At 65.2% G+C, this 90997-nt stretch carries 85 protein-coding genes, 2 tRNA genes and 1 other annotated feature; of the genes, 33 read left to right on the plus strand and 54 right to left on the minus strand.

Annotated features, from left to right (window positions below; all coding sequences use genetic code 11):
- Window positions 1–446: 446 nt before the first annotated feature.
- The 6 genes from T331_RS0112835 to T331_RS0112860 form a co-directional block, all read right to left on the minus strand.
- Window positions 447–1313 (minus strand): 3-hydroxybutyryl-CoA dehydrogenase, encoded by an 867-nt coding sequence (locus tag T331_RS0112835; protein WP_008491960.1) that lies wholly within the window; start codon window positions 1311–1313, stop codon window positions 447–449.
- Window positions 1314–1315: 2 nt separating this feature from the next.
- Window positions 1316–2245, minus strand: coding sequence for an electron transfer flavoprotein subunit alpha/FixB family protein (locus tag T331_RS0112840; protein WP_026440309.1), 930 nt, complete (start codon window positions 2243–2245; stop codon window positions 1316–1318).
- 2 nt (window positions 2246–2247) lie between these two features.
- On the minus strand, window positions 2248–2997 hold the full coding sequence (locus T331_RS0112845; RefSeq protein WP_008491964.1) for an electron transfer flavoprotein subunit beta/FixA family protein: 750 nt from the start codon (window positions 2995–2997) through the stop codon (window positions 2248–2250).
- A gap of 93 nt (window positions 2998–3090) precedes the next feature.
- Window positions 3091–4251 carry a pyridoxal phosphate-dependent aminotransferase gene (locus T331_RS0112850; protein WP_026440310.1) on the minus strand — a complete coding sequence of 387 codons (1161 nt, stop codon included), beginning with the start codon at window positions 4249–4251 and terminating at the stop codon, window positions 3091–3093.
- Window position 4252: 1 nt separating this feature from the next.
- A complete protein-coding gene (locus T331_RS0112855; protein ID WP_026440311.1) occupies window positions 4253–5509 on the minus strand; it encodes a gamma-glutamyltransferase in 1257 nt (418 codons plus the stop codon).
- Window positions 5510–5578: 69 nt separating this feature from the next.
- Window positions 5579–6349, minus strand: coding sequence for an SDR family NAD(P)-dependent oxidoreductase (locus T331_RS0112860; protein ID WP_035180138.1), 771 nt, complete (start codon window positions 6347–6349; stop codon window positions 5579–5581).
- 252 nt (window positions 6350–6601) lie between these two features.
- On the opposite strand from T331_RS0112860, the gene cysD reads away from it, so the two are divergent.
- Genes cysD through T331_RS0112875 form a run of 3 tightly spaced genes read left to right on the plus strand, consistent with a single transcriptional unit; the run spans window position 6602 to window position 10208 of the window.
- On the plus strand, window positions 6602–7564 hold the full coding sequence (cysD, locus tag T331_RS0112865) for a sulfate adenylyltransferase subunit CysD (RefSeq protein ID WP_081822251.1): 963 nt from the start codon (window positions 6602–6604) through the stop codon (window positions 7562–7564).
- Entirely contained in the window at window positions 7564–9474 is a 1911-nt protein-coding gene (gene cysN / locus T331_RS0112870) for a sulfate adenylyltransferase subunit CysN (protein ID WP_026440314.1), read from the plus strand. Before cysD ends, cysN begins: the two co-directional genes overlap by 1 nt.
- Complete coding sequence (locus T331_RS0112875) at window positions 9471–10208, plus strand: 3'(2'),5'-bisphosphate nucleotidase CysQ (RefSeq protein WP_008491972.1); 738 nt, start codon at window positions 9471–9473, stop codon at window positions 10206–10208. The genes cysN and T331_RS0112875 overlap by 4 nt, the downstream gene beginning before the upstream one ends.
- A 9-nt stretch (window positions 10209–10217) precedes the next feature.
- Here T331_RS0112875 and T331_RS18345 read toward each other — a convergent pair whose 3' ends face one another.
- The 7 genes from T331_RS18345 to hpnA form a co-directional block, all read right to left on the minus strand.
- Window positions 10218–12098: a putative bifunctional diguanylate cyclase/phosphodiesterase gene (locus tag T331_RS18345; RefSeq protein ID WP_155992715.1), complete on the minus strand. Its 1881-nt coding sequence runs from the start codon at window positions 12096–12098 to the stop codon at window positions 10218–10220.
- A gap of 122 nt (window positions 12099–12220) precedes the next feature.
- Complete coding sequence (gene shc / locus T331_RS0112885) at window positions 12221–14134, minus strand: squalene--hopene cyclase (RefSeq protein WP_026440315.1); 1914 nt, start codon at window positions 14132–14134, stop codon at window positions 12221–12223.
- Window positions 14135–14194: 60 nt separating this feature from the next.
- Window positions 14195–15376 (minus strand): hydroxysqualene dehydroxylase HpnE, encoded by a 1182-nt coding sequence (gene hpnE / locus T331_RS0112890; protein WP_026440316.1) that lies wholly within the window; start codon window positions 15374–15376, stop codon window positions 14195–14197.
- Window positions 15377–16222, minus strand: a complete 846-nt coding sequence (gene hpnD / locus T331_RS0112895) for a presqualene diphosphate synthase HpnD (protein ID WP_026440317.1) — start codon at window positions 16220–16222, stop codon at window positions 15377–15379.
- Window positions 16219–17088, minus strand: a complete 870-nt coding sequence (hpnC, locus tag T331_RS0112900; RefSeq protein ID WP_035180142.1) for a squalene synthase HpnC — start codon at window positions 17086–17088, stop codon at window positions 16219–16221. The genes hpnD and hpnC overlap by 4 nt, the downstream gene beginning before the upstream one ends.
- Entirely contained in the window at window positions 17085–18188 is a 1104-nt protein-coding gene (locus T331_RS0112905) for a glycosyltransferase (protein ID WP_026440319.1), read from the minus strand. The genes hpnC and T331_RS0112905 overlap by 4 nt, the downstream gene beginning before the upstream one ends.
- Window positions 18185–19207, minus strand: a complete 1023-nt coding sequence (gene hpnA / locus T331_RS0112910) for a hopanoid-associated sugar epimerase (protein WP_051622367.1) — start codon at window positions 19205–19207, stop codon at window positions 18185–18187. Before hpnA ends, T331_RS0112905 begins: the two co-directional genes overlap by 4 nt.
- A gap of 77 nt (window positions 19208–19284) precedes the next feature.
- On the opposite strand from hpnA, the gene T331_RS0112915 reads away from it, so the two are divergent.
- The 4 genes from T331_RS0112915 to T331_RS18350 all read left to right on the plus strand — a co-directional run bounded on the left by T331_RS0112915 (window position 19285) and on the right by T331_RS18350 (window position 22788).
- Window positions 19285–20232, plus strand: a complete 948-nt coding sequence (locus T331_RS0112915; protein ID WP_008491981.1) for a ferritin-like domain-containing protein — start codon at window positions 19285–19287, stop codon at window positions 20230–20232.
- 8 nt (window positions 20233–20240) lie between these two features.
- Window positions 20241–21233, plus strand: a complete 993-nt coding sequence (locus T331_RS0112920; RefSeq protein ID WP_234729335.1) for a lysylphosphatidylglycerol synthase domain-containing protein — start codon at window positions 20241–20243, stop codon at window positions 21231–21233.
- 78 nt (window positions 21234–21311) lie between these two features.
- Window positions 21312–21569 (plus strand): GlsB/YeaQ/YmgE family stress response membrane protein, encoded by a 258-nt coding sequence (locus T331_RS0112925; protein ID WP_026440323.1) that lies wholly within the window; start codon window positions 21312–21314, stop codon window positions 21567–21569.
- 97 nt (window positions 21570–21666) lie between these two features.
- Entirely contained in the window at window positions 21667–22788 is a 1122-nt protein-coding gene (locus T331_RS18350) for an MFS transporter (RefSeq protein ID WP_051622368.1), read from the plus strand.
- On the opposite strand, the gene T331_RS0112935 is transcribed toward T331_RS18350, so the two are convergent.
- From T331_RS0112935 to ftsE, 4 genes are read right to left on the minus strand one after another with little or no spacing between them, the layout of a single operon-like run.
- Window positions 22779–23462 (minus strand): lysophospholipid acyltransferase family protein, encoded by a 684-nt coding sequence (locus T331_RS0112935; protein ID WP_026440324.1) that lies wholly within the window; start codon window positions 23460–23462, stop codon window positions 22779–22781. The two genes, T331_RS18350 and T331_RS0112935, sit on opposite strands and share 10 nt — an antisense overlap.
- A gap of 6 nt (window positions 23463–23468) precedes the next feature.
- Window positions 23469–24101: a YdcF family protein gene (locus T331_RS0112940; protein WP_008491987.1), complete on the minus strand. Its 633-nt coding sequence runs from the start codon at window positions 24099–24101 to the stop codon at window positions 23469–23471.
- Window positions 24098–24991 carry a cell division protein FtsX gene (locus T331_RS0112945; protein WP_008491988.1) on the minus strand — a complete coding sequence of 298 codons (894 nt, stop codon included), beginning with the start codon at window positions 24989–24991 and terminating at the stop codon, window positions 24098–24100. The genes T331_RS0112940 and T331_RS0112945 overlap by 4 nt, the downstream gene beginning before the upstream one ends.
- Window positions 24981–25655, minus strand: a complete 675-nt coding sequence (gene ftsE / locus T331_RS0112950; protein WP_008491989.1) for a cell division ATP-binding protein FtsE — start codon at window positions 25653–25655, stop codon at window positions 24981–24983. The genes T331_RS0112945 and ftsE overlap by 11 nt, the downstream gene beginning before the upstream one ends.
- 145 nt (window positions 25656–25800) lie before the next feature.
- Between ftsE and T331_RS20560 the strand changes: the two genes are divergently transcribed.
- Window positions 25801–26361, plus strand: coding sequence for a zinc-ribbon domain-containing protein (locus tag T331_RS20560; protein ID WP_026440326.1), 561 nt, complete (start codon window positions 25801–25803; stop codon window positions 26359–26361).
- A 33-nt stretch (window positions 26362–26394) separates the two neighbouring features.
- On the opposite strand, the gene glmU is transcribed toward T331_RS20560, so the two are convergent.
- The 5 genes from glmU to T331_RS0112980 are packed head-to-tail and all read right to left on the minus strand — an operon-like array spanning window position 26395 to window position 30841.
- Window positions 26395–27678: a bifunctional UDP-N-acetylglucosamine diphosphorylase/glucosamine-1-phosphate N-acetyltransferase GlmU gene (glmU, locus tag T331_RS0112960; RefSeq protein WP_026440327.1), complete on the minus strand. Its 1284-nt coding sequence runs from the start codon at window positions 27676–27678 to the stop codon at window positions 26395–26397.
- A 2-nt stretch (window positions 27679–27680) separates the two neighbouring features.
- A complete protein-coding gene (locus T331_RS0112965; protein WP_026440328.1) occupies window positions 27681–28001 on the minus strand; it encodes an NIPSNAP family protein in 321 nt (106 codons plus the stop codon).
- Between the two features lie 11 nt (window positions 28002–28012).
- Entirely contained in the window at window positions 28013–28900 is an 888-nt protein-coding gene (locus T331_RS0112970) for a prephenate/arogenate dehydrogenase family protein (RefSeq protein WP_008491994.1), read from the minus strand.
- Window positions 28893–29981, minus strand: a complete 1089-nt coding sequence (gene hisC, locus T331_RS0112975; RefSeq protein ID WP_144052589.1) for a histidinol-phosphate transaminase — start codon at window positions 29979–29981, stop codon at window positions 28893–28895. Before hisC ends, T331_RS0112970 begins: the two co-directional genes overlap by 8 nt.
- Window positions 29981–30841, minus strand: a complete 861-nt coding sequence (locus T331_RS0112980) for a chorismate mutase (protein WP_008491997.1) — start codon at window positions 30839–30841, stop codon at window positions 29981–29983. Before T331_RS0112980 ends, hisC begins: the two co-directional genes overlap by 1 nt.
- 117 nt (window positions 30842–30958) lie before the next feature.
- Between T331_RS0112980 and metX the strand changes: the two genes are divergently transcribed.
- Both metX and metW read left to right on the plus strand, forming a co-directional pair.
- A complete protein-coding gene (metX, locus tag T331_RS0112985) occupies window positions 30959–32101 on the plus strand; it encodes a homoserine O-acetyltransferase MetX (protein ID WP_026440330.1) in 1143 nt (380 codons plus the stop codon).
- A 14-nt stretch (window positions 32102–32115) separates the two neighbouring features.
- Entirely contained in the window at window positions 32116–32715 is a 600-nt protein-coding gene (metW, locus tag T331_RS0112990) for a methionine biosynthesis protein MetW (protein WP_026440331.1), read from the plus strand.
- Between the two features lie 117 nt (window positions 32716–32832).
- Here metW and T331_RS18355 read toward each other — a convergent pair whose 3' ends face one another.
- A complete protein-coding gene (locus tag T331_RS18355) occupies window positions 32833–33363 on the minus strand; it encodes a septal ring lytic transglycosylase RlpA family protein (protein WP_211248727.1) in 531 nt (176 codons plus the stop codon).
- Between the two features lie 152 nt (window positions 33364–33515).
- Window positions 33516–34430: a LysR family transcriptional regulator gene (locus T331_RS0113000; protein WP_026440332.1), complete on the minus strand. Its 915-nt coding sequence runs from the start codon at window positions 34428–34430 to the stop codon at window positions 33516–33518.
- Window positions 34431–34531: 101 nt separating this feature from the next.
- On the opposite strand from T331_RS0113000, the gene ilvD reads away from it, so the two are divergent.
- The gene (gene ilvD / locus T331_RS0113005) at window positions 34532–36376 is read left to right on the plus strand and encodes a dihydroxy-acid dehydratase (RefSeq protein WP_026440333.1); all 1845 of its coding nucleotides are present in this window, start codon (window positions 34532–34534) and stop codon (window positions 36374–36376) included.
- A gap of 200 nt (window positions 36377–36576) precedes the next feature.
- A complete protein-coding gene (locus T331_RS18360; protein ID WP_244876959.1) occupies window positions 36577–38793 on the plus strand; it encodes a GAF domain-containing hybrid sensor histidine kinase/response regulator in 2217 nt (738 codons plus the stop codon).
- Window positions 38794–38810: 17 nt separating this feature from the next.
- Here the strand turns inward: T331_RS18360 and epsC are convergent, their stop codons facing one another.
- Window positions 38811–39752, minus strand: a complete 942-nt coding sequence (epsC, locus tag T331_RS0113015) for a serine O-acetyltransferase EpsC (RefSeq protein WP_008492005.1) — start codon at window positions 39750–39752, stop codon at window positions 38811–38813.
- Between the two features lie 290 nt (window positions 39753–40042).
- On the opposite strand from epsC, the gene T331_RS0113020 reads away from it, so the two are divergent.
- The 5 genes from T331_RS0113020 (at window position 40043) to T331_RS0113040 (ending at window position 45374) form a co-directional block, all read left to right on the plus strand.
- Complete coding sequence (locus tag T331_RS0113020; protein WP_026440335.1) at window positions 40043–42037, plus strand: DUF2849 domain-containing protein; 1995 nt, start codon at window positions 40043–40045, stop codon at window positions 42035–42037.
- Window positions 42024–42455: a DUF934 domain-containing protein gene (locus T331_RS18365; protein WP_051622369.1), complete on the plus strand. Its 432-nt coding sequence runs from the start codon at window positions 42024–42026 to the stop codon at window positions 42453–42455. The genes T331_RS0113020 and T331_RS18365 overlap by 14 nt, the downstream gene beginning before the upstream one ends.
- A 95-nt stretch (window positions 42456–42550) precedes the next feature.
- A complete protein-coding gene (cysK, locus tag T331_RS0113030; protein ID WP_026440336.1) occupies window positions 42551–43465 on the plus strand; it encodes a cysteine synthase A in 915 nt (304 codons plus the stop codon).
- A gap of 33 nt (window positions 43466–43498) precedes the next feature.
- Window positions 43499–44878, plus strand: coding sequence for an oxygen-independent coproporphyrinogen III oxidase (gene hemN, locus T331_RS0113035; protein WP_081822252.1), 1380 nt, complete (start codon window positions 43499–43501; stop codon window positions 44876–44878).
- On the plus strand, window positions 44868–45374 hold the full coding sequence (locus tag T331_RS0113040) for a ferritin-like domain-containing protein (protein ID WP_162173903.1): 507 nt from the start codon (window positions 44868–44870) through the stop codon (window positions 45372–45374). Before hemN ends, T331_RS0113040 begins: the two co-directional genes overlap by 11 nt.
- Before the next feature lie 176 nt (window positions 45375–45550).
- On the opposite strand, the gene T331_RS18370 is transcribed toward T331_RS0113040, so the two are convergent.
- From T331_RS18370 to T331_RS0113070, 6 genes are all read right to left on the minus strand, one after another.
- Window positions 45551–46252 (minus strand): CBS domain-containing protein, encoded by a 702-nt coding sequence (locus T331_RS18370; protein WP_051622370.1) that lies wholly within the window; start codon window positions 46250–46252, stop codon window positions 45551–45553.
- 246 nt (window positions 46253–46498) lie between these two features.
- Window positions 46499–48358 (minus strand): sigma-54-dependent Fis family transcriptional regulator, encoded by a 1860-nt coding sequence (locus T331_RS0113050; protein ID WP_026440339.1) that lies wholly within the window; start codon window positions 48356–48358, stop codon window positions 46499–46501.
- Window positions 48359–48624: 266 nt separating this feature from the next.
- Window positions 48625–49452 carry an ABC transporter permease gene (locus T331_RS0113055; RefSeq protein ID WP_244876960.1) on the minus strand — a complete coding sequence of 276 codons (828 nt, stop codon included), beginning with the start codon at window positions 49450–49452 and terminating at the stop codon, window positions 48625–48627.
- Entirely contained in the window at window positions 49449–50309 is an 861-nt protein-coding gene (locus T331_RS0113060; protein ID WP_008492016.1) for an ABC transporter permease, read from the minus strand. The genes T331_RS0113055 and T331_RS0113060 overlap by 4 nt, the downstream gene beginning before the upstream one ends.
- 12 nt (window positions 50310–50321) lie before the next feature.
- Window positions 50322–51548 carry a polyamine ABC transporter substrate-binding protein gene (locus T331_RS0113065; RefSeq protein ID WP_026440341.1) on the minus strand — a complete coding sequence of 409 codons (1227 nt, stop codon included), beginning with the start codon at window positions 51546–51548 and terminating at the stop codon, window positions 50322–50324.
- Between the two features lie 22 nt (window positions 51549–51570).
- Entirely contained in the window at window positions 51571–52680 is a 1110-nt protein-coding gene (locus tag T331_RS0113070; protein ID WP_026440342.1) for an ABC transporter ATP-binding protein, read from the minus strand.
- Between the two features lie 598 nt (window positions 52681–53278).
- Here T331_RS0113070 and T331_RS0113075 point away from each other — a divergent pair.
- The gene (locus tag T331_RS0113075) at window positions 53279–53653 is read left to right on the plus strand and encodes a hypothetical protein (RefSeq protein WP_035180151.1); all 375 of its coding nucleotides are present in this window, start codon (window positions 53279–53281) and stop codon (window positions 53651–53653) included.
- Window positions 53654–53695: 42 nt separating this feature from the next.
- Complete coding sequence (locus T331_RS0113080) at window positions 53696–55495, plus strand: ABC-F family ATP-binding cassette domain-containing protein (RefSeq protein ID WP_026440343.1); 1800 nt, start codon at window positions 53696–53698, stop codon at window positions 55493–55495.
- Window positions 55496–55515: 20 nt separating this feature from the next.
- On the opposite strand, the gene T331_RS0113085 is transcribed toward T331_RS0113080, so the two are convergent.
- The 5 genes from T331_RS0113085 to gltX are packed head-to-tail and all read right to left on the minus strand — an operon-like array spanning window position 55516 to window position 61373.
- Window positions 55516–56667, minus strand: coding sequence for a glycosyltransferase family 2 protein (locus T331_RS0113085; protein ID WP_026440344.1), 1152 nt, complete (start codon window positions 56665–56667; stop codon window positions 55516–55518).
- 7 nt (window positions 56668–56674) lie between these two features.
- Window positions 56675–58021: a ribosome biogenesis GTPase Der gene (der, locus tag T331_RS0113090; protein ID WP_008492023.1), complete on the minus strand. Its 1347-nt coding sequence runs from the start codon at window positions 58019–58021 to the stop codon at window positions 56675–56677.
- Entirely contained in the window at window positions 58014–59321 is a 1308-nt protein-coding gene (locus T331_RS0113095) for an outer membrane protein assembly factor BamB family protein (RefSeq protein ID WP_162173905.1), read from the minus strand. The genes der and T331_RS0113095 overlap by 8 nt, the downstream gene beginning before the upstream one ends.
- 8 nt (window positions 59322–59329) lie before the next feature.
- The gene (locus T331_RS0113100; protein WP_026440346.1) at window positions 59330–59995 is read right to left on the minus strand and encodes a tetratricopeptide repeat protein; all 666 of its coding nucleotides are present in this window, start codon (window positions 59993–59995) and stop codon (window positions 59330–59332) included.
- A 28-nt stretch (window positions 59996–60023) separates the two neighbouring features.
- Complete coding sequence (gene gltX, locus T331_RS0113105; protein WP_026440347.1) at window positions 60024–61373, minus strand: glutamate--tRNA ligase; 1350 nt, start codon at window positions 61371–61373, stop codon at window positions 60024–60026.
- A gap of 160 nt (window positions 61374–61533) precedes the next feature.
- On the opposite strand from gltX, the gene T331_RS0113110 reads away from it, so the two are divergent.
- Window positions 61534–61609 (plus strand) — tRNA-Ala (locus T331_RS0113110).
- A gap of 73 nt (window positions 61610–61682) precedes the next feature.
- On the opposite strand, the gene T331_RS0113115 is transcribed toward T331_RS0113110, so the two are convergent.
- The 5 genes from T331_RS0113115 to ettA form a co-directional block, all read right to left on the minus strand.
- Window positions 61683–62114, minus strand: a complete 432-nt coding sequence (locus T331_RS0113115) for an organic hydroperoxide resistance protein (RefSeq protein WP_008492028.1) — start codon at window positions 62112–62114, stop codon at window positions 61683–61685.
- Between the two features lie 77 nt (window positions 62115–62191).
- On the minus strand, window positions 62192–63394 hold the full coding sequence (locus T331_RS0113120) for a pyridoxal phosphate-dependent aminotransferase (protein WP_035180154.1): 1203 nt from the start codon (window positions 63392–63394) through the stop codon (window positions 62192–62194).
- A 50-nt stretch (window positions 63395–63444) separates the two neighbouring features.
- A complete protein-coding gene (locus tag T331_RS0113125) occupies window positions 63445–63675 on the minus strand; it encodes a DUF2076 domain-containing protein (RefSeq protein ID WP_026440349.1) in 231 nt (76 codons plus the stop codon).
- A 63-nt stretch (window positions 63676–63738) separates the two neighbouring features.
- Window positions 63739–64263 (minus strand): GNAT family N-acetyltransferase, encoded by a 525-nt coding sequence (locus T331_RS0113130; protein ID WP_026440350.1) that lies wholly within the window; start codon window positions 64261–64263, stop codon window positions 63739–63741.
- Window positions 64264–64560: 297 nt separating this feature from the next.
- Window positions 64561–66240, minus strand: a complete 1680-nt coding sequence (ettA, locus tag T331_RS0113135; RefSeq protein WP_008492032.1) for an energy-dependent translational throttle protein EttA — start codon at window positions 66238–66240, stop codon at window positions 64561–64563.
- Window positions 66241–66366: 126 nt separating this feature from the next.
- On the opposite strand from ettA, the gene T331_RS0113140 reads away from it, so the two are divergent.
- Window positions 66367–67203, plus strand: a complete 837-nt coding sequence (locus T331_RS0113140) for a glycosyltransferase family 2 protein (protein WP_026440351.1) — start codon at window positions 66367–66369, stop codon at window positions 67201–67203.
- On the opposite strand, the gene T331_RS0113145 is transcribed toward T331_RS0113140, so the two are convergent.
- The 3 genes from T331_RS0113145 to T331_RS0113155 are packed head-to-tail and all read right to left on the minus strand — an operon-like array spanning window position 67184 to window position 70116.
- A complete protein-coding gene (locus tag T331_RS0113145; protein ID WP_026440352.1) occupies window positions 67184–68032 on the minus strand; it encodes a class I SAM-dependent methyltransferase in 849 nt (282 codons plus the stop codon). The genes T331_RS0113140 and T331_RS0113145 overlap by 20 nt on opposite strands.
- Window positions 68022–69218 (minus strand): BaiN/RdsA family NAD(P)/FAD-dependent oxidoreductase, encoded by a 1197-nt coding sequence (locus T331_RS0113150; protein ID WP_026440353.1) that lies wholly within the window; start codon window positions 69216–69218, stop codon window positions 68022–68024. The genes T331_RS0113145 and T331_RS0113150 overlap by 11 nt, the downstream gene beginning before the upstream one ends.
- Window positions 69219–69228: 10 nt before the next feature.
- Window positions 69229–70116, minus strand: coding sequence for a LysR family transcriptional regulator (locus T331_RS0113155; protein ID WP_026440354.1), 888 nt, complete (start codon window positions 70114–70116; stop codon window positions 69229–69231).
- Between the two features lie 102 nt (window positions 70117–70218).
- Between T331_RS0113155 and T331_RS0113160 the strand changes: the two genes are divergently transcribed.
- Entirely contained in the window at window positions 70219–71397 is a 1179-nt protein-coding gene (locus tag T331_RS0113160; RefSeq protein WP_026440355.1) for an acyl-CoA dehydrogenase, read from the plus strand.
- The gene (locus tag T331_RS0113165) at window positions 71397–72581 is read left to right on the plus strand and encodes a CaiB/BaiF CoA transferase family protein (protein WP_081822254.1); all 1185 of its coding nucleotides are present in this window, start codon (window positions 71397–71399) and stop codon (window positions 72579–72581) included. Before T331_RS0113160 ends, T331_RS0113165 begins: the two co-directional genes overlap by 1 nt.
- Before the next feature lie 185 nt (window positions 72582–72766).
- Here the strand turns inward: T331_RS0113165 and T331_RS0113170 are convergent, their stop codons facing one another.
- From T331_RS0113170 to hemC, 4 genes are read right to left on the minus strand one after another with little or no spacing between them, the layout of a single operon-like run.
- Entirely contained in the window at window positions 72767–73978 is a 1212-nt protein-coding gene (locus T331_RS0113170) for a heme biosynthesis HemY N-terminal domain-containing protein (protein ID WP_026440357.1), read from the minus strand.
- Between the two features lie 3 nt (window positions 73979–73981).
- Window positions 73982–74899 (minus strand): hypothetical protein, encoded by a 918-nt coding sequence (locus T331_RS19235; protein ID WP_051622372.1) that lies wholly within the window; start codon window positions 74897–74899, stop codon window positions 73982–73984.
- Window positions 74896–75564, minus strand: a complete 669-nt coding sequence (locus T331_RS0113185; RefSeq protein WP_008492042.1) for a uroporphyrinogen-III synthase — start codon at window positions 75562–75564, stop codon at window positions 74896–74898. Before T331_RS0113185 ends, T331_RS19235 begins: the two co-directional genes overlap by 4 nt.
- A complete protein-coding gene (gene hemC, locus T331_RS0113190; RefSeq protein ID WP_026440358.1) occupies window positions 75561–76553 on the minus strand; it encodes a hydroxymethylbilane synthase in 993 nt (330 codons plus the stop codon). Before hemC ends, T331_RS0113185 begins: the two co-directional genes overlap by 4 nt.
- A 23-nt stretch (window positions 76554–76576) precedes the next feature.
- Here hemC and tsaD point away from each other — a divergent pair, with 23 nt between their 5' ends.
- From tsaD to T331_RS0113220, 6 genes are read left to right on the plus strand one after another with little or no spacing between them, the layout of a single operon-like run.
- Window positions 76577–77620 carry a tRNA (adenosine(37)-N6)-threonylcarbamoyltransferase complex transferase subunit TsaD gene (gene tsaD, locus T331_RS0113195; protein ID WP_026440359.1) on the plus strand — a complete coding sequence of 348 codons (1044 nt, stop codon included), beginning with the start codon at window positions 76577–76579 and terminating at the stop codon, window positions 77618–77620.
- On the plus strand, window positions 77617–78429 hold the full coding sequence (locus tag T331_RS0113200; RefSeq protein WP_026440360.1) for a 23S rRNA (adenine(2030)-N(6))-methyltransferase RlmJ: 813 nt from the start codon (window positions 77617–77619) through the stop codon (window positions 78427–78429). Before tsaD ends, T331_RS0113200 begins: the two co-directional genes overlap by 4 nt.
- Window positions 78422–79375, plus strand: a complete 954-nt coding sequence (locus T331_RS0113205; protein WP_026440361.1) for an NAD(P)H-dependent glycerol-3-phosphate dehydrogenase — start codon at window positions 78422–78424, stop codon at window positions 79373–79375. Before T331_RS0113200 ends, T331_RS0113205 begins: the two co-directional genes overlap by 8 nt.
- Window positions 79375–81306 (plus strand): tetratricopeptide repeat protein, encoded by a 1932-nt coding sequence (locus T331_RS0113210; RefSeq protein WP_162173906.1) that lies wholly within the window; start codon window positions 79375–79377, stop codon window positions 81304–81306. Before T331_RS0113205 ends, T331_RS0113210 begins: the two co-directional genes overlap by 1 nt.
- Window positions 81306–81455, plus strand: coding sequence for a hypothetical protein (locus T331_RS20155; RefSeq protein ID WP_162173907.1), 150 nt, complete (start codon window positions 81306–81308; stop codon window positions 81453–81455). The genes T331_RS0113210 and T331_RS20155 overlap by 1 nt, the downstream gene beginning before the upstream one ends.
- Window positions 81430–82782 (plus strand): glycosyltransferase family 39 protein, encoded by a 1353-nt coding sequence (locus tag T331_RS0113220; RefSeq protein ID WP_026440363.1) that lies wholly within the window; start codon window positions 81430–81432, stop codon window positions 82780–82782. Before T331_RS20155 ends, T331_RS0113220 begins: the two co-directional genes overlap by 26 nt.
- Window positions 82783–82814: 32 nt before the next feature.
- Here the strand turns inward: T331_RS0113220 and T331_RS0113225 are convergent, their stop codons facing one another.
- The 5 genes from T331_RS0113225 to T331_RS0113245 form a co-directional block, all read right to left on the minus strand.
- Window positions 82815–84296 (minus strand): SulP family inorganic anion transporter, encoded by a 1482-nt coding sequence (locus T331_RS0113225; RefSeq protein WP_026440364.1) that lies wholly within the window; start codon window positions 84294–84296, stop codon window positions 82815–82817.
- A gap of 50 nt (window positions 84297–84346) precedes the next feature.
- Window positions 84347–84402, minus strand: a sequence feature (sul1 is cis-regulatory element that is thought to sense ions involved in sulfur or methionine metabolism; They are found in Alphaproteobacteria).
- Between the two features lie 74 nt (window positions 84403–84476).
- Window positions 84477–85613 carry an FMN-dependent L-lactate dehydrogenase LldD gene (lldD, locus tag T331_RS0113230; RefSeq protein ID WP_026440365.1) on the minus strand — a complete coding sequence of 379 codons (1137 nt, stop codon included), beginning with the start codon at window positions 85611–85613 and terminating at the stop codon, window positions 84477–84479.
- A complete protein-coding gene (locus tag T331_RS0113235; protein WP_026440366.1) occupies window positions 85610–86353 on the minus strand; it encodes an FCD domain-containing protein in 744 nt (247 codons plus the stop codon). Before T331_RS0113235 ends, lldD begins: the two co-directional genes overlap by 4 nt.
- Before the next feature lie 89 nt (window positions 86354–86442).
- Window positions 86443–86964 carry a chromate transporter gene (locus T331_RS20160; protein ID WP_008492057.1) on the minus strand — a complete coding sequence of 174 codons (522 nt, stop codon included), beginning with the start codon at window positions 86962–86964 and terminating at the stop codon, window positions 86443–86445.
- Complete coding sequence (locus tag T331_RS0113245) at window positions 86961–87518, minus strand: chromate transporter (protein WP_008492058.1); 558 nt, start codon at window positions 87516–87518, stop codon at window positions 86961–86963. Before T331_RS0113245 ends, T331_RS20160 begins: the two co-directional genes overlap by 4 nt.
- A 66-nt stretch (window positions 87519–87584) precedes the next feature.
- On the opposite strand from T331_RS0113245, the gene T331_RS0113250 reads away from it, so the two are divergent.
- Window positions 87585–88013, plus strand: coding sequence for a cupin domain-containing protein (locus T331_RS0113250; RefSeq protein ID WP_026440367.1), 429 nt, complete (start codon window positions 87585–87587; stop codon window positions 88011–88013).
- A gap of 98 nt (window positions 88014–88111) precedes the next feature.
- Complete coding sequence (locus T331_RS0113255; RefSeq protein WP_008492060.1) at window positions 88112–88444, plus strand: rhodanese-like domain-containing protein; 333 nt, start codon at window positions 88112–88114, stop codon at window positions 88442–88444.
- Here the strand turns inward: T331_RS0113255 and T331_RS0113260 are convergent.
- Window positions 88434–89330 (minus strand): LysR family transcriptional regulator, encoded by an 897-nt coding sequence (locus tag T331_RS0113260; protein ID WP_026440369.1) that lies wholly within the window; start codon window positions 89328–89330, stop codon window positions 88434–88436. The genes T331_RS0113255 and T331_RS0113260 overlap by 11 nt on opposite strands.
- Window positions 89331–89428: 98 nt before the next feature.
- On the opposite strand from T331_RS0113260, the gene T331_RS0113265 reads away from it, so the two are divergent.
- Complete coding sequence (locus T331_RS0113265; protein ID WP_026440370.1) at window positions 89429–90544, plus strand: TDT family transporter; 1116 nt, start codon at window positions 89429–89431, stop codon at window positions 90542–90544.
- Between the two features lie 129 nt (window positions 90545–90673).
- Window positions 90674–90750: transfer RNA gene (locus T331_RS0113270), tRNA-Arg, on the plus strand.
- Window positions 90751–90997 lie beyond the last annotated feature (247 nt).

The following is a 90997-nucleotide window of genomic DNA, read 5'->3' on the forward strand; positions in this document are numbered from 1 at the left end:
TCCGGCAACCAGGCTCAAAGAGTTGCTCCCATGGAACTGGAGCATGGAGAAATCCGCCGCAGATCAAGCAACTGCGGTGCTCAGCTGACGCTTACCCAATAGCCGACAAAAGCCCTGATCTGAAAGGAGTGGCTCCAGTTTTTGCCCCAGGCGGAGACATAGAGCGGCTTGACGAAACTCGCCGCATGGCGCTCGGGAAATCCATAGGCGCCAAACCCCTCGATCTGCCGGAAACATGCCCCGGCAACGCAATCGTCTCGCCATGGTCGAACGGACAGACCGAGGGGCAGATCACGCGCCTTGGCGCCCCAGAAGATTAGCCCTTGTTGATCGACGCCGCGCTATCTTATGGCAAACCCAAACTACAAGCCCGCAGACAGCGATGACCTGCCGCCCAAGGTCGATAAAAGCCTCTATTATGCCAATGATGTCCCGCAACCAGGCAGCTAGGCTTTCGCAGCACTTTCGTAATTGTAAAATCCGCGCCCGGATTTGCGCCCCATCCATCCGGCATTCACATATTTCACAAGCAGCGGGGCAGGGCGGTATTTGTCTTCGCCCAGTTCCGCATGAAGCACGCGCATGATCGAAAGCAGCGTGTCCAGTCCGATAAAATCAGCAAGCGCCAGGGGGCCCATCGGATGATTGGCGCCGAGCTTCATCGCGTTGTCGATCGAATTCGCGTCCGCAACGCCTTCCGCCAGCATGAAGATGGCTTCGTTCAGCATCGGGCAAAGCAGGCGATTGACGATAAAACCCGGGGCATCCTGCGCAACCGCGGCCGTCTTGTTCAGTTGCGCAGCAAGTTTTGTCGCCAGTTCGTAGGTTTGTTCCGAGGTGGCCAACCCACGGATGATCTCGACCAGCTTCATCATCGGGACGGGATTGAAGAAATGCAGCCCGATGAATTTATCCGGCCGGCCGGACAACGCGGCCAGAGCGGTAATGGAAATCGAGGATGTATTAGAGGCCAATATCGTCTCTGGCGCCAGAACATCCTTGAGTTCCGCGTAGATCGCCTCTTTGATCTGCAGGGATTCCGGAACGGCTTCGATGACGATATCGGTTCCGGCCAAGGCGTGATAATCGGTCGAGCTGATCAGGCGCGCAAGCGCGCTGGCTTTGTCGGCTTCCGTTATCGTCGCCTTGGAAACCTGCCGTTCCATGTTTTTATGGATCGTGGCAAGGCCTTTATCCAAAGCCGCCGCGAACGCGTCCACGAGCACCACGTCAAAACCGGATATCAGCGCCGCGTGAGCGATGCCGTTTCCCATCAAACCCGCGCCGATGATACCGATTTTGCGGATGCTCATGATTAAAGGGCCTTCTCTAGTTCGGGCAGAATCGTGAACAGGTCGCCGACAAGTCCGTAATCGGCCACCTGAAAGATCGGCGCGTCCTCATCCTTGTTGATGGCGACGATGACCTTGGAGTCCTTCATGCCGGCCAGATGCTGAATGGCGCCCGAAATGCCAACCGCGATGTAAAGTTCGGGGGCGACGATTTTACCGGTCTGGCCGACCTGATAATCATTGGGCACGAAGCCCGCATCCACGGCGGCGCGTGACGCGCCAACAGCGGCGCCAAGCTTGTCGGCGATCGGCTCTATCAGCTTGGCGAAATTATCGCCCGCCTGCATGCCGCGGCCGCCCGAGATGATGATGCGGGCGGCGGTGAGTTCCGGCCGCTCGGACTTGGAAATCTCCTCGCCGACATAGGCGGATTTTTCCGCCGGGCGGGCCGCGGAAATGGCCTCAACCGGCGCCGCGCCGCCTTCCACGGCGACGGGGTCGAAGGACGCCGCACGCACGGTGATGATTTTCACCTTGTCAGCGGATTTGACGGTCGCCATGGCGTTGCCGGCATAGATCGGCCGGACGAAGGTATCGGCATCGACGACATCCGAGATATCGGAAATAGGCTGCACGTCCAGCAAGGCCGCGACACGGGGCAGGACGTTTTTTCCGGACGCGGTGGCAGCCTGCAGAATATGGCTGTAATTTCCAGCAACCGACATGATCAACGCGGCCATCGGTTCAGCGAGGTGATGCGCATAAGCCGCCTCATCCGCCACCAGCACCTTGGACACGCCAGCGAGTTTCGCCGCCTGTTCCGCGATGTTTCTGACATTTTCGCCCGCGACGAGGACATGCACATCGCCAAGCCGGGCCGCCGCGGCAATGGCCGAGCGTGACGGCTGCTTGATGCCGGCGGCGTCAAAATCAAGGATCACCAAAGACGTCATGATCAGATCACCTTTGCTTCGTTGCGGAGTTTCTCGACCAGGCTGGCCACGTCCGGCACCTTGATGCCAGCTTTGCGCGTCGGTGGCTCGCTGACATTGATCAAGGTCAAACGCGGCGTGATATCCACGTTAAGATCGGCCGGCTTGAGCGTATCGATGGTTTTTTTGCGGGCTTTCATGATGTTCGGCAGCGACGCGTAGCGCGGCTCATTCAGCCGCAAATCCGCGGTGATGACGGCCGGCAGGGTCAGTTTCACCGTCTCCAGGCCGCCGTCGATTTCGCGGGTCACGGTCGCGGCGCCGTCGGCGATCTCAACCTTGGAGGCGAATGTCGCCTGCGGCCAGTCGAGCAGGGCGGCGAGCATCTGCCCGGTTGCGTTCATGTCATCGTCGATCGCCTGTTTGCCGAGGATCACCGCCTCAACATCTTCCTTCAGCGCCACTTCCTTCAGGATCTTGGCGACGGCCAAAGGTTCAACGGCAGTTTCGGTTTCCACCAGAATGCCCCGGTCAGCGCCCATGGCCAGCGCGGTCCGGATGGTTTCCTGGGCCTGGGTCACGCCGATCGAGACCGCGATGATCTCAGACGCGATGCCCTTTTCCTTCAGGCGAACGGCTTCTTCCACGGCGATTTCATCGAAGGGGTTCATCGACATTTTCACGCCGGCGGTTTCCACGCCCGACCCATCGGACTTGACGCGAACCTTGACGTTATAGTCGACCACCCGCTTCACGGCGACCAGCAATTTCATTTTGATACCTCTGAACTGTCCCTCGAAGGGTCATCCTTGATATGCGATGCCCGACGCTTTGGATAGCCTTTATTTACTCGCGAGTAAATAAACTCAGCCGAGCCGTTTCAGCCTGGAGATGGCCTCTTTGACATCCTCCAAAGGCCCGCAATAGCTGAGGCGGAAATACCGGCCGCCGCGTTGCGCGTCGAAATCCAGCCCCGGCGTCGCGGCGATATTCTGCGCCGCCAGCAAGCGCGCGCAGAAGGTGGCACTGTCCTGCGCCCGGCCTTCGATGTCGGCGTAAAGGTAGAAGGCCCCATCGGGCGGGGAGAATGTTGAGAAGCCGGCCTCCCGCAACCCCGCCATCATCAACTCCCGGGCATGGGCGTACCCGGCGCGATTCGCTTCGAGTTCCGCCCCGCAATCCATGGCGGCCTCCGCGGCCACCTGCGCGATATGGGGCGGGCAGATGAACATATTCTGGGCGAGGCGCTCGGTGATGCGCACCATGTCCTCGGGCAGTACCATCCAGCCGATCCGCCAGCCGGTCATGGAAAAATACTTGGAAAACGAGTTGATGACGATGGCGCTCGCGGAAAACTGGGCGGCGGAGGCCTGCGGTTTGCCGTAAGTGAGGCCGTGATAGATCTCGTCCGAGATCAGGCGAATCCCGGCCGCATCGCAATAATGGCAAAGCGCCGCCAGCTTGTCCGGCGGCAGCATCGAGCCGGTGGGGTTCGCCGGGCTGGCGACGATCAGCCCATCGGGCTTGCGGGGCAGGGCGTCGAGCATTTCCACAGTCGGCTGAAACCCTGTCTCGATGCCGCAGGGCAGGACCAGCGGCCGTAGCCCGAGTGCTAGTAAAATATTGTAATAAGGCGGGTAGTAGGGAGCCGCGAGCGCGACCACGTCGCCAACATCGAAGCTCGAGAGAAAGGCCAGGGGAAATCCGCCCGAGGCGCCGACGGTCACCGCGATGCGGGTGGGCGGCACCTCTATGCCGTACCATTCGGCGATATGCCGGGCGATCCGGGCTTTCAGCGATGGCAGGCCCAGCCCGTCAGTATACCCCAAGGCGGCGCCGCTTCGCAGGGCGGCCTCAACGGCCTGGCGCGCCCCGGCCGGCAGGCCGGTCCCCGGTTGACCGACCTCCATACGCAAAATCTTCGCCTCACCCGCAGGCAGGCTTGCGGCGCGCCGGTTGGCGGCGAGGATGACATCCATCACCTGAAAGGGCGGGACGAGCCGTCCCGCGCCGATCTTCAGAGCCAATTCAGCGCCCGCCGATGGCCAGTCCGTTGGCGCCCGGCGCCGTGCTGGCGCGGCAGCTGGCCTCGCCACCCGGGACATTGTTCGGGCAGGAGATGATGTTGGCGCGGCCAGGGGCGGGGATGGGGGCGTTTTGGCCGGTCAACGCGTTGTCCAGACCAATGCGCGCGGCCGCCGCCGCGGCGTTCTGCCCGGTGCCGGTGGCCGCCGCCCGGAAGGCATCATTGCCGCCGGTATAGGCCATCTCGGCAGCCAGATCCGGCGTTGGGGCGGTCCTGGGCGAGGCGGCCAGTAAGATGCCGGTGCCCGGCGCAATCCGCCCCGTGCCAAAGAGATTATTCATCGAGGTCACGCAAATCACCGCGCCGCCCTTTTTGTCCAAAGCCATGAAGCTGGCCGAGGCGGGCAGCTTCCGTCCGGCAGCGTCAGGCGATACGGGCAGGCTGGCGACCTGATATCCCCCCTGCTGCGTTATGTCCGGCGCGCCATAGTGCGGTGTCGCATTCACAAGATCGCCTGTGGTCAGGCCGCCGCCGGCTTGGTCGGCGGCCTTTGCGAATTGCGCCGCCCCAATGCCCGCATAGAGCCCGTTGACGCCGTTCACACGCAGGCTCTCCAGCGTCGCGGCGAGGTCGGGCTGCTGCAAATTGGCGCCCGCCGCCAGCAAGGTGCCGCCGGGGGCGAACACCGCCGCAGCCTGCGGGTCTGCCAGCAGGGCGTTGCCCACCACCTGGAGGTCGCTCTCCAGGGCCTGCGAGACCGGGGCCCCCCCGGCCAGCCGTTCGGCCGGGACAATCACGGAAGATAGCGGCAATTGACCATAGCGCACCTGCATCGCCAGGAGTCCGCGCGCCAGCAGCGGCACGGCGGCCGGGCGGTCGCCGCTCGTCTGCGCTGGAAGCCCAGCAGGGAAGCTCAGCATGACCGGCTTCTGCATTTTCCCATCCGGGCCGGGCATCTTGATGATGCAGGCACCGCCGCCGCCGAGCCCGCCGCGGGAGGGCAGGGTCACGGCCTGGGCGAAGCCTTCAGCCGCCGCCGCGTCAACCGCATTGCCGCCACGGTTCAGGATATCACGCCCAATCACCGCCGCCTCGGGCGCATCGGCCACGGCATAACCGAACTGGGAGGGCACCGTTCCGGAGGTCGGGCTGCCGTCATTCAAGCCGAGCAACTCATGTCCGAGAGAGTGGCCGACACCGCAGCCGGTGAGCAGGGAAAGGGCGGCGAGGGCGCCGAAGGCGCGAAGGCGGTTCTGCAAGTTAATTGACCCTTGAGACACGTGACCCGGTTTGCTTAGCCGTGAACGCCATGACTCGCAACGCCAGCCTCACGGTACGGCCAAAGACGGGTTTTCCAGGAAGACGACATCCCGCCCCTGGCGCTGCAGCACCTGCCCGCCGTCGATCACCAGCGTCTGGCCATGGAAGGCGGGGCTGGCGAGAATAAAATCGATCGCGTTCAAAATCTGATCCGGCGTACAGCCCTGGCCCATCAGGTTGTTACGATGGCTGCGCTCGAACTCCGCTTCCGACTGCAATTTGCTGATCAGGGTCAGGCCGGGTGCAATGCCGGCGACGCGCAGCGTTGGCGCCAAGGCCATGGCGTGCATCTGGATCATGCCATGCAGCGCGATTTTCGACAGGCTGTAGGAAAAGTAATCCGGGTTGAGGCCAAACACCTTGTTATCGACGATGCTGATCGCAACGCCGGCCCGATTCCGGCTGACCAGGGATTTATACATAAATTGGGTGAGCAGCGCCGGGGCGAAGAGATTGACCCGCATATGCGCTTCCAGCCCCGCCGGCGTCACCGAAACCGCGCTGTCATAGTCAAAGCCCGAGGCGCTGTTGATCAGCAGGCCGATGGGGCAGATGCTGTCACATTGGCGGAAGGCCGCCTCGACCTGTTCCGCATCGCCCAGATCGGCGCCGACCGCGCTGGCATGTCCACCGGCGGCGATAATGTCGCGGACAACCTGGTCAGCTCCCTCGGCGGCCTTGTGGTAATGCACGAAGACATGGCGTTCGCTCGTGCCCAGATGCCGCGCGATGATGCCGCCCAGCCGCCGCCCGCCTCCGGTAACCAAGACGCCTTCCATGATGTTCCCTCTTCGACCGATAACTGCCCTGAGGGAAATAGACGAGCCGCCCGGTAAACCCAAGCCCCGGCTGGCGGGTGATATTGGTCCAGAAAAAACGCCCCTTGTTGCGGCGCGTGGGGCAAAAAAATCTCACGAGATGTCGCCGGTCGGCAATAAGCTCCTGAATCCTGTAGGGAATTCGTGTTTGGGCTTGCCAGAGTGGTTCAGCCGGTGCATTGCGCAGCCTGTATGAAGGCCTAAATTGATCGAATGCCAGCTTCCCAGGAGTGCGCTTTGTTGAAGACACCTGATCTGCCCGCGACGGCCGCGCCGCAAATTTTGACGCATTTGCAGCGCCTGGAAGCCGAGGCGATTCATATCATGCGTGAGGTGGTGGCGGAGAGTGAAAACCCCGTCATGCTGTACTCCGTGGGCAAAGACAGCGCGGTGATGCTGCATCTCGCCCGCAAGGCATTCTACCCCTCGCCCCCGCCATTTCCGCTTCTCCATGTCGATACGACCTGGAAGTTCAAGGCCATGTATGAGCTGCGTGACCGCATGGCCAAAGAGAGCGGCATGGAGCTGCTCGTCTATCAAAATCCGGAAGCGAAAGAGAAAGGCATCAATCCTTTCGATCACGGCCCCTTGCACACGGATATGTGGAAGACCGAGGGGCTGAAGCAGGCGCTCGACAAATACGGGTTTGACGCGGCCTTCGGCGGCGCGCGCCGGGACGAGGAGAAGAGCCGCGCGAAGGAGCGGATTTTCTCTTTCCGGTCAGCCAACCATCGCTGGGACCCGAAGGCGCAGCGGCCGGAATTGTGGAACCTCTATAACGCCAAGAAAAACAAGGGCGAAAGCATTCGCGTTTTTCCCATATCCAACTGGACCGAGCTGGATATCTGGCAATATATCCAGCTGGAGCGCATCCCGATCGTGCCGCTTTATTTCGCGGCTGAACGCCCTGTCGTGGAGCGTGACGGGTTGTTGATCATGGTCGATGATGACCGGTTTCGCCTGCGCGATGGTGAAACGCCGGTTATGAAATCCGTCCGGTTTCGCACGCTTGGCTGCTATCCTCTGTCGGGTGCGGTTGAAAGCAAGGCTCAGTCCATCAGTGAAGTGATCCAGGAAACCCTGCTCACCACCACCTCCGAACGGCAGGGGCGTGTGATCGACAAGGATGCAGGTGGTGCCAGCATGGAAAAGAAGAAGCAGGAGGGATATTTCTGATGTCCGAAATTCAGACCGGCTCCTATAAGGTCGATGCGCTGATCGCCGAGGATATTGACGCTTATCTCCTGCAGCATCAGCATAAATCCCTGCTGCGCTTCATCACCTGCGGTTCCGTCGATGACGGAAAATCGACTCTGATCGGGCGCCTGCTGTATGATTCAAAAATGATCTTCGAGGATCAGCTGGCGGCGCTTGAGTCCGATTCCAAAAAAATCGGTACGCAAGGGCAGAATATCGATTTTGCATTGCTGGTTGATGGCCTCGCGGCCGAACGCGAACAAGGGATCACCATCGACGTCGCCTATCGGTTCTTTGCGACGGAAAAGCGGAAATTCATCGTCGCCGACACGCCAGGTCACGAGCAATATACGCGAAACATGGTGACGGGCGCCTCCACAGCTGATCTTGCCATCATTCTCGTGGATGCGCGCAAGGGCATTTTGACCCAGACCCGCCGCCACTCTTATCTGGCCCATCTCATCGGCATCCGCCACCTCGTGCTGGCGGTGAACAAGATGGATCTGATCGGATATGATCAGCAGACATATGATCGCATTGTCGATGAATATAAAAGCTTTTCGCAAAGCATAGGGATCAAATCATTCACTCCCATGCCGATCTCCGGGTATGTGGGTGACAATATCACCGAGCGCTCCAGCAACACGCCCTGGTATACAGGCGTGCCTCTGGTCGAGCTTCTGGAAAATGTTGAACTGGATGTAACGGCGGACCAGGGCAAGGCGTTTCGCATGCCGGTGCAATGGGTGAACCGGCCGAATTTGGATTTCCGCGGCTTCTCCGGTCTTGTCGCGACGGGCCTCGTCAAGCGCGGTGATGCCATCCGTGTCCTGCCGTCCGGAAAGACCTCTTCGATCGATCGGATCGTGACATTCGACGGGGATCTCGAGCAGGCTGTCGCCGGCCAGTCCGTGACGCTGTGCCTGACCGACGAAATCGATTGCTCGCGCGGCGATGTGATCACCACGGCCGATGAACCGGTGCAGGTTGCCGACCAGTTTGAAGCGACGATCGTCTGGATGGCCGACGAGATGATGACACCTGGCCGGTCCTATTGGATGAAGATCGGAACGCAGATTGTTTCGGCTTCTATCCAGGCGCCCAAATATCAGATCAACGTCAATACGCTGGAACGGACGGCGGTCAAGACGCTTGAGTTGAACGCGATCGGCGTCGCGAATATCACCACCGATCGCGCGATCCCGTTCGAAGCCTACGAGACCAACCGAACGCTGGGTGGCTTCATCATCATCGAAAAGATGACGAACGCGACTGTTGCTGCCGGGATGCTGCATTTCTCGCTCAGGCGGTCTCAAAATGTGCATTGGCAGGCGCTGGATGTGTCGCGGGATGTTCGCGCCAGCCTGAAAAATCAAAAGCCAGTGGTGCTTTGGTTCACGGGGCTTTCCGGGGCAGGGAAGAGCACGATTGCCAATCTGGTCGAGAAAAAACTGGTCCGGATGAACCGGCATACATTCCTGCTGGATGGTGACAATGTTCGTCATGGCTTGAACAAGAATCTGGGCTTCACCCAGGCGGACCGTATCGAAAATATTCGCCGCGTCGGTGAGGTCGCGAAGCTGATGACGGATGCCGGGTTGATCGTCATCACCGCCTTCATTTCGCCGTTCCGCTCGGAGCGCGACATGGTGCGGCAAATGATGGCGCCGAATGAGTTCGTTGAGGTATTTGTTGATACGGCCTTGGAAGAGGCGGAACGGCGCGATGTAAAAGGGCTGTATAAGAAGGCGCGATCCGGCGAATTGAAGAATTTCACTGGAATCGACAGCCCCTATGAGGCGCCGCTCGATCCAGAGATTCGCATCGATACGTCCAGGATGACGCCTGAAGAAGCCGCGGATATGATCGTGGAAAGGCTGATTCCGTGACAGATCTTGAATTGGCCAAGGCCATCGCGGAGGCGGCGGGGAAGTTGTTGCTTGAGCTGCGGGGGACGAACTTGTTCTCCGGCAAGGCGTTGGGAAAGGCCGGGGATCGCGTCGCGAATGCCTTCATCATGGAGGCGCTTGCGGAAAATCGTCCTGATGATGCTGTGCTCTCTGAAGAGGAAAGAGACAATCCCTCCCGGCTGCAGGCGGAGCGTGTCTGGATCGTCGATCCGTTGGATGGTACGCGCGAATATGCCGAAGGCCGCGATGATTGGGCGGTTCATGTCGGCCTCGCGATCAATGGCGTGGCCAAAATTGGCGCGGTCGCTCTTCCCGCAAGCGGTGTGGTCATGCTCTCCGAACCTCAGGACGTAAAGCAGAGCCCTGAAAAATTGCGAATGCTGGTCAGCCGGTCGCGACCGGCCAAGGAAGCGCTTGATGTCGCCGAGGCTCTGGGGGCTGAGTTGGTGCCGATGGGCTCCGCGGGCGCCAAGGCGATGGCGGTTCTGCGTGGTGATGCCGATATCTATCTCCACACGGGAGGGCAGTATGAATGGGATAATTGCGCCCCGGCAGCTGTTGCTTTGGCGGCTGGACTGCATGCCTCACGCGTGGACGGAACTGATCTGGTCTATAACAATGCCGACCCTTATCTGCCGGACCTGCTGATCTGTAAGAAAGAATTGGCGCCTCACGTTTTTCAAAAACTATCCGCGTGCCGCCCGGTTGAATAACGGAAGCTTTTAAAACGGGCTGGCTTCGATCGGCCAAGATGGCGCAGGGCGGCCGAAATGGTAGCCCTGCATCAATTGAAACCCCGTCTCGTTGAGAGCCTGCTTTTGCGAAAGCCGCTCCACCCCTTCCGCAATCACGTGCAGCCCAAGAATTTTAGAAAGATGCAAAATACCGGCGGCCATTTTTTCTGAATTCGCGGTTTGACCGACCCCAGCAATCAGCGAGCGATCGACTTTTAAAAGATCGAAGGGGTATTTGTGCAGCCAGCTTAATGAAGAATATCCGGTTCCGAAATCGTCGAGAGCCAGGCGGAAGCCGCGCTGCTTCAAATCCTCAAGAATGTTTAGGGAACGTTCGGGATAGGACATCGCGGATTGTTCCGTGACTTCAAGAATAAACCGGCTTGTTGGCACGGCTTCGTTCAAGCAGATCGCTTCGAGTTGAGCGGGCAGTTCGGTGTTCGCCAACTGCACCGCAGAGATATTCAAACTGACCAAGCTATTCGCATTGCCACCGTTTTGCGTGTGGCTTTTCATCCAGTGGCATGCGGATCTCATGACATGCAGGCCAATTTCATTGATCAGCCCGGTCTCCTCGGCCACGGAAATGAATTCGCTCGGCGGAATGATGTCCCGCTCTCTTTGCCAGCGCAATAACCCCTCATAGGCAAAGACGTCGCCGGTGAACGTATCGATGATGGGTTGATAATGCAGCACAAGCTCGTTGCGTTGAACAGCCTCCCTGAGTTCGGCTTCAAGCTCAACGCGCCGCTCGACCGTCTTGTGCATTGGCGATTCGAAGCGAACAATCGGTTGTTCCTTATGCCGCTTCGCCTCATACATGGCGATATCGGCGTCGCGCAGTGCGGGTTCGTGGTCCTGGTAATGGCTGAGGGCGCTGACGAGCCCGATGCTGACGCCGACTGTATAAGGCTTACCACCCAGTATGTAGGGGGCGGTAAGAGAGGCCAGCAAGGTCTGTGCTGTTTTTAAAATCGCATCAGGATCCTCTTCTATGCTCTGCAGCAAAACGAATTCATCACCGGAATGCCGGCCGACAATGCATTTATCCTGTGAGGACGCGTCCTGGCGTGCTGATGGATTGCACCGTGCGGCCAGGGCTGACAATCTTTCAGCCACCTGAATCAGAAGTTCGTTGCCTCTATGATGCCCCAAACTGTCATTGATGAGTTTGAAGCGATCAAGATCAAGAAACAGCAGGCCGTAATCCGGACCGCGGCCGCTCGCCTTCGCCGCCATCGCGGCCCGCATTTCTGCAAAGAAGCCTTTGCGGTTCAGCAACCCTGTCAGAGAGTCGTGCGTTGCATCATACTCGGCGAGTGTCCTGGCCCGCTCGAGTTCTTCGGCCAGTTGATGCTGCTCCTGCAGCGCTTGCTTTAAGTCGCTCGCCGTCTGCGTTGCCGTTTCCGCAAGTAGGCTCTTTTCAAAAACGGTTTTTTCCAACGCGTCGGCTTGAGCTAACAGTAGATCCGCCAACTCGATAATAAACGCTGACGCGCCGCTCATCATTATGAAAGGCTCGAACCGGTTTGAATCGCATCTCGCCAGGGCTGCGCGGCACGCTACGGAAAGCGGTGTATCCTCGCTTAAAATGAGCGTTTCCGGCTTCGCCGATACGATCAATTCCCGTAAGGGGCGTTTTAAAAAAACTTCCCGCCCAAATGGCCGGCTGATCACCGCGAGAAAAACCCGGCGGCTTAACAGGATACGGCTTTGGTTGTTTTCCTCGATGATGACCCCGGGAAGAGCCTGTTCTCTCTGAAAAAGGGCTTCGAGCGTAATCGCGGTTTCGTCGATGGAGATGATGTTCGTCCAAGCTTTGAATTGGTTTTCAGGCCGGAAAATCGAAGCGAGTCGAATATCATCCATGAAATCGAGCGTAACCGCCAAAACAAACAACGTGAAGAGAAAGTTACGTTACGTTAGGCGAGATTCTGTTTAAAAATCAAGACGATTTTGGTGTGTTTGTCCTGTTGCTCTCTTTTCCGTTGTCAGAAGCCAAATTCGACATGGCGATCATTTCGCGCAATCAGCCTTTGATAGCGGCTGAGCGCCAGAACCGGGAAGAAACGCGGATAGCCGTGATATTTCAGATAGAAGACGCGCGGAAACCCGACGGCATTATAAGGTGCCTCGCTCCAGCTTCCATCGCTGCCTTGCGTCGATTGCAGATATTGGATGCCACGTTGCACGGCTTCATGCTCCACCAATCCTGCCGCCATCAGGCCCAGCAGCGCCCAGGCCGTCTGGCTCGGTAGGCTCTGGGCGGCAACGCCGTGGAATTCCCCCGAAGGCGCGTCTGCGTAGGTCTCGCAATCCTCACCCCATCCGCCATCTTGGCGCTGTTTGGAAATAAGCCACGCCGCCGCCTTTTCGATCATCGGATCGTCATGCGGAATTCTGGCGGCATTCAAGGCGCACAGCACCGACCAGGTGCCGTAGATATAATTCGTGCCCCAGCGCCCAAACCAGGACCCGTCAGGCTTCTGCGTTTCTCTCAGGTAGGCAATCCCGCGCTGGATCGCGGGCTGGTCCTCGGCGTGGCCAAGCTGCGCGAGAAAAGAGATGCAGCGCGCGGAGACATCCTCGGTCGGCGGGTCGAGCAGCGCGCCATGATCCGCAAACGGGATATGGTTGAGATATTGCCGGTCGTTGTTGATATCGAAGGCGCCCCAGGCGCCGTTGGTCGATTGCATGCCGATGATCCATTCCCGCGCGCGGGCAATGCTTTCGGCATATTTCGGATCGCCGGCGCGGTGCAGCAGCATCGCGACCACGGCGGTGTCATCAACATCGGGGTAATGCGGGTTGTTGTACTGGAAGGCCCACCCGCCGGGGCGCGTGCCTGGCGTGTTATCGGCCCAGTCACCGACAAGTTCCAGTTCCTGGCGCGGGATCAGCCAATCGCAGGCGGCGGCAAGCGCGTCCTTGTCTCCGGCTTCCGCCAAGGCGTGTCCGGCGAGCGCCGTATCCCAAATGGGTGACAGGCAAGGCTGGCAATAGGCTTCGGTCTCGCCGACCACGAGCAGCTTGCGAACCGCGTTCCAGGCGATGTCAAAATGCGCGGCATCGCCGAAATGGTCGAACATCATCGTGGCATTGGCCATTGCCGGATAGATGGCGCCGAGCCCATCCTCACCGTTGAGCCGCTCAATGCTCCAATCGATCGCCTTGCGCACGGCCTTTTCGCGGGTGCGGGTCGGGAAGGCCGGTTCGGCGATCCGCAGCACATCGTCCAATATCTTGAAGGCTGGGCCCCAGGCGGATTTGTAGGGGCCGCGGATCCAGTCCTTCACCTGATCGGGCGGGGTGACGAACAGCTCGTCGATGCGGATCTGGCGGGGATTGCGCGCTCGTGGCTTCACCGCGGCCAAGACCATCAGTGGCACCATCACGGTGCGCGACCAGTAGGATACCTTGCGCATCGTGAAGGGGAACCAGTCCGGCATCAATACCGCTTCCACCGGGATGACGGGGCAGGCCGTCCAGGGCACGGCGCCGAACAGGGCCATCTGAAAGCGGGTGAAAACATTGCTGCGTTCGGCGCCGCCGGCCGCCCGTATCGCGGCTCTGGCGCGGCGCATATGCGGCGCCTCGGGGCTGTCGCCGATCGCCTTCAGCGCGAAATACGCCTTCACCGAACAGGAGAGATCCATTTTGCCGCCGTGAAACAACGGCCAGCCGCCGTCACAACCGGGATAGTCGCCCTGGATCCGGCGCAGATAGACGCCGATCTTGGCTTGCAGCCCGTCATCAATGCGGTCGAGATAATGCTCGAGCAGCACATATTCGGCGGGAATCGTGGCGTCGGCTTCCAGCTCGTAGCAATAATGCCCATCGGCGCGCTGCTCCGTACGGAGGGAGGCGCGGGCCTGTTCAATCGCATCGTCCAGAATGGCGTTCATCGGAGCGGCTTTGGCAGTTTTTTCCGGGGTTTTCCAGTGCCTATGCGAGCATGGCTGAGATTAGAGCTGGCTCAGCAGGGCCTTTGCCGCTGCCTCGCCCGAGCGGATGGCGCCTTCAATCGTCGCCGGCAGGCCCGTGTCGGTCCAATCCCCGGCCAGCGCAACCAAGGGGCGGGGGCTGTGCGGCCCTGGCCGCTTGGCCAGCTGCGCGGGGGTGCAGGCGAATGTGGCGCGCTTTTCCCACAGCACCCGATACGGCGGAAGCGGCAGGGTTTGGCCCAGAACCTGGCAGACCTCCTGCCAGACCTGTGCTGCGATGGCCTCCTGCCCCAGATGCGCATGGCGGTTGGCGGCCGAGATGGTGACGGAAATCACAGTCTCGCGCAGGAAGATCCATTCCGTCAGCCCGCCGATGACGCCATGGAACGTCGCCTCCGCGGGCCCGCGCGGCGTTTTGAAATGCAGGTTGCAGATCGATTCGAACGCATCGGGCACGTCCAGCTCCGGCATCAGCTCTTTCGCAACCCAGGGCGGAACCGCCAGGATTGTCGGCTGGTTCGGGGGCAAATGCGTGACGCGCTCGCCAAACCGCAATTCGGCGCCGTGCTGCTGCAGCCAGGCCAAGGCCGGGTCCACGAAGCTTTCCGAAAGCCCCAGCCTGGCCCAGCGTGGCAAGGCGGCAAAACCGCCGCGCTCCACGGTTTCCGCCAACACCGCCCCCAAAGGCTGGGCGGCGGCGATGTCCGGCATGGTGTTGAGGGCGGCGATGGCCAGCGGCTCCAGCAGGCGTTCATAAAGCGGCCCGTGCCCGACCAGTGGCTTGACCAGATCACCAGGGCGCGCCTGCAGCAATTTCTTCAAGGCAAGATAATCCGCAAGGCGTGTGCCCGGCACGCGCCGGCGCGGCGCGGCGATCCACCAGGGAATCCGGCCGTGATTCAGCCTCAGCGTCCAGCCGCGATTGGTTTTCAGGTCGTGAAACGGAAAATTTGCCTCGTCCGGCCCGGTGAGTGTGTGCTCGGCGCCGATCCGGCGCAAATACCGCAACGCATCCTTATTGCCGGACAGCAGCAAATGGTTGCCGTTATCGATACGGCAGCCGAGCTGCTTGTCGAAATAGGAGCGGGCGCGCCCGCCAGCCTGCGGCGCCGCCTCGGACAGCATAATCTGATGGCCCGCCTCCGTGAGGGCGCAGGCGGCTGAAAGCCCGGCCAGCCCGGCGCCGATGATTTGGATTTTCATTCAGCCCACCAGAAGCTGTGCGGCCAGCCAGAGCTTGCGCCATTTCGGCAGGCTCACCCGGCCCCGGCGATAGTCGAAATGTCGCCGCCGGAGTTCCGCCAGCAAGGGGTGATAGCTGGCCGCCATCATGCGCGCCGGCCGCATCGCCTTGGCATCGCAGCGTGCCATCGCGTCATGGGCGCGGCGGAAATTCAGCTCGGCCATGGCCGCAACCGCGCCGCAGGCCCGCGCCAGGCCGGGGGCATCGAGGATCCGGGTCGGGTCGGCCGGCACCCCGGCCGCGGCAAGATGTTCCGCGGGCAGGTAAATGCGTCCGCGTTCCGCGTCCTCGGCCACGTCGCGCAGAATATTCGTCAGCTGCAGCCCGCGGCCGAACGCATGGGCGACGTCGTCCGCCGCCGGGGAGGCGTCGCCAAACACCCGCACCGAGAGCCGCCCGACGGCGGAGGCGACACGGTCGCAATAGAGATCAAGAAACGCCAGATCCGGCGCGATGATCGGCGCCCCCGCATCCATCTCCATGCCATCGATGATGGCGATGAAATCCTCCTGGCGGGGCTGATAATCCTGGATCACGCTCAGCAAGGCGCGGGTGACGGCACAGTCCGCGATCCCCTGCTCGTACAGCGCGGAAATCCGCTCGCGCCAGCCCTGCAACTCCGCCTGCTTGGTCGGAAAATCCCGCCCCTCCTCATCGGCGATGTCATCGACAATGCGGCAGAACGCATAGATCGCATACATCCCATCCCGGCGCTCGGGGGCGAGGATTTTCATGCCGTGATAGAATGAGGTGCCGGACGCCTTCACCAGCGCGGTGATGAAGGCGATATCGTCAGGGCGGATCATAACGCGTATCTGAGCCCTTTCAGGCTGGCGTTGAGAATGTCGAATTTGGACAGCTTGACCCGCGTGGCCAGCGGATCGCCAGCGCGCAACAACGATGTCAGCCGCCGCGCCAGCGCGCAAATGATCGCGGTTTCAATCCGCAGTCGGCGGGATCTGACCCGTCCGGGCAGGGCGGCGGCATCGCGGTTCAGCGCCTCCGTGGCATCCAGCATCCTGTCGAAGACCGCCCGCAAGGCCGGGCTTGTCTCTGGCCGGGCGATGTCATCCGTGGTCAGGCCCTGTTCGCGCAACCAGGCCTGCGGCACATAACAACGGTCCAGCGCGCGCAGATCCTTGGCGCAATCCTGCAGATGGTTGAGCACCTGCAAACTGGCGCAAAGCGCGTCCGAGGGCGCCCAGGTATCCCGGGACTCGCCATGCACATCGAGCACATAGCGCCCGACCGGCGCGGCCGAGTAGCGGCAATAATCCAGCAACTCCTCCCAGCTTTCATAGCGCAGCTTGGTCACGTCCCGCCGGAATGCCACCAGCAATTCGCGGGCATGGTCAGCCGTCACGCCGGACTCCGCCAAAGACTGGCGCAGCGCCCTGGCGCTGGGGCTGCCTTCATCCGTGGCGCCAGTCAGCACCGCTTCCATCGCGTCCAGCCTGGTGAGCTTGTCGGCCGCCGGCAGGGTCGCGCTGTCGGAAATATCATCGGCATTGCGGGCGAAATCGTAATAGGCATGCACCCGCGCGCGGAGCGGTTTGGCGATCAGCAGCGAGGCGACGGGAAAATTCTCATCGCTCTTGTCCTTGCCGGACCAGGATTCGACGCTGTCATCTTTGCTGGCGCGGCGCGGCGCGGTGTTGTCATTGGCGATCATGCTTTATCCCCGGCATAGGCGCGGCTCTTCCATTTGGCGCCGCGCCCGAGCCAATGGTTGCAGGCGGAGCCGATGGTGGCGGCCATGTAGAACAGGGCAATGGCGGGCAAGGCGATGGCATAGGCCCGGTGCACCCTATAGCGGTCCAGGGTGGGGAAATAGGTGAGGGCGGCGATCGCCCAGATGGCCAGCCCCAGCGCCGCGCGCCAGCCAAACCCGGTGCAGAGCGCGGCGAAGGGGAAGACCAGCCAGACCAGAGCCAGCCCGATGATGGTGCCGGCGAGCAGCAGGGCCGAATAGCGCAGCTGGGTGAAGGCCGTCCGCGCGATCATGTCCCAGATATCGCGGGCCGCGGGGTAGGGGCGGATCGAGGTCGCGAGACCGGAATGGCCGAGATAGATCGGCCCGGCTTGTTTCACCTTGCCCGCCAGCGTCACGTCGTCGATCAGCGCCTCGCGCATCGCCTCCAGCCCGCCAATGCGCGCAAGCGCGGCGCGCTTGATCAGCACGGTTCCCCCCGCCGCGGCGGCCACGCGCGAGCGCGGATCGTTCACCCTCGCGAAAGGATAGAGCATCTGGAAAAAATAGATGAAGGCCGGGATCAGGAATTTTTCCGCCCGGGAGGCGCAGTTCAGCCGCACCATTTCGGAGACCATGTCCAGCCTGTCGCTGGTCATCTTGGCCACCAGACTGGCCAGATGCCGTGGGTCATGGGTGATGTCCGCATCCGCGAACAGGATCACCGGCGCCTCGCTGGCCGCCACACCCAGGGAGAGCGCCCACAGCTTGCCCGACCACCCGGCGGGCTTGGGCGCGCCGGTCAGAATGGTCAGGCGCGGATCCGCGCCGGCCGCCGCCGCGGTGCCGTCCGTGGAGTTGTCGTCAACCAGAATGACGCGAAACGGCCCGGCATAATCCTGCGCCAGCAGCGAGGCGATGACCGGCCCGATCGTCTCCACCTCATCGCGCGCGGGAATGATGATGTCGACCTGCGGCGTCTCCAACGGCACCGCCGCCGGCAGTTCCGGCGCGGAATCCCAGAACCGCCCATGCAAGAAGGCCAGATAGAGCCAGATCGCGAAGGCCAGCAGCAGGATCATGTCAGGCGCCCTTCCTTGCGGAACCAGATCAGCGCATCCTCTACCGCCTGGCGCGCCGGGCGCGGCGCGTAGCCCAGCTCTGTCCGGGCTTTATGCGTGGAAAAGAACATTTTTTTCTTGGCCATGCGAAGAATATCCGGTGTCATCAGCGGGGTCTTGCCGGTGCGCTCGGCGATGCGCTCCATCGCCCAGGCGAGCGGCATCAGCGGCGCCAGCGGCAGGCGCAGTTTTGGCGCGGCGCGGCCGCTGAGTTCGGCCACGAGCGCCAGCAGATCGCGCAGCATCAAATCCTCGCCGCCGAGAATATAGCCCTCGCCGGAGCGGCCCTGGGTCAGGGCCAGCAGATGCCCGGCCGCGACATCGTCCACATGCGCGACATTCAGGCCGGTATCGACAAAGGCGGGCATCTTCCCCCGTGCCGCATCCAGCACCATCTGGCCGGTCGGTGTGGGTTTGACATCGCCCGGGCCGATTGGCGTGGAGGGATTCACGATCACGATATCCTGCTCCTGCGCCAGGCGGCGTACTTCCTGCTCGGCATCATATTTGCTGCACTTATAGGCGCCGACATGGTGGGCCGGGAGGATGAGGGTGGTCTCGTCCGCCGGTGAGCCGTCATCCGTGAGCCCGAGTGCCGCGACCGAGCTGGTATAGATGCTGCGCTCCACCCCGGCGTGCTGCGCGGCCCGCAGCAAGGCGATGCTGCCATCGATATTGACCTTGCGCATCGCGGCCTCGTTGGGCACCCAGAGCCGGTAGTCGGCCGCCACATGCAGGAGATACCGGCAATCCTTGAGCGCCGCGGGGAAACTGTCGGGCTCGGCGAGATCCAGATAGACAGCCTGCTCCTCAAGACCGGCAAGATTGCGCCGGTCCGAGCTTTGGCGCGCCGTCACCCGCACGCGATACCCCGCCGCGCGCGCCGCCTTGGCGACGGCGGCCCCGACAAAGCCGGTCGCCCCGGTCACCAGCACCAGATCACCCTGTGCCAATTCGTCTTCCTCGTGCTGTGCAGTCATCCGGCCGGCGCCATATACCGTACAGGACACTGGCTGTAGAACCCATTGCAGCCTTTGGCGCAACACCGAGGATGAAGATGAACGAGATTCGTGTGATCCCGACAAAAGCCGCCGCGACGGAAGATGAGGTGGTTTCGGCCGATCACCAGGCAAGGCATTGGCAATTCCCGGAGGCCGGCCCGATCAAGGCCGGGTCGGACGCGCATTTTCGGATGTTCACCAGCCTGCTCGCCGCCACCTATAATCCCTACAAACCGGCGGTGCTGGACTGGCCAATGCTGGAGCCGGAGACATTACGCCGGATCACCGCCCTGCCGATCTGGGACATCGCCGTGCAGACGGAAATCAAGGCGGCCGCCCGAATCGCCTTTTATGCGCAGACCGTACCGCACCCTGCATTGCGCGCGGCGTTGCTGCATATGTCCGGTGAGGAGGCGCGCCACCGCGAGGTGCTCTCCCGGCTGGTCGCGGCCTATGGCATCCCGATGCGGCCCGAACCCGATTATGCGCTGCCCAACGATGCCGAATGGGGCTGGCTGGTCACCGGGTTTTCGGAATGTATCGATAGTTTTTTCGCTTACGGGCTGTTCGAGCTGGCCAAGCGCTCGGGCTATTTTCCGGCCAAGCTGGTGGAGACATTCGAGCCTGTCGTGCAGGAGGAAGGCCGGCATATTCTGTTTTTCTCCAACTGGTTGGCGTGGCGGCGGGCGAATCTGCGATGGTATCTCCGGCCCTGGTTCGAAGCGAAAATCTGGGCGGTGTGGGCCTATCTGCTCTATGAGCGGATCGGCTTGGCCAAGGATGTGGATGGTCTGGAAGGGGCGGATGCCAATTTCACCATGAACGGCTCATCGGCGATCAGCGACGAGATGGACCTTCCCAAGCTTTTGGAAATCTGCCTGGAAGAGGATAAAAGGCGCATGGCAGGGTATGATGCACGCCTGAAGCGCCCCGGCACGATGCCGTTTCTGGGGCGACTAGGCCTGTCCGTCCTGCGACTGAAATCACGCATTCAGAGACGTTGAGAAAATATTTGTCGGTAAAAAGCAAACTTATCCCAGCGGTGCTGACGCTGGCCGGGCTGGCGGTCATCACCGGGCTCATCGTCTATTTCGGTGCGGCGGACGTGTTGCGGGCGCTGGCATCGGTCAGTGCGCTGGGCACCGCTGAATTCGTGCTGGCACAGCTGGTCATTCTGCTCGGGCTGGGGGGAAGCTGGCGGATCCTGCTGCGCTCACGGCAGAAAGGCTCTTACTGGCTCTGCGTATGGGGCCGCGCCGTGCGCGACGCGACCGGCGAGTTCCTGCCCTTCTCCCAGGTTGGCGGATATGTCCTGGGCGCGCGCGTGATGACGCTGGGCGGGGTGGCGACGGCCGACGCCGTGGCCTCGACGCTGGGCGACATCACAACGGAGTTCCTGGCGCAGCTGGTGTTCGTCGGGGTGGGGCTGGTCATTCTCTCGAACAAGGTGCCGGGCTCGGAATTATTGATGCCGGTGTCCATCGGCTTGGCCGTCGCGATGTTTTTGGGTGTCGGGCTGATCGTGGCGCAGCGCGGCTCCGGGACCAAATTATTTAAGGCCCTCGCAACCCGCATCGCCGGAACAACCGGGCAGGGCGCGGCCGACCACGCGGAAAAGCTGCAAAGCTCGTTGAACGGCATGTACACCCAGCATCACCGTCTCGCCTGGGCGGCCTTCGTGCATTTCCTGTGCTGGATTGGCACCGGGACGGCGTCCTATATCGGGTTTCACGCTCTGGGGGTGGATTTATCCTGGATCGATGCGGTCTGTATTGAAGCGATGCTGCACGCGATCATGGCGCTGGCCTTCTTCATTCCAGGGCGCGTTGGCATCCAGGAAGCGGCCTATACCTTGCTGGGCGGATTGTTCGGCATTCCGCCGGACATCGCCTTGTCCCTGTCGCTGCTGCGCCGCGCACGGGATTTCGTGATCGCGGTGCCGGTGTTGATCGTCTGGCAAGGGCTGGAGGCGCGGAAGCTGAAACTCAACATGAACGCCGGATGAAGTTCTGGACGCAATGGTTGTGTGAGGGCGGGGCCCCGCCCATTTCGGTGATGAAGTAACTTTTCCGGAGTCATAACCATGTCAATCGTCGGTTGGATCGTTTTGGGGTTGATCGCCGGCTGGATCGCCAGCCTGATTGTCGATAATGGCGGCCGCGGTCCGGTCCTGGATATCGTGCTCGGCATTGTCGGCGCGCTGGTCGGTGGCTGGCTTTTCGCGGCTTTGGGCGCTGTCCCGGTGACAGGATTTAATCTCTGGTCGCTGTTCGTTGCCGTTGTCGGGGCGGTGGTCGTGCTGGTCATCTATCACGCCATCGCCGGCCGCCGCGCGTTATAAACAACGCTCAATTCGATCTTAAAAAGGGGCCTCGCGGCCCCTTTTTTGTTGACGGGCCGCGCTTGTCCGCTGTCCGGGGAGGGGATAGGTTTCGGCCATGAAAGCGCGGGTCTGGACGGTAAAACTCGTCTTCGGTGTGGCGGGTTTCGGGATCTCGGTCTGGGCCTTTCTCATTCCCTATACGAAGATCAGATTTCAGCTGGACGACGCCACGCTGGGCGGCATTCTTCTGGCCGGCGGCACCGGCGGCGTCGCCGCCATGCCGCTGGCGGGTCTGGCGATCCAACGCTGGGGCAGCCGCAGCTGCATCATCGCCTGCGGGCTGGTGATGGGCCTGATGCTTCCCTTGCTCGGCATGGCGCCATCGCCCGCAATCTTCACCCTTCTGCTCTTCGCCTATGGCGTGAATTTCGGCTTCCTGGATGTGGCGATGAACGCGCAAGGAGCCGCCATCGAGGCGCAATCAGGCCGGCTGCTGATGTCGGGTTTCCATGCCTGCTACAGCATCGGCACGCTGCTGATCGCCCTGGCCGACAGCGTCTTTCTGAAATGGGGCACGCCGGTTTTGGTGATTTGCCTGGTGAGCGCCGCGATGGTGCTGGCCGGGCTGACACAATCCTTCCGGCTGCTGCCAAAATCAGCCGATGCTCAGCCGGCTGCGCGCCAGTTCGTCTGGCCGAACCGGCGGGCGGTGATATTGGGGCTGTGCTGCTACGCCGCCTTCATGACGGAAGGCGCCTGCACCGACTGGAGTGCCATCTATCTGCGGTTTTCCCGGCATATGCCGATCGATGAGGCGACGCTGGGCTTTGCCGCCTTTGCCGTGATGATGTCCCTGGCCCGGCTGACCGGCGACCATCTGGCGATGCGGTTTGGCCAGACCTCCATCATGCGGCTGGGCGCGCTGGTCAGCCTGCTGGGGTTTGCCCTGGCGATTTTCGTGCCCATCGGCTGGGTGGGGGTGATCGGTTTCGGCCTGGTCGGATTTGGCACCGGCAACATGGCGCCGCTGCTGTTCAGTGCGGCGTCGCATGTGCCCGGCATGTCCGTGCAGCACGCCATGCCGGTGGTGGTCGGCATCGGCTATGCCGGGTTTCTCAGCGGGCCGGTGATGATCGGCTTCGTCTCCAACCGGTTCGGGCTGGAGAGTGCCTTCGGCCTGGATGCCATCCTGCTCGGGCTCACCCTCTTCGCGAGCAGGATCCTGGCTCACCCGTAAAACAGCGCCGTCAGGGTCGCGAGCAGCTCCTCCCGGCTCAGGCCCGGCAAAATCGCCGGGTGGATGGTGATATGTACCTGGCCGGGGGATTTCTGGAAGGATTTGCGGCCCCACCGGAGGCCGGAATCGGTCGTCGCCGGCAGCAACGGGGCGGAGAGCCCCTGCGCCATGGCGGCGATGCCATGGCGCAGCTCGCCGCGCACGCCTGGCGCCACCCGTGTCCCTTCCGGAAAGATCACCACCTGCCGCCCCGCCGCGACCGCCTGATGCGCACGCTCGACCATGTCGCGCAACGCCTTGCGACCACCGCTCCGGTCAACCGAAATCATGCCGCTCGGTTCAAGCAGCGCGCCGAATAGCGGGATGCGCTTGAGCTCTTTCTTGAACACGAAGGCCGGGGCGGGCAGCAGGCTGATCCACAGCAGGATGTCCAGCGCCGATTGATGCTGCGCGGCGATGACACAGCCCTCCGCCGGGAGATTTTCCAGGCCGCGAACCTCGAGGCTGACGCCGCAGAAAGATCGCAGCGCCCACAGGCTGATCCGCGTCCAGAGCTGTGCGGTGCGCAGAATGCCATTCCTGAAATGCCGCCCGAAGAGGGTACACCAGATGCTGAGCACCGCGCCCGCGCCCCAGAGAACGGCGTTGAAGGCAAAAGACCGGACATGGTGCATCGTTCGTCAATAATCTCCAGCGTCGTTGGTGCTGAACAGGCCGCCCAGCCCGGCGCGCACCACCAGATATTTGCTATATTCGATGGCCAGTAATCGAACTGTCGGCAGCGTCAAGCGGTCGCGCATCGCCGGCGGCCGCACCGGATCGGGGATCAGCGCCACGCCGGGCAGGGCGCGCTGAATTTCCAGCAACGCCCGCGGCATATGGTAATCCGCGGTGACCACGATCAGCGAGCGCATATGGTGCGCCTTGGCCCAGGCGGCGGTCTCGGCGCCATTATCATGGGTGGTTGCCGCCATATGCCCCAGCGTGATCGCATCGGCATACCGGGTCGCGGCGCTGCGATCATCCTGGGTGAAATCGCCGAGATAGGTGCCCTTGCCGGCGCCGGAGATCAACAGCAGCGGCGCCTCGTGCTCGGCAAGCAGCGCCAGCGCGGCGCTGATCCGGTCATCGCCGCCGGTCAACGCGACGATGCCATCCGCCGGCGGCAAGGGGTTGGGCGGCGTGGCCGTGAAGACGAGGCCCAGATAGACCAGAAATCCGGCCGACCAGGCGCCGAGCACCAGCAATATCACCCGGGAAAGCAGCCGGGTGAGCGACCAGCGGCGGCGGCGCGGGCGCTGGCGCAAGCTCACGGCAGCCGCCGCAGCCAGCCCCGAACCGTGATCTGGGCTGTGCTCCAGCCAATCAGCGCCGCGCAGGCGGGCAGGAGCGGGAGCAGGGCCAGCAGGGCCGGCGGCAGGTTGAACAGGCTTGCTGGATGCGCCGGCCCGGTGAACGGGCTGGCCAGCCAGGCCAGCCAGGCCAGCACGGGGGCGGCGAGCACGGTCCCGCCCAGCGCGCCGGCCAGGGCCAGCCATGTCGCCCGGCCGGCGAAACGTGTCGCGATATCCGCCTCCAACGCGCCCAGCCCGTGCACGATCTCGATCGTGTCGCGCAATTGCGCCAGGCCGGAGCGTGTCGCCACAGCGACCACGGCGGCGGCCACCAGGGCGACGATCAGCAGCACCGCCAAGGCGCAACCTTGCAGGCTGGTCGTCAAGGTGGCGACGCGCTGCGCCCAGATCGCGCCGGTGCGGATCACCGTGCCCGGGCTGAGCTGCTGCAGCTGCGCCGCGAGCGCATCGCTGCTGCCGCTGCCGGCCCATTGCGCGGTGATGATCGCGGGCAGGGCCAGCCCGAGTGAGGCGGCATCGCCGCCGATCCAGGGCGCGATCAGCCGGTTCATCTCCGCCGTGGTCAGGACCGTCGCATCCTGAACATCATGGTTGGCCGCCAGCGCGCGCTGCACGGCGGCGAGGCGCGTGCCATCATTGCCGGCATCCGGATCGGCCGGCTGCGGGATCTGGATGGTCAGGGCGGCGGCGGTATCGCCTTGCCAGCTTTGCGCCAAATTCGCGCAGGCGAGCGCGCCGCCGAGCGCCAGCGCGGCGAGAAAGCTCATCGCCCCGACCAGCACCGGCAGCAGCCGGTCCGACAAGGCCGAGCGCAGCCCCAGCAGATCTCCGCGATGCCTAGCCATCATGCACCAGGCGGCCATTTTCCAGGCTCAGGCGGGGAAACGGATAATGCTCCACCAGGGCGGCATTATGCGTGGCCACCACCACGGTCGTGCCGAGCTTGTTGAGTGCTGTGATCAGCAGCATCAGGCGTTGTGCCTGTTCGTCATCGAGATTTCCCGTCGGTTCATCGGCGACCAGCAGCCGCGGCCGGGCCACCACGGCCCTGGCGATGGCAATGCGCTGCTGCTCGCCGCCGGAGAGCTCGTCAGGCCGGGCATGCATGCGATGCGCCAGCCCCACCCAGCGCAAAATCTCCGTCACATCCGCCTTCACCTGGGCCTCGCCACGGCGCGCCAGGCGCATCGGCAACGCCACGTTGTCATAGGCATCGAGCTGCGGCAGCAGGCGGAAATCCTGGTACACCACGCCGATCCGCCGGCGCAGCAGGGCGGCGTCGCGCCGGGTCAGCCGGTTGGCCCTGGTGTTGAGGATCTCGATGCGGCCCCGCGCGGGATGCTCGGCCAGATAGATGAGCTTCAACAGGCTCGTCTTTCCGGCCCCGGAGGGGCCGGTGAGCCAGCGAAACCCGCCTTCCTCGATTTCGAAGCTGACGGCACGCAGGGCCTCCGCTTCACCGTCCCGCGCCGCATGATGGTAACGCAGCCAGACATCGTCGAACCTGATCATCAGGTCAGTCCTCTCATGGCGTTACTAGTGCCGCGACAAGGCGGGGGCCAGCAAGGTCTGCGGGGCGTTTATTTTCGACAAAATGCTTTGTGGGCTGAAGGTGTTATTGCGGCGCTAGGCTAAAAATGCCATCCATTGCAACGCAATGCGGATCGCCTGCCCCAATTGCCAGACGCTTTATGACGTTCCCGACAATCTGCTCGGCGAGAGCGTGCGCCGCCTGCGCTGCGAACAATGCGGGCATGGCTGGGCGTTTGCGCCGGCCCCATCGCCTGAGGCCCCACTGGACGCCGCGCCGACCCCCGACATGCCGGCCAGCGAGGCTGCGACTCGCCGCTTCGGTCAGCCGGCCGATCCTGAAGCCGCCGCCGAGATGCAGGCGGCCCTTCGTCAGGAGGCCTCGGCCCCCCATGCTGCCGCAGCCGCTGTGCCGCCTGCGCGCCACACCGAGCCCGATACCATCAAGGCCGAGATCCCGGAGGGGGATGCGGACCGCTTCGCCAGCCTGGTGCGGGCGGCGCGCAGCCAGGACGTCGATCAGGATGAGCCCCCGGCCGCACGCCAGGCCAAACAGGCAGCCAGCCCGCTGCTGATCGTCTTGCTGGTCCTGCTGCTGGTGATCGCTCTGGCGGTGGCCGAGCGGCATCTATTGATCCGCCTCATCCCGGCCAGCGCCAGGCTGTTCCAGGCTCTGCATCTGCGCTGAGGCATCGGCGCCGTTTCGGCGCCGATCATAGCTTCAGCCCTTGCGCGGCTTCGTCACCTGGCGGGCGCGGCCGAACGCCACGGCCTGTTCTGGCACATCTTGCGTGATCACCGACCCGGCCGCGATCAGCGCCTCATCGCCGATGCGCACCGGCGCCACCAGCGCGCTGTTCGAGCCGATGAAGGCTTTCGCGCCGATCACGGTCTTGTGCTTGGCCTTGCCGTCGTAATTGCAGGTGATCGTGCCCGCGCCGATATTGCTGCCAGGGCCGATCTCCGCATCGCCGAGATAGGTCAGATGATTGGCCTTCGCGCCCTTGCCGAGCTTCGCCGCTTTCAGCTCGACGAAATTCCCAACATGCGCGTCCTCGCCGACCTCCGCCCCCGGGCGCAGCCTTGCATAAGGGCCGATCACGGCGCCGGTCTTCACGCTGCACCCTTCGAGATGCGAGAACGCTTTGATCTCCACGCCCCCCTCGATGGCGACGCCAGGGCCGAAGACGACATGCGGGCCGATCACCGTATCGGCGCCGATTTGCGTATCGCCTGCGAAAAACACCGTATCCGGGGCCTGCAATGTCACGCCGTCGCGCATGAAGCGGCTCCTGGCGCGGCTCTGAAAGGCCGCCTCCGCCAGCGCCAGCTCGGCGCGCGAATTCACCCCGAGACATTCATCATGCGCCGCGTCCAAGGCCGCGACATTGACGCCCTCCTGGCGGGCCAGTGCGACGATGTCGGTGAGATAGAACTCGCCTTTCGCATTGTCGTTGCCCACCCGCGCGAGCCAGCGTCTCATATCCGGGCCCGAAGCCGCCATGCCGCCGGCATTGCAGAAGGTGATCGCGCGCTCTTGCGGGGAGGCGTCATTATATTCGACGATGCGGGCGAGATAGCCGCCCTCCATCACCAGCCGCCCATATTTCGCCGCATCCGGCGGGGTCATGCCCAGCAGCGAGAGGCCGGCATCACCCTCCCGCAGGCGGGCCAGCAGGGCGCGCATGGTCTCGGCCGAGACCAGCGGGTTGTCGGCATAGAAAATCGCCACCGGCCCGTCGCCGAAATAGGGTTCCGCCTGCCGCGCGGCATGGGCGGTGCCCAGCCGCTCGGCCTGGATGGCCACCTGATGCGGGGCCGCCAGCGCCGCCAGGGCCGGCATGTCCGGCCCGATCACCACGACGATCCGGTCGAACACCTGCTCCGCGGCGCGGATGAGATGCACCAGCATCGGCTGCCCGGCGATCTTGTGGGCGGCTTTCGGCAGGCTGGATTTCATCCTCGTGCCAAGCCCGGCGGCGATGATGATGGCGGTGCTCTGCATGCTCATTTGGCGGCGAAAAACGGCGTTTCCCGCGCCAGCTTGTTCTCCATCGAGAGGAACCCGTCCAGCTTCGCCGTTTCCGCCAGGAACTGCGCCCATCCGGGTTCCTTTGCCATGGCGTTGCGCCGCGCCTCGCGGTCAGCCTGGCTCTGATAGCGCCAGATATGCACCACCTGATGCAGCTCGCCCTCGATCGTCGTGTAGAACCCCAGGCATTCGCCCAGATGCTTTTTCTGCAGCGGCCAGGCCAGCTCCTCATAGAGTTTCAGCCAGGCGCCCATCTTGCCGGGCTGGAACTTATAGGTGCGGATATCCACGATCATCTCTGGCGTCCTCAGGCTTGTTTGATATCGATCAGGCTTTTCCGGATCTTGCGGCCCCGGTTGATCTTATCCTCGATATAGTCGGTATCGCCCCAGCGCACGGCGCGGGCCATGGCCTGCGCGTCCTCGGAGAAGCGCGAGAACATCTCCAGCAGCGCGTCCTTGTTGTTGGTGAAGATGTCGCGCCACATCACCGGATCGGAGGCGGCGATTCGGGTGAAATCACGAAACCCGGTGGCCGCGAATTGCAGCACTTCCTCGCGTGTCTCGTCCGCCAGATCATCCGCGGTGCCGCAGATGGTGAAGGCGAGCAGATGCGGCAGATGCGAGACGATGGCCAGCACCCGGTCATGATGCGCCGCCCCCATCCGCGCCGTGCGCGCGCCCAGCACCCGCCACAAGGCTTCGATCTTCTGCGCCGCCGCCTCGTCCATGCCTTCGATCGGCGTCAGCAGGCACCAGCGCCCCTCGAACAGATTGGCCAGGCCCGCATCCGGGCCGGAAAACTCGGTGCCCGCCATCGGATGCGCCGGCACGAAGGCAACCCCCGCCGGCACGAAGGGCAGCACATCGCGGATCGCCGATTGCTTGGTCGAGCCGACATCCGAGAGGATGCAGCCCGGCTGCAGATGCGGCGCGATCGCCGCCGCCAGCCCAGCGAAGCTGCCGACCGGCGTGCAGAGGATGACCCCATCGGCGCCGCTGACCGCCATGGCGGCATCGGCGCAATAGACATCGCCAAGCCCCAGCTCCTCGGCGCGCTGCAGATGCGCCGGATTGGCATCCGCGATCACCAGCTGCCCGACCGTGCCAGGATGCAGCTTCAGCGCCCCGGCGATGGAGGCGCCGATATGGCCAATGCCGATCAGCGCCAGACGGTTGAATAAAGGCTCAGTCATGACAGAACTCGGTCAGAATTTCCGCCACCCGGCTGCATTCCGCCGATGTGCCGATGGTGATCCGCAGGCAATGCGGCAGGCCGTAGGATTTCACCTGCCGGACGATATAGCCGCGCTGGCGCAGATAGGCATCCGCGGCCGAAGCCCGCTCGACGGTGACGAAATCGACCAGGATGAAATTGGCCTCGGACGGGATGACCTTGAGGCCGCTCTGGGTCAGGCGCTCGCTCAGGCGGCGGCGTTCGATGCCGTTATGCGCCCGGCTGTGTTCCAGCCAGCCTTCCTCACGCAGCGCCGCCATCCCGGCGGCGGCGGCGAACACATTGATGTTGAAGGGCGGGCGGGTGCGGTTGAGCACGTCGATCACCGCCGCCGGCGCGTAGCACCAGCCCAGCCGCGCGCCGCCCATGCCGAAAATCTTTGAGAAGGTCCGGGTCATCACCGTGTTGTCGCCGGCATCCACCAGCTTCACCCCGGCATCGTAATCCTCGCGCTCGACATATTCGGCATAGGCGGCATCCAGCACCAGCAGAATATCCGCCCGCAGCCCGGCGCGCAGCCGCTCCACCTCGCCTTGCGCCAGCATCGTTCCGGTCGGGTTATTGGGGTTGGCGATGAACACCATGCGCGTGGCGGGGGTCACCAGGCTCAGTATGGCATCGACATCGGTGGTCAGCTCACGCTCCGGCGCCTTGATGACCGTGCAGCCCGCCAGCTTGCCGGAAATCTCATAGATCGAGAATCCGTGCTCGCTCATGATCAGCTCGGTCCCCGGTCCGCCATAAGACTGGATCAGCAGGGTCAGCACCTCGTCCGAGCCATTGCCGCAGACGATGCGGTCCGGGTCCAGCCCGAATTTGGCGCCAATCGCCGCGCGCAACTTGCCGCTGCTCCCATCGGGGTAGCGATGCATGCCGGAGGCGGCCTCCGCCATTGCTTTCAGCGCCCCTGGCGGCGGCCCGAACGCGCCCTCGTTGGATGACAGCTTGACCGGATGCTCGAAGCCCGCGAGCTTGGATTCACCACCGACATAGGACGCCACGGAGAAAATCTCCGGCCGCGCGACAGGGCTGCTCATGATCAGGCGGTCTCTTCCAGCGGCAACGCATAGCCGCCGACAACGCGCGGCGGCGTCTCCAGCCCGGCAATGGCCGAAAGGCGCGGGTCGCTGTCAGCGATCAGCCCGGTCACTTCCAGCAGCGCCAGCACGCCGGTATCGCCCGCCAGCCGTTTGACCCAGAGCGCCGTCGGGTCGAAGCCGGCGGCCTTGACCAGCTCGATCAGCCGGGCCCGCGAGGCCTCGGCGCCGAAGCGCAGCAGCAGCAAGCCGCGATCAGAGCCGCTCGGGTCCGGGGGCACGGTCGCCGCCACCAACGCCTCGCCCAGCGGCAAGCCTTCGGCGCGATGCGTCCAGAACGGGAGCTTGGCGATGACATAAATCGGGGTTCCGTTCGAGGCCAGGAGCTGCCACCAGCCGCCTTGCGCATCGTCGCCTTCGCCCAGCGGCGGCAGCACGCCCAGCTGCGCGCCGCCCTCGCGGGTGAGGTCGGACAGGGTCTGGGCGGGGTTGTGATGCCGGCGCACCGGCGTCAGCGGGCCGAAATGCTCCCGCGCCAGGGCCAGGCGGGCCTCGCCGCCTTCGCCGTCGCAAACCGCCATGGTCTGGCCGCCCTCGATGATCAATGCGGCACCGAACATTTCCCGCCAGATCCGCACGATGGCCTGTGCCGGCCAGGCGCCCTGATGGCGCGCCAGCAGCCTCCGCAGAATGACGGCTTCCCGCCCGGGGCGGATCTTGGTGCCCTTTTTGCCGCCCTGGCTGGCGACATTCTCGACCACGCGGGCCCGCTGCATCAGCAGATCATGGATCTGATCATCGATCGCGTCGAGTTCAGCGCGCAATTCGGCCAGGCGCGAGGCTGGAGAGGGCAGGTCGTTCATCACGCGTGTAGATACCCCAACCAGCCCAACCCCGCCAAGCCATATCCGGCAGTTGTTCTTCCATGTCAGGATGGGGATTGCGCCTTGGGGAGGGCCAGCGCATATGCGATTGGCAGAATGGACCAGACGCCGGCCTCTACCGATTTCCCGCATCAATGCGTGACCTTCCCCGAGGGAGTCATGCTCGATTGCGGTCGCGCCTTGCCCAGCGTGACCGTGGCCTATCGCACCTATGGCACGCTGAATGCCGCGAAGAGCAACGCGATCATGATCTGCCATGCGCTCACCGGCGATCAATATGTCGCCGAGCAGAACCCAGAGACGGGCCGGCCCGGCTGGTGGGAGCGCGTCGTCGGCCCCGGCGCGCCGATCGATACCGACAAATATTTCGTCATCTGCTCTAACGTCCTCGGCGGCTGCATGGGCTCCACCGGCCCGCGCTCGCCGCGCGGCGAGGCGCCCGGCGAGCTCTGGGGGCGGGATTTTCCGGTCATCACCATCCATGACATGGTGCGGGTGCAGAAGCGTCTGGTCGAGCATTTCGGCATCCGCAAATTGTTCGCGGTCATCGGCGGCTCGATGGGCGGCATGCAGGCCTTGTCCTGGGCGGTGCAATATCCGGAGATGCTCTACGCTGCCGTGCCGATCGCGGCGGCCTATTACCATTCCGCCCAGAACATCGCCTTTCACGAAATCGGCCGGCAGGCGATCTTCGCGGATCCGGCCTTCTGCAACGGCCATTACTGGGCCCAGGGCGTGCGGCCCGAGCGCGGCCTCGCGGTGGCGCGGATGACGGCGCATATCACCTACGTCTCCGAAGAGGCCCTGACCCGGAAATTCGGCCGCAAGCTGCAAAATGCGGAAGGGTTATCGGCGTTGGGCGAGCAGTTCGCGGTGGAAAGCTATCTGCAATATCAGGGGTCGAGCTTCGTCACCCGATTCGACGCCAATTCCTATCTCTCGATCACCCGCGCCATGGATCTGTTCGATCTCGCCGGCGATCATGAAGGCGGGCTGTCGCAGGCCTTTCGCGGCGCCAGCGCGCGTTTCCTGCTGGTCTCCTTTTCCTCGGACTGGCTGTTTCCCACCGCGCAGAGCCGCACCATCGCGCGGGCGCTGAACCATGCCGCCGCCAACGTGTCCTTCGTGGAAGTCCAGTCCGACAAGGGGCATGACGCGTTTCTGCTGGATGAGCCGGATTTCCACGCCACGCTGCGCGGCTTTCTCGTCGGCTGCGCCGAACATGCGGGGCTGGCATGAGCGGGGCCAAGAAAATGCGCGTGGATCTGGCCTTGATCGCGGCCATGGTGCAGCCCGGCTCGCGCGTGCTCGATGTCGGCTGCGCGGAAGGCCAGCTCATCGAACATCTGATCCGCGCCAAGCAATGCGACGCGCGCGGCATCGAGATCGACATGCAAGAGGTGCAGCGCGCCATCTCGCACGGGCTGCCGGTGATGCAGGGCGATGCCGATACGGAGCTGGTGACCTACCCCGATCACGCCTTCGATTACGTCATTCTCTCCCGCACACTGCAGGCCGTCGAGCAGCCGCGTGAGGTGCTGCGGCAGATGCTGCGCATCTCAACCCACGCCATCGTCTCCTTCCCGAATTTCGGCCATTGGAATCTGCGCCTGCAGCTGCTGCTGCGCGGCCGCATGCCGATGACGGCCAACTGGAACCGGATGTGGTTCGAGACGCCCAACATCCACCCCTGCACGATCCGGGATTTCTTCGATTTGTGCGATGCGGATGGGTATGTCGTCGAGGATTGGCAGGCAGCGGATGAGGAAGGGCGCCGGACCCCGTGGCGCCGCTCGGCGCGTCTGGCCAATCTGTTCGGCGAGCAGGGGCTGTTTCTGCTGCGTAAGGCCTGAGGCGAGAGCAATATGTGTTTATCTTGACGCGCCAGCGTCAAGATAAACACATGAAATTGTTCGCTAAAACAAAACCTAGAGCATCAAGCTAAAAGCTTGATGCTCTAGCCGTAAAATTTAGCGGTTATCCACCAGCATCACCGGGGTCACGTTCACCTGGGCAACGCCCAGATTGACCAAACCAAGCTGCGCCGCGGCCCCTTCGGAAAGGTCGAGGATACGATGGCCTTGCGGCATGCAATCATTCACCCGCACGATGATCGAGCGGTCATCCTGGCCATCATCCGCCAGCGAGACGCGCACCCGCGTCCCCACGGGAATGCTGGGGGAGGCGGCGGTCATGCCATCCTTGCGGAACACTTCACCGGTGCAGGTCCGGCGTAGCCCCGGGCCCGGCTTGTACCAGGAGGCCGTGCCGGTCAGTTCCGGGCCGGCATCCACCAGCTGCGGCGCGCGCGGCGGCAGCACTGGCGGCGGCTGCGCGACGCTGACTTGCGGCGCTGCGGCCGGCGGGGCCGGGGTGGCGCAGGCCGAGAGCAGCCCGGCCCCCAGGATCATGGCGCTAACAGGCGCAAGGCGCAGCCGGGCGAAACCGGTTGGGGCGCGAGGCGTGGGGGCGTTCATTTCCATGCGTTTGTTGTTGGTCAAGAATGAGGCTTTTGCATGGCGTCAGCCTCTTGTCGAATCGAAATTCGGGCAGGTGATGCGGCAATCCGGCCGAATATTTTAAGGTCGAAGCGTAGAAAACTGAATTTGCAGATAACCGTCCGGCGCAAATAAAATCCGTCCCCGGCGCGGGCTCAGTTTGGATCGTCGGCGATCGCCTCGGCCAGCTGCAGGAAATGCCGGAGACTCGGCGCATCGTCATCCGTCCGCCATGCCAGCCCGGTCTCCAGCACCGGCGCATCGCCCTGCAACGGGCAATAGCGCACGCCGGTACGGGCAAGATGCCGCAGTGAGGCCGGCACCAAGGCGATGCCCAGCCCGGCCGAAACCAGGCTGATGATGGTCTGCATTTGCGTCGCGAACTGGGCCACGCGCGGCTCAACGCCGTGGGCGCGGTAGAAGCCGAACACCAGCTCGTAGAAGGACGGCGCCATCGGCTGCGGGAAAATCACCAGAGGCGCATCCAAAATCCGCGCCGGCGGCAGGCCGTCCCCCTGAAGCCGCACCCGGCCGGAGGCGATCCAGTCCTCCGGCAGCGCCACCAGCAAGGGCTCGCGCAGCAGCCGCCTATAGGTGAGGGACGCCGGAAGGCCGCCATGTTGCGGGGCGATGATGATCCCCGCCTGCGCCTTGCCATCCTGCAGCAAGGCGATCTGAACATTGCTCGTCGCCTCCGTCAGGGCGATGTCGATATCCGGGTAAAGCGCTGAAAACCGCCGGACCAGCGAGGGCAGCACGGAATAATCGGCGGTTGAAACGAAGCTCAGGGACAGCCGGCCCTTGGTGCCGAGAATGAGCTGCTGCGCGATCTCACCCAGCGCGTCGATGCCGCTGATGGCCTGCCGCACATGCCCGAGCCAGGCGGCGCCGAAGGCGCTCAACGCCACGCTGCGCTTGGTGCGGATGAACAGCGGCGCCCCCAGCTCGCCTTCCAGGGCGCGGATGGATTGGCTCAGCGGCGGCTGGGTCATGTTCAGCCGCCGCGCCGCCCGCCCGAAATGCAGCGTCTCCGCCACCGCCAGAAATTGCCGCAATTGCCGGACGTCCATTTACTGATATGTCCCACGACCTAGTCTGGTTGAAATAATATATTTTACCTCCGCTGGGAACGGGTTTAATGGGGCAGGAAACGCGAAACCCGGAGATAACCATGCCCGCCTATCGTTCCCGCACCACCACCCATGGCCGCAACATGGCCGGCGCCCGCGGGCTCTGGCGCGCCACCGGCATGAAGGATGGGGATTTCGGTAAGCCGATCATCGCGATTGCCAACAGCTTCACCCAGTTCGTGCCCGGCCATGTGCATCTGAAGGATCTCGGCCAGCTGGTCGCCCGCGAGATCGAGGCCGCCGGCGGTGTGGCGAAGGAATTCAACACCATCGCGGTGGATGACGGCATCGCCATGGGCCATGACGGCATGCTCTATTCGCTGCCCTCGCGCGAGCTGATCGCCGATGCGGTGGAATATATGGTCAACGCCCATTGCGCCGATGCGCTGGTCTGCATCTCCAATTGCGACAAGATCACCCCGGGCATGCTGATGGCGTCCTTGCGCCTGAACATTCCCACCATCTTCGTCTCCGGCGGGCCGATGGAGGCCGGCAAGGTGGTGGTGAAGGGCAAGTCCCGCGCGCTGGATCTGGTCGATGCCATGGTCGTCGCCGCCGATGACAGCTATTCGGACGAGGAGGTGCAGACGATCGAGCGCTCCGCCTGCCCGACCTGCGGCTCCTGCTCCGGCATGTTCACCGCCAATTCGATGAACTGCCTGACCGAGGCGCTGGGCCTGTCTTTGCCCGGCAACGGCTCAACGCTCGCCACCCATGCCGACCGTGAGAAGCTGTTCCGCGAGGCCGGGCATCTCATCGTCGATCTCGCCAAGCGCTGGTATGAGCAGGACGACGCCACGGCGCTGCCGCGCGGCATCGCCAGCTTCAAGGCGTTCGAGAATGCGATGAGCCTGGATATCGCCATGGGCGGCTCCACCAACACGGTGCTGCATCTGCTCGCCGCCGCGCAGGAAGGCGAGGTGGACTTCACCATGGCCGATATCGACCGCCTCTCCCGCCGCGTGCCCTGCCTGTGCAAGGTCGCCCCGGCGAAGAGCGATGTGCATATGGAAGATGTCCACCGCGCCGGCGGCATCATGTCCATCCTGGGCGAGCTGGAAAAAGCCGGGCTGATCGACGCCTCGCTGCCGACCGTGCATGCGAAGACCCTGGGTGAGGCGTTGAACCGCTGGGACATCACCCGCACCAATTCCGAGGAGGTGAAAAACTTCTTCAAGGCCGCACCGGGCGGCGTGCCCACCCAGGTCGCCTTCAGCCAGTCCGCCCGTTGGGATGATCTGGACACGGACCGCCAGACCGGCGTGATCCGCAGCGCCGACCATCCTTTCTCCAAGGATGGCGGGCTGGCGGTGCTGTTCGGCAACCTGGCGCCGGAAGGCTGCATCGTGAAAACCGCCGGCGTGGATGAGAGCATCCTCACCTTCACCGGCACGGCGCGGGTGTTCGAGAGCCAGGATGCCTCGGTCTCCGCCATTCTCTCGGGCGTGGTGAAAGCCGGCGAGGTGGTGGTGATCCGCTATGAGGGCCCGAAAGGCGGGCCGGGCATGCAGGAGATGCTGTACCCGACCAGCTATCTGAAATCGAAAGGGCTGGGCAAGGCCTGCGCGTTGATCACCGATGGCCGTTTCTCCGGCGGCACCTCGGGCCTGTCCATCGGCCATGTCTCGCCGGAAGCGGCGGAAGGCGGGCTGATCGGGCTGGTGGAAACCGGCGATCGCATCCTGATCGACATTCCGAATCGCGGCATCACGCTGGATGTGCCGGATGAGGTGATCGCCGCCCGCCGCGCCGCCCAGGATGCCAAGGGCTGGAAGCCGGCGGAGGCGCGCAAGCGTCATGTCTCCCCGGCGCTGCGGGCCTATGCCGCGATGACGACGAACGCCTCCCGGGGCGCCGTCAGGGATGTCAGCCAGGTCGAACGCTAACATTTTAAGTTATAACGCCATGAAAAAGCGCCTTTATCGGCGCTTTTTTTGTTTTTGTCCGGGTCAGATCGTGTCAAGATAAAAATTAAATTGCGCTCATTTCCGGAAAAGCCTTAACAATTTCATGGGGAACGAAGCTGGCACCGCCGTGCCAGCCTACGTGATGGGGTGAAAAAATTGTGGAAATTTTCGGGGGACGCTTGAGCCGTTTGGACCAGAGCGAAGCCTTGCGGGCCGCGCAAAGCCAGCCCGGCCCGCCTTTGGGGCCGCAGGCGGGCTGGCCATACGGGCTGCGCCTGGCCGCGCGGCAATGTTTTTCATCCCCCTTGCCGACGGCGATTTACTGGGGCCCGGCGCAGCTGATGCTGTTCAACGATAAATGGGCGGCCCTCCATAATGTTGATCGTGACAGCCTGCACGGCTTGCCCGCCGCCATGGTCTGGGGCGAGGGCTGGGGGCGGATCCAAAGCCATGTGCTGAAGCTGGACCAGCAGGAGCATGTCGATTTCGAGCAGCTGCATGAGGTGCCGGGACGGGAGGGGCAGAGCGCGCTGTGGCAATATCGTCTCTCTCCACTCCATGACGAGTGCGGCGGCGTGGCGGGCATCTTTGAGCAGGGCCAGGAATTCAGCGCCCAGGCCCTGGAGGATGAGCGCCACGCCCTGGATATTCTAAGCCGGATTGCCGCGGCGACCATCGTTGAGAAAAATCCCGAGACCATCGTGCAGCTGGTGACCGATGCGGGGGTGGAGCTGACCGGCGCGGCGTTTGGCGCGTTTTTCTACCATATCACAAATGAAGCCGGGGAGCGGATGATGCTCTACACCCTCTCCGGCGCCCCGCGCGAAGCCTTTTCGCATTTTCCCATGCCGCGCCGGACAGCCCTGCTGACCGCGACCTTCGAGAGCACCGAGATCATCCGGATCGACGATATCGCCGCCGATCCTCGCTACGGCCATAACGCCCCGCATAGCGGCATGCCGCGCGGGCATCTGCCGGTTGCAAGCTATATGGCGGTGCCGGTCGCCTCGCGCGAAGGCGGCGCCATCGGCACAATGCTGTTCGGTCATCCGCAACGCGCCCAGTTCAGCGTCCGGCATGAGGCGCTGATGCGCGGCCTCGCCGGCCAGGCCGCGATCGCGATTGAGAATGCCCGCCTGATCCAGCGTGTCAGCGACGCCAATGAGACGCTGGAGCAGCGCGTCGCCGAACGGACGCGGGAATTGATGGACGCGCATGAGGCGCTACGCCAGGCTCAGAAGATGGAAGCGGTCGGCCAGCTCACCGGCGGCATCGCGCATGATTTCAACAATCTGCTGCAGGGCATCAGCGGCAGCCTGGAAATGCTCGAACGCCGTCTGGCGCAAGGGCGGACGAGCGGGCTGGAACGGTTTCTGCACGGCGCGCAGGCGGCGGCGCAACGCGCGGCCGCCTTGACGCAGCGTCTGCTCGCCTTCTCGCGCCGCCAGACCCTGGATCCGCGCCCGGTCGATGTCGGCCAGCTGGTCGCGGGCCTCGCCGATCTGATCCAGCGCGCCGTCGGCCCGTCGATCCGGCTTGAGGTGCTGGCCCCGGCCACGCCGCTGCGCGCCGCCGTGGACAAGGCGCAGCTGGAAAGCGCGCTGCTCAACCTCGCCATCAATGGGCGCGATGCGATGCCGGACGGCGGGCGCCTGACCATCGAGGTCACCACACGTTGGCTCGATGGCCGTAACGCCCGCGGGGCCGAGATCGCGTCCGGCGAATATCTGGCGATCTGCGTGTCGGATACCGGCAGCGGCATTCCGAAGGAGCTGCTCGGCCGGGTCTTCGATCCGTTTTTCACCACCAAGCCCATCGGCCAGGGTACCGGCCTGGGGCTTTCGATGGTGCATGGCTTCGTCCGCCAGTCGGGCGGGCATGTGGAAATCCACTCCACGCCAGGGCTGGGCACGATGGTGCTGCTCTACCTGCCATGCCATCATGGCGATGAGATCGCCGAGCCCGCCGGCGCCGCTGATCCAGTGCTGGAGGCGGGGAAGGGGGCGCGTGTCCTGGTCATCGACGATGAGGCCGTGGTCCGCGCCCCGATCGTCGCGATGCTGCAAGAGGCCGGCTATAAGGTGGTCGAGGCGGAGGATGGGGCGAGCGGCCTGACCCTGTTGCGCAACACCCCGCAGCTGCAATTATTGATCACCGATGTCGGCCTGCCGGGCGGGTTGAACGGCCGTCAGGTCGCGGATGCGGCGCGCCAGCTCATGCCCGGCCTGAAAATCCTGTTCATCACCGGCTATGCCGAGCAGGCCGCCCTCGGCACAACGGCGCTGGAAGAGGGCATGGCGCTGTTCGCCAAGCCCTTCGCCATGTCCAACCTCGCCGCGCAGGTGGCCGACATGCTGCGCGCGCCACCAAGCGCGGCGGCCAGGATCAGCGCTTGATGCTCTAAACGCTCACATCACGCGCCGTCGGCGAGGCGGTTCTGCGCCTGGGAGACGAAGCTGCCGGGCGGCACCGAGCGGGTGAGCCAGACATTGCCGCCGATCACCGAGCCCTTGCCGACCACCACACGGCCCAGAATCGTCGCCCCGGCATAGATCACCACATCATCCTCGATCACCGGATGGCGCGGCTCGCCTTTCACCAGCGCGCCGGTCTCGTCCTCGGTGAAGCTTTTCGCGCCCAACGTGACATGCTGGTACAGGCGGACATTCTCGCCGATCACCGCCGTCTGGCCGATGACCACGCCGATGCCGTGATCGATGAAAAAATGCTGGCCGATCTGCGCCTCGGGATGGATGTCGATGGCGGTTTCGGTCTGTGCGATGCTGGCCAGCAGGCGCGGCACCAGCGGCGCCCCCAGCCGGTAGAGAGCGTGGGCGAGACGATGATGAATGACCGCCCGGATGCCCGGATAGCAGAGCAGGATTTCAGCCAGCGAGGTCGCCGCCGGATCACCGGCATAGGCCGCCTGCAGATCCCCGACCAGCGCCGAGCGGATCCCCGGCAATTGCGCGGCGAAATCGCGGACAATGTCACAGGCCGCGCACTCCGCCTCTTCAAACCGCGCCTTGTTCTCCGGCGCCAGAAACAGCAGCCCGCGCCGCACCTGCTCGGTCAGCGCCGCCAGGGTCCGGGTCAGGGTCAGGCCGACGAAATAATCGATGGTCTCATCGGTCAGGTCCGGGCAGCCATAATGGCTCGGGAACAGCGCCGCGAACAGCCCGTCGCGGATCCGCATCAAGGCCTCGCGGGAGGGTAGTTCACGCACATGGCCGCGATAACGGATCTTGTGCGTCACCTCCCGCGAATGCCGCAGCCCGGCGACGATGGCCGCGAGATTTGAAGCGTTGGTCTGCGCCGCGCTGGTGATGTTTGGCGTCTGGTCGTCGATGCCCATTGGCAGGCCCCGGTGCAATTGGCGTGTGGCGGGGGATGCTAGAACCCTGGCAGGGGCCTGTAAACCGCGCCCGCCCGCCAGCTTCTGGTTCCGGCCGAATCGGGAGGATGTTTCAGCCTTCCGGCTTGCCGCAGGAGGCTTTCGCCGCCAATGGGCCTGCTATGGCAAATCCGTCTCTGATTTTTCATTCATTCTTGGGTGTGTTAGAAATATTTTTCTTGCGATGGGTTGCGCCGCCGTCGCGTTCGGGTGCTCTGGCGCGCATTTGTGGATGAGAAGCGGGTTCGGATATGGCGTTGCAAGTGATCACGGGGAACCGGTTGGCGGATGGCGTTTCCGTTTGGTTTGCGGGGGCTGAGGGCTGGGCGGAACATGTCGAGCAGGCCTGCGCCTATGCCGCGCCGGAGATCGAGGCGGCGCTGGCCCAGGCGATGCCGCCGGATGCCGAGTTGCAAGTGGTGGAAATCCGCGCCGTCGAAGTGGTGCGGGAAAATGGCACGCTGATGCCCGTCGCCCACCGCGAACAGATCCGCGCCCGCGGCCCCTCGGTGCGCGCCGATCTGCCGGCTGGCGTCTGGCGTGACCCGGCCGCGCCCCTGCCGCCGCTGCCGACCGCGCACTCCTCCTCGCCCTTCGCGGGGATCTATCGCTATGACGAATATGACCGCGACTTCCTGCGCCAGCGCGCCCGCGAATTCGGCGCCATGGTCGAGCGCCGCCGCAAGGGCGAGCTCTCGGAAGAGGAATTCAAGCCGCTGCGGCTGATGAACGGCGTCTATCTGCAGCTGCACGCTTATATGCTGCGCATCGCCATCCCTTACGGCGTGCTCAGCGCCACCCAGCTGCGCCAGCTCGCCTACGTGGCCCGGCATTATGATCGCGGCTACGGCCATTTCACCACCCGCCAGAATATCCAGTTCAACTGGCTGCGGCTGGAGGATGTGCCCGCCGCCCTGGCGGCGCTGGCCGAGGCCAATATTCACGGCATCCAGACCAGCGGCAACTGCATCCGCAACACCACCACCGACGAATTCGCCGGCGCCGCCGCCGATGAAATCGTCGATCCGCGCCTCTATGCGGAAATCATCCGCCAATGGTCCACCGACCATCCGGAATTCACCTACCTGCCGCGGAAATTCAAGATCGCCATCGTCGGCGCCGGGCATGACCGCGCGGCGGTGCGGGTGCATGATATCGGTATCGAGGCCTACCGTAACGCCGAGGGCGCGCCGGTGTTCCGCATCTTCGCCGGCGGCGGGCTGGGCCGCACCCCTTATGTCGCGGTGAAGCTGCGCGAGGATCTGCCGGTGCCGGAATTGCTGCGCTATTGCGAGGCGATTCTGCGCGTCTACAACGCCCTTGGCCGGCGCGACAATATTTACAAGGCGCGCATCAAGATCCTGATCCGCGAGATGAAGCCGGAAGCCTTCATCAAGTTGGTCGAGGACGAATACGCCGCCCTGCCGGCCGATTACTGCCTGCTCACCGACGAGCTGGTGCAGGCGGTGGCGGCGCGCTTCCCGGCACCCGACCTGCCCCGCCAGGATGGCGGCGTGCTGAAGGCGGCGATGCTGGATGACCGCGCCTTGGCACGCTGGGTGAAGCAGAACACCCACCCGCACAAGGCCCCCGGCTATGTCTCGGCGGTGATCTCGCTGAAGCCGGTCGGCGGCATTGCCGGCGATGCCAGCGCGGATGAGATGGATATCGTCGCCGATCTCGCGGATAAATATTCGCTGGGCGAAATCCGCGTCTCGCATGTGCAGAACCTAGTGCTGCCGCATGTCGCCAAGGATGATGTGCCGGCTCTGTTCAAGGATCTGGTCGCCGCCGGGCTGGCCGAGGATAATATCGGCCTGGTCACCGACATCATCGCCTGCCCGGGCATGGATTACTGCGCGCTGGCCACGGCCCGCTCCATCCCCGTCGCCCAGCGCATCGCCGAGCGTCTGGCGCCCCGCCAGCATGAAATCGGCACGCTGCATGTGAATATCTCCGGCTGCATCAATGCCTGCGGCCATCACCATGTCGGTCATATCGGGCTGCTCGGCGTCGATAAGAATGGCGAGGAGGTCTATCAGATCACCCTCGGCGGTGCCGCCGACGAAAAAGCGGCCATCGGCAAGATCATCGGCCCCGCCGTGCCCACCGCGCATGTGCCCGACGCCATCGCGGCGCTGATGGATGCCTATCTCGCCGTCCGCGCGCCTGGCGAACGGTTTATCGACACCTACCGGCGCCTGGGCGCCGCGCCTTTCAAGGACGCCATCTATGCCACTCATTGACCGCAAGGCGGCTGAAATCGCCGACCCGCAGGGCCTGACCCTCTATCCCGCCGCGGACCTCCCCGCCTCCTTGTCGGGCCCGTCGGGCGTCATCCTGTCGCCGGATGCGGATTTGGCGCTGCTGGCGCCGCATCTGCCGGCTTTGGCCGTGGTGACGATCACCTTCCCGAAATTCCGGGACGGGCGCGGCTTCACCATCGCCCGGTCACTGCGCCAGCATTACGGCTATGCCGGCGATATCCGCGCCACCGGGCATTTCCTGCCGGAACAGTTCGGCTTCCTGATCGCCTGCGGCTTCACCAGCTTCGAGACGCCGGCAACCCACGGCCCGGCGCAGTTCGCGGCGGCGCTGGCGGCGCCGCATCAGCCCGGGCAATTGCTGCGCCGGACCCTGGGCCGCGCGCTGGAGCCGGTCTGACCCCTGCGCCCTTGCATGTTGGCGGCTTGATCGCCAATTTCGGCAAAACCCAAGGCCATGCAGGGCGCTGCTGGCCATAACCCGGAGACCGCCAGATGCCTGTTCAATCCGTCCTGGAGACCATTGGCAAAACCCCGCATATCCGCCTCTCGCGCCTGTTTCCCGCCGCGCAGGTCTGGGTGAAATCCGAGCGCGGCAATCCGGGCGGGTCGATCAAGGACCGCATCGCCCTGGCGATGATCGAAGCCGCCGAGCGTGACGGCCTGCTCAAGCCGGGCGGGCTGATCATCGAGCCGACCTCCGGCAATACCGGGGTCGGGCTGGCCCTGGTCGCGGCGGTGAAGGGCTACCGGCTGATCCTGGTGATGCCGGAGAGCATGTCGCTGGAGCGCCGCCGGCTGATGCGCGCCTACGGCGCCAGCTTCGATCTCACGCCCAAGGAAAAGGGCATGAAAGGCGCCATCGCCCGCGCCTTGGAGCTGAAGGCCGAGCATCCCGAGGCCTTCATCCCCCAGCAATTCGAAAATCCGGCGAATATCGAGGCGCACACCCGCACCACCGCGCAGGAGATCCTGGCTGATTTCCCGGACGGGCTGGATGTGATCATCACCGGGGTCGGCACGGGCGGGCATATCACCGGCGTCGCCGAGACGCTGAAACAGCATTGGCCGCAGTTGAAAGTCTTCGCCGTGGAGCCAGCGGCCTCGCCGGTGCTCTCCGGCGGCGCGCCCGCCCCGCACCCGATCCAGGGCATCGGCGCCGGTTTCGTGCCGGAGAATTTCCATGCCGGCGCCATCGATGGCGTCATCACCGTCCAGGGCGATGACGCCAAGGATTACGCCCGCCAATCCGCGACCAAGGAGGGGCTGCTTGTCGGCATCTCCTCCGGCGCCACGCTGGCGGCCATCGCCCAAAAGCTTCCTGAGCTGCCGGAAGGCGCGCGCATTCTCGGCTTCAATTACGATACCGGCGAGCGCTATCTCTCGGTCCCGGATTTCCTGCCGGATTGACCTTCCTCAAGGCGGGCGGCAGGTCAGCATGTCATGGCTCCGGCCATGACCCATGCCGATCTGATCGCCCGCTATGATGGCCGCGTGCCGCGCTATACCAGCTACCCCACCGCCCCGCATTTCTCCGCGGAAATCGGCGCGGCGCATTATCAGCGCTGGCTCGCAGCATTGCCGCCAGCCTCACCGCTCTCGCTCTATCTGCACGTACCCTTCTGCGACCGGCTCTGCCTCTATTGCGGCTGCCATACCAGCGTCGCCCGGCATGAACGCCCGAAACGCATCTATGCGGAGGCGCTGGCGCGCGAGATCGGCCTGCTGGCCGATATTCTGGGGCAGCGCGCGCGGGTCAGCCAGATCCATTGGGGCGGCGGCACGCCGACCGCGCTGCCGGATGACTGCCTGACCACATTGATGGCGTTGCTGCGCACGCGCTTCGATGTCGCCGCGGACGCGGAAATCGCCATCGAGATCGACCCTGTGGCTCTGTCATCGGACAAGCTCGCCACGCTGGGCCGGATGGGGATCAACCGCGCCAGCCTCGGGGTGCAGGATTTCGACGAGGCGGTGCAGGCCGCGATCGGCCGGCCGCAAAGCTTCGCGCAAACGCAGGACGCCGCAGACGGGCTGCGCGCCCTCGGCGTCACCTCCCTCAATCTCGATCTGATCTACGGCCTGCCGCTGCAAACCGAAGCCTCGGTGGCGCGCACCGCCCGCCTGGCGCTGGCGCTCTCGCCGGACCGCGTCGCGGTGTTCGGCTATGCGCATGTGCCCTGGATGAAGAAGCACCAGGCGCTGATCCCCGAGGCCACCTTGCCGGACTCGACCGCCCGCTTGCACCAGGAAACCGCGATCCGGCAGGTGCTGGAACAGGAAGGCGGGCTGCTGCCCATCGGCCTCGATCATTACGCCCGGCCCGAGGACGAGATGGCCCAGGCCTTGCGGGCCGGCGCGCTGCAACGCGGGTTCCAGGGATATATGGTCGATGCCGCGCCGGTCCTGCTCGGGCTTGGCGCCAGCGCCATTGGTGCGCTACCTGGGGGCTATGTGCAGACCCAGCCGCGCATTCCCGCTTACGAGGAAGCCGTCTTCAACGGCCGCCTGCCGATCGTGCGCGGCTTCGCTCTGCAGCCCGATGACCGGCTGCGCCGCGCCGTGATCGAACGCATCATGTGCGATCTGGCGGTGGATCTGCCGGCCGTCGCGGCTTTGTTCGGAGCGGACCCGGCGCCGCTGCTGGCGGATGCGCAGCCGCTCTCCGGCTTCGCCGCCGATGGTCTGGTCGAATGGAATGGCCGGTCTCTGCGCGTGACGGAACCGGGCCGCCTGTTCGTGCGTAATGTCGCCGCCTTGTTCGACCGTTACCTGACCCGCGATGCCAGCCAGCCGCAGCCCCGCCACGCCCGTGCCGTCTGAGCCGCCGCCTCTCTCATTCGCCGCACAGATCGCCGCCTTGCGCGAGGAGGCGGGGCGGTTGATCCGCATCCGCCCGATCCCCGCCGAGACCGGCCTCGCCTTGCTGAAACTGCTGCATCAGGTCGAATTGCTGGCGGCGCGGCGCTATGAGCTGCTGCTGGCCCGCCCGGAACAGATCCCCTCCGAGATTCTGCGCGAAACCCTCTCCCGGCGCGAGGCGATGGAACGCCGGCACGCCGCGCAGCTGACCCAGCGGCTGGAAGCGCTCGGCAGCAGCCCGCCGCCCGCCGGCGAGCTGATCGCCCGCGAGGCCGGCGATACCTTGCCGGTCGTCGTCAGCAGCCTTCTGGCCAAGCGGGACATGGTGAAACTCTACCGCGCGGCGATCCGCTTCCTGGCCCCGCGCGACAAAGGCAGCGCCGCCTTGCTGCGGCTGATTTTGGAAGAGGAAGAGGCGCATATCGCCGCCATGCGCAGCCTAGTGGTGCCGCGCTGAGGCCTGGCTTCCCCAGCTGAACCATCCCCAATATGCCCGCTGCCGATGATCGGGAAGAAAAGACCCTGCCATGAGCTTCATGACAGGGCCAAGTTTGGGGAGTGTATCCGCTTTGGGATAAAGATCTTATGCGCGGTTGCGCGCGTAACGTCCTTGATCCAGATCAAGCCCTGATTTTATTCTGCCTCCGCCGCGAAATTCATCACGCTCCGCGACACCACAAGTTGATCCTCGACACTGACCACCCCGGCGATATTGGCCGCCAGAATGCACAGCGCCCGGGCTTCCTGCGGCGAGCCGACATGGCCGGCGATGCGCACCGCGCCGTTGCGGACCTCAAAGGAAATACCCTGCCGCGGCGCCCAGGGCTCCGCCGCCATTGCCTGCGCGATCGCGGCGCGGATCTGCTCATCCGCAGCCTCTTGCGGCGCTTCATCCAGCAACGGCGCCAGGGCGCGCAGAATATCGAACCGGCACAGCATCCCGACGAGCGTCTCGCCCTGCAGCACCGGCAGGCGCTTCACCTGTTTCTGTCGCATCAGATCGGCGGCCTTGGCCAGCGGTAGATCCGGGCGCACGAAACTCGGGTTGCGCGTCATCACATCGCCCACCTGCCGGCCATGGGTATGCGCATAATCCGCCGCCAGAATCTCCGCGCGCATGATGCCGCGCATCCAGCCAGCCTGCTTGCCGCAGGTGCCAAGCTCGGGCCGGTGCAGCAGATCGCCTTCGCTCAGTATGCCCACCAGCCGCCCGGCCTGGTCCAGCACAGGCAGCCCGCTGATTTGATGGCTCACCATCCACCCGGCGGCGGTGGCAAGGCTGGTTTGGGGATCGATGGCGACCACATCCCTGGTCATGACATCCGCGACGATCATTGGGGCCTCTCATGTAAAACGCCGCCAGGATATCCTCCTGGCGGCGTCTCAGCCCTTGATTCGTGTCAAACCAGCCCAGCCGCAGACAGCATTGCCGGAAGCCGGAGGCCGGGCGCACACTGGCGCCCCCCCGGCGGTTAGAGCAATATGCGTTGCGGTTGACGCGGCAGCGTCACCCGCAACGCATGAAATTGCTCGCCAAAACATAAGTAGAGCGAGTGGGTGTAAACCCATCTCGCTCTAAATTCAGTGCGGGCGCATCGCCGCCAGGCGCCGGTAGAGCGTATTGCGGCTGATCCCCAGGGCCCGCGCGGCCGCGGCGATATTGCCGCCCGCCTCCGCCACGGCACCGGCAATCACCGCATCGGACTGGGCGCGCAGCGTGCCGTTCTGCGGCTCCGCCCCCAGGCTCGGCATGCTCGGCTGCTGGCTGGTCAGCTCCAGCATCGCCTCCTCGCTCAGATGATTCAGCGTCATCTCGGTCTCATCTTCGTCGAGCATTAGGCAGGCGGTGCGCAGCATGCCGGCAAGCTGGCGCAGATTGCCCGGCCAGCGGTAACGCGCGAAGGCCGCGGCCAGTTCCGGCGCCAGGGCGGGGGCGCCGCCGCGTCGTCCCTGCGATTCCCGCTCCAGGATCCGCGCGATCAAGGCCGGCAGATCCGTCCGCTCGCGCAAGGGCGGCAGCGAAATCGCCAACCCGTTGAGCCGGTAATAGAGATCCTCGCGGAAGCTCTTCTCGGCGATCCGGGTCGAGAAATCCGCATGGGTGGCGCTGACCAGCAGGAAATCCACCGCCACCGGCTTGCCGCCGATCGGGGTGACGACGCCTTCTTCCAGCACCCGCAACAGCCGAGTCTGCATGGAAAGCGGCATATCGCCGATTTCATCCAGGAACAGCGTGCCGCCATGCGCCTCGCGGATGCGTCCCGGCGCGCCATCCTTGCGGGCGCCCGTGAAGGCGCCTGGCGCATGGCCGAACAGCTCGGCCTCGATCAAGGTTTCCGGCAATGCCGCGCAGTTCACCGCCACGAAGGGGCCGCTGGCGCGCGGGCCCGCCTCATGGATGGCGCGGGCGAAATAATCCTTGCCGGCCCCGGTCTCACCTTGCAGCAGCACCGGCACCTTGCGCCCCAGCACCCGCCGCAACTGGCTGATCGCCTTGGTCACCCGTGCATCGCCGGTATCCAGCGCATCCAGCGCGTCGGTCTTCGGCACTTCCGGCTGCTGCGTCGCGGCGGGACGGCGGATCAGCGGGGCGCGCATCTGATCGACCGCCAGAAACAGCGTCTCGCCCCGGCGCGGATGCACCATCAGCGGCCCGCCATGGGTGCGCCGGTCCAGCTGAATGAGGTCGCGCAATGTCAGGCCGAGATAGCGGCTGAACTCCTGGGTGCCGATATCCTCCGGCCGCAATCCCAGCAGCGCGAAGCCGGAGCGGTTGGCGCCGAGAATCACCCCTTCCTCGTCGATGGCGATCGCCCCTTCCATCATGCTGCCGAGGCATTCGGAGGAATAATGGAAGCGCAGCTTGGTATGGTTGATGAAGGAGATCTCGAAAATCCGGTTCTCGATCATCTGCGCCGCGGCCCGGACCAGCCCGAACGTATGCGGGTGATAGCGCCGGGAATCGCAGGAAATATCGATCACCCCGAGCAGATGGCCACCCGGCTCGGTCAGCGGCGCCGCCGCGCAGGCCAGGAAGCTGTTATGGCGCAGATAATGCTCGGTGCCGTTGACGACGATCGGCTTGCCTTCGATCAGCGCGGTGCCGATGGCGTTGGTACCGCGCGCATCCTCCGCCCAGCACGCCCCCTGGGTGAGCGCCACCTTCGAGGCGCGGGTGCAGAAATCGAGATCCCCAGCGGATTCGAGCACATAGCCGGTTTCGTCGGAGAGCAGCATGATACAGCCGGAATCTTTGATCTGGCTGAAAAAATAATCCATCACCGGCCGCGCCTGGGTGATCAGCGCGGCATGGCGTTCGGAGGCGATCCGCCGTTCCGAGGATGAGAGATGCGGAAAATCGGTCCGGTTCTGCTCCGGGGTCAGCCCGGCGGTTCGGCAACGCTGCCAGGAGCGGCTAATATCTCCCGGGTCAACCCCCAATCCGGAGGCGTTGGGGGAGGATGGCTTCTCAGTCGACGCGAGGCGAAAAGGTTGCATGATGGGGTCGCGTTCCTATCCCGTCTAATCTTATTATATTTAGGTACTTATGCACCTTTCGGGCTTCAGCCCTTCTCTCCATGATGTGTGGTAAGAGCGGGCAGATAGGTTTGCAAGTGAAAAATGCGCCAGCCCGGAACGGCCAGGTGGCGCATTTTACGGCAGTTTATGTGTCCAAACGATCCGGAAAACCCTACGGCGAAGACGATCTACGCCGCCGATTTGCGATGCGCGATGGCGGAGTTGATGACCGCCAGCACCACCCCGCCAGCGAAGATGAAGGTGGACAGGACAAAGACCTGCGGCGGAATGCCGACTTTCACCGCGCCATAGACCCAGAGCGGGAAGGTGAGGGTCTGCCCGGCGACGAAGGTGGTGATGATTAGATCGTCGATGGAGAGCATGAAGCAGAGCATGCAGGCGCCGACGATCCCGGGCAGGATCAGCGGAAAGGTCACCGTCCAGAACGCCACCCACGGCGTTGCCCCCAGATCCGCGGCGGCGCGGTCCAGCGCGCGGTCCAGCCCGGAGACACGGGCGCGGATCACCACCACCGCGAAGGCCAGGTTGAAGGCGACATGCGCGATGAGAATGGTCAGCAGCCCGCGCGGCAGGTTGAGCGCCAGGAACAGCGACAGCAGCGAGGCGCCGACCACCACCGCCGGTGCGGCGATGTCGGCGAAAATGACGATATCCGTCGCCGTCTTGCCCCAGAATTTATGCCGCGCCAGCGCCAGCGCCAGCGGCGTGCCGAGGATCGCCGAGATCAGCGCGCTGCCGATCGCCACTTCCAGCGAGTGCTGCAGCGCTCCGGTCAGATCCTGAATGGCGAAGGCATCGCCGTAATTGGCCAGGGTGAAATGCTGCCAGTTGAGCGCGATGCGCCCGCCCGGCGCGAAGTTGAAGCTGAACACCACCATCACCACGATCGGCAGCATGGTGTAGATGATCATCGCCCAGGTGAAGCAGGCGAGGATGCGCTCGCCGAGGCGGCTGGGTTTGTGGGCGGAGGGCATCCGGGCTGTTATCGTGCTCACGCCGCATACTCCTGGATCGCGTCGGTGCCGAAGGCTTTCGAATAGAGCAGAATGGCGATCATCAGCATCAGCATCAGGATCGAGGAGAGCGAGGCGGCCAGCGGATAATCCTGGCTCTGGAAGAAGGCATCCTGGATCACGTTGCCAACCATGTAGGTGCCCGGACCACCGAGCAGTGCCGCATTCACATAATCGCCGACATTGGTGACGAAGACCAGCAGGAACCCGGCGAAAATGCCCGGCGCCGAGAGCGGCAGGATGATCTTGATGAAGGCGGTCGCGGGCGCGGCGTAGAGATCATTGGCGGCGCGCACCAGGCGCCGGTCGATCTTTTCCAGCACGACATAAAGCGGCAGCACGTAATAGGCGAAGCTGTTATAGACCAGCCCGCCGATCACCGCCCATTTGGTCGAGAGAATGCGAAAGCTCTCCGGCAGAACGCCGAGCGCCTTCAACGGCCCGAGCAGGAAGCCCTGATCGGACAGGATGAATTCCCAGGCCAGCACGCGGATCACGAAGGAGACGAAGAAGGGCAGCATGATGATGAACAAGTAGGTGCTCTTATGCCGCCCGGCATAGAAGGCGATCCAGTAGGCCACCGGGTAGGAGATCGCCAGCGTGATCACGGTCGAGGCCGTACCGTACCAGAACGACCTGACGAAGGAGCTCTCATAGCCAGTGAACGCGCCGATCACCTCCTGGTAATTGTCGGACATGGTGTAGCCGGAAATCGGATCGCCGACGGCCAGCGCCATGCCCAACATCGAGGCGAGCGGGATCAGAAAAAACGCCAGCAGATAGACCCAGCTCGGCAGGCTGAGGAGATAAGGTGCCAAAAATCCGCGCGCCTGCCGCATGGGTCTCTCCGTTCAGCTCTGGACGATCGGGTTGAAGATGTTGTTCCACTTCATGTAGTCGGCATAATTCTTGAACGCGTAATATTCATGCACGCGCGCCAGCTCCGATTGCGGCGGGAAGACCAGCGGCGAATTCGCCACCGCCGGGTCCTTGATGACGTTGAGGATGTAATCCTTCGCCGCCGGCACCGGGCAGATATAGTTCACATAATCCTCGACCATGCCGGCCACTTCCGGCGTGTAGTAATAATTCATCCATTCCAGCGCCGAGAGCGGGTTCTTGGCGCCGACCGGGATGCACATATTATCGTGCCAGATCACCGCGCCCTGCTTCGGCACGACGAATTTCAGATCCTTATAGCCCTTGGAATTGGCCTGATAGATGTCGCCGGACCAGGCCATGGTGATCCAGATATCGCCATTCTCCAGCGCGTTGATGTAGCTCTGGTCGTAATATTGGCGCACCAGCCCCTTGGCCTTCTGCTCCTTCAGCGTCGCCGCCGCCTTTTCCCATTCCGCCGGGGTCGAGGTGGTCGGGTTGATGCCCAGCTTCAGCAGGCCGGCACAGCCCAGCTCCTGCACGTCGGAGAACATGCCGACATGGCCGGCGAAGGCCGGGTCCCAGAGATCCTCATAGCTGGTGATCTCGCGCTTGGTCATTTTCGGGTTATAGGCGATGCCGGTCAGGCCGGACTGCCACACCATCGTATGCTTGTTGCCGGGATCGTAAGGCGGGTTCTTCACGCTGGGGGCGGCGTATTTGTCGAAATTCGGTACTTTCTCACGCCAGATCGGCACCAGGAATTTCTGCATCAGCAGCTCGGTGAGATACCAGCCATCGGTCATCACGATCATGTCGTAGCCGCTCGGCTGGCCGGATTTCAGCACCGGGGCGATCTGCGCGTAGAACGGCGCATCCTCCTGGATCACCTCTTTATAGGTGACATTGATCCCGGTCTGCTTCTCGAACGCGTCGATCGAGGGGCGATCCTTGCCGTCGGTCGAGGTGTCGATATAGAGCGGCCAGTTGGCGAAGACGAACTCCTTGGTCGGCTTCTGGCTGGCCCACCAGGCCTTCCAGTCCTTCACCGTCTCGGCGCGGGCGAGCTGCGGGGCCAGGGCCGCCATCATCGCCGCCCCGGCGCCGCGCATGAAATTCTGCCGGCTCAGCCGCGGCTGCGTCATGCCGCGATAGAAGGCCTGCATCGATTTATCGCCGCTTTGATCGTCTTGGCTCATGCTACTCTCCTTCAGATTGGATTTAAGTGCCGGTGACCGCGAATGTGTGGGCCGGATTCCAGGTGAGGCGGACGGCGCTGCCGGGGGGAATATCCTCCTGGCGGCCGGAATTCTGGGCATAGACGCTCAGCGCCCGCCCGGTCTTGCTCTCCATTTCATATTGCCGGCTGACCCCGAGATAGACCGAAACGCCGGCAATCGCCTCGATCTCGTTCCACCCGTCGGGGCGTGGCTCGCCGGGCTGCAGAACATGGAATTTCTCCGGCCTGACGCCGATTTTCACCTTGTCCCCGGCGATTTGCGCCAGCACCGCGCGCGGCAGGGTGATGATCGCGCCATCCTCCAACGTCACCTGCGCCTGCGCTCCGTTCTGGGCGGTGATGGTGCCGGGCAGCAGGTTGGAGGCGCCGAGGAAGGAGGCGACGAATTCCGTCGCGGGATGGTCATAGACATCGGCCGGCGTGCCGATTTGTTCGATCCGCCCCTTGGACATCACCGCCAGCCGGTCGGACATCGCCATCGCCTCTTCCTGGTCATGGGTGACGAACAGGAAGGTGATGCCCACCTCGCTCTGGATGCGCTTCAGCTCGATCTGCATCTGTTTGCGCAGCTTCAGATCCAGCGCGCCGAGCGGCTCGTCCAGCAACAATAATTTGGGTTTGTTGACCAGCGCGCGGGCCAGGGCGACGCGTTGCGCCTGGCCGCCGGAGAGCTGGCCGGGCTTGCGCTTGGCGAAGCCAGCGAGATCGACCAGTTCCAGCATTTCATTGGTGCGCCGGGTCACCTCGTCGCTCTTCACCCCCTTGCGGCGCAGCCCGAAAGCGACATTCTCGAAAATCGTCAGATGCGGAAACAGCGCATAGGACTGGAACACGGTGTTCACGTCGCGCTTATAAGAGGGCTGGCGGCTGACATCCTCGCCATCGAGATAGATCGCCCCGGCGCTCGGCGACTCAAAGCCGCCGATCATCGACAAGGTCGTCGATTTGCCGCATCCCGACGGCCCCAGAAGCGAGAAAAACTCCCCCCCTTCGATGCTCAGGGAGATATTGTCGACAGCCGTCCAGCCGCCAAATTGCTTGATGACATTTTCCAGCCTGACATCATGGCGGGTCGATGGCGCGGGGATCATGCGGAGGCTCCGGCGAGGGGGGCGGGGATGGGCGACACATCGCCTGATGGATTAAGCGGCTGGGAGATGCCGGAGCGCTGAAAAAACAGGCGCTTTTTTAAATCCCGGGATATTGCGGCGGGCGGTGCCCAGCCGAAAATTCCGCCGTCAGCGGCAAGGCTGTCGGCCAGAATTATAAAGCGGCCTCGTCGATTACGCTTCAAACCGGCAACCCTTTCGCTGGATTTTTGGCTATTGCATTGAATGGTTTCACAATTTCTCGCCTTTTACAATCAATGCCGCGCCTTGAAGGCGTTTATTAGCCCTGCCACCCGGATCACATTCAAGCGCTTCAAGCCCAGCCTCGTCATAACAGCTCCTCCAGATTGTTAAGCAAGGCGCGGGCCAAGCGAGGCATCGCACTCTAGTCAGCTTCGGTCGGCGCGCATTTGACCGTGGAGCACAGGCGCCAGGCCAGCGCGCATCCTGGCGCGCGCTGCGCAGGCGGAATGAATGGGGTCATCAGGTGACGGCAAGATGGCTCTGGGCTATTCAGCTTGTAATGATGATGCCCGCTTTCAGCTTACGGTACCTGGTGCTCGGCGTTGGTCTCGTGGGAATGTTGTCCGGCTGCGCGGCGAAGCCGGAGCGGCAGGCGCAGCCTTCCCCGGCGATGGACACCATCACGATGACCCCGGCCGAGCTGGCGCATGTCAAGCAGGCCGCCTATGATGAAGGGTTCGAGGCGGGCCGGCGCTATGAACGAAAACACCCGCAACCCCAGCCAGCATCCGCGGCCGCCCAGCCGGATCAGCCGGCGGATGCCAGCGGCGCTCTTCCGCCAGCCCCGGCCCAAGCGGACACCCAGCCGCCGCAGCCCAGCTCTGTAACCTGCCCCCCGACCCAAACCGCGCCCGCCTTGGCGCCGATTCCGCCGCTGCCGCGCTCGGCCGGCTACACCTCCGCCGGCCCGGCGAAACCGCTCTCGCCCTGAGCCCGGCTTGAACCTGGGCAGCGCATGCGCCAAACAGCGCGCATGGCGCCTCCCTTGCTTCTGCTCACCGATATCTCCATCACCCTCGGCTCTGTGCCGCTTTTGCAGGGGGCGGGCCTGTCCGTTGGCGCCGGGGAGCGCATCTGCCTGGTCGGGCGCAACGGCTCCGGCAAATCCACCTTGCTGAAAATCGCCTCCGGCGAGGTGGCGCTCGATTCCGGCACGCGCTTTCTCCAGCCGGGGACCACCATGCGCTACCTCCCCCAGGAGCCGGACCTCTCGGCGTATCAGACCGTCATGGATTATGTCCTGGCCGGGCTGGGCCCGAATGACGATGAATATCGCGTCCGCTATCTGCTGGGCGAACTCGGGCTCAACGGCGATGAGGCCCCCTCACGCCTCTCCGGCGGTGAGGCGCGCCGCGCCGCCCTGGCCCGCACCCTGGCCCCCGCGCCGGATCTGCTGCTGCTCGACGAGCCGACCAACCATCTCGATCTGCCGGCCATTGAATGGCTGGAAGGCGAGCTGAAATCCCTCTCCAGCGGGCTGGTGCTGATCTCGCATGACCGGCGCTTCCTGGAAAATCTCTCGCGCTCGATGGTCTGGCTGGATCGCGGCCAGACCCGGCGGCTGGACCGCAGCTTCGCCCATTTCGAGGCCTGGCGCGACGAGGTGCTGGAGCAGGAGGAGCAGGAATTCCACAAGCTCGGCCGCAAGATCGCCCGGGAGGAAGACTGGCTGCGCTACGGCGTCACCGCGCGGCGCAAACGCAATGTCAAACGCCTCGCCGGGCTGCACAGCCTGCGCGCGGAGCGGCGCAATTTCACCCATAAGCTCGGCACCGCGAAGCTGGCGAGCCTGGATGCCGCGACCTCGGGCAAGATCGTCGTCGATGCCGACGCCATCTCCAAGAGCTTCGGCGCGCGCCAGATCGTGCGCGATCTCACCTTCCGCGTCCTGCGCGGCGACCGGCTCGGCATTGTCGGGCCGAACGGGGCCGGTAAATCGACCCTGCTGAAGCTCATTCTCGGCCAGCTGGCACCCGATGACGGGGCGGTGAAGCTGGGCACGGCGCTGGAGGTGGTGACCCTCGACCAGCAGCGCGCCACGCTGAACCCCAACGCCTCGCTGGCCGATACGCTGACCGGTGGCAATAGCGACCAGGTGGTGGTCGGCGGCCAGGCCCGGCATGTGATCGGCTATATGAAGGATTTCCTGTTCAAGCCGGAACAGGCCCGCACCCCGGTCGGTACGCTCTCGGGGGGCGAGCGCGGGCGGCTGTTGCTGGCGCTGGCGCTGACCAAGCCCTCTAATCTCTTGGTGCTGGACGAGCCGACCAACGATCTCGACCTGGAAACGCTGGATCTGCTGCAGGAGATGCTCGGCGAGTATCCCGGCACCGTCATCGTCGTCTCGCATGACCGTGATTTCCTCGACCGCGTCTGCACCTCGGTGCTGATGTCCGAAGGGCAGGGACGCTGGCTGGAATATGCCGGCGGCTATGCGGATATGCTGGCCCAGCGCGGGGAAGGCGTCACCGCAGCGGCCAAGGCCGGGAAAATCGACAAGAAAGCCGCGCCCAAACAAGCCGCCCCCGCTTCCCCGCCAGCGAAGGCGAAAATGTCCTTCAAGGAGCAGCACGAGCTGAAGCAGCTCAATGACGAGATGGCGAAGATGCAGCTGCAGCTCGGCAAGCTCAATGAAACTCTCGCCCTGCCGGATCTTTATACGAAAGACCCGAAAAAATTCGCCGCCGCCAGCGCGTCCCTGGCGGCGCTGCACGCCCGGCTGCAGGCAGCCGAGGAGCGCTGGCTGGAGCTGGAGATGCTGAAGGAGGGCTGAGAGACTGTTTGAAAAGCCACTCAGCCGGCCGGCGCAAAGCGCCGGCTCATCTCCTCGAACACTCCGTAAAGTGCCGCATCCTGGCGCAGCGCCGCACCTTGGGCCGCGAACGAAGTCTGGATCTGCGCGCGCAGCGCCGCGAAATACGGGTCCTTGCCAAACCCCGCCAGCCGGCTCTGGAGTGTCTCCAGCAGCGCCGGCGGCCAGGGATGGTAATTTTCGGCGGTCGGCGGCGAGGTCCAGCTGAAATAGGTCTCGAAATCCCGCAGAAAATGCGACTCCGTCAGCCCCAGAGCCTCCCCCCGCCGTTTCTTGACGACGAATTCGGCGAAAGAGCGCCCCCAGAAATGCTCCGTCCAGCCGCCCTCGCCGGTTTTCATATCGAGATGCCAGTTCGTGCCCTGCTCGATCGGGCGAAACGCCGTGTCATAAAGCCGCTTCGGGGTGGCGAATTCCGGGAAATGCTTCTGGTGGAAGGAAGCGACCTGATCCAGCCTGGTGACGGATTTGGCCAGATAATGCGGGGTGGCGTGCGGGTAATGCGTCGCCAGCAGACCTTCTGGCCGCGTCAGCTCGAAGCGCCATAGCCGCCAATGCCAGGGAAAGAGCACGGCCGCCGCATCGGCGGGGGCCGCATCCAGCATCTTTGGCAGCGAATGCTCGAAGCGCGCGGCGGGGAGCAGGAATTCGTCGCTGTCGAGGAACGCCACCCACTCATAAAGCCGCAATTCCGGCAGCATGAAGAGGGCGTGATGGAAATTCTTGATCTGCACATCCACCGGCCGGCCCAGCCGCGTCGGCAGCAGCGTCACCGGGGCATGTTGCGCGAACCAGCGCAGCAATTCCTCGGTCTTGTCCTGGTTGTCGTTGGTGTAGACGAAGATCTTCTCGACGCCGATGGCCAGATGATGCGCGATCCATTCCGGCAGAATCAGCGCGTCATTGCAGGCGGAGACCACGGCGGCGAGCTTGTGCCGGGGCTTGATCCTCTGCAGCTGCGTAAACAAGGCGGCCTGCGCCGGGCTCCAATCCGCGGGCCCGGTCTGCAGGGCCAGGTCGTCGAATTCCGGCCCGACAATCCGGGGCGGGCCGAACAGATCATCCGTCCATTCAGGCGAGCGCAGGCGGCGGGCAAGGGCGGTGAAGGCGCCATCCATCCCGCCCTGCGCCATGTTGCGTTCAGTCCTTGCCTTCGAACGGGTTCTTGGTGCCGCGCAGATATATGCGGATCGGCACCCCCGGCATCTCGAACACCTCGCGCAGGCTGTTGACCAGATAGCGCTGATAGGTCTCCGGCACCTGCTCGGCGCGGGTGCCGAACAGCGCGAAGGTCGGCGGCCGCGCCTTGATCTGGGTGATATAGCGCAGCTTGAGCCGGCGCCCATCCACCAGCGGCGGCGGAAACCGCTCCAGCGCGGATTCGAACCAGCGATTGAGCTGGCTGGTCGGGAAACGGGTGTTCCATTTCTCGTAGGTGTCGCGGATCGCGGGGAAGAGCTTCTTCACCCCCTCGCCGGTCTCCGCCGAGAGCGGCACCACGGTGATGCCCTTCATCTGGCTCAGCGAGATCGAGATGCGGTCCAAAGCCGCCTTCTTCGCATCCGGCCGGTCCTCCACCGCATCCCATTTGGTCAGCGCGATCACGCAGGCCCGGCCTTCGCGTTCGATCAGCCGGGCGATCTGCAGATCCTGCTCCTGCACGCCTTGCACGGCGTCGATCGCCAGCACCGCCATCTCGGCCCGCTTCAGCGCCTCGATCGAGGAGGAGGTGGACATTTTCTCCAAACCCTCATCCACCTTGGCGCGCTTGCGCAAACCGGCAGTGTCCACCACCCGGTAGAGCTTGCCATCCGGCCCCTCGAAATCGGCGGAAACCGCATCGCGGGTCAGGCCGGGTTCCGGCCCGGTGATCATCCGCTCCTCGCCGAGCAGGTAATTCAGCAGCGTCGATTTGCCGGCATTCGGGCGCCCGACAATGGCCAGATGCAGCGGCAGTTCCTCGCCATCCTCGCCCAGCGCCTGCGGCTCGGGCAGGCGTGCGGCGATCTCGCTCATCAGGTCGTAAATGCCCTCATTATGCTCGGCCGAAACCGCCACCGGCTCGCCAAAGCCCAGCTCATAGGCCTCCATGGCATTGGCGGCACCGCCCTTGCCCTCGGCCTTGTTGGCGATCACCAGCACTGGCCGGTCCTTGCGGCGCAGCCAGGTGCCGAAATGCCGGTCCTCCGGGAGCAGCCCGGCCTTGGCGTCGAACACGAACAGCACCAGATCGGCCTGATCCACCGCCGTGGAGGTGGAGGCGCGCATGCGCCCCGGCAACGTGTCCGGCGGCGCTTCCTCCAGCCCGGCGGTATCCACCATCACCACCTTGCGGCCATCCATCTCGCATACCGCTTCCTTGCGGTCGCGGGTCACGCCCGGTGTGTCGGCCACCAGCGCCAGACGGCTGCCGACGAGACGGTTGAACAAGGTCGATTTGCCGACATTCGGCCGCCCGGCAATGACGATTCGCGGCAGCTCAACCATAGGCGGTCAAACGCCCATCGCGGGTCAGCTGCAGCATCATCCCGCCCACCGCGATGGGGGCAAGGTCCGCCGGGCCGGCCAGTTTCACGCTCTGCATCTGCTTGCCGCTGGTGGCGTCCACGATGGCGGCCTCGCCATGATCATTGACGCAGACCAGCATGCCGTTGATCAGCGCCGGGCCCGCCCAGTTGATCGGGTTTTTCTTCTTCTTCATGTTCTTGAAGGGCTGCAGCTGGGTCGCCCAGCTCACCAGCCCGTCATCCGCATGCACGGCGAACAGCGTCTCGCTGGCATCGAGCAGGAAGATGAACCCGCCGGAGGCCGCCGGGGTCTGGTTGCCAGAGGCCTGATGCGTCCACACCTTGGCGCCGGAATGCAGATCCACCGCCATGAAGCTGCCATCCATGTTCAGCGCATAAACCACCCCGCCCGCGATCACCGGGGTCGCCACGATGTCGGACATATCCAGCGTGCTGGCCTGGCCGAAGCCGGCGGCGAGGCTCTGCTCCCAGACCGGCGTGCCGGAGCTGGCATCCACCGCCGCCAGCAGCCCGGTCGAGAAGCCCGCGACGATATTGCCATCCGCGAAAGCCGGGGCGCCGGTGACACCCGCCGCCGCCTGCGGCGGCGTGCCGACGACGCCGGAGAAGCGCCAGCTCGGCGTGCCGGACTTGGCCTCGAAGGTCAGCAACTGGTCGTTCTGGGTGACGATGGCCACCAGCCCGGCCGCCACCAGCGGTGCCGAACGCGCCGCGAATTCTAGCTTCTGGCGCCACAGGATCTTGCCCGAAGCGGCATCCAGCGCCAGCGCCTCGCCATAGCCGGTGCTGGCATAGATCAGCCCCGCATCATACGCGATGCCGCCGCCGATATTCAGCGTGGTCACGTGCTTCGGGCGGGTATCCGCATGCCAGATCGTCGCCCCGTCCGTGAGCGAGAGGGCGCGTACATGCGCATCCGCATCCATCACGAAAACGCGGGAACCGGCGACCAGGGGGCTGGCCATCAGCGGCTGGCGATAGCCGCCGGGCGCGCCGATTCCAACCTGCCAGCGCTGGGCGAAATTCACCGGCCCGGCGACATTGCCCGGCGCGTGGCTGGCATTGGCGAAAGGCTGCGGCCAGGCATTCAGCGCGCTCGGGGCGGGGAGCGTCACGGCGGGGGCGTCGGCCGCCACATCCATGCCGGACTGATCCGGCAGAACCGGGATCTGCACACCCAGAATCGGGGTTTTCTTGGGCGAGGAGCAGGCGGCGAGCATGGCAAGCAGGCCGACAGAGGCGGTGCGGCGACGAATCATGGGCTGTCTCATCCGTTCAACTTGGCAAGCATGGCTTGGGCGCGGTTGCGGGCACCTTCCGGCGCGCCGGGATCGGCCTGAACCTGGGCAAACAGGGATTTGGCCATCGCCATGTTCCCCTGGTGCAGATAAACCAGCGCCTGCACCTCGCGCGCCAGCCCGTGATAGGGGTTCTGCGCCTGCACCATCGGCTGGATGCGCGCCAGAATGTCGCTGTCGCTGGCGGTGCCGATCTCATGCTGCGCCCAGAGCAGGTTGGCGGCATCGCGCAGCAGCGTCGGGGCGGCTTCATCCGCGCCCACCCGGGTCCAGAGCGGTGCGGCGTCCTTGTCGTCATTCATGTTCGCATAGAGCCCGGCGGCGCGCAGCCGGGCCAGGGTCTTGTAGGTCTCCGGCGCGGTATCGGCGAAGGCGACCAGCGCCTGCGCGGTCTTCGCCGCCTGGTCCTGCGTCAGCTGCCCGTCCGGCTGATCGACCTGCGCGGTCAGCGCGAGATATTTGCTCGCCGCCGCCTCAGCCTGGTGTTTCTGATGATTTTGCCAAAGTTCCTGGCCGGCGACGCCACCCAGAACCAGCAATGCGGCGAGGATCAGCAGCCCGCCATAGCGCTTGGCCAGGCGCAAAGCGCGCTCCTGGCGCAGATCTTCCGAGACTTCATCAAAAATATCGACCACGCGGCTCTTTCCCCTTTGCCGGTTTGTCTTAGCCGGGGCGGACGTTCGCGGCAACGCAGGCGCCAAGCCGCCTGGCCGCGCGTTCCCGGCCCATCAGCGCCAGCAGCGGCGCCATCTCCGGCCCGTGCTCCTCGCCGGTCAAGGCCAGGCGTAGCGGCTGGTAAAGCGCCTTGCCCTTGGCACCGGTGGCGGCGGCAATCGCCGCGGTCCAGGCTTTCCACGTCGCGGCATTCAGCTCATCCGGTAAGGTCTCGGCCGCCTTCGCAATCACCGCCACCGCCTCATCCGGCAGTTCCGGCGTGACGATCTCCCCCGCGACCACCGCCCACCAGCGCCGCGCCTCGCGCAGCAGATCCAGATTGCCCTTGATCGCTTCCCAGAATTCCGGCCCGGCGCCCTCGGGCAGCCGCTCCTTCACCGCCTCGAAGGGCAAATGATGCAGCAGCTTGCGGTTCAGCCCGAGCATCTGCCCGGCATCGAAACGCGGCGGCGAGCGGGAGAAATCATTCAGCGAGAATTGCGCGATCAGCTCGGCCAGCGGCAGCGCCACCGCATCCTTGCTGGTCCCCAGCCGCGCCAGATAGGCGGTGATCGCCCCTGGCTCGATGCCATCCTTGCGCAGCGAGCGCAGCGAGATCGAGCCGATGCGCTTGGAGAGCTTCTCCCCATCCCCGCCCGAGATCAGCGGCAGATGCGCGAAGCGCGGCACCGGCTTGCGGGCGATGGCGCGGAACAGATCGATCTGCACGGCGGTGTTGGAGACGTGATCCTCGCCGCGAATAATATGGGTGATGCCCATATCCGAATCGTCCACCACCGAGGTGAAGGTATAAAGCGGCGAGCCATCGGCGCGGATCAGCACCGGGTCGGAGACGGTCGGCAATTTGATATTGCGCGCCCCCAGCACCAGGTCATTCCAGGACACCGCCTCATCGGAGAGCTTGAAGCGCCAGTAAGGCCGCTTGCCATTGGCCTCGGCGGCGGCGCGCTGGGCGGGCGTCATGCTCAGCGCGTGGCGGTCATAAACCGGCGGCAGCTTGCGCTTGATCAACGCGGCGCGCTTGGCCGCCAGCTCATCCTCATTCTCGAAGCAGGGATAAAGCCGCCCGGAGGCCTTCAACGCTTCCGCGACCTCCTCATAGCGCGCGCTGCGCTCGGACTGTTTGGCGAACGCGTCCCATTCGATGCCGAGCCAGCGCAGATCCTCATAAATGCCCTGCTCATATTCCGGCCGGCCGCGCTCGGTATCGGTATCATCGAGCCGGAGCAGGAATTGTCCGCCCTCGCGCCGGGCAAACATGAAATTCACCAAGGCGGCGCGGGCATTGCCGACATGCAGATAGCCGGTGGGGCTGGGGGCGAAGCGAACTTTGACCATCAGCCGGGGGTTAGCCCGTTTTCGGCCTCAGGGGAAGGCAAACCGGCGCGGTCTCAAGGCGTGAAAATTTTCTTCTCCCGCCCACTTGCCAGCCTCCGCCGGTCCGGTTTATACGCCGCTCCACCAAACGGTACGGGCGATCTTCTCCCGGAAACGGTATGGGGCTATAGCTCAATTGGTAGAGCGTCTGCATGGCATGCAGAAGGTCAGCGGTTCGATTCCGCTTAGCTCCACCATCCCCCCTTTCATCTTTTAAACTACACGGGTTTTTGGCGCCGCGAAGCCGTGCTCCGCGACGCCGATTCAGCCTCAGGCGACGCTGAGCTTCACATCCACGCTTTTATGAATGGCGTTGGAATAGGGGCAGACGATATGCGCCTTCTGCACCAGATCCTCCAGCTGCGCCTTATCCACCCCATTGGCGGAGATGGTCAGCGCCGCGGTGATGCCAAACCCCTCGCCATCCTCACGCGGGCCGATGCCGATTTCAGCGGAAACCTTGGTATCCTCCGGCAGCTTCACCTTCTCCTTGCCGGCGACGACCTTCAGCGCCCCCAGGAAGCAGGCGGAATAGCCCACGGAGAAAAGCTGTTCCGGATTGGTGCCCGGCCCATCATCCCCGCCCAGCCCCTTCGGCACGCTCAGCGTGACATTCACCTTGTTGTCATCGGTGGCGCCCTTGCCGGCGCGTCCGCCGGTGGCGTGGCCATGGGCCTTATAGAGAACTTCCTTAACGCTCATGCAGGTCTCCTCTTTTTTAGGTTCCCTGCATGTGGCGTCGCCGCGCCGTGGCGCAAGGCCAGTGTTGGCGCCGCGCGTTACCGCAGCGCGTTGCAGAAGCCCGAAATGCGCTGGCAGGCCTCCAGCAGCCGGGGCAGGGCGGTGGCGGTGGAAATCCGGATATGCGGGCTGAGCGCGAAGGCCGAACCCTGCACCACGGCGACCTGCGCCTCCTCCAGCAAGGCCATGGCGAAATCATCGTCCGAGCCGATCACCCGGCCCGCCGGCGTGGTCTTGCCCAGGCACCCGGCAATGCTCGGAAACACATAAAACGCCCCCTCCGGCCGATGACATGAAAGGCCGGGGATCTGGTTGAGCGCCGCGACCACCGCATCGCGCCGTTCCTCATAAGAGGCCACGCGCTCGGCCAGAAATTCCTGCGGCCCGGTCAGCGCCGCCAGCGCCGCCGCCTGGCCGATGGAGGAGACGCCCGAGGTCGCCGTCGCCTGCACCACGGTCGCCGCCTTGATCATCTCCGCCGGGCCGATGCACCAGCCAATCCGCCAGCCGGTCATCGCATAGGTCTTGGAGACGCCGGACAAGGTCACCACCCGGTCCCGCAAATCCGGCGCCACCCCCAGCAACGTGTGGTGCTGCGCGCCGCCAAACAGCAGATGCTCGTAAATATCGTCCGAGAGCACCCAGACATGCGGATAATGCCGCAGCACCTCGGCCAATGCCGCCAGCCCCTCGCGCGAAATCGTCGCCCCGGACGGGTTGCTCGGATAATTCAGCAGCAACAGCTTGGTGCGCCCGGTAATCGCCTGGGCCAGCGCCTCGGGCTGCAACACGAAGCCTTGCTCTTGCGGACAAGGCACGAACACCGGCACGCCGCCGGCGAATTTCACCGTCTGCTCATAGCCCGCCCAGGCCGGAGCCGGAATGATCACCTCATCCCCGGCGCCGATCAACGCCATCACAATGTTGAAAATCCCCTGCTTGCCGCCATTGGTGACCAGCACATCCTGCGCGCGCACCGGCAGCCCATGCTCACGGGTGAATTTTTCCGCGATCGCCGCACGCAACGGCTCGATCCCGCCCAGCGGCGGATATTTGGTCTCGCCCCGCAGCGCCGCCGCATGGGCGGCCTCGACCACAGGGGCGGGGGTGGGAAAATCCGGCTCGCCAAGCGAGAGCGAGATCACATCCTTGCCCTCCGCCCGCAAGGCACGGGCCCGGGCGGCCATGGCAAAGGTGGCGGCCAGCGCGGTGCGGCCAATTCGTGCGGCATATTCGGTCATGAATCGAAATCTATGCGGCGGCGCGGCGTGGCGGGCAAGCCGCCGGCGTTTCAACCGTGCCGGGCGTGCAGCGCAGAGAACCAGCCGCGCCGCTTCGGCTCATCCACCGGCAGCGGCGCCGACAAGTTCATGGCCAGCTTGGTGATATGATAGGCGGCGTCCGGATGGCGCTTGAAATAGGCCCGGATGATCGCATCGGCTTCGACATCCAACGGCTCCACAGAGCGGTTGAGCGTCTCCTCCAGAAACTCCAGGATCGATTTATGCTCTTGCCGTGTCACGCCCCGTTTTAGCTTCAAAACCCGCCGCGCGGGCAAGGGGAAATGCGCGGCGTTACGCCGAATTCACCCTGGTTCGGATTGATTAACTGATTGGTATATAATCATTAAATGTCCATCCCGCTGAAATTCGCCGCTTCGTGACATGCCGATGGAATTCAACACCTGCCGCGAGCCATGATTATCCTCCCGCGCCACCGCGATCACCACTGGCAGCCTGGCGAGATCATGCGCATAGACCAACGCCGCCGCCGCCGCCTCCCGCGCCAGCCCAATCCCGCGCGCCTCCGGATAGAACGCAAAGCGCAGCGCCACGCCGCGCCCGTCCGGCCGATGCATCAGCGCCGTGATGCCCACAAACTTGCCGCGCCGCGCCCGCACCGCCCACATGCCATACCCATGCCGGCCCCAATCCTGAATATCCTGCGCCAACTCCGCCGCCACCTGCAACCGCGAGCGCACCCCGCCCAGCATCAGCGCATAAGCCCGCGGATCCCCCTTCAGCCGGATCAAATCCGGTAAATCCCAATACCCCACCGGCGCCATCCGCAACCGCGCCGTCTCAACGCACCAGGCCGATGTCACGGTCATGCCGGGGCACCTTGATCGTACGCTGGCATACCAAGGGGGGCGCTGCCCCCGTCGTGCCGAAGGCACGCCTGCGGCGTGACGCCCCCCCGCCAAGGGCCGGAAGGCCCTTGGAACCCACCCGGGTCTTGGGGAGGGAGGGCGCGCGCAGGCAAGGGGGGTTGAGAGGCAAAGGCGCGCGCCCTCCATCCCCAAGACCCGAATAGAATGGGATCAAAGGGCCTCTCGGCCCTTTGCAGGGGGATCGAAGGGGGACAGCGTCCCCCTTTGGCAGGCCTGCGTCCCAGCACGGAGCCGGAATTACCGCGTCAGCGGCCGGTATTTGATACGGTGCGGCTCGGCGGCGTCCTGGCCAAGGCGGCGGCGCTTGTCTTCTTCGTAGGCTTGGAAGTTGCCTTCGAACCATTCGACATGGCTGTCGCCCTCGAAGGCCAGGATATGGGTGGCGAGGCGGTCGAGGAACCAGCGATCATGGGAGATGACCACGGCGCAGCCGGCGAATTCCATCAGCGCCTCTTCGAGGGCGCGCAGCGTATCGACGTCGAGATCGTTGGTCGGCTCATCGAGCAGGATGACGTTGGCTTCGGATTTCAGCATCTTGGCCAGATGCACGCGGTTGCGCTCACCGCCGGAGAGGATGCCGACCTTCTTCTGCTGGTCCGCGCCCTTGAAGTTGAAGGCGCCGACATAAGCGCGCGAGGCGATGGTGCGCTTGCCGAGATAGATGACATCGGTGCCGCCGGAGATTTCCTCCCAGACATTCTTGTTGTCATCCAGGCTGTCGCGGCTCTGGTCGACATAGCCGAGCTTCACCGTCTCGCCGATTTTCAGCGCCCCGGAATCCGGCTGTTCGGCGCCGGTGATCATCTTGAACAGCGTGGATTTACCCGCCCCGTTCGGGCCGATGACGCCGACGATACCGCCCGGCGGCAGCTTGAAATTCAGCCCGTTGATCAGCTCGCGGTCGCCGAAGCCCTTGCAGAGATCCTGCGCCTCGATGACGGTGCCGCCCAGGCGCGGGCCGGGCGGGATGACGATTTCCGCGACGCCGCCGGCCAGTTCCTGGGACTTGGCCAGCATTTCCTCATAGCGCTGGATACGCGCGCGGGACTTGGTCTGGCGGGCCTTGGCGGAGGCGTTGATCCATTCCCGCTCCTCGGCCAGCGCACGCTGGCGGGAGGATTCTTCCTTCTCTTCCTGGGCCAGGCGCTTCTGCTTCTGCTCCAGCCAGGAGGAGTAGTTACCCTCATACGGGTAGCCGCGGCCACGCTCGATTTCCAGGATCCAGTTGGTGACGTTATCCAGGAAGTAGCGATCATGGGTGATGAGAATGACGGTGCCGGTATAATTCTCCAGCGTCCGCTCCAGCCAGGCCACCGATTCCGCGTCCAGATGGTTGGTCGGCTCATCGAGCAGCAAAATGTCCGGCTTCTCCAGCAGCAGGCGGCAGAGTGCTACGCGGCGCTTCTCACCGCCGGAGAGCTTGTCCACCGGGGAGTCGGAGGGCGGGCAGCGCAGCGCGTCGAGCGCGATCTCGATCTGCCGATCCAGATCCCAGCCATCCTTGGTGTCGATGATTTCCTGCAAGCGGGCCTGTTCGGCCAGCAGGTCGTTCATCTTGTCGTCGTCCATCGGCTCCATGAAGGCTTCGGAGATCTCGTTGAAGCGCTTCAGCGCCGCGCGGACCTCCTGGAACGCCTCGGCGACATTCTCGCCGACGGTTTTGGTCGCATCGAGCTGCGGCTCCTGGGCCAGATAGCCCACTTTCACGCCCTCGGCCGCCCAGGCCTCGCCGCCATATTCGGTCTCAATGCCGGCCATGATCTTCAGCAGGGTCGATTTACCGGCGCCGTTGACGCCGAGCACGCCGATCTTCACGCCAGGGAGGAAGGAGAGGGTGATGCCCTTGAACACCTCACGCCCGCCCGGATAGGCCTTGGTGAGATCCTTCATCACATACACATATTGATAAGCGGCCATCGGCGATCCTACTAAACGCGGTTGCCCAGGGTATAGTTGCAGCCGGGGGCGGCTTCAACCTGCCCCTGGCTTGGCGCCTCTCTCCCCCTGCGATAGATTTGAAATGACAAGGACCGGGGGGCGCGAATGCGGGTGGGATGCGTGCTGATGCAGCGCAATGAGGTCAACGCGCTGGAGCCCTGGCTGCTCTACCACGCGCATCTCTTCGGCATGGAAAATCTCTGTGTCATCGATCACGGCTCGACCCACCCGAAGGTGCTGAACACGCTGCTCTGGTACGAGGCGGAGGGGGTGAGGGTCATCCGGTTGCCGGAAGATGCGGATTTTCACCTGCAAGGTGAATTCATGACCGCGGCGATGCGCGAGATGAACGCTCGTGACGAGTATGATTTTCTGCTGCCCATCGATTGCGATGAATTCCTGGCCATACGCCGGGAGGATGGCAGCTTTACCTGCGCGCGCGATGAGATCCTGAACTGCCTGGCCTCCTGCATCGGCCGGCAAGAGACGTTGGAGATCAAGCAGAACCTGCTGAATATTCTAGGGCAGCCGGGTCGTTATTGGGTGCTGCCGTATCAGAAAGTGTTCTTTTCGGGCCGCAGCATCGGCACCTTATGCCACGGGTCACACCAGGACATATCCGGGCGTGACAACGGGCTGCTGGAAACGCCTTTGGTCTTTGTGCATTTCCATCACAAGCCCTGGGACGAGCAGATCAAGGCCAGCAAGGAAAAACTGCGCCATTTCGTCGATGTGGACGACCCCGAGGCTTTGGCTGACTTCAAAGGCCTGGGCTGGCATCTTTTGGTGCATATGAGAGAGGGAGAGGCCGCCTATAACGAGATGATGCGCGACGGCCCCGGGCTGGGGCAGGTGGATGGCCTGCTGCCCTTGTTCGAGCAGCTCCACATCAACCCGCTTTTTACCGAACAGCCCATCCCCTTCACGCCGCCCGCGCCGTGATCATATGGATCACCGCCGGCACCCGCACGCCGCCATCGGCGGCCGGGCTTGCATAGGCCGGCAAAGCGGCACGGATGGCGGCGCGGATCGTCTCACGCTGCGCGGGCGAGGCCTGTTTTTCATCCAGCAACGCCCCGCTCGGCCCCATGAAGCAGGCGATCGCCGCCTCCTCCTCCAGTGAGACGCCGTGCAGCGCGATTTCCACCGCCTCGACCCGTGGCGCCTGCCACCCGGCCTGGGTGAGAATTTCCGTCACATAATCAGCGTCATCGAAGGCGAGCGGCCCGCTGGCATGCGGTTGCCGTGGCGCGCCCGGGCCGAGCAGCGCCTCCACCAGCTCAAGCGGCCTGCGCCAATGCTCATTGCGCGCCAGCGGCGCCCAGGCGGCACAGGCCAGCCGCGCCCCCGGCGCCGCGCCCGTCCGCAAATTCGCAAAAGCGGCGACAGGATCATCGAAAAACATCACCCCGAAGCGCGACACCAGCATCTCCGGCGCCGGGGCGAAATGTTCCGTCTGCGCATCGCCGAGCCGGAAGCTGACATTTTCGATATGCCGCGCCCGGGCGTGCCCCCGCGCGGTCTCGATCATCGGCGCGGATATATCGATGCCGATCACCCGCCCCGCCGGCCCGACGGCTTGTGCCGCCTCCAGGCTGGTCAGCCCGGCACCGCAACCGATATCCAGCACATTTTCCCCCGGCCGCAGCGAAGCCGCCGCGATCACCGCCGCACTCACCGGCGCCAGCCGCGCCTCCATCGCGCCGCCCAGACTCACCCATTTCGGCCCGCCCACTTGGTTCCAATAGGTTTTCTGCGTCTCATTCGCCATGCGCCGCGCCCTCGCTGATATGTCTGGTGCTTAAGCCCCTGGCCGCGGCATGGCCGCTGGCCCAGGCCCATTGGAAATTATAGCCGCCCAGCCAGCCGGTGACATCCACCGCCTCGCCGATGAAATACAGGCCCGGCACCAGCTTGCTGCCGCAATCGCGCGAGTTCAAGCCGCTCGTCGCCACCCCGCCGGCGGTCACTTCCGCCTTGGCGAAGCCTTCGGTGCCGCTGGGCTGAAAGGCGAATTGATGCAGCCCGGCCCCTAGCGCGCGCAGGGCCTTGTCGGGCAGATCGGCGAGATTGCCCGGGTAGGGTGCTGCCAGATGCGCCGCCAGCCGCGCCGGCAGAACCTCCCCCAGCACCGCCTTCAGCCCCGCCTTGGCGCGGCTGCGCTTGGCGGCGGGCAGCGCCTCCTCCAGATTTTGCCCCGGCGCGAAATCCACCTCCAGCCGCCCCTCCGGCGCCAGATAGGACGAGGCCTGCAGCACCGCCGGGCCGGACAGGCCGCGATGGGTGAACAGTAGATTTTCCCGGAACGTCATTTTACCCGCCCGCGCCAGCACCGGCGCGGACACCCCGGCCAGCGCGCCAATCCAGGGCTCGTCGCAAAGCAGCGGCACCAGAGCCGGGCGGGGCGCGACCACCTCATGCCCGAACTGGCGCGCCAGCCGGTAGGCGAAATCGCTCGCCCCGAGTTTGGGGATCGATAGCCCGCCGGTGGCGATCACCAGATTGGCGGCGCTGAACCGGCCTTGCGTGGTTTCAACGTGAAACACGCCGTCATGCCTCACCGCGTCCACGCCGCAGCCGGTGCGCAGCTTGGCCCCCTGCAGCCGCGCCAGCAGCAGCGCCACGATCTGCCGGGCCGAGCCGTCGCAAAAGAGCTGCCCCAGCGTCTTCTCATGCCAGGCGATGCCGGCCGCATCCACCAGCGCCAGGAAATCCTTCGCGGTGAAGCCGGCCAGCGCGGATTTGGCGAAATGCGGATTGGCGCTGAGAAAATTCCTGGCGCTGACATCCAGATTGGTGAAATTGCAGCGCCCGCCGCCGGAGATTAAAATCTTCCGGCCCGGCTCCGGCCCGTGCTCCAGCACCAGCACGCGCTGGCCGGCCAGGCCAGCGCTGCCGGCGCAAAACAGCCCCGCCGCGCCGGCCCCGATGATGATCGCGTCATACAGATCTCGCATGGCGGCTGTCCTAGCTCTTTGCTTTCGCCAGGGCCAGAAACTGCCGCACGGCAGGGGAGTGCTCGGTGCGGCGACTGGCCAGCATCAGGGTCGAATCCAGCCGCAACCCGTCAATCTCGCGCAGCGCGATGCCGGGCATGCCCAGGCTCTTCGCCGGCTCCGGCAGCAGCCCCACCGCCAGCCCGGCGGCCACGGCGGTGAGCACGGTGATGAAATCGCGCACCGGGGTGAGGAATTCCGGCGTGAACCCGCCCGCCTGCCCCAGCGCCCGCAGCCGCGCCAGAAACCCCGCCTCCTCGCCAAAATGCGGCAGGATGAATTTCTCCCCCTTCAACATTTCCGGCGTCAGCTTCGGTGCTTTTGCCAATGCGCTGCCGGCGGCCAGGGCCAGCAGCAGCGTGTCATGCTTCAGCGCCCGCACGCTGACCTCTGGCGGATAATCCGCCCGGGCCCGCAGCAGCCCGATATCCAGCCGCCCGGCCGCGATCTCCTGCAGCTGGCGCGGCGTTTCCATCTCATGCAGATGGATCTCAACACCCGGCGCCGCCTCATGATAGCGCCGCACCAGCGCCGAGGCGGTGCCATCCCACGCGGCCGAGGCGACGAAGCCGATCTCCAGCCGCCCGATCTCACCGCGCGCCGCCCTGCGCCCCAGCGCCTCGGCCCGCGCCGCCTGGCGCAGGATCGCCTGTGCCTCGGGCAGAAACAGCGCCCCCGTGGTGGTCAGCACCACCTGGCTGCGCTTGCCGCGATTGAACAATTTCGCGCCCAGATCCGTCTCCAGCCCGGCCAGCAGCCGCGAGACGCCGGACTGCGCCAGCCCCAGCCGTTCCGCCGCCCGGGCGAAATGCAGCTCCTCCGCCAGGACCTCGAAACAGCGCAATTCCCGCAATTCCATGTTTAATCCGATTTTCGCATCATAATTATCGCTTTAATGCGCTTGCCCGTCCGGCGCCAGCGCGGCACTCTCCCGCCACGCCAAGATTAGGGAGAAAGCGCCATGGCCAAAGGCAAGATGGCTTCGTTCGATTGGGCCGACCCGCTGCGCCTGGAGGCGGAGCTGAGCGAGGAGGAGCGGGCAATCCGCGACACCGCCCACGCCTACGCCCAGGAAAAATTGCAGCCGCGCGTGCTGATGGCCTTCCGCGAGGAGCGCTTCGACCGCGAGATCATGAACGAGCTGGGCGAGCTCGGCCTGCTCGGCGCCACCCTCTCCAGCCATGATTGCGCGGATGTCTCCTATGTCGCCTACGGGCTGATCGCGCGCGAGATCGAGCGCGTGGATAGCGGCTATCGCTCCGCCTACTCTGTGCAATCCTCGCTGGTGATGTACCCGATCTACGCCTTCGGTTCGGACGCGCAGAAGGATAAATATCTGCCGAAGCTGCGCACCGGCGAATGGGTCGGCTGCTTTGGCCTCACCGAGCCCGATGCCGGCTCCGACCCCGCCTCGATGCGCACCACCGCCAAGAAGGTGGATGGCGGCTATCTGCTCTCCGGCTCGAAAACCTGGATCAGCAATTCCCCGATCGCGGATGTCTGCGTGGTCTGGGCCAAGGATGAGGCCGGGGATATTCGCGGCTTCATCGTCGAGCGCGGTGCCAAGGGGCTGAGCACGCCGAAGATCGAAGGCAAGGTTTCACTCCGCGCCTCCATCACCGGCATGATCATGCTGGATGAAGTGTTCGTGCCGGACGAGGCGATGCTGAACGTGAAAGGCCTGCGCGGCCCGTTCTCCTGCCTCAATAATGCTCGCTACGGCATCGCCTGGGGCGCGCTGGGGGCGGCCGAATTCTGCTGGCACCAGGCGCGGGATTACACGCTCAACCGCAAAATGTTCGGCCGCCCGCTGGCCGCCACCCAGCTGATTCAGAAAAAACTCGCCGACATGCAAACCGAGATCACCATCGGCCTGCATGCCGTGCTGCGGCTGGGACGGCTGATGGATGCGGGCGAAGCCGCACCGGAGATGATCTCCCTGCTCAAGCGCAATAATTGCGGCAAGGCGCTCGATGTCGCCCGTCAGGCGCGTGACATGCTGGGCGGCAACGGCATCGCCGACGAATATCACGTCATCCGCCACATGGTGAATCTGGAAACGGTGAACACCTACGAGGGCGCGCATGACGTGCACGCGCTGATCCTGGGGCGTGCCCAGACCGGCCTCGCCGCCTTCTGATGGGCCCGCTCTCGGGCTACAAGATTCTCGATCTCAGCCGGGTTCTGGCCGGCCCCTGGGCGTCGCAGATCTTCGCGGATCTCGGCGCCGAGGTGATCAAGATCGAGCGCCCCGGCAAGGGCGATGATACCCGCGCCTGGGGGCCGCCTTTCGTCGAGGAGAGCGGCATCTCCGCCTATTTCTGCGCCGCCAATCGCGGCAAGAAATCGGTGGCGATCGACATCTCCAAGCCGGAGGGCCAGGCGCTGATCCGTAGGCTGGCCGAAAAAGCCGATGTGGTGCTGGAGAATTTCAAATTCGGCGGCTTGGCGAAATTGGGCCTGGGGCCTGAGGATTTGCTGACGCTCAACCCGCGCCTGGTCTATTGCTCGATCACCGGCTTCGGCCAGACCGGCCCCTACCGCAACCGTGCCGGCTACGACTTCCTGATGCAGGGCATGGGCGGGCTGATGAGCGTCACCGGCGCGCCGGATGGCGAGCCGATGAAGGCCGGTGTTGCCGTCGTCGATGTCTTCACCGGACTCTATGCCAGCAATGCGGTGATGGCGGCCTTGCTGGAGCGCGAGCGCTCAGGCCTCGGCCAGCATATCGATCTCGCTCTGTTCGATGTGCAGATCGCCGCCATGGCCAACCAGATTTCCTCCTATCTGGTCTCCGGCGCGCAGCCGCCGCGCCTGGGCAACGCGCATCCCTCCATCGTGCCCTATCAGGTCTTCCCGACATTGGACGGGCATCTGATCCTCGCCATCGGCAATGACGAGCAATTCGCCCGCTTCGTCACTTTGGCCGGCGCGCCTGAGCTTTCCCAGGATGAGCGCTTCGCCACCAACCCGGCGCGGGTGAAACATCGCGCCATTCTGGTGCCGCTGCTGGAGGCGCTGCTCGCCGCGCGCACCACCAAGGATTGGACGGAAGCGTTGGAAGCGTTCGGCATTCCCGGCGGCCCGATCAATGAATTCGCCGATATCGACGCCGATCCGCAGGTGCAGGCGCGCGGTATTTTCAAAACGCTGGGGCCGGGCCTGCGCGGTGTCGCGAGCCCGATGCGCTTCTCGCGGTCAGAGGTCGCGGATGACCGCCCACCGCCGCATCTGGGCGCTGACACAGACGAAGTCCTGGCCTTGGTGCTGGCGCTTTCCGAAACAGAGCGCACCGCTCTGCGCGACAATAAGATCATCTCATAAAGCAAAAGCCCGGCTCTCCAACAGGCCGGGCTTTGGCTTAACGTCCCTGGATCAGCATAGACCCAGCCCTATCTTCGATCCCGAGCCCCTCGTATTTTCCTGTTCGGTCAAGGGGCAGGCGCCCCTCACCGAACAGGGAAAATACGCGGACGATCCAAAATCGAAGCATGCTGGCGGCCCCGCCCTCAGAGCTTAATCACCGCTTTCCCCGAAGCATTATCCATAAAACTGCCAATCTGCCCGCAGGAGGGGCAAGCGCAATACCAGCTCTCGCTTTGCGTCTGGCAGGATGTGCAGCGCCAGGCCGGCCGCACGGGCGGGGCAGGGCGGTTCTCCAGCGCGGCCAAAATCGCCGCCGCGCGCCCATCCTCATTGCCGGCTTTCAGCGCGGCCTCGGCATGGCGCTTGGCCTCGCCGGTCAGCTGTGCGGCCAAAGCGGTCTGGCCGAGAAACAGCTCGGACTCGACATGCCCGGGATTGGCCGCCGCCAGCCGCGCCGCGTCCTGCGCCTGCTCCAGCGCCGTGGCGCCCGGCTCCAGCCAGGCCGCCGCCAGCAGCCGGTGCGGTGCCGCCTGCCAGCCTTTCTGCAGCGTCTTGCGCGCCGCCCGCTCTTTGCCCATCGCCCGCAACGTCACCGCCAGCCTGGCCAGCGCCACCGGCGAGCCAGGGTCGGCCTTCACCGCCTGCTTGGCGAAGTCCAGCGCCAGCTTCGGCGTCTGCGCCTGTTCGGAGGCCGCCACCGCCAGCGCCGCGCGGGCCTGCGGGCTCTGGCTCAGGCGCAAGGCGGCGCTGTAATTCTGCTCCCGCACCGCCAAGGCCAGACGCTGCTCACGCGTCCAGCTGCCACCGGGATAGGCCGCCTCCGCCGCCGCCGCCTGCTGCGCCGCCTCCTCGAGCCGCCCGGCCTTCAGGCTCTCACGCAACAGCCCCTGATGGCCGAGGAATTTCATCTCGGCGCTGCGGGTCAGCTTTTCATAAGCCAGCCGCGCCGGCTCCGCCTGGCCGGAGAGCCGTGCCGCCTCGGCCTGCAGCCATTGCACGAAACCTGTATCACCCAGCGCCGCGCGCGCTTTCACCGCCGCCGCGCGCGCCCCGCTGCCATCGCCGGCCGCCACCGCCACCAGCCCGCGCTGCAACGCCACTTCGCCCGCACGCTGCCGCCGCGCCCCGCGCCAGCCGGCAACCCGGCCCGGTGCGCGGCGCAGCCCGCCCAGTACGCGCACCAGCATCACCAAAATCGCCACCAGCAGCAGCAGCAGCAGCAGCGCCACCGGGGCGGAGCTGTCGATCCGGTAGCTGCCGATATCGGCGCTGAACACGCCGGGCAGGCTCGCCACCCACCAGGCGAAAACCAGAATAACCGCCGCGACGATGCAGAATTTCAGCGCCTTCCACATGCGCTATTGCCCCTGCTGGGCCATCTGCGCCAGCGCCTGGCGGGCGGCCAGCAATTGCCGCGCCGGGGTCAGCCAGCTCGCCATCGCCGCCTGGGTGGGCGGGCTCAGCCGGTCCAGCGCCGCCACCGCCTGGGCCAGATCGTCATTCGCCAGCGCCGCCTTGGCCTTGTTCAGCGCCGCCGCCGCCGGTGGCCCGAAGATCACATGGTCCCCGTTGGAAATCGTAATCAGCCCTTCCAGCCGCAGCTTCACCTGCGCCCAGAACCCGGCCTGGCCATTATTCGCCAGGCTCGCCGCCTCGGCATTGCGCGCGGCGGCGGGGAAGCTTTCGCGCAGCTGCGCCATGGTCGGCGGGGCGGTGTCGGCGAACACGCCCAAGGCCGGCGGCGCGTTGCGCACCACGCCGAGCGGCTGGCCGGTCTCCAGCGCCATCCGCGCCGCGGCGACATCATTCAGCTGCGCCATCCGCGCCGTCAGCTTGCCGAGATCCTGCGCATTCGCCTGCAGGGTCGCCAGCGCGCCATGGTCGGCGGACATCTGGCCCTGCATCGCATTCACCTGCGCCGCCAAAGCCGCCTGCTTCTGCGCGATCTGCGCCTGCGCGTTGATCAGATCCGCCACCGGCGAGGTCTTCGCCGCCGCCGCGCGCATATCCGCGACCTGGCTTTGCAGCACGGCGAGATTGGTCTTGTCGGCCTGATGCGCCTGCTGCTGGACGAAGAGATAGCCCTCGCCCGCCGCCAGAATCACGAAGCCGGCGCCGAACCAGAGCGGCCAGGCGCTGCGGCGGGCTTTGGCGGGCGGCATGGCGGGCGAGGGGGGCACAGGCGCGGGTTCGGGCGTGGGATCAGGCGCGGGCAGCGCCAGGGGGGCTGGCGTCTGCTTGCCGGTCTCAGGGCTGGTCGGTCCCGTTTCGCTCATGCCAGCAACGCCATTAAATCCGCCTCCGTCGGTGCTCTTGCTATCAGAATGGCGGCCCAGGGCAGTCCCTGCAACCCCTTGGCGACGTTTTGGCTCAGCGCATAGGCCCGCATCCCCGCTGTGCCATCCGGCTGCAAACGCGCGAAAGCCCGCGCCGTCTCGGCGGAGTAAAACAATGCTCCCTCGAAATGGCCGGTGCTCAGCGCGGCGCGGATCGCCGCCGGCATCACCCGCAAGGGCGAGACCGTATAAACCCGCCGGCGCAGCACCGAGAGCCCCGCCGCGCGCAGCTCCGCCGCCAACTTCTGCCCGTGCCGCTCGCCGACGGTGAGCACATGCAGCCCCTGCACCTGCCGCGCGATCACCAGCGTCGCCAGCGCCTCGGCATCGCCTTGCGCGCTCTCCACCCGGGTGAAACCCGCCTCGCGCAGCTTCGCCGCCGTCGCGTCGCCCACACAGAATACCGGCACCCCGTGCAGCCGGGCAGGCAATGACGGCACCGCCTGGCCGGAGGTGACGATCAGCGCCGCCGGGTGTGGCGGCAGCCGGGCGGGGCGTTGGGTGATGGCAAGGCAGGGCAGGGCGGTGGGCTCATGCCCCATCCCCGCCAGCCTCTGGACGGTGGCACTGGCCCCGGGTTCAGGCCGGGTGACCAGCAGCCTCACGGCGCGAAAATATCCTCGGGGCTGTCGGCCTTCAGCGAGTCGCCGAGCTCCGCCCCCAGCGCCTCGGCATCCGCCACCGCGCCGGTCAGGCTGCGCTTGAGCAGGAAGCTGCCATCCGCCCGCGCCACCAGCCCGGTCAGATGCAGGCTGCCATCCTCCAGCAGCCGCGCATACCCGCCGATCGGCGTCCGGCAGGAGCCATCCAGCGCCGCCAGCAAGGCCCGCTCCGCCCGGCTCACCGCCCGCGCCTCGGCATCCTCGATGCCGGCCAGCAGTGCGAGCAATTCCTCATCCGCGCTGCGCACGGTGATGCCGACAATGCCCTGGCAGGCGGCGGGCACCATCTGCTCCGGGCTCAGCAGCACGCTGGCCTTCTCCGCCAGCCCCAGCCGGCGCAGCCCGGCATAAGCCAGCAGAGTCGCATCCAACTCGCCGCCCTCCACCTTGCCCAGGCGCGTGCCGACATTGCCGCGCAGCAGGGTGAAATTCAGATCCGGCCTTGCATATTTCAGCTGTGATTGCCGGCGCACGCTGGCCGAGCCGACCAGCGCCCCTTGCTTCAGCGCCCCGAACGGGTCCGCTGTGTCGATCACCGCCCCCGGCGGCAAGATCAGCGCATCCCGCGCATCCTCGCGCTTGAGCGTGCAGGCGAGCGCGATGCCATCCGGCAGCGTCGTCTCCAGATCCTTCAGGCTATGCACCGCGAAATCGATGCTGCCGGCCAGCAGCTGCTCATGGATTTCCTTGGCGAACAGCCCCTTGCCGCCAATCTCCGCCAACGGCCGGTGCTGCACCGCATCGCCGGTGGTGACGATAATATGCTCCTCGAACACGCTCATCCCGCGCAGCACCGGGCAGAAGCTGGTGATGCGCTGCAGGAAATGCTCGGTCTGCTGGCGCGCCAGCGGTGAGCCCCGGGTGCCGACCTTCAAAGGCAGGTTGCGCTTATGCGGCTGCACGGCGGGGGCGGGGGGCGTTTCGGTTTTCACGCGCGTGGTCTAGATCGTAGGGCATGGAAAGAAAAGACGATGCGCCGATTTTGGGCATTGAAAGCTCCTGCGACGAGACCGCGGCCGCGATTCTGGCCCCAGATGGCCGGATTCTCGCCGAGCTGGTGCTGAGCCAGATCGAGGATCACGCGGCCTTTGGCGGGGTGGTGCCGGAGATCGCCGCGCGGGCCCATCTGGCGGCGCTCGACGCCATGGTGCGCCAGGCTTTGCGCGAGGCCGGGCTGGGCTTCGCCGACCTCGCCTGCATCGCCGCCACGGCGGGGCCGGGGCTGATCGGCGGGCTCCTGGTGGGCACCGGCTACGCCAAGGGCGCGGCGCTGGCGGCCGGCGTGCCGTATCTCGCCATCAATCATCTCGAGGCCCACGCCCTCACCGCGCGGCTGCCCGGCCAGGCCAGCGCGCCGGTGGCGTTTCCGTATCTGCTGCTGCTGCTCTCCGGCGGCCATAGCCAATGCGTCGCGGTGGAAGGGGTGGGACGCTATCGCCTGCTCGGCTCGACGCTGGATGACGCGGTGGGCGAAGCCTTCGACAAAACCGCCAAGCTGCTCGGCCTGCCTTATCCCGGCGGCCCGGCGCTGGAGGCGCTGGCCCGCGAGGGCGATGCGAAAGCGGTGAAGCTGCCCCGCCCGTTGCTCGGCCGCGAAGGCTGTGATTTCTCTTTCTCCGGCCTGAAAACCGCCATCGCCCAGCTGCTCGCTGTGGAGCCGCCGGGCGCGCTGCCCCGCGCCCGCGCGGCGGACATCGCCGCCAGCTTCCAGGCCTGTATTACGGATATTCTCGGTGACCGGCTGCGCCACGCTCTGGCCATGCTGCCGCAGGCCAGTGCCGTGATCGTCGCTGGCGGGGTGGCCGCCAACCAGGCCATTCGCGCGCGCCTCGGCGAGGTCGCGGCGCAGGCCGGCAAACCGCTTATCGCCCCGCCTTTGCGCCTGTGCACGGATAATGCGGTGATGGTCGCCTGGGCCGCGATCGAGCGGCTGCGCCAGGGCGAAACCTCGCCCCTCGACACTCCCTGCAAGCCCCGCTGGCCGCTGGATACGCTATGAATTACCGCCATATCTACCATGCCGGCAATTTCGCCGACGTGATGAAGCACGCCTTGCTGCTGCGCCTGCTCGCCGGCCTGCAGCGCAAGCCCAAGCCCTTCCTGGTGCTGGACACCCATGCCGGGCTCGGCGCCTATGATGTCACCAGCGAACAGGCAGAGAAAACCGGGGAATGGCGCGACGGCATTGGCCGTCTGCTCGATGCCCCGCCGCCCGCTCTGGCGGATTATGTCGAAACCATCCGCCGCCTCGGCCTCTATCCCGGCTCGCCTTTATTCACGATCGCAGCGCTGCGATCCACGGACCGGCTGATCGCCTGCGAGCTGCACCCGGAAGACGCCCAGATCCTGCGCCGCACTCTGCGCCCCTATGCCAACGCCGCCGCGCATGAGCGCGACGGCTATGAAGCCCTGGGCGCCTTCCTGCCGCCGCCGGAGAAGCGGGCTCTGGTGCTGATCGACCCGCCTTTCGAACGCACCGACGAATTCGCCCATCTCGCCAAGACCCTCGCCGCCGCCTGGCGGAAATTCCCTTCCGGCGTCTATGTCGTCTGGTACCCGATCAAGCATCGCGCCCCGGTGCGCGGCTTTTTCGAAGCGCTGCGATTGGCGGGGGTGAAGGATCTCATCGCCGCCGAGCTGCTGCGCCGGCCCGATACCGACCCCACCCGCCTCAACGGCGCCGGGCTTGCCATCATCAACCCGCCGTTCGGCTTCGAGGCCGAGGCGCTGCCGATTCTCGAAGCCTGTCGCGAGGCGTTCGGCGAGGCCGGGGCGAGCGTCGCGCTGGAGCGCATCATCAATGAGTAAATCCATCGCGGTCATCGGCGCCGGGGCCTGGGGCACGGCCCTGGCCATCCTGCTCGCCCAGACCGGCAAGGATGTCACGCTCTGGGCCCGCGATGCGCGCAAGGCCGAGCAGATGCAGGCGGCGCGGGAAAATCCCCGCCTGCCAGGGGCGAGCTTTCCGGAGAGCCTGCGCGTCACCGCCCAGATGCCAACAGCCGACATCCTGCTGCTGGCGGTGCCGATGCAGCATCTGCGCGCCATCCTGCCCAGCCTGCCGCCTGGACCGCCTCTGGTGCTGTGCTGCAAGGGGCTGGAGACGGGCAGCCTGGCGCTGCCGCCGGAGATTGTCGCGCCGCGCCCCTGCGCCATCCTCACCGGTCCGAATTTCGCGCATGAAATCGCCGCCTTCCTGCCCGCCGCCGCGGTACTGGCGACGCCGGATGCGGCCTTGCGGGCCGATCTCATCGCCGCCCTGCACACGCCGAGCTTTCGCCTCTATGGCGCGGCGGACATCATCGGCGCGGCTCTGGGCGGGGCGGCGAAGAATGTCATCGCCATCGCCGCCGGGGTGGTGATGGGGGCGGGGCTGGGCGAGAATGCCCGCGCTGGCTTGATCACCCGTGGCCTCGCCGAAATCGCCCGGCTGGCCGAGGCGCTGGGCGGCAAGCCCGAGACCATCGCAGGCCTCTCCGGGCTGGGCGATCTGCTGCTCACCTGCACCGGCGCCAGCAGCCGCAATTATTCGCTGGGCTTCGGGCTGGGGCAGGGGCGCGCGCTGGCGGAGATTTTGGGCGCGCGCGCGGCGGTGACGGAAGGCGTGCTCACCGCCCCGGCCTTGCTCGCCCGCGCCGCGCGCGCCAAGGTTGAGATGCCGATCACCCAGGCCGTGACAAATCTTCTGTCCGGTGAAATGAATGTGACGCAGACCATGGCGGCGCTGATGGGCCGCGCCTTGAAGGATGAATGATGCGGCGTCTCTGCCTCCTGTCCAGCCTCGCCTTCCTCGCCGCCGCGCCGGCATTCGCCGATGCGCCGCCCGCCCTGGCGGCCTGCGAGAGCCATGACCCCACCGCCGCCCTGCAAGGCTGCGGCGCCGTCCTCGATGCCGGGCAGGACATGGAGGCCTATGATTTCGAGGCCCGTAACAACCGGGCTCTGGCCGAGCTGGAACTGCACCAGCCCCAGCCGGCGCTGGCGGACGCCTTGGCCGGCATCGCTCTTAACCCCGAGAATGGCGGCATCCATGTCACGCTGGCGCGCGCCTATCTCGCCTTGCACCAGCTGCCCGAGGCGCTGGCGGCGGTGAACCAGGCCCAGGCCTTGATCCCCAACAGCCCGGCGCCGCTGGTGCTGCGCGGCGAGATCGAACTCTCCGGCAATGATTGGCGCGCCGCCCTGGCCGACCAGAACGCCGCCCTCGCTCTCGCCCCCGATGACGATACCGCCTTGATCGACCGCGCCATGGCCGAGCTGGCGACTGGCGACATGGCAACCGCCCTGGCGGATGCCAACCAGGCCGCGACCCTGGGCAGCACCGATCCGCGCGTGCATCTGGTTCGCGGCATCGCCGCTGCCGCCGCCGGCCACAGCGAGGAGGCGTTGCGCGAGGATAACGCCCTGCTGCAGGCGAGCCCCGATGATGCGCTGGGGCTGGCGGCGCGCTCCGAGGTGGAGGCCCGGCTCGGCCAGTTCCCCGCCGCCCTGGCCGATGCCAGCCGCGCCATCGCCCTGACCCCGTCCGCATCCGGCCCGTATGTGGACCGCGCCTTCACCGAGCTGCAGATGCGCGATTTCCCCGCCGCGCTGGCGGATGCGCAGAAGGCCGCCCAGCTCAACCCGCGCGATGCCGCCGCCTTCACCGACAAATCCCTGGCCGAAGCCGCGCTCGAACGGCCGGACGCCGCGCTGGCGGACGCCAACCAGGCGGTGACGCTGGACCCCGGCAACGCCATCGGCTTCGATGCCCGCGCCACCGCCGCGTTGCAGAAGAACGATCTGACGGCGGCCTTGGCGGATGAAAGCCATGCGATCAGCCTCTCCCCCTCCACTCCCGGCTTCTATGAAAAACGCGCGCTGATCGAGCTGGCCGCGCATCAGCCGCAACCGGCCCTGGCGGATCTCGGCAGCGCCATCGCCTTCGCGCCGGACGATGCGCGGCTCTACCTCCAGCGCGCCGGGGTGGAGGACCAGCTCAAGCAGCCGGAGGCCGAGATCAAGGATCTGTCCCAGGCGGTGGACAAGGCCGGTGGCGATCCGAAGCTGCTCTACCATGTGCTGCTGCTGCGCGCCGGCACCTATAGCCAGATGCACCAGCCGGATCTGGCCTTGCAGGATGTCACCCGCGCCATCGCCCTCGATGCCAAGGCCCCGCAAGCCTATGCCGCCCGGGCGATGCTGGAGCAGGCGGGCGGCCAGACCACAGCCGAGATCGCCGATGACAGCAAGGCGATCAGCCTCGATCCCCGCTATCAGCCCGCTTATGAGGACCGCGCCATCGCCTATGGCAACGCGCATAAATATGCCGAGGCCGCCGCCGATGAGGGGCAGCTGTTAAAGCTGCGCCCGAAATCCGCGCCGGATCTGAATAATCGCTGCTGGTTCCTGGCGCTGGACGGTAAGTACAGCGAGGCGCTGAGCTATTGCCAGCAGGCGCTGAGCCTGAATGACAGCGACGCGGCGACGCAGGATTCCACCGGCTATGTCTATCTGAAGCTGAAGGACGCCAAGAGGGCCATCGTCGCCTACGACCAGGCGCTGAAGCTCGACCCGCATCTGGCCAGCTCCCTCTATGGCCGTGGCCTGGCCGAGCAGGACGCCGGCGATCAGGACGCCGCCAAGGCGGATCTTGCCCTGGCCCGGCAATATGATCCGCGGATCGAGCAGGAATTCGGAAGCTGATGGCGCGCATCCAGCGGCGCGCGGCTTGTGTGGGGGGCGCGGCCAGGAAGGACGCGCCGCCGCTCGCCATGCGCCCCGCCCTGGCCCCCGGCTGGGCCTGCATCGACCTGGATCTGGACCAGCGTGGCGCGCAACGGCCGCCGCGCTGAGCTGATCCTGCTGGCGCTGGCGGGCCTTCTGCTTGTCCTGGCGGCCTGGCTGCGCGGCCCGGAATATGACGAGGCCTATTCGATCTTTTTAACCGCCGGCCATGCCAGGCCGGCCTGGCCGCAAGCCGTGTTCACCGCCGGCAGCGTGCGCTGGCTCTACGCCCCGCACGGCAATTTGGGGCAGATCGCGCATGATCTGCGCCAGGGCGATGTGCATCCGCCGCTTTATTTCTGGCTGCTGGAAGGCTGGCGCCGCGTCGCCGGGGCGGGGTGGTTCACCGCCCGGTTGCTCTCCGTCGGCTTCACCCTGGCCGGCCTCGCGGGGTTGGCGCGCCTCGCCAACTTGCGCGGCGTGGCGGTGGCGCCGGTGCTGATGCTGGCGCTGCTCTCCTACGGGTTTCTCTATACCGGCATCCTGGCGCGGCCCTTCGCGCTGGCACAGGCGCTGGATATCTGGGGTGTCTATGCGCTGCTGCGCGGCGATGCGCGCGGGGCGATCCTGGCCGGTCTTTGTTTCGGCGCCGCCGCCTTCACCGATTATCTGGCGGTGTTCACCGCCGGCCCGGCGCTGCTCTGGCTGGCCGCCCGCGCGCCGCGCCGCGCCGCCTTGCTGGTGGGCGCGATGCTGCCCTTCCTCGCCGCCTGTTTCTGGTTTTTCCTCGCCCAGCACGCCTCGCGCGGCGGGCAGTTCGCGGCCTTCGCCTGGTCGCCCGCGCTGGCGGCGCTGGCGCGCGATGGCGGAGCCGCCTTGTTCGGCGGTTTGCCGCTTTATGCCGGCGGGCTGCGGCTGGCGGTCACGCTGCTGCTGGCGCTGCTGGCCCTGGCCGGGGCGGGACTCGCCGCCCGCCGCGCGGATGGGCGGCTGTTCCTGGGCTTTGCCGCCGCCGCGCCATGCGGATTGCTGGCGCTGGGCGTCATATTCCACAATACCCCGATCGAGATCCGCTATCTGGCCTTTGCCCTGCCCTGGGTGGCACTCGCCATCGCCCCCGGCTTGCCCCGCCCGCTGCTGGCGCTGTGGCTGGGGCTGGGCGCTCTGGCCAGTTTCGGGCTGATGGTCTCGCCGCTGACCATGCAGCCCCAGGGCCGCGCCGCGCATCTCGCCGCCGCCTGGCCAGGGGCGGTGGTGGCGCTGCCCTTCGGCAATGACGGCGTCGGCGTGCCCGGTCCCTTCATCGCCGCCGCCCCGGATGCGATGCGGCTGCTCCTGCTGCGCCCGGGCGATGTGCCACCGCCCGGCGCCGTGCGCGTCGCCATCCGCGCGGATGGCGCCAGCCGCGCCGTCAGCGCTGCCATGGGCTGCGCGGCGCTGGTCTGCGGCCCATAAAAAACCCCGGGGCCAGCCCGGGGTTGTCTTGGTCAATGCGCCGAGGGCAGCGCCTCGCCGTTGCGGTGCGCGGCGAAGCGCTCCACCATCGTCTCGCTCGCCTGGTTGAGGCCGGTGATCTCCACCTCCAGCCCATGCCGCCTGGCCTTCATCACAATCCGGTCCAGCGCGCCGACGGCCGAGATGTCCCAGAAATGCGCCCGGGAGACGTCGATCTCCAGCCGCTTCACCGCTGTCTCCTGCACATCCACCGCCTCGCCCAGCAGCCCGGCGGAGGCGAAGAAAACCTGCCCCTCGACCAGATAGCGCCGCGTCCTGCCGTCCGCGGACAGGCGCGAGGTCACCCGCACCAGCCGCGAGACCTTGCCGGCGAAGAAGATGCCCGAGAGCAGCACACCGACGGCAACCCCCTTGGAGAGATCGCCGGTGAACACCACCGTCAGCACCGTCGCCACCATCACGATGGAGGAGGGCCAGGGATTGGAGCGCAGTTGCGGGATCGAGCGCCAGGAGAAGGTGTTGATCGAGACCATGATCATCACCGCCGTCAGCGCCGCCACCGGCACGATCGCCAGCAGCCCGTGCAGCAGCACCAGCAGCACCAGCAGGAAAATCCCCGCCACCAGCGTGGAGAGCCGCCCCCGCCCGCCGGAGGTGACATTGATGACCGACTGCCCGATCATCGCGCAGCCGCCCATGCCGCCGAACAGCGCCGCGCCGATATTGGCGATGCCCTGGCCGATACATTCCCGGCTTTTATTGCTTGGCGTGTCGGTCATGTCGTCGAGGATCTGCGCGGTCAGCATCGTCTCCAGCAGCCCGACCGCGGCCAGCGCCAGGGCCAGCGGCGCCAGCAGCTGGAAGGTGCCAAGAGTGAGCGGCACATGCGGAATGCTAAAATGCGGCAGGCCGGTGGGCAGCGCGCCCAGCTCCGCCACATGCTTCACCGGCAGATGCAGGAAATAACTGACACAGGTGACGACGATGATCGCCACCAGCGGCGAGGGAAACGCCTTGGTGATGTAGGGAAAGCCGTAAATCACCAGAAGCCCGAGCGCGATCAACCCGTACACCGCGTAGGGCACGCCGATCAGCTGGGGCAGCTGCGCCATGAAAATCAGAATCGCCAGCGCATTGACGAAGCCGGTCATCACCGATTGCGAGACGAAGCGCATCAGCCGCCCCAGTTTGAAAATCCCGGCGATGATCTGAAACACCCCCATCAGCACGGTGGCGGCGAGCAGATAGCCGAGCCCGTTTCTATGCACGATCGGCCCCATCAGCACGGCGGTGGAGGCGGTGGCGGCCGAGACCATCGCCACCCGCCCGCCGGTGAAGGCGATGATGGTGGCGATGACGACAGAGGCGTAAAGCCCGACTTCCGGCGGCACCCCGGCCACGACGGAAAACCCGATCGCCTCGGGGATCAGCGCCAGCCCCACGACGAGGCCGGACAGGAAATCGACGCGAGGCTGGGCAAGCCAGTCCCGGTAAAAGGAGGTTAGTTTGGTCATGGGATCTGTAAAATGATTTCAGCGAGGGGCGGGGCAAAGCCCGTTGCCCGCGTTGTCCGGCGGATCGGCGGCCGGAAGAGCCACCCGGATTTTCACCGGGTCCTGACGAATGATCCCAGCATAGTCAGGCTTCTGCTGCGGCGCAACAGTTACGGACGAAACCCTGTCCTGTCCGGGGGCTCACCCCCGGTCCAGAATCTCCCCATTGATCTGCGCAATCCGCGTCACCCCGGTCAGCGCCATCGCCACCCGCATCTCCTTGGCGATCAGTTCCAGCAGCTTGGTCACCCCGGCCTCGCCGCCGGTGGCCAGCGCATAGACGTAAGCCCGGCCCAGCAGCACCGCATCCGCGCCCAGCGCCAGCATCCGCACCACATCCAGCCCAGAGCGCACCCCGCCATCGGCAAAGATAGTCAGCTCGCCCTTAACCGCCTCGACGATGCGCGGCAGCGCCCGGGCGCTGGAGAGCACGCCATCGAGCTGGCGGCCGCCATGGTTGGAGACGATGATGCCATCGGCGCCGAATTTCACCGCCTCGCGCGCATCCTCGGGGTCGAGAATGCCCTTGATGACGATCTTGCCCTTCCAGAATTCCCGCAGCCATTGCAGATCATCCCAGGCGATCGCCGGGTCGAAATTATTGCCGAGCCAGGCGATGTAATCCTCCAGCTTGGTCGGCTGGCCGCGATAGGCGGAGATATTGCCGAGATCATGCGGGCGCCCATTCAGCCCGACATCGAAGGCCCAGCCGGGATGCAGCATCGCCTGCAACACCCGCCGCCAGGGGCCACTGGGGCCGGACATGCCGGCATGCAGGTCCCGGTAGCGCGCGCCTGGCACCGGCATATCCACGGTGAAGATCAGCGTGGTGATCCCCGCCGCCCAGGCCCGCTCCAGCGCGTTGCGCATGAAGCCGCGATCCTTCAGCACATAAAGCTGAAACCAGATCGGCTTGGCGAGCGCGTTCTGCACCTCCTCGATCGGGCAGACCGAGACGGTGGAGAGGGTGAAGGGAATCCCCGCCTTCTCCGCCGCCCTCGCCGCCTGCACCTCGCCGCGCCTTGCATACATGCCCGCCAGCCCGACCGGGGCGATGGCCACCGGCATCGCCATCTCCTGCCCCAGCACAGTGGTGGCCAGCGAGACATCCGCGACATTCTTCAACACACGCTGGCGCAGCGCCAGCTCGGCCAGATCCGAGATATTGCGCCGCAGCGTCTGTTCCGCATAGGCGCCGCCATCGGCATAATGGAACAGGAAGGGCGGCAGGCGCCGGCGGGCGGCTTCGCGGAAATCGGTGGTCGAGGAGATGATCATGCAGGGTCGCTCGCTGGTTGCAGGGAAGGGGAGAGGCGCAGCATTCTGGCCTCGTCATCCTCGACCCGCCGCAGCGTCGCGGCGACGAAATCGAGATGCAGCAATGCCGCCCGGCGCGCCTGCTCCGGCTGGCCGGCGGTGATGGCGCCAACCAGGGCGCGATGCTGGCGCGCGAGCATGCGGAAGGTCTGCGGGCGGGTATAGAGTTTTTCCAGGCTGTGGGAGATGCTGGCGGCCAGCAGCTCGAACAGCCCGCGCATCATGTGCAGCAGCACGAGGTTGTGCGAGGCTTCGGCGATCAGCAGATGCAGCGCCGCATCGCCCTGCGCATCCTCATGCGCGCTGCCCGCCTCATGGATCTCCTCCAGCCGCTCGATCTGTGCCGCGAGCCGGGCCTTGTCCGCCTCGGTGGCGCGCATCGCGGCCAGCTCGGCCGCCTGCGCCTCCAGCACCCGGCGGATCTCCATCACATCGCGCCAGTAAGACGGGTTCTGGCGCATCAGCCCGGCCAAAGGGGCGACGATCTCGTCCAGTTGCGGCGCCTGCAGATAATGCCCGCTGCCCGGCCGCGCCTGCACCCGGCCGGATTGCGCCAGCCCCTGCAGCGCCTCGCGCAGGCTGGCGCGCGAGACGCCAAGCCGCGCCGCCAGCACCCGCTCGGCCGGCAGCCTGTCGCCAGGGCGCAGGCCCGCCTCGCGGATCAGCCCCTCAAGCCGGGTGGAGAGCGCGTTATTTGCCATTGGCCGGACCGGTTTCCTTTTCTTAAAAACTGCCCCAGCTTTGCCGTCACGCGGCGGGTCCGGCAAGCCGGAATTGGTCCGACCAAAATTTAATTCAGAAATACCAGCCCGAGCAGCGCCCCCGCCCCGAACATCCAGAGCGGATGCAGCCTGGTCCGCCAGGCCAGCAGCGTGGTGGCGGCGGTGAGCAAGGCGGTGAGCCAGCCGGTGTCGGACTGGCGGACCAGCACATAGGAGGTGGCGAGCACCAGCCCGGCGGTGAGCGGCAGCAGCGAGGCCTGCGCCACCCGCCGCCAGCGCGCCTGCCGGTGCTTGTTGAACAAGGCCGCGACCATCGCCGCGACGATCCCCGCCGGCAGCACCATGCAGAGCGTCGCCAGCAGCCCGCCCACCACTCCGGCCACATGCGCGCCAATGACGGTGACCAGGATCACATTCGGCCCCGGCGCGGTGTTGGCGATTGCGTAGAGCTGCGCGAATTGCGAGGCGGTGAGCCAATGTTTCTGGTTCACGACAACCTGCGCCAGCTCTGGCACGGTGGAATTCGCCCCGCCCACCGCCAGCAGCGAGAGCTTGCCGAACAGCAGCGCGATCTCGCCCAGAATGTTCACGTCACCGCCCGCCAGGAGAGATAGACCGAAAGCGGCAGCACGATCAGCACGATATAAGGCAGCGAGACATGCAGCCCCACCGCCAGCCCGAACACCGCCAGCGCCAGCGCCGCATTGCGCCAGCTTTTCACGATCGGCACCGCGATGCGCAGCGACGTTCCCAGCACCAGCCCCGCCGCCGTCGCCGCCAGCCCGAGCAGCGCGTGGCGCACCGGGGCCAGCCCGCCATAGCGCGTATAAAGCCCGCCCAAGCCCAGCACGATGGCAACCGGCGCGCTCATCAACCCGCACATCGCCGCCGCCGCGCCGCTCACCCCGGCCTCCCGCGCCCCGAAGGCGAAGCTGAGATTGACCACATTGGCGCCGGGGAGCGATTGGCAGAGCGAGAACAGCTCGCTGAATTCCTGCTGGCTCAGCCAGCCGCGCTCATCGACGATCATCCGTCGGATGATCGGCAGCACGCCGCCGAACCCCATGATCCCGGCCATGAAAAATCCGCTGAACAGCTGGGCATGGGTAAGGCGCGGACGCGGCGCGGGCGGGGCAGGGGGCATTTTTGTCAGAGTAGGCGGGCCCCTCGCACTCTGGCAACGCGGGCGGGCGCAATGTAGGTCCGTGACATGAGCATCGATCTGCGCGACCCCACCCTTGCCGCCGAAGCGGTGAAAGAAGCCCTGGCCCTGCGCCCGCATCCCGAAGGCGGGCATTACCGCGAGCTTTGGCGCGACAGCCCGGCCGATGGCGGGCGAGGGGCCGCCAGCTCCATCCTGTTCCTGCTGGAAGCGGGCGAGCGTTCGCACTGGCACCGGGTCGATGCCGCCGAGCTCTGGCTCTGGCAAGGCGGCGCGGCTTTGGAACTTGGCATCGGCAGAGAGACATTGCGGCTTGGCCCGAACCTCGCCGCCGGCGAGGCGTTGCAGGCGGTGGTGCCGAAGGAGGCCTGGCAGGCGGCCCGCGCGCGCGGGCCCTGGAGCCTGGTCTCCTGCGTCGTTGCCCCGGCCTTCGAGTTCGCGGGGTTCGAGCTGGCGCCGACCGGCTGGTCACCCTGATTGAGGCTTAAGGCGTTGTAACCGGCCCGTGCTTGCGGCCCCCCGCCAGCGCGCCTAAACCCGCCGCAATCTCGATCCCGTGACAGGACACGTCCAATATGACCAGCACCGGCTCCGCCTCCCGCCCCTTCACTTTGTATGACCCGTTCGCGCTGAAAGACGCGCTGGCGGCCAACAGCATCATCCTCGTCGATGTGCGTGAGCCGCAGGAATGCGAGGCGGCGCGAATCGAAGGCGCGATGAACCTGCCGCTTTCCAGCTTCGACCCCTCGGCGCTGCCCTCCGGCGAGGTGGTGCTGCTCTGCGGTGTCGGCAAGCGCTCGCGCATGGCGGCGAATTTATGCGCGCAGGCCGGCATGCCGGTGGCGGGGCATCTGGAAGGCGGCATCTCCGCCTGGATGCAGGCGGGCTTGCCCGTTCTCAGGGGATAAAAGGCGGCATTTTCGCCGCCAGCGCCAGAAAGGCGCCGGCGGCTTTCGGCACGTAGCGCTGCTTGTGCCGCACCGCCTGGAAGGGCCGCGGCGGCAGCAGTAGATTGGCCCGCCGCAACGCCCCGGCGCTCAGCGCCCGGGCACAGACCAAGGGCGAGAGGCAGGCCACCCCGGCGCCCTCCGCCACCGCCTCGCGCACCGCCTCGTTGGACGGCAAAGTGAGGGCGATATTCAGCGCCTCCAGCGCGATGCCGCGCGCGGCCAGATGCGCCAGAAACGCCTCGCGCGTGCCCGAGCCCTCTTCCCGGAACACCCAGGCGGCGCGGCGCAGATCCGCATTGGTGAGTTCGCCGCCCCGGGCCCAGTCATGGCCGGGCGGGGTGACGATGGCCATGCGCTCCGCCGCCACCGGCTCCACCAGCAGGCCCGGATCGTCCAGCGGCCCTTCCACGAAGCCCAGCTCCGCCGCGCCCAGCGTCACCGCGCGCGCCACCTGGGCGGTGTTGCCGATGGCGAGATTGATGGTGAAGCCCGGATGTTGGGCTTTGAAGGCGGTGATCAGCCGCGGCAGGTAATAGCTGGCGATGGTCTGGCTGGCATGCACGGCAAGCTGGCCATGGCGCAGCCCGGCATAGTCGCGCAGCGCCGTCTCCGCCGCCGCCGCCCGCGCCAGCACGCCCCGCGCCTCCTCCAGAAACAGCCGCCCGGTTTCGGTGAGCGCGATATTGCGCCCCACCCGATCGAACAATTTCACGTCATGCTGCGTCTCCAGCGCCGCGATGGAGGCGGAGACCGCCGCCTGGGTGAGGTTGAGCGCGGCGGCGGCGCGGGTGATATGCTGGCGCTCGGCCACGGCGGCGAAAATGCGGAGCTGTTCGAGGGTCATGCGAAATACATAAATCAATTTTATCAATCGAACAAAAACTATCAGTTTTTAAGATTGTTTCGCGCGGCCTAGATCAGCGGGCGAAAGGCAGGTCACAAATGTTCGCTCGCCCCTTTACCCATCATGCGCATCCGCTCGAGCTGGTGCGCCATTTCACACCCAACTGGTTCACCGTCACCATGGGCACCGGCGTGTTCGCGCTGCTGCTCAACCAGCTGCCCGGCCCGGCCTGGCTGCCGGGGCTGGCGGCGGAGATCTGGCGGGCGAATATCGTGCTGTTTTCGGTATTTTCCCTGGCTTATCTGGCGCATTGGGCGCTGTATCCGCGCCAGGCGGCGAAGATTTTCAGCCATCCGGTGATGCCGATGTTCCTGGGCGCGATCCCGATGGGGCTGGCGACCATCACCAACGGCACCCTGGCCTTCGGGCATGACCCGCAGCTGGCCTTGCGGCTATGGGAGGTGGATGCGCTGCTCTCGGTGCTCACCGGGCTGGGCGTGCCGCTCGCCATGGTGGTGACGCAGAAACATATGCTGGAATCGATGACCGGCGTCTGGCTGCTGCCGATCGTCGCCTGCGAGGTGGCGGCGGCCAGCGGGGCGCTGCTGGCGCCGCATCTGCCGCAGGACGTGGCGGCCAATCTGGTGCTGGCCGGGTATGGGCTGTGGGCGCTTTCGGTGCCGCTGGCGCTGGGTATTCTCACCATTCTGTTCCTGCGGCTGGTGCTGCATTCGCTGCCGGCGCCGGAGCTGGCGGTCTCGTCCTGGCTGGCTCTGGGGCCGCTGGGGACGGGGGCGCTGGGGCTGCTGTTGCTGGGCCAGGCGGCGCCGGGGGCGTTCGCGGGCGGGCATCTCGCCTTTATCGGCCCGGTGGCGCAGGGGCTGGGGGTGATTGGCGGGCTGGTGATCTGGGCCTATGGCGCCTGGTGGCTGGCGCTGGCGGTGGCGATGGTTCTGGTGCAGCGCCCGCATCGTCTGCCCTTCAACATGGGCTGGTGGGGCTTCACCTTTCCGCTCGGCGTGTTCATCCTGGCGACCAACGCGCTGGGGGCGCAGACGGGGCTGGCGGCCTTTATTTTGGCCGGGCATGTGCTGACCGGCATTTTCACCGCGCTCTGGAGCATCGTCGCCCTGCGTACCGCCTGCGGCGCCTATCACGGCTCCCTCTTCGCAGCGCCTTACATGCCCCCTTCAGCGCCCAAACCCATGGCCTGAACGTGCAAGGATTTTGGAGTGCCGGCTCCACTCTCCGGCGGCCAGACGCAGCGCCTCGCCAAGGCCGCCGCCCTGGCCGCCCCGACAGTTGCCCCGGCAGGCTGATACCGCTAGAAGGGCTTCCAAGCCGGACCCGTAGCTCAGCTGGATAGAGCGTTGCCCTCCGAAGGCAAAGGTCACGCGTTCGAATCGCGTCGGGTCCGCCAATTTTCATGTATTATTTCAATACCTTATGGGTCGCCGGCCAAGCTAGCGCGCCGTGCCGCCGCACTGTGGCGCGGCTATGGCGCGGCGGAATGCGAAATACGGGTGTTTTGAAGGGCGAGAGGGGCCGTCAATACTGACTTAGAGGTGTAATTGTTGAGTGCCACTGAGAATTGACCCTTTAGGCGCGGAATTTTCACTGAGACCTGACCCATGTTTTGACCCCTCCCTGGCTTTGATCAGGGGATT

This window comes from Acidocella facilis ATCC 35904 (assembly GCF_000687875.1).
Classification (GTDB): Bacteria; Pseudomonadota; Alphaproteobacteria; order Acetobacterales; family Acetobacteraceae; genus Acidocella; species Acidocella facilis.

Coding starts and splice junctions, on each gene's coding strand:
- T331_RS0112860 (WP_035180138.1), bottom strand. CDS start 6,349: ATGGAAGGCGTCTTGGTTACCGGAGGCGGGCGGCGGCTGGGCGGCATC.
- gltX (WP_026440347.1), bottom strand. CDS start 61,373: ATGGTCAAAGTTCGCTTCGCCCCCAGCCCCACCGGCTATCTGCATGTC.
- tsaD (WP_026440359.1), top strand. CDS start 76,577: ATGGAAAGAAAAGACGATGCGCCGATTTTGGGCATTGAAAGCTCCTGC.
- T331_RS0113160 (WP_026440355.1), top strand. CDS start 70,219: ATGGCCAAAGGCAAGATGGCTTCGTTCGATTGGGCCGACCCGCTGCGC.
- T331_RS0113170 (WP_026440357.1), bottom strand. CDS start 73,978: ATGTGGAAGGCGCTGAAATTCTGCATCGTCGCGGCGGTTATTCTGGTT.
- T331_RS18345 (WP_155992715.1), bottom strand. CDS start 12,098: ATGGATGATATTCGACTCGCTTCGATTTTCCGGCCTGAAAACCAATTC.
- T331_RS0113235 (WP_026440366.1), bottom strand. CDS start 86,353: ATGGCAAATAACGCGCTCTCCACCCGGCTTGAGGGGCTGATCCGCGAG.
- T331_RS0112965 (WP_026440328.1), bottom strand. CDS start 28,001: ATGATCGTGGATATCCGCACCTATAAGTTCCAGCCCGGCAAGATGGGC.
- T331_RS0112845 (WP_008491964.1), bottom strand. CDS start 2,997: ATGAAATTGCTGGTCGCCGTGAAGCGGGTGGTCGACTATAACGTCAAG.
- T331_RS0113115 (WP_008492028.1), bottom strand. CDS start 62,114: ATGAGCGTTAAGGAAGTTCTCTATAAGGCCCATGGCCACGCCACCGGC.
- T331_RS0113245 (WP_008492058.1), bottom strand. CDS start 87,518: ATGCCCCCTGCCCCGCCCGCGCCGCGTCCGCGCCTTACCCATGCCCAG.
- T331_RS0113250 (WP_026440367.1), top strand. CDS start 87,585: ATGAGCATCGATCTGCGCGACCCCACCCTTGCCGCCGAAGCGGTGAAA.
- T331_RS0112905 (WP_026440319.1), bottom strand. CDS start 18,188: ATGATCCTGCTGCTGGCCTTCGCGATCTGGCTCTATCTGGCCTTCTTG.
- T331_RS0113000 (WP_026440332.1), bottom strand. CDS start 34,430: ATGGACGTCCGGCAATTGCGGCAATTTCTGGCGGTGGCGGAGACGCTG.
- cysK (WP_026440336.1), top strand. CDS start 42,551: ATGCCTGTTCAATCCGTCCTGGAGACCATTGGCAAAACCCCGCATATC.
- T331_RS0112925 (WP_026440323.1), top strand. CDS start 21,312: ATGTCAATCGTCGGTTGGATCGTTTTGGGGTTGATCGCCGGCTGGATC.
- T331_RS0113165 (WP_081822254.1), top strand. CDS start 71,397: ATGGGCCCGCTCTCGGGCTACAAGATTCTCGATCTCAGCCGGGTTCTG.
- shc (WP_026440315.1), bottom strand. CDS start 14,134: ATGAACGCCATTCTGGACGATGCGATTGAACAGGCCCGCGCCTCCCTC.
- T331_RS0112945 (WP_008491988.1), bottom strand. CDS start 24,991: ATGATGGCTAGGCATCGCGGAGATCTGCTGGGGCTGCGCTCGGCCTTG.
- T331_RS18365 (WP_051622369.1), top strand. CDS start 42,024: ATGCCACTCATTGACCGCAAGGCGGCTGAAATCGCCGACCCGCAGGGC.
- T331_RS0113205 (WP_026440361.1), top strand. CDS start 78,422: ATGAGTAAATCCATCGCGGTCATCGGCGCCGGGGCCTGGGGCACGGCC.
- hpnC (WP_035180142.1), bottom strand. CDS start 17,088: ATGATCGCCAATGACAACACCGCGCCGCGCCGCGCCAGCAAAGATGAC.
- ftsE (WP_008491989.1), bottom strand. CDS start 25,655: ATGATCAGGTTCGACGATGTCTGGCTGCGTTACCATCATGCGGCGCGG.
- T331_RS20155 (WP_162173907.1), top strand. CDS start 81,306: ATGGCGCGCATCCAGCGGCGCGCGGCTTGTGTGGGGGGCGCGGCCAGG.
- hpnE (WP_026440316.1), bottom strand. CDS start 15,376: ATGAAAATCCAAATCATCGGCGCCGGGCTGGCCGGGCTTTCAGCCGCC.
- T331_RS0113260 (WP_026440369.1), bottom strand. CDS start 89,330: ATGACCCTCGAACAGCTCCGCATTTTCGCCGCCGTGGCCGAGCGCCAG.
- ilvD (WP_026440333.1), top strand. CDS start 34,532: ATGCCCGCCTATCGTTCCCGCACCACCACCCATGGCCGCAACATGGCC.
- hpnD (WP_026440317.1), bottom strand. CDS start 16,222: ATGATCCGCCCTGACGATATCGCCTTCATCACCGCGCTGGTGAAGGCG.
- cysD (WP_081822251.1), top strand. CDS start 6,602: ATGCCAGCTTCCCAGGAGTGCGCTTTGTTGAAGACACCTGATCTGCCC.
- T331_RS0113080 (WP_026440343.1), top strand. CDS start 53,696: ATGGCGCCTCCCTTGCTTCTGCTCACCGATATCTCCATCACCCTCGGC.
- T331_RS0113150 (WP_026440353.1), bottom strand. CDS start 69,218: ATGCGAGATCTGTATGACGCGATCATCATCGGGGCCGGCGCGGCGGGG.
- T331_RS0113265 (WP_026440370.1), top strand. CDS start 89,429: ATGTTCGCTCGCCCCTTTACCCATCATGCGCATCCGCTCGAGCTGGTG.
- glmU (WP_026440327.1), bottom strand. CDS start 27,678: ATGCAGAGCACCGCCATCATCATCGCCGCCGGGCTTGGCACGAGGATG.
- T331_RS0113225 (WP_026440364.1), bottom strand. CDS start 84,296: ATGACCAAACTAACCTCCTTTTACCGGGACTGGCTTGCCCAGCCTCGC.
- T331_RS0113145 (WP_026440352.1), bottom strand. CDS start 68,032: ATGGCGAATGAGACGCAGAAAACCTATTGGAACCAAGTGGGCGGGCCG.
- cysN (WP_026440314.1), top strand. CDS start 7,564: ATGTCCGAAATTCAGACCGGCTCCTATAAGGTCGATGCGCTGATCGCC.
- T331_RS0113155 (WP_026440354.1), bottom strand. CDS start 70,116: ATGGAATTGCGGGAATTGCGCTGTTTCGAGGTCCTGGCGGAGGAGCTG.
- lldD (WP_026440365.1), bottom strand. CDS start 85,613: ATGATCATCTCCTCGACCACCGATTTCCGCGAAGCCGCCCGCCGGCGC.
- T331_RS20560 (WP_026440326.1), top strand. CDS start 25,801: ATGCGGATCGCCTGCCCCAATTGCCAGACGCTTTATGACGTTCCCGAC.
- der (WP_008492023.1), bottom strand. CDS start 58,021: ATGGTTGAGCTGCCGCGAATCGTCATTGCCGGGCGGCCGAATGTCGGC.
- T331_RS0113140 (WP_026440351.1), top strand. CDS start 66,367: ATGCGGGTGGGATGCGTGCTGATGCAGCGCAATGAGGTCAACGCGCTG.
- epsC (WP_008492005.1), bottom strand. CDS start 39,752: ATGGGCATCGACGACCAGACGCCAAACATCACCAGCGCGGCGCAGACC.
- T331_RS0112835 (WP_008491960.1), bottom strand. CDS start 1,313: ATGAGCATCCGCAAAATCGGTATCATCGGCGCGGGTTTGATGGGAAAC.
- T331_RS18370 (WP_051622370.1), bottom strand. CDS start 46,252: ATGATCGTCGCGGATGTCATGACCAGGGATGTGGTCGCCATCGATCCC.
- T331_RS0113130 (WP_026440350.1), bottom strand. CDS start 64,263: ATGACCGTGACATCGGCCTGGTGCGTTGAGACGGCGCGGTTGCGGATG.
- T331_RS0113065 (WP_026440341.1), bottom strand. CDS start 51,548: ATGAGCCAAGACGATCAAAGCGGCGATAAATCGATGCAGGCCTTCTAT.
- T331_RS0113070 (WP_026440342.1), bottom strand. CDS start 52,680: ATGATCCCCGCGCCATCGACCCGCCATGATGTCAGGCTGGAAAATGTC.
- T331_RS0113120 (WP_035180154.1), bottom strand. CDS start 63,394: ATGACCGAATATGCCGCACGAATTGGCCGCACCGCGCTGGCCGCCACC.
- hemN (WP_081822252.1), top strand. CDS start 43,499: ATGGCTCCGGCCATGACCCATGCCGATCTGATCGCCCGCTATGATGGC.
- T331_RS19235 (WP_051622372.1), bottom strand. CDS start 74,899: ATGAGCGAAACGGGACCGACCAGCCCTGAGACCGGCAAGCAGACGCCA.
- T331_RS0113095 (WP_162173905.1), bottom strand. CDS start 59,321: ATGATTCGTCGCCGCACCGCCTCTGTCGGCCTGCTTGCCATGCTCGCC.
- T331_RS0112840 (WP_026440309.1), bottom strand. CDS start 2,245: ATGACGTCTTTGGTGATCCTTGATTTTGACGCCGCCGGCATCAAGCAG.
- T331_RS0113075 (WP_035180151.1), top strand. CDS start 53,279: ATGTTGTCCGGCTGCGCGGCGAAGCCGGAGCGGCAGGCGCAGCCTTCC.
- T331_RS18350 (WP_051622368.1), top strand. CDS start 21,667: ATGAAAGCGCGGGTCTGGACGGTAAAACTCGTCTTCGGTGTGGCGGGT.
- T331_RS0112935 (WP_026440324.1), bottom strand. CDS start 23,462: ATGCACCATGTCCGGTCTTTTGCCTTCAACGCCGTTCTCTGGGGCGCG.
- T331_RS0113200 (WP_026440360.1), top strand. CDS start 77,617: ATGAATTACCGCCATATCTACCATGCCGGCAATTTCGCCGACGTGATG.
- ettA (WP_008492032.1), bottom strand. CDS start 66,240: ATGGCCGCTTATCAATATGTGTATGTGATGAAGGATCTCACCAAGGCC.
- T331_RS0112980 (WP_008491997.1), bottom strand. CDS start 30,841: ATGAACGACCTGCCCTCTCCAGCCTCGCGCCTGGCCGAATTGCGCGCT.
- T331_RS0113060 (WP_008492016.1), bottom strand. CDS start 50,309: ATGCGGCAGGCGCGCGGATTTTTGGCACCTTATCTCCTCAGCCTGCCG.
- metW (WP_026440331.1), top strand. CDS start 32,116: ATGCGCGTGGATCTGGCCTTGATCGCGGCCATGGTGCAGCCCGGCTCG.
- T331_RS0112915 (WP_008491981.1), top strand. CDS start 19,285: ATGAACGAGATTCGTGTGATCCCGACAAAAGCCGCCGCGACGGAAGAT.
- T331_RS0113020 (WP_026440335.1), top strand. CDS start 40,043: ATGGCGTTGCAAGTGATCACGGGGAACCGGTTGGCGGATGGCGTTTCC.
- T331_RS0113085 (WP_026440344.1), bottom strand. CDS start 56,667: ATGGCGCAGGGCGGGATGGATGGCGCCTTCACCGCCCTTGCCCGCCGC.
- T331_RS0113255 (WP_008492060.1), top strand. CDS start 88,112: ATGACCAGCACCGGCTCCGCCTCCCGCCCCTTCACTTTGTATGACCCG.
- hpnA (WP_051622367.1), bottom strand. CDS start 19,207: ATGACTGCACAGCACGAGGAAGACGAATTGGCACAGGGTGATCTGGTG.
- T331_RS0112970 (WP_008491994.1), bottom strand. CDS start 28,900: ATGACTGAGCCTTTATTCAACCGTCTGGCGCTGATCGGCATTGGCCAT.
- metX (WP_026440330.1), top strand. CDS start 30,959: ATGGACCAGACGCCGGCCTCTACCGATTTCCCGCATCAATGCGTGACC.
- T331_RS0113210 (WP_162173906.1), top strand. CDS start 79,375: ATGCGGCGTCTCTGCCTCCTGTCCAGCCTCGCCTTCCTCGCCGCCGCG.